At 48.8% G+C, this 105,122-nt stretch carries 59 protein-coding genes and 1 pseudogene; 38 read left to right on the forward strand and 22 right to left on the reverse strand.

What is annotated here, in order from left to right:
• The first annotated feature begins 532 nt into the window (after window positions 1-532).
• The 5 genes from HMPREF0670_RS11840 (at window position 533) to dnaA (ending at window position 8,289) form a co-directional block, all read left to right on the forward strand.
• On the forward strand, window positions 533-3,097 hold the full coding sequence (locus HMPREF0670_RS11840) for an adenosylcobalamin-dependent ribonucleoside-diphosphate reductase (protein ID WP_009231391.1): 2,565 nt from the start codon (window positions 533-535) through the stop codon (window positions 3,095-3,097).
• A gap of 356 nt (window positions 3,098-3,453) precedes the next feature.
• Complete coding sequence (folB, locus tag HMPREF0670_RS11845; protein ID WP_009231392.1) at window positions 3,454-3,825, forward strand: dihydroneopterin aldolase; 372 nt, start codon at window positions 3,454-3,456, stop codon at window positions 3,823-3,825.
• A 316-nt stretch (window positions 3,826-4,141) separates the two neighbouring features.
• Complete coding sequence (locus tag HMPREF0670_RS11850) at window positions 4,142-5,524, forward strand: N-acetylmuramoyl-L-alanine amidase (protein WP_009231393.1); 1,383 nt, start codon at window positions 4,142-4,144, stop codon at window positions 5,522-5,524.
• A gap of 6 nt (window positions 5,525-5,530) precedes the next feature.
• Complete coding sequence (locus HMPREF0670_RS11855) at window positions 5,531-6,433, forward strand: MlaD family protein (RefSeq protein WP_009231394.1); 903 nt, start codon at window positions 5,531-5,533, stop codon at window positions 6,431-6,433.
• Window positions 6,434-6,879: 446 nt separating this feature from the next.
• Window positions 6,880-8,289: a chromosomal replication initiator protein DnaA gene (gene dnaA / locus HMPREF0670_RS11860; protein ID WP_009231395.1), complete on the forward strand. Its 1,410-nt coding sequence runs from the start codon at window positions 6,880-6,882 to the stop codon at window positions 8,287-8,289.
• Window positions 8,290-8,451: 162 nt separating this feature from the next.
• On the opposite strand, the gene HMPREF0670_RS11865 is transcribed toward dnaA, so the two are convergent.
• The 3 genes from HMPREF0670_RS11865 to HMPREF0670_RS11875 all read right to left on the reverse strand — a co-directional run bounded on the left by HMPREF0670_RS11865 (window position 8,452) and on the right by HMPREF0670_RS11875 (window position 13,457).
• A complete protein-coding gene (locus HMPREF0670_RS11865) occupies window positions 8,452-9,051 on the reverse strand; it encodes a hypothetical protein (RefSeq protein ID WP_009231396.1) in 600 nt (199 codons plus the stop codon).
• Window positions 9,052-10,866: 1,815 nt separating this feature from the next.
• Window positions 10,867-12,201 (reverse strand): MFS transporter, encoded by a 1,335-nt coding sequence (locus tag HMPREF0670_RS11870; RefSeq protein WP_009231399.1) that lies wholly within the window; start codon window positions 12,199-12,201, stop codon window positions 10,867-10,869.
• Window positions 12,202-12,302: 101 nt separating this feature from the next.
• Window positions 12,303-13,457: a LacI family DNA-binding transcriptional regulator gene (locus HMPREF0670_RS11875; protein WP_232213919.1), complete on the reverse strand. Its 1,155-nt coding sequence runs from the start codon at window positions 13,455-13,457 to the stop codon at window positions 12,303-12,305.
• Window positions 13,458-14,134: 677 nt separating this feature from the next.
• On the opposite strand from HMPREF0670_RS11875, the gene HMPREF0670_RS11880 reads away from it, so the two are divergent.
• The 13 genes from HMPREF0670_RS11880 to HMPREF0670_RS11945 all read left to right on the forward strand — a co-directional run bounded on the left by HMPREF0670_RS11880 (window position 14,135) and on the right by HMPREF0670_RS11945 (window position 37,541).
• Window positions 14,135-17,155 (forward strand): SusC/RagA family TonB-linked outer membrane protein, encoded by a 3,021-nt coding sequence (locus HMPREF0670_RS11880; RefSeq protein WP_044078236.1) that lies wholly within the window; start codon window positions 14,135-14,137, stop codon window positions 17,153-17,155.
• Between the two features lie 22 nt (window positions 17,156-17,177).
• Window positions 17,178-18,767 carry a RagB/SusD family nutrient uptake outer membrane protein gene (locus tag HMPREF0670_RS11885; protein ID WP_009231402.1) on the forward strand — a complete coding sequence of 530 codons (1,590 nt, stop codon included), beginning with the start codon at window positions 17,178-17,180 and terminating at the stop codon, window positions 18,765-18,767.
• A gap of 19 nt (window positions 18,768-18,786) precedes the next feature.
• A complete protein-coding gene (locus HMPREF0670_RS11890) occupies window positions 18,787-19,938 on the forward strand; it encodes a SusF/SusE family outer membrane protein (RefSeq protein ID WP_009231403.1) in 1,152 nt (383 codons plus the stop codon).
• Window positions 19,939-20,877: 939 nt separating this feature from the next.
• Window positions 20,878-21,444 carry a LemA family protein gene (locus HMPREF0670_RS11895; RefSeq protein WP_009231404.1) on the forward strand — a complete coding sequence of 189 codons (567 nt, stop codon included), beginning with the start codon at window positions 20,878-20,880 and terminating at the stop codon, window positions 21,442-21,444.
• A 21-nt stretch (window positions 21,445-21,465) separates the two neighbouring features.
• The gene (locus HMPREF0670_RS11900; RefSeq protein ID WP_009231405.1) at window positions 21,466-22,479 is read left to right on the forward strand and encodes a M48 family metallopeptidase; all 1,014 of its coding nucleotides are present in this window, start codon (window positions 21,466-21,468) and stop codon (window positions 22,477-22,479) included.
• Between the two features lie 2,199 nt (window positions 22,480-24,678).
• Window positions 24,679-25,464: a glucosamine-6-phosphate deaminase gene (nagB, locus tag HMPREF0670_RS11910; protein WP_009231406.1), complete on the forward strand. Its 786-nt coding sequence runs from the start codon at window positions 24,679-24,681 to the stop codon at window positions 25,462-25,464.
• Between the two features lie 4 nt (window positions 25,465-25,468).
• Window positions 25,469-27,466, forward strand: coding sequence for a glucosamine-6-phosphate deaminase (locus HMPREF0670_RS11915; RefSeq protein WP_009231407.1), 1,998 nt, complete (start codon window positions 25,469-25,471; stop codon window positions 27,464-27,466).
• Window positions 27,467-27,701: 235 nt separating this feature from the next.
• Complete coding sequence (locus HMPREF0670_RS11920; protein WP_009231408.1) at window positions 27,702-28,790, forward strand: phosphotransferase enzyme family protein; 1,089 nt, start codon at window positions 27,702-27,704, stop codon at window positions 28,788-28,790.
• Window positions 28,791-28,883: 93 nt separating this feature from the next.
• Window positions 28,884-29,540 carry a carbohydrate-binding family 9-like protein gene (locus HMPREF0670_RS11925; RefSeq protein WP_044078238.1) on the forward strand — a complete coding sequence of 219 codons (657 nt, stop codon included), beginning with the start codon at window positions 28,884-28,886 and terminating at the stop codon, window positions 29,538-29,540.
• Window positions 29,541-29,569: 29 nt separating this feature from the next.
• The gene (locus tag HMPREF0670_RS11930; protein WP_009231410.1) at window positions 29,570-32,272 is read left to right on the forward strand and encodes a 3'-5' exonuclease; all 2,703 of its coding nucleotides are present in this window, start codon (window positions 29,570-29,572) and stop codon (window positions 32,270-32,272) included.
• Window positions 32,273-32,336: 64 nt separating this feature from the next.
• Window positions 32,337-34,469: a M6 family metalloprotease domain-containing protein gene (locus HMPREF0670_RS11935; RefSeq protein ID WP_044078239.1), complete on the forward strand. Its 2,133-nt coding sequence runs from the start codon at window positions 32,337-32,339 to the stop codon at window positions 34,467-34,469.
• Window positions 34,470-34,659: 190 nt separating this feature from the next.
• A complete protein-coding gene (locus HMPREF0670_RS11940) occupies window positions 34,660-35,808 on the forward strand; it encodes a hypothetical protein (protein ID WP_009231412.1) in 1,149 nt (382 codons plus the stop codon).
• A gap of 1,520 nt (window positions 35,809-37,328) precedes the next feature.
• Window positions 37,329-37,541 (forward strand): PspC domain-containing protein, encoded by a 213-nt coding sequence (locus HMPREF0670_RS11945; protein WP_009231413.1) that lies wholly within the window; start codon window positions 37,329-37,331, stop codon window positions 37,539-37,541.
• A gap of 168 nt (window positions 37,542-37,709) precedes the next feature.
• On the opposite strand, the gene HMPREF0670_RS11950 is transcribed toward HMPREF0670_RS11945, so the two are convergent.
• The gene (locus HMPREF0670_RS11950; protein ID WP_157579637.1) at window positions 37,710-40,028 is read right to left on the reverse strand and encodes an outer membrane beta-barrel family protein; all 2,319 of its coding nucleotides are present in this window, start codon (window positions 40,026-40,028) and stop codon (window positions 37,710-37,712) included.
• 374 nt (window positions 40,029-40,402) lie between these two features.
• On the opposite strand from HMPREF0670_RS11950, the gene HMPREF0670_RS11955 reads away from it, so the two are divergent.
• Window positions 40,403-40,912 (forward strand): energy transducer TonB, encoded by a 510-nt coding sequence (locus tag HMPREF0670_RS11955; RefSeq protein ID WP_009231415.1) that lies wholly within the window; start codon window positions 40,403-40,405, stop codon window positions 40,910-40,912.
• A gap of 279 nt (window positions 40,913-41,191) precedes the next feature.
• Window positions 41,192-41,533 (forward strand): energy transducer TonB, encoded by a 342-nt coding sequence (locus tag HMPREF0670_RS11960; RefSeq protein ID WP_198009305.1) that lies wholly within the window; start codon window positions 41,192-41,194, stop codon window positions 41,531-41,533.
• A 29-nt stretch (window positions 41,534-41,562) separates the two neighbouring features.
• On the opposite strand, the gene HMPREF0670_RS11965 is transcribed toward HMPREF0670_RS11960, so the two are convergent.
• The 8 genes from HMPREF0670_RS11965 to HMPREF0670_RS12000 form a co-directional block, all read right to left on the reverse strand.
• Window positions 41,563-43,017 carry a PepSY domain-containing protein gene (locus HMPREF0670_RS11965; protein ID WP_009231417.1) on the reverse strand — a complete coding sequence of 485 codons (1,455 nt, stop codon included), beginning with the start codon at window positions 43,015-43,017 and terminating at the stop codon, window positions 41,563-41,565.
• A gap of 544 nt (window positions 43,018-43,561) precedes the next feature.
• Entirely contained in the window at window positions 43,562-45,187 is a 1,626-nt protein-coding gene (locus tag HMPREF0670_RS11970) for a hypothetical protein (protein WP_009231418.1), read from the reverse strand.
• Between the two features lie 322 nt (window positions 45,188-45,509).
• On the reverse strand, window positions 45,510-47,141 hold the full coding sequence (locus tag HMPREF0670_RS11975; RefSeq protein WP_009231419.1) for a hypothetical protein: 1,632 nt from the start codon (window positions 47,139-47,141) through the stop codon (window positions 45,510-45,512).
• Between the two features lie 174 nt (window positions 47,142-47,315).
• Window positions 47,316-47,699: a VOC family protein gene (locus HMPREF0670_RS11980; RefSeq protein WP_009231420.1), complete on the reverse strand. Its 384-nt coding sequence runs from the start codon at window positions 47,697-47,699 to the stop codon at window positions 47,316-47,318.
• A gap of 236 nt (window positions 47,700-47,935) precedes the next feature.
• Complete coding sequence (locus HMPREF0670_RS11985; RefSeq protein ID WP_009231421.1) at window positions 47,936-50,080, reverse strand: hypothetical protein; 2,145 nt, start codon at window positions 50,078-50,080, stop codon at window positions 47,936-47,938.
• A complete protein-coding gene (locus HMPREF0670_RS11990; protein ID WP_009231422.1) occupies window positions 50,058-51,014 on the reverse strand; it encodes a hypothetical protein in 957 nt (318 codons plus the stop codon). Before HMPREF0670_RS11990 ends, HMPREF0670_RS11985 begins: the two co-directional genes overlap by 23 nt.
• A 23-nt stretch (window positions 51,015-51,037) precedes the next feature.
• Window positions 51,038-52,717 (reverse strand): ABC transporter ATP-binding protein, encoded by a 1,680-nt coding sequence (locus HMPREF0670_RS11995; protein ID WP_044078241.1) that lies wholly within the window; start codon window positions 52,715-52,717, stop codon window positions 51,038-51,040.
• A gap of 130 nt (window positions 52,718-52,847) precedes the next feature.
• Window positions 52,848-53,768, reverse strand: coding sequence for an NAD kinase (locus HMPREF0670_RS12000; RefSeq protein ID WP_009231424.1), 921 nt, complete (start codon window positions 53,766-53,768; stop codon window positions 52,848-52,850).
• Window positions 53,769-53,924: 156 nt separating this feature from the next.
• Between HMPREF0670_RS12000 and HMPREF0670_RS12005 the strand changes: the two genes are divergently transcribed.
• The 7 genes and pseudogenes from HMPREF0670_RS12005 (at window position 53,925) to HMPREF0670_RS12035 (ending at window position 66,480) form a co-directional block, all read left to right on the forward strand.
• On the forward strand, window positions 53,925-54,143 hold the full coding sequence (locus HMPREF0670_RS12005; RefSeq protein ID WP_044078242.1) for a hypothetical protein: 219 nt from the start codon (window positions 53,925-53,927) through the stop codon (window positions 54,141-54,143).
• A 1,343-nt stretch (window positions 54,144-55,486) separates the two neighbouring features.
• Window positions 55,487-56,104 (forward strand): fumarylacetoacetate hydrolase family protein, encoded by a 618-nt coding sequence (locus HMPREF0670_RS12010; RefSeq protein ID WP_009231425.1) that lies wholly within the window; start codon window positions 55,487-55,489, stop codon window positions 56,102-56,104.
• Window positions 56,105-56,431: 327 nt separating this feature from the next.
• On the forward strand, window positions 56,432-59,983 hold the full coding sequence (porU, locus tag HMPREF0670_RS12015; protein ID WP_044078243.1) for a type IX secretion system sortase PorU: 3,552 nt from the start codon (window positions 56,432-56,434) through the stop codon (window positions 59,981-59,983).
• Window positions 59,984-60,194: 211 nt separating this feature from the next.
• Window positions 60,195-61,382 carry a type IX secretion system outer membrane channel protein PorV gene (porV, locus tag HMPREF0670_RS12020; protein WP_009231427.1) on the forward strand — a complete coding sequence of 396 codons (1,188 nt, stop codon included), beginning with the start codon at window positions 60,195-60,197 and terminating at the stop codon, window positions 61,380-61,382.
• Between the two features lie 237 nt (window positions 61,383-61,619).
• A complete protein-coding gene (gene ispF / locus HMPREF0670_RS12025; protein WP_009231428.1) occupies window positions 61,620-62,099 on the forward strand; it encodes a 2-C-methyl-D-erythritol 2,4-cyclodiphosphate synthase in 480 nt (159 codons plus the stop codon).
• Between the two features lie 728 nt (window positions 62,100-62,827).
• Window positions 62,828-65,180 (forward strand): annotated as a pseudogene (locus HMPREF0670_RS12030) (TonB-dependent receptor domain-containing protein).
• Between the two features lie 61 nt (window positions 65,181-65,241).
• Window positions 65,242-66,480 (forward strand): hypothetical protein, encoded by a 1,239-nt coding sequence (locus tag HMPREF0670_RS12035; RefSeq protein ID WP_009231430.1) that lies wholly within the window; start codon window positions 65,242-65,244, stop codon window positions 66,478-66,480.
• Window positions 66,481-66,812: 332 nt separating this feature from the next.
• Here HMPREF0670_RS12035 and HMPREF0670_RS12040 read toward each other — a convergent pair whose 3' ends face one another.
• The 5 genes from HMPREF0670_RS12040 to HMPREF0670_RS12060 are packed head-to-tail and all read right to left on the reverse strand — an operon-like array spanning window position 66,813 to window position 76,320.
• On the reverse strand, window positions 66,813-68,258 hold the full coding sequence (locus HMPREF0670_RS12040) for a sialate O-acetylesterase (protein ID WP_009231431.1): 1,446 nt from the start codon (window positions 68,256-68,258) through the stop codon (window positions 66,813-66,815).
• On the reverse strand, window positions 68,255-69,934 hold the full coding sequence (locus HMPREF0670_RS12045) for a glycoside hydrolase family 26 protein (protein WP_044078244.1): 1,680 nt from the start codon (window positions 69,932-69,934) through the stop codon (window positions 68,255-68,257). The genes HMPREF0670_RS12040 and HMPREF0670_RS12045 overlap by 4 nt, the downstream gene beginning before the upstream one ends.
• Before the next feature lie 15 nt (window positions 69,935-69,949).
• Window positions 69,950-71,236, reverse strand: a complete 1,287-nt coding sequence (locus tag HMPREF0670_RS12050) for a glycan-binding surface protein (protein WP_009231433.1) — start codon at window positions 71,234-71,236, stop codon at window positions 69,950-69,952.
• Window positions 71,237-71,259: 23 nt separating this feature from the next.
• A complete protein-coding gene (locus HMPREF0670_RS12055; RefSeq protein ID WP_009231434.1) occupies window positions 71,260-73,017 on the reverse strand; it encodes a RagB/SusD family nutrient uptake outer membrane protein in 1,758 nt (585 codons plus the stop codon).
• 18 nt (window positions 73,018-73,035) lie between these two features.
• Window positions 73,036-76,320 (reverse strand): SusC/RagA family TonB-linked outer membrane protein, encoded by a 3,285-nt coding sequence (locus HMPREF0670_RS12060; RefSeq protein WP_198009306.1) that lies wholly within the window; start codon window positions 76,318-76,320, stop codon window positions 73,036-73,038.
• Window positions 76,321-78,184: 1,864 nt separating this feature from the next.
• Between HMPREF0670_RS12060 and HMPREF0670_RS12070 the strand changes: the two genes are divergently transcribed.
• Together HMPREF0670_RS12070 and HMPREF0670_RS12075 are read left to right on the forward strand one after the other, a co-directional pair.
• On the forward strand, window positions 78,185-79,588 hold the full coding sequence (locus tag HMPREF0670_RS12070; RefSeq protein ID WP_009231436.1) for a T9SS type A sorting domain-containing protein: 1,404 nt from the start codon (window positions 78,185-78,187) through the stop codon (window positions 79,586-79,588).
• Window positions 79,589-79,675: 87 nt separating this feature from the next.
• Window positions 79,676-82,120, forward strand: coding sequence for a phosphodiester glycosidase family protein (locus HMPREF0670_RS12075; protein ID WP_044078246.1), 2,445 nt, complete (start codon window positions 79,676-79,678; stop codon window positions 82,118-82,120).
• 537 nt (window positions 82,121-82,657) lie between these two features.
• Here HMPREF0670_RS12075 and HMPREF0670_RS12085 read toward each other — a convergent pair.
• The 3 genes from HMPREF0670_RS12085 to HMPREF0670_RS12095 form a co-directional block, all read right to left on the reverse strand.
• Window positions 82,658-83,302 (reverse strand): trimeric intracellular cation channel family protein, encoded by a 645-nt coding sequence (locus HMPREF0670_RS12085; RefSeq protein ID WP_044078248.1) that lies wholly within the window; start codon window positions 83,300-83,302, stop codon window positions 82,658-82,660.
• A gap of 183 nt (window positions 83,303-83,485) precedes the next feature.
• On the reverse strand, window positions 83,486-84,445 hold the full coding sequence (locus HMPREF0670_RS12090) for a D-2-hydroxyacid dehydrogenase (protein WP_009231440.1): 960 nt from the start codon (window positions 84,443-84,445) through the stop codon (window positions 83,486-83,488).
• A 198-nt stretch (window positions 84,446-84,643) separates the two neighbouring features.
• The gene (locus tag HMPREF0670_RS12095; RefSeq protein ID WP_009231441.1) at window positions 84,644-85,921 is read right to left on the reverse strand and encodes a replication-associated recombination protein A; all 1,278 of its coding nucleotides are present in this window, start codon (window positions 85,919-85,921) and stop codon (window positions 84,644-84,646) included.
• A gap of 347 nt (window positions 85,922-86,268) precedes the next feature.
• Between HMPREF0670_RS12095 and HMPREF0670_RS12100 the strand changes: the two genes are divergently transcribed.
• Window positions 86,269-86,505: a hypothetical protein gene (locus tag HMPREF0670_RS12100; RefSeq protein ID WP_044078249.1), complete on the forward strand. Its 237-nt coding sequence runs from the start codon at window positions 86,269-86,271 to the stop codon at window positions 86,503-86,505.
• Window positions 86,506-86,972: 467 nt separating this feature from the next.
• Here HMPREF0670_RS12100 and HMPREF0670_RS12110 read toward each other — a convergent pair whose 3' ends face one another.
• Entirely contained in the window at window positions 86,973-87,779 is an 807-nt protein-coding gene (locus HMPREF0670_RS12110) for a hypothetical protein (protein ID WP_232213920.1), read from the reverse strand.
• A gap of 479 nt (window positions 87,780-88,258) precedes the next feature.
• On the opposite strand from HMPREF0670_RS12110, the gene clpP reads away from it, so the two are divergent.
• The 8 genes from clpP (at window position 88,259) to HMPREF0670_RS12150 (ending at window position 103,023) form a co-directional block, all read left to right on the forward strand.
• Window positions 88,259-88,921 (forward strand): ATP-dependent Clp endopeptidase proteolytic subunit ClpP, encoded by a 663-nt coding sequence (clpP, locus tag HMPREF0670_RS12115; RefSeq protein WP_009231443.1) that lies wholly within the window; start codon window positions 88,259-88,261, stop codon window positions 88,919-88,921.
• 165 nt (window positions 88,922-89,086) lie between these two features.
• Entirely contained in the window at window positions 89,087-90,319 is a 1,233-nt protein-coding gene (clpX, locus tag HMPREF0670_RS12120) for an ATP-dependent Clp protease ATP-binding subunit ClpX (RefSeq protein WP_009231444.1), read from the forward strand.
• A 220-nt stretch (window positions 90,320-90,539) separates the two neighbouring features.
• Complete coding sequence (gene recQ / locus HMPREF0670_RS12125; RefSeq protein ID WP_009231446.1) at window positions 90,540-92,717, forward strand: DNA helicase RecQ; 2,178 nt, start codon at window positions 90,540-90,542, stop codon at window positions 92,715-92,717.
• A gap of 783 nt (window positions 92,718-93,500) precedes the next feature.
• On the forward strand, window positions 93,501-96,635 hold the full coding sequence (locus HMPREF0670_RS12130) for a SusC/RagA family TonB-linked outer membrane protein (protein ID WP_009231447.1): 3,135 nt from the start codon (window positions 93,501-93,503) through the stop codon (window positions 96,633-96,635).
• Between the two features lie 15 nt (window positions 96,636-96,650).
• Window positions 96,651-98,168, forward strand: coding sequence for a RagB/SusD family nutrient uptake outer membrane protein (locus HMPREF0670_RS12135; protein ID WP_044078252.1), 1,518 nt, complete (start codon window positions 96,651-96,653; stop codon window positions 98,166-98,168).
• Window positions 98,169-98,180: 12 nt separating this feature from the next.
• On the forward strand, window positions 98,181-98,855 hold the full coding sequence (locus HMPREF0670_RS12140; protein ID WP_009231449.1) for a DUF4843 domain-containing protein: 675 nt from the start codon (window positions 98,181-98,183) through the stop codon (window positions 98,853-98,855).
• A gap of 142 nt (window positions 98,856-98,997) precedes the next feature.
• The gene (locus tag HMPREF0670_RS12145; RefSeq protein ID WP_009231450.1) at window positions 98,998-100,629 is read left to right on the forward strand and encodes a PKD-like family lipoprotein; all 1,632 of its coding nucleotides are present in this window, start codon (window positions 98,998-99,000) and stop codon (window positions 100,627-100,629) included.
• 81 nt (window positions 100,630-100,710) lie between these two features.
• Window positions 100,711-103,023 (forward strand): zinc-dependent metalloprotease, encoded by a 2,313-nt coding sequence (locus tag HMPREF0670_RS12150; RefSeq protein ID WP_052296886.1) that lies wholly within the window; start codon window positions 100,711-100,713, stop codon window positions 103,021-103,023.
• Between the two features lie 417 nt (window positions 103,024-103,440).
• Here the strand turns inward: HMPREF0670_RS12150 and HMPREF0670_RS12155 are convergent, their stop codons facing one another.
• Entirely contained in the window at window positions 103,441-105,006 is a 1,566-nt protein-coding gene (locus tag HMPREF0670_RS12155) for an endonuclease (protein WP_009231452.1), read from the reverse strand.
• Window positions 105,007-105,122: the final 116 nt, after the last annotated feature.

Here is a 105,122-nt window from a genome sequence, read left to right on the forward strand (position 1 = left end):
GGCCTTGTGGAAAGGCATGCAATAGTGGATAGTATTTTCTAACTTAAAGGCAAATGGCGATTTCGTTTGTGGGTAGATGTGTATTGCTGACGTACAACAAATTGTGCAAAATGGGAAACATTGGCAGTGAAAAGCGTGTTGAAGTTTTCCGTTTTAGTAAACTGATGCGTTGTGGAGGCAGGCCGTTGTCGTGCTGTTTGGTACACATTTGTTTTACAACTTTTGTGTTTCTTCTTTACTTTGAACCTTACTTTGTGAGCAAGATTAAAGTAAGGGTGATTGTGTTAAGTGTTTGATTTGTATTCGTTTAGATGTTCTCCCTATTTTGAAAAGGCTCTCTTAAAGTTTTAATGTGAATACGTCTGTATGAAAGTTAACCTTTGTTTATGTGGCGAGTGGTTGTAGTTCGTAATATCCACAAATAGAGAATGTTTGAGAATAGTGCGTGTACAATTCTGAAAATTCGGAGTAACGGCGTTTGATAATATCAAAAATAGTTTGTAGCTTTGCAAAAGAAAATAGAGGTTTAGTAATGGAAAATAATAAAACTTATTCATACGAAGAGGCCTTTGCGGCCGCTTTAGATTATTTCGCCGGCGACGAGCTTGCGGCGAGAGTTTGGGTAAACAAGTACGCCATGAAGGATAGCTTCGGTAACATTTACGAGAAATCGCCCGAAGACATGCACTGGCGCATCGCCAATGAGATAGCGCGCATCGAGGGGAAATACCCCAACCCGCTCTCTGCACAAGAAGTCTACGAACTGCTCGACCACTTCCGTTACATCGTTCCTGCTGGTAGTCCGATGACAGGTATCGGCAATGGCTACCAGGTGGCATCGCTAAGCAACTGCTTTGTGGTGGGACTTGAAGGTGATGCCGACTCGTATGGGGCTATCCTGCGCATCGACGAAGAACAGGTGCAGCTGATGAAACGCCGCGGTGGCGTGGGGCACGACCTCTCGCACATACGTCCCAAGGGCTCGCCCGTAAACAATTCGGCACTTACATCTACGGGGCTTGTGCCGTTTATGGAACGTTATAGTAACTCTACACGCGAGGTGGCGCAAGACGGACGGCGTGGTGCGCTGATGCTGTCGGTTAGCATTAAGCATCCCGACAGCGAGGCCTTTATCGACGCGAAAATGACCGAAGGTAAGGTTACGGGAGCGAATGTGTCGGTAAAAATCGACGATAGCTTTATGCAAGCGGCCGTAGACGACAAACCATACGTGCAGCAGTTCCCCATCGAAGGCGACAATCCGGAGGTGAAGAAGGAAATTTCGGCCAAGACGTTGTGGGAGAAAATCGTGCATAACGCATGGCAAAGTGCCGAACCTGGCGTGCTTTTCTGGGACACCATACTGCGCGAAAGCATCCCCGACTGCTATGCCGACCTGGGTTTTCGCACGGTTAGCACCAACCCTTGTGGCGAAATTCCGCTCTGTCCGTACGACAGCTGCCGCCTGCTTTGCGTAAACTTGTTTAGCTATGTGGTTAATCCGTTTACCAAAGAGGCCTATTTCGACTTCGACAAGTTTGCCAAACACGTGGCTGTCGCCCAGCGAATAATGGACGACATTGTGGATTTGGAACTCGAAAAGATAGACCTCATCATGGAGAAGATAAAAGACGACCCACAAAACGATGAGGTGAAGGGTGCAGAATATCATCTTTGGGAGAAGATTAAGCGCAAAAGTAGCATGGGAAGGCGCACGGGCGTGGGCATAACAGCCGAAGGCGACATGATTGCCGCATTGGGTTTGCGTTACGGAACGCAAGAGGCCACCGATGTAAGCGTAAGTGTGCACAAACGTTTGGCATTGGCTGCCTATCGCTCTTCGGTGGTTATGGCTAAGGAACGTGGGGCTTTCGAGATATTCGATGCCAAGCGCGAGGCCGCCAATCCCTTTATCTTGCGCCTGAAAGAGGCCGACCAGTCGCTTTACGACGACATGGTGGCTTACGGTAGGCGTAACATTGCCTGCCTAACTATCGCTCCCACGGGCACAACTAGCTTGATGACGCAGACAACGAGCGGCATCGAACCTGTGTTCATGCCTGTGTACAAACGCCGTAGGAAGGTAAATCCCAATGATACAGACGTGCATGTAGACTTTGTTGACGAGGTGGGCGACAGCTTTGAAGAGTATATTGTGTACCATAAGAAGTTTATGGACTGGATGAAGGCCAACGGCTTTGATACCGATAAGCGATATACACAAGAAGAAATTGACGCCATTGTGGAACAATCTCCTTATTATAAGGCCACGGCAAACGATGTGGACTGGCTGATGAAGGTGAGGATGCAGGGCGAAATACAGAAGTGGGTGGATCACTCTATCAGCGTAACGGTGAACTTGCCCAACGATGTTGATGAGGCTTTGGTTAACCGATTGTATGTAGAGGCGTGGCGTTCGGGCTGCAAAGGCTGTACGATTTATCGCGACGGCAGTCGTTCGGGCGTGATGATTTCTGTGTCGAAGAAAGACAAGAAGAAAGAGGATAAGCAAGAAGAACAGCCCATCGTGCCTTGCAAACAGCCCGAAGTGACCGAGGTTAGGCCCAAGGAGTTGGCCTGCGATGTTGTTCGTTTCCAAAACAATAAGGAGAAATGGGTGGCCTTTGTGGGCTTGCTCAATGGTTATCCCTACGAGATTTTCACGGGCTTGCAAGACGATGACGAGGGTATTGCCCTGCCTAAGTCGGTTACGAAGGGTAAAATCATCAAGAATATAGGTCCCGACGGTCGCAGTCGTTACGACTTCCAGTTTGAGAACAAGCGCGGATACAAAACCACGGTTGAGGGCTTGAGCGAGAAGTTTAACCCCGAATATTGGAACTATGCCAAGCTTATATCTGGTGTTTTGCGCTATCGCATGCCCATCGACCACGTGATAAAGCTGGTGGGTTCCTTGCAATTGAAGAGCGAAAGCATCAACACTTGGAAGATTGGCGTTGAGCGCGCATTGAAGAAATACATTACCGATGGCACCGAGGCAACGGGTATGAAGTGTCCTTCTTGTGGACAAGAGTCGCTCGTTTACCAGGAAGGTTGCCTTATTTGCAAGAACTGTGGCGCATCGCGCTGCGGATAAATTACGCATTTCCTTGCTCCACTTCGTAGCCTTATGGCTGCGGGGTGGGGCGTATTTTTTGTTTAGTGGTAAGGAGTAGGGTAGTAAGGAGTAGAAGTTAAGGAGTTATGGAGTTGAGGAGTTAAGGAGAGATGCCAAATGTATTGGTGATGTTAGGCTAATAGGATAAGTCTGACCAGTCTGACCAGTCTGACTTGTCCGAAAGCAAGAATGAACTAGAAACCTAGAAACCGCTAGATACCTTTAAGCGGCGTTAGCCATCTTTTCACCCTTTCACCCTTTCACTTTTTCACCTTTAAGCGGCGTTAGCCATTTTTTCACCTTTTCACCTTTAATAACCCTTTCACCCTTTCATTATGTCCCATTACATTCATCTTCGGAACCTACATTTTCACGCCTTTCACGGCGTTATGCCCCAAGAACGAACGGCGGGAAACGACTATGTTGTTAACCTTCGTGCCGAATATCCCATCGAACAAGCCATGCAGAGCGACGATGTGAGCCACACGTTGAACTATGCCGAGGTGTACGCAGTTGTTGAAACAGAGATGCAAAAGCCGTCGTGCCTACTCGAAAACGTGGCCTATCGCATCGCCCAACGGCTCTTTCGCGACTTCCCCCTGATACGTTCGATACGGCTCGAAGTGGCTAAACAAAACCCACCTATGGGCACTTGCGGAGGGCAAGCAGCAGTGGAAATTCAATTAAATAATGATAAAAGCCAGTGAGAAGAGCCCGAATACGGCCTTTTTTCTGTATTTTTGCATAAACAAAGCCGTTAATCGGCAGCTCAGGATACACAAGGGCGGGTTCTGAAACAGTCCCCTTGCTGGATTTTTAGGTTTTATCTGGGTATATTTCGCTTGGTTCTTGATAGGTGTCATAACAAGCCTTGGCACTCGAAAGAACGAACGAAGGATGGCAGGAAAGCAGAGATACAGTGGAGAGTGAGGCTGGATGCAGGCTTGAAATGCACGAAAACCTTTCAGAACAAGACCCCAAATGTAGCGTGACGACGATATGCGGCACTTCAAATCAGCGAGTATGAACAAAAAGATAGCCGCCCTCTTCGCCCTGTTACTCCTTCTGCCGTTTGCCGCAAATGCAGCAGGCAAGAAGTTCGTGTTGGTTATCGACCCAGGACATGGCGGCAAAGATGCTGGCGCATTGGGCGCTTTCTCGAAAGAAAAAGACATAAACCTGAGCGTGGCCATGGCCTTTGGAAGAAAGGTGCAGCACAATTGTCCCGACGTAAAGGTGATTTATACGCGAACAACCGACGTGTTTATCGGCTTGAAAGAGCGGGCAGACATCGCCAATAAGAATAAGGCCGACTTGTTTATATCGGTACATACCAACGCTTTGCCCGGCGGGAAGCAGGCCTATGGAATGGAAACTTACACCCTGGGAATGCACCGCGCCGGCGACAATTTGGACGTAGCTAAGCGCGAAAACGCCGTAATCTTGATAGAAAAGGACTATAAACAAAGCTATCAGGGCTTTAATCCCAACTCGGCGGAGAGCTACATCATGTTCGAGTTTATGCAAGATCGCAACATGTCCAACAGCGTAGACTTGGCCAAGATGGTGCAACGCGAAACCTGTTCGGCGGCCAATCGTCCCGACAAGGGCGTGCATCAGGCGGGGTTCCTCGTGCTCAGAGAAACGTCGATGCCCAGTTGTCTCATCGAATTGGGCTTTATCACCACGCCCGATGAGGAGCGGTTGCTCAACGATAAGGCGCGAGTGGAGAACATCGCCACGGGCATCTATCGGGCGTTTGTGAACTATAAAAACAAGTATTACAGTGGTGTTGTGGTGCCTTACAAGGCTGCGCCCGTGCCAACGCCTACCGTTCCCGACGTTGTTCCCGATGTGTACAAGTCTAACGATGTGCCTGCAACGCAGCCAAAGCCCGAACCACAAGTAACGAGAAGGACGGAGCGAACACTCTCCGAACCGATAAAACGTGATAGCGAAGTTGGTAGATCTGTACCCCAAAGGGCGCAGGCCGCCAACCAAGATGTAACAGAACGCCCAACGGTGTCGGCGGCCGAAACAAGGTCGAACGAAGAAACCAGGTTGCCAAGCATTACATCGGGAGATGCTGAAGAAAAGATAATATCCTTCGGCGAAACGGCCATCGTGCCCATCTTTAAGGTGCAAATCATTGCCAGTCCCACGCGCATACGCCGCAACAGCCCACAATTTAAGGGCTTGAAAGACGTGGAATACTTCAAGGAGAACGACATGGTGAAGTACACCTATGGCGCATCGGCCGACTATAACGAAATAAACCGACTGCGAAAGAGCATCGCCAAGAAGTTCCCCGATGCGTTTGTCATCGCCTTTAAAGACGGCGAGCGCATGGATGTGAACAAGGCCATACGCGAGTTCTCGGTTAACAGACAAAAAGGAAACAAATAATTAAATATGAAAATCTTTACGAGAGAGGTAAAAATCGCCCTTGTAGCCATTGCCGGAGTGGTGATATTGTTCTTCGGTATGAACTTTCTGAAAGGGTTAACCTTATTTTCCAACGATACAGGCTATAAGGTAATGTTCAAAGATATAACCGGTTTGTCTAACTCAACGCCCATCTATGCCAATGGATTTGCTGTGGGCGTGGTAACGGGCATCCAATATAACTACGACCAAAAGGGCGACATCGTTGTTACGATAGACCTCGACAAGAGCATGCGTGTGCCGCAAGGAAGTACGGCCGAGATAGAGAGCGACTTCATGGGAAACGTGAAACTGAACCTTATTCTTGCCCCTAACAGCGGTCAGTTTCTTAGTCCGGGCGACGTGATACAGGGCAACGTGAGCAAGGGAGCATTGGCGCAGGTGGCCGATATGGTGCCATCTATCGAGCGATTGCTGCCCAAACTCGACTCTATTTTGGTTAGTGTGAACACTATTTTGGCCAATCCCGCCATCAACCAGTCGCTAGACAACGTGCAAGGGCTAACAGCTAACCTGCGCACCACTTCGCAACAGCTCAATGGTTTGGTGGCAGGTCTTAACCGAAGTGTGCCCGCTATGGTGGGAAAGGCCAACAAAGTGCTGGACAATACCAATACGCTGACCACCAACTTGGCTGCCCTAGACCTCGACGGAACGATGCAACAGGTGAACCGAACCTTGGCCAACGTGGAGGAAATGACACAAAAGCTTAACAGCAACGAGGGCTCGTTGGGCTTACTGATGCGCGACCCAACCCTATACAACAACCTCAACGCAACGCTGATGAGTGCCGACTCGCTGCTTATCAACGTTCGCCAGCACCCCAAACGCTACGTGCACTTCTCGCTCTTCGGGCGTAAAGACAAGTAGGACTTTGAGTTTTTAAGTTATAGCGTTACTGAGTTGGCAAGGCTTTGAACCCCAAATCTCACCAACTTAACAACCATAAACACATCGCCGTCACCATTCTACAAAGCTTAGAGTGGTGGCGGTTGCGTATCTTAGGGGTGGTTGATACAAGTATTTGCCACGTCGTTAGCTAAGTTATGGCAAGGCATATCATACCCCCATATCCCCTTGGAGAGGGGTTGTGGGGTGAGGCCAGAACTCATACGCGTTCACTTATTTGTCCTTAATATTCTCCTTAAACTCACCTGATGCAATGTTTCACAAGTTTTGCAAAACCTTTCACGTCCTTAATCTTCTTCAAAAACGGCCTGTAATTTGCCAAAACCAATTTTTTTTGCGATATTTGCAGTAGATTTCAGAGACCGCGGCACGCCATGTGCCGAAAAACCAACAACAGTATAGATATAATGGACGTAACTCCCGATAAACATTGGGAAGCAGCTCTTGCGCTCATTGCGCAGAACGTTTCTCCACAGCAGTTTGACACCTGGTTCAAACCTATTGTCTTCGAATCGTTTAACAACGAAACGAAGCTTTTGGTGTTACGTGTGCCAAGCTCGTTTGTGTACGAGTATATCGAGGAACATTATATCGACCTGCTAAGTCGTGTGTTGTTCTCTGCTTTTGGTCAACGCATACGCCTTACTTATAGGGTGGTGGTGGATAGCGAGCACAAAAAGACCCAAGACATTGAGGCCGACCCGGCCGAGGCGCACGCTACGCAGGCCGCCAAAACATGGGGCGCAAAGCAAAAAGCTGTGGAAGAACCGGCCAAGGAGCAGGAACTAGACCCGCAACTTAACCCACACCAAACTTTCTCGAACTACATCGAGGGCGAGAGCAACAAGCTGTCGCGTTCCGTAGGGCTGTCTGTTGCCGAGCATCCCAACACCAATCAGTTCAACCCCATGTTTATTTATGGGCCGTCGGGCTGTGGAAAAACCCACCTCGTAAATGCCATCGGCGTGCAAACCAAGCAGCTGTACCCCCAGAAAAGAGTGCTGTACATCAGCGCGCATCTCTTTCAGGTGCAGTTTGTTAACGCGGTGTTGAAGAATGCCACCAACGATTTCATCAAGTTCTACCAAACCATCGACATGCTTATTGTTGATGATGTGCAGACGTGGGCTAGTGCAGATAAAACCCAAGAAACGTTTTTCCACATCTTCAACCACCTCTTTCGCAACGGCAAACGCATCATCTTGGCTAGCGATCGCCCACCCGTTGAACTGAACGAAATGAGCGATAGGCTTATCACACGTTTCTCGTGTGGCATCATTGCCGAACTAGAAAAGCCCAATGTACAACTCTGTGTAGACATATTGAACGCCAAAATACGCCGCGACGGACTGAAAATACCTGCCGAGGTGACGCAGTTTATTGCCGAAACGGCTAACGGAAGTGTGCGCGACTTGGAAGGGGTTATCAACAGCTTGATGGCTTATTCGGTGGTGTATAACAGCGACATCGACATGCGGTTGGCCGAAAGGGTGATTAAAAGGGCTGTGAAGGTAGACGATACGCCACTTACCGTAGACGACATTTTGGAGAAGGTGAGCAATCATTTCAACGTTAGCGTGTCGGCCGTGAGCAGCAAAAGCCGCAAGCGCGACTTGGTTGTGCCGCGCCAAGTGTCGATGTATTTGGCTCAGAAATACACCAAAATGCCTGCCAGCCGCATAGGGAAACTTGTTGGCGGGCGCGACCATAGCACCGTGTTGCATAGTTGTGCGCAGGTTGAGGCGCGCCTTAAAACCGACAGCCTTTTTGCTGCCGAGGTGGAAAGCATTGCCACATCGTTTAAGCTGAAAGGATAGGGGAGAAATTGTTTTTTTTCTCCCCCATGCAGATATTACTTGTTGGTAGAGATAATTTTTGCGCGAAAGTAAAGCCAAAGATGTTTTCTAGCCACACTTGAAAGGCGCACATTTGTAATTGCTTATCAGTATTTCGCGAGGCTCTTTCCCCGCCAAATAGTGTTATTTCGTAGGCTTTATTCTCAGTGTCACTTCTGCATAGAGGTCGGCACACCCCGCAATCATCAGTAGATGGCTCTTCGATAGAGGCATGTCTTCGTTGTCTATCTCGCATTTGTACACATTATATTGCATGCTGCCTTTGCATGTTACGAACCATTTAATGGTATGCGGCTCATCGTTGCCGAATAGTTTTTTGCTTCTAAACTCAAAGATATACGTTTCTCGTCCCCAAAAATCTTCCTTCCAAATCCGCAGGTCAGTGGCAGATACATTCAATGTTGTTCCCCCGAGAAAGTTGGGTATGGTATTTTCTTTTATGTATGCCCATCTGGTTCTGTTAATTTCTAGGGGTTTGAGGTCGCTCCCTCTATAAACACGCACTTGGATGTCTTCCTTTTTAGCATTCCATGTTTCGGGCTTTGTGTTGTCGATGATGTTTAGAGAGTCTGCGATGTTTGTGCCTTTGGGACTTTCGAACCTGATGCTTACCCTAAAAGGGTCTACAACATGAGGGCCGTCTTTATCCGAACACGAGAGTAGTGTACATGTACAGATGCAGAGCATGGCTTTTGTCCATATTGTTTTTATATAGGTCTTCATGATTACTGCATTTTAATTGTATGTGAAATTGTGTTAGTGCTTTGTAAACGTGGCATACTCCAACCGATACCTATAATTAGTGCGTGTGCTTTCTGCGTTGTCGTTGTATGGAGCTGGAGTATCTGTGTTAAAAACATTGTCCAAGAAGTATCCATTGCCTTTCTTGTCTATGGCATTTGTTTCCACTTGTTGCGTATTTTTTGGGTTAGCTCACCTATGTTTTCTTCACTTGTTTCAGAACAGGCCACAATGAATATCCCTCCCAAGCAGTAAAGGATTGTTCGTTTGATTGAAAATTTGTTCATGTTCTTTGGTTTTAAAGTGTTGACACAGCAAATTTAAGTAAAACATTTTTACGCGCCAAGCGTTTAATAATGTTTCTTTCTATTTATTTTTAATTTCCTGTTTTATCTTCCGATTTACAACAAAAATGTACTCATATTAATGATATTGTTGTGTGTTGTGTGTGTCGCGATGGGGTGTAATAATGAAAAATAACTGTGTTTATCCTGCTCGGATACTGAAAAGATGGTCTAGTAAGACGTATAGATATTGTTCTAAAAATATTGATGTTTGGTAAAACCTTTCGTATTGCTCTGAGGGGGAAGGTATAAAATAACAGCCTTTTTGAAAGATAATTTGTTGCTTATCCAACCATATTCTATGAAAATGATGCTTTTTGGTGGTGGTTACTATTCGATACTAAAAGTAAACTATTATGGAGAAGCAAGGTGTGTGTTACCGATAAATATAGGTGGTGTAGCTTGCAGTCTGTTGTTATCGGCTGGCGGAATTAATTCGTACACTCGTCAACTCGTAAAGCTACAAGCTCGTTAACTCAAAAGGAAATGTCCACTTTTCAGTGGGGTTTTTAACATTGTGAGTGCCTTTTAAACTCACCAACTGCCCAGCAGGCTGCAAAAAACGATTCTCGCGGAGGTTGGTTATGATGCAAAAAGGGGCTAGTTGTACATGTTGGCAAAATGAATATTTATTTGGGACGACTGCCATTTACACCAGTTTTTAGGCTATTTGCTGCTAAACGCAGTGCATTTTGGTGCTAAATGCAATGCAATATGCCGCAAAATGCAGTGCGTTTTGGTGCTAAATGCAGTGCGTTTTGGTGCAAAACGCAGGGTAAAATGGTGCAAAACGCAGGGTAAAATGCGGCTAAATGGAAGGTGATAAGCATAAAAATACACCGCAAATAGTATAAACAAACCTTTTAGAACCATGAAACACATGGCCCAAAAGGGCAAAATAACCATCAAAAAGTGGGATTTTAGGGGCTAAAAGTACGTAATTGGGCTTGAAAAATAACGAACATTCAACCAATCTAGAAAGGCTAAATGGTGCAAAATGCAAGTGAGTTTCTTAAAAACGGACACATGGAACAATGTGTAGGCAGTAAAATAGCGGCTAATTACCTACTTTTGAGCCTTGATTTTCGCTAGAATGGCATGGAGGTTAGGGTGTGTTTTGTAAAATAAAAGCATCATGTTTAACAATGGGGACTTGTTGAGAAAGAATTGAAAAAATGCATTCCAACAACCTCCTTTGCTTTACTGTCGGCTTCATCCGCAGAAAGCATTCCACACTTTTGTGCGCGTATGAATGTGCGCACAAGGTGGGAGCAGGTCTTGATAATGCGAGAAAGAGTAGGAGAGCGATGAGGCGCAGTTGTCGTTTAGGGCTGTTTAGGGTAAAACAAATGGTGGCAGCGCGCGGGGTTAAACAACATGCGCCAACTGCTGCTTGTGGTAGTTGGCGCATGTGTGCGTTAAGTGGGGCGTGCGTGAGGTTCTACACGCTGTTTTATTTCTCTTTTTCGCTGATAATCGACACGCAGAAAGTGCCGATAATAAGCATCGCGCCTGCGGCCATCATCATGTGGCTTTGCACGCTGCCTAGCAGGTGCAGTATGGTGCCACCCAAGGCGGCGGCGATGATTTGGGGTACGCAGATGGTTCCGTTAAATAGACCTAGGTATGCGCCCATGTGTCCTTTTCCTTCCAAGGCGTTGGTTACGAAGGTGAAGGGCATGGCCAATGTTGCGGCCCAAGCGCAGCCAATGAGAATGAAAGGAACGAACATGAGGTACTTGTTGGCGATGTAGGGTACCAACAAAAAGCCGATGCCGCCCAACAGTAGCGAGAGGGCATAGGCCATTTTGCGACTGCGGATGTTGGGTAACACCACTGCCCACAGCACGCTGCCAATGGCTTGAACGGCGAAAAGTATGCCCACCCAGTTGCCTGCCTCTTGATATTGGGGCGTGCTGGTGGCCGAATGTAGCTGCATGTCGACGCCCCAAACGGTGTCGGCGATAGAGCCTGTGGTGTAGGTCCACATGTACATAAAGGCAGCCCAGCAGAAGAATTGCACCAGTCCTACGGTCCAGAACGTCTTGGGGGCGTTGCGCAGCAGGGCAAAGACGTTGGTCTTTTCCTTGTCGAGTGGCTTTTCCAGTTGGTTGTATTCGGCATATTCTTTCGGGTTCCACTCCTTAACCTTCAATGTGGTGTAGATAACGCAGAGTATAAGTATGGCTGCGCCCACGTAGAAGGACCAAATAACCGAGTCGGGGACGACACCTGCTGCGGCTATGTTGCTGATGCCGATGAAGGTGAAGAAGAAGGGGAAGATAAAACCCACCACTGAACCGGCGTTGCAGAGGAAGCTTTGCATGGAGTAGGCCAAGGCCTTTTGTTTCTCGTTCACCATGTCGCCAACCAGCATCTTGAAGGGTTGCATGGCCATGTTGATGCTTGTGTCGAGGAACATGAGTGCCGTCAGGCCGAAAATCATGGCCATGCCTGCCGTCATGCCAAGCGAACCGGCATTGGGCAGGAGGCACATCACCAGCACGGCAACCGTTGCACCCACAAAGAGATAAGGTATGCGACGGCCGAAACGAGTCCATGTTTTGTCGCTGAGTGTTCCCACGATGGGTTGCACAAGTATGCCCATTAGTGGCGGAAGAATCCAAAAGTAGCTTAGCTCGTGTGGGTCGGCGCCAAGTGTTGCGAATATTCGCGAGATGTTGGCACTTTGTAGGGCGTAGGCTATCTGCACGCCGAAAAATCCGAAACTAAGGTTCCATAGTTTCCAAAAGCCCATGTCGGGTTTCTTTTTCAGTTGATTGTTCATATATGGTTATATTCGTAATTTGGCGTTACTGGCTTTTGCACCTCACTGAATGTTGGGCGTGGCATGTGCGGTTGGGTGCATGTTGTTGTAGGTAGTGCTGCTTAGGCCGTTTGTTGTGCCTTAGCTTTCTGGGATTGCGTTTGTTGTTCCACCGGTTTTCCCTTATCGTGCCCCGTATTGGTTTCCTTTGGCAGGGTTCGCGCCAACTGTTCGGTTATGGATGTGGCAATGGGGCGTGTGGAATCTCTCACTACTAGTCGGGTGCGAACCACTCTCCGTTCTGTCTTGCCTTTCTCGATGTGTCCCTCCACGTGGCGCATGAGAATTTCGGCTGCCGCTTCGCCCACCTGAAATCCATGTTGGTCTACGGTGGTTAGGGCTGGGTCGCAGGCCACGGCGCGTTGTCCGTTGGTAAATCCGCATACGCTGATGTCTTCGGGAATGCGAAATCCCCTGCGTTTGGCCGAGTAGAGTATGCCGATGGCCGTATCGTCGTTAACGGCGAAGAAGGCATCTGGGCGGTCGTGCCTGTCTAACACTTCGGGCGCGATGCGCTCTGCATCTGAACGATTGTCGCATTGGAACACCAGTGAGGGGTCTACCTTTATGCCATGTTTGAGCAGTGCGTCGCAGTAACCGTTGTAGCGGTTCTTTGATATTTCGAGTTTCATCGATGCATTGAAACAAGCCACGCGCCTGCAACCTGTTTCCACCAAGTGAGTAACGGCGGCGTAAGCTCCTGCATAGTCGTCTACCACCACGCGGCTGGCGTTTACGCCTGTGCACACTCGGTCGTAGAAAACCAGTGGCACGCCCCTGTCGATAAGGTGTTGGAAGTGGGCGTATTGTGTGGTGTCTTTGGCCTGCGACACGATGATGCCGCACACCTTGTTCTCGAAGAACGACTTACAGATGCTCACTTCGCGTTCGTGTTGTTCGTTGCTTTGGGCCACCATGATGCGGTAGTCCTGTTTTTCTGCAGCCCCTTCGATGCCTGCAAGAACCGAAGAGAAGTAAAAGTGCGTTAGTTCGGGTACAATCACGCCAATGATTTTCATCGGGCGTACCCTACTGTTGCGCAAGCTTTCGGCGATGAGGTTGGGCGAGAAGTTGTGTTCGTTGGCGTAGGCCTGTATGCGTTCGCGTTGTTGTCGGCTGATGCGCGGGCTGTTTTTCAACGCTCGCGATACCGTCGCAACCGAGACGTTCAACTCTCTTGCGATATCCTTCATCGTGATAGATGCTATTTCTCCCATAATTCTAAATTCTCTTTTGCCGCTAAAAAGCGCATGTAGTTGTTGTCTGTTAAGCCTTTCTGTGAAGGCTTTTTGTAGAGGTAGACCTTGCAAAGATATAAATTTATTCTGTATTTCCTTATTTTTTATGCGGAATTATTCATGGTTTTCTGCATATTAGGAGAAGTTTTTATGTTGATGAGCCGGTGAACTTTCGGGTTGGTTGGTTTTTAGGTTGACGGGGTAATGGTTTTTTAAGCAGATTGGTTGGTGGGTTGTAGGGATGTTTAGGGTAAAGCTGGTTGGTTCGTTAACTGGTTGGTAGCGGGAACTCTTTTTGTTTCCTCTGGGCTTTTCATTTACATACTTTTTCGCCTAATAAAGCTTTTCAATTCATTTTATGCAAACGTTTGCGCTTTTTCTGCGAAAAAAGCACAAACTAACACAAAGAAAGCTACTTTTGCAAGACAGATGTTGTGGCTCATTAAAAACCGTGGGCTCGACAAACCTAGACGAAACAATAAACCGACAGAGTTATTTGGATTGGTGACGAACCGCGAACGGCATATCCGGAAAGAAAGGATGTGAAACCCGAAAGGGCGAAAAACGACCTTTTACGCGCGCGCGTACCTTATATATAATAACAGCAGACAACTATAATTTAAACAATGCATAACTTAAACTTTTAAAAACTGAGAATGATGAAGCAGCTAATTAATGCGATGCCTCAAAGGATAGCCATGCTGGTGTGTGGACTTATCCTCTCCGTCTGTGCCTTTGCCCAGCAGATTGTGGTGAAGGGACATGTGAAAGATGCAACCGGAGAACCCATCACGGGTGCTACGGTGCGTGTCGCCGGACAAGAAGGCGGAGTGGTTACCGATATCGACGGTAACTTCAGCATCAACGCTAATGCAGGCGCCGAGGTTACGGTGTCGTACATCGGCTATTCCGATGCAAAGGCGCCAGCCAGTGCCAACATGGTTATCGTTATGAAAGACGATGCCGCCAAATCGCTGAACGAAGTGGTGGTGATTGGTTACGGCATGGTGAAGAAAAGCGACCTGACGGGGTCGGTAACGGCTTTGAAACCCGACTCGAAGAACAAGGGCCTTGTGGTTAACCCCCAAGACATGCTTTCGGGTAAGGTGGCTGGTGTGAACATTACGTCTGACGGCGGTGCACCTGGTGCAGGGTCGAGCATCCGTATTCGTGGAGGTTCGTCGCTAAACGCCTCTAACAATCCTCTTATCGTTATCGACGGAATTGCCATGGACCAAAATGGCGTACAGGGTTTGTCTAACCCCTTGTCGATGGTTAACCCCCAAGACATCGAGTCGTTCAACGTTTTGAAAGACGCCTCGGCCACGGCCATCTATGGTTCGCGCGGTTCTAATGGTGTTATTATCATCACCACGAAGAAAGGTCGCAAGGGTATGGCTCCGCAAGTGAGCTACAATGGTAGTGTAACCATTGGTGTTAAGAGCAACTCGCTCAAACTGATGAACGGCGATGAATATCGCGATTTCATTACGAAGAAATACGGAGCAGGCAGCGATGCCGCAAAGGCATTGGGCACAGCCAACACCGATTGGCAGAAAGAGATTTACCGTACGGCCGTGAGCCACGACCATAACGTAGCTGTGCAGGGTGCGATTAAGAACTTGCCTTACCGCGTGTCTGTGGGCTATACGGGACAACAAGGTATCCTTAAAACTTCCGATTTCCAACGTGTTACGGCAGCTTTGAACCTCAATCCTTCGCTTTTCGACGACCACCTGACGATGAACCTCAACGCCAAAGGAATGTTCGCCGAAACGAATTATCCTAACTATGCTGCCATTAACGATGCTTTCCGTTTCGACCCCACGCAAAACATTTACGATAACGCTAGCCCCCAGAGCAACAACTTCGCCGGTTATTTCCAGTGGCGTTCGCCAGGTGGTTTCCTCGATGACAAGAATTACGATTACGCCAACAACAACTTAGCTCCCACCAATCCTGTTGCCGCATTGGCATTGCATTACGAAAGAGCTTACAGTCGCTCGTTCGTGGGTAGTGCAGACATCGACTATAAGGTTCATGGCTTTGAAGACCTGCGCCTGCACCTTACCCTTGGCGCCGACGTTTCTGAGGGCACACAAAACAAACGCGTACCCCCCACTGCACCCGAAGCTTTCTATTATGGTAGCTATGGTTCGGCCAACAAGCTGAAACGCAATCTCTCGCTCAGCATGTACGCACAGTACTTCAAAGACTTCAATGAGAAACACCACTTCGACATCATGGCTGGTTACGAGTGGCAGCATTTCTGGCGTAACGAGACAAGTGATTATACTGGCTACTATGGCTCGGGTCATAAGTCGAAGGCTGGTCAAGAAACCCCGCACGTGCCTTATCACTCGCGCACCGAGAACTACTTGGTGTCGTTCTTCGGCCGTGCCAACTACACGTTGCTTAATCGTTACTTCTTTACGGCAACGGTGCGCGACGACGGTTCTTCGCGCTTTAAGAAACACTGGGCTTGGTTCCCGTCGTTCGCTTTCGCATGGAAGGCCAAGGAAGAAGGTTTCTTGAAAGACGTTAACGCAGTCTCAGACCTCAAGCTTAGGCTGGGTTGGGGTAAGACCGGACAGCAAGAAGGCATTGGTGACTATAACTATTTCGCCATCTACAACATCAACACGGGCACACAATCCTTCTATCCCATACTCGAAGATGGTAGGTTGGCCATGCCGCAGGCCTACGATCCGAACCTCACTTGGGAAACAACAACCACCTTCAATGTGGGCCTGGACTGGGGCATTCTTAACCAAAGACTTAGCGGAAGCATCGATTGGTACTACCGTAAGACCACCGACTTGCTCAACTTTGCACCCGCAGCAGCCGGTACGAACTTTGACAACCGCGTGAACACCAACATCGGCGCACTGCGCAATACGGGTGTCGAGGCTACGTTAAGTTGGAAAGCCATCCAAACGAAAGACTGGTATTGGACACTCGACTACAACGTAACCTTCAACCAAAACCGCATTACCGAACTGGTTGGCGCAAACTCTAAGCCCATAGAGACCGGCGCATCGATACACAGCGGGACGGGAAGAAAGATATTGGCATACGCCGTAGACCGTGCCGCTACTGCTTTCTATGTGTATCAGCAAGCTTACGATGCCAACGGAAAGCCCATTGAAGGCGCAGTTGTAGACCGCAATCAAGATGGTATTATTAACGATGACGACCGTTATTTCTACAAGCAAGCAGCCCCACCTGTAACGATGGGTCTCGCTTCGCGCCTTGAATATAAGAATTGGGACTTGGGCATGTCGTTCCGCGCAAGCATCGGAAACTACGTGTATAACGATGTTGAAGCCAGCCGAAGCGACATGAGTCAGCTGTGGGCACCAAGCGGATTCTTGGAGCAACGGCCTAAATCAGGCCTAGACTTGAACTGGCAAAGCAGCAAATGGACACAAAGCGACTACTTCGTGCATAACGCCTCGTTCTTGCGTTGCGACAACATCACTTTGGGTTACAGCTTCAACAATCTCATGAAGGCGGGCTCTTGGCACGGACTTAGCGGCCGTGTCTACGCCACTGCATCCAATGTTTTCACCATTACCAAGTATAAAGGGCTGGATCCCGAAGTGTTCAGCGGTCTCGACTATGAGCTATATCCCCGTCCCACCTCATTCATACTTGGATTGAGCTTGAATTTCTAACAATCCCAAAAGAGAAATTACAATGAAACGATATATTAAAAACATCCTTCCAGCAGCTGCGATGCTGCTCACCGTTGGGCTTTCTTCGTGTATAGGAGACCTCGACGTAACGCCTATTGACCCCAATAAGCGAACGGAACTGGACCCCGTAGCCTTGTTCAACCAATGCTATGCCAACTTGTCTATTGAGGGATTGGAAGGTCCCGGCAAGTCTATTGTTACTGCCGAAGACCCGGGTACGACGGGTTTGGTGCGCCAATATTTCAACACCAACGAATTAACCACCGACGAAGCCATCTGTTCGTGGAACGACCCAGGTGTGGCTACGATGAACACCAACGAGCAAGGATCCAGCAATGCCTTCCTTGCCATCTACTATAACCGCCTTTACGCGGGCATCTCTGTTTGCAACCACTACTTGGATGTGGCAGCAAACGTAGATGCTACGCGTACGGCCGAGGTACGTTTCTTGCGCGCATTGCAATTCTATTTGGCCATGGATGCCTTCGGAAATATAGCTCTGCCACTCACCGTTAGTGCCGAAAAGCCCGTGCAACGCACACGGGCCGAGGTGTATGCATGGCTCGAAAAAGAACTGTTAGAGATTGAACCGCTCTTGTCCGAGCCAAAGGCCAAGAAGTCTAGCGATGCTGGTTACGGTCGTGCAGATAAGGCTGCTGCCTGGATGTTGCTAACCCGCCTTTACCTCAATGCGGAGGTTTACAGCGGTACTCCACAGTGGCAGAAGGCTGCCGAGTATGCCGAGAAGGTGATAAAGTCGGACTATAAGCTCTTTACCGCAGGCACAACCAACTATTCTGCTTACCAAATGCTCTTTATGGGCGACAACGGCGAGAGCGGTGCCTCGGTAGAAGCAGTGCTGCCACTGCTGCAACAGGGAAATAAAACTGCTGCATACGGAAACACCACGTTTCTCATTTCATCAACCTACGAAAAAGATATGCCCGGTCATGGCATAAGTGGAGTTTGGGCAGGAAACCGTGCACGTCGCGAACTGGTACAGAAGTTCTTCCCTGGAGCTGTTCCCTCCGGAAACACAGCAACCATATTGAATGCCGCTGGCGATAAACGTGCTTTGTTCTTTGCAGTAGATCGTACGTTGGAAATATCCAACGACGATGCCATTAAGGACTTTAAAAAAGGCTATTCGGTAGTGAAGTTCACGGGCATAAAGAGCGACGGCTCGCCCACAACAGACACTGGCTACGCCGATACCGACTTCTTCTTCTTCCGTGTGGCTGAGGCTTACCTCGCATACGCTGAGGCAACGGCTCGCCTTAATGGTGGAAATGCCACAACACAAGGTATTGCCTATCTTAATGAGTTGCGCAAACGCTCGGGTGCTGCTGAACTCCGTGGCTTCTCGTTGCGCGAAATTCTCAACGAGCGTAGCCGCGAATTCTATTTTGAAGGTCAACGCCGCACCGACCTTATCCGTTATGGATACTTTGGTGGAGACAACAATTATATGTGGTCATGGAAGGGTGGAGCGCCTAATGGACGCACCTTCGACGTCCGTCGCAACATCTTCCCCTTGCCTGTTTCCGATCTCTCCGTTAATCCTAACTTGAAGCAGAACCCTGGATATTAAACCATTAATTCAGACAAACATGAATAAAATCATAAAAACATCCTTGATGCTGCTGGGCGGCATCTTTGTGATGGCAGCCTGTTCGGACGATAGGGACGATAACCCCACTATCAAAGTGCCGACAGCATTTAAGATGGAAACGCCTGCATTTGTGTCCTCGCAAGTGAATTTGAATAACGCTGCCCAATTTAATTTAGCATGGGAAAAGCCCGACTTTGGCTATTTTGCGAAGGTTAACTACACCCTTGAAGTGTCTAACACAGGCAAATTCACCGCATCGCTAGCTGATGAAGAGGCCGACCTTGATGGTAAAGTCGTAGCCGACTATGCGGAGGTACCCACCATCTTCCCCCTAAACAAGGCAACGATTACCAACGATGACTTGGCTCTGGCCGTTGTGCAAGTGGGGCATTGGGAAAAGCCCGAACAATTACCAGCCACGCAGAAGGTATATGTGCGCGTAAAAGCGACATTGCCAAATGTAGCTTCGCTGCACTCTAATGTGGTAGAATTCACTGTTATTCCTAAGTATGTGAAGTTGCCACCCAAAATTACCGATTGCTATCTCACAGGTAGTGAATATGGATGGGGCGGGACTTGGAAACCACTTACGCCAGTAAAAGACACCACAGGAAAGCAAGGTAAGGGTGTGCCCACCTTCTGGATGATGGCTTACTTCAAGGATGGTGAAGAGTTTAAGTTCGCTCCAAAACCTGCATGGGAAAATGACTTTGGCGCAGCTAACGCCACTATCACCGACCATGCAGGGGCTAGTCCCAGTGATGCAGGAGGCAATATTAAGATTGGCAAGGCTGGCTGGTACCTCGTTGTTGTTACAAATAATGGCGAAAGCCGTACAGTTAGTTTCGAAAAACCAGAAGTTTACCTACAAGGTCCTACAATAGGCAACTGGGATTGCAAGAAAGAAAACATGTTCACTGCGCCCACAACGGCCACTGGCGAGTTTGTTTCGCCCGCTTTCGTTGCTACGGATGAGGTTCGCATGTGCGTAAAACTTAAGGACTTCAACTGGTGGAAGAGTGAGTTTATCGTGAACAAAGCTGGCAGCATTGTTTATCGTGGCGAAGGTAACGACCCAGAAAAAATCACTGTAACAGCAGGTCAACGCTGTTACTTGAACTTCTCAACTGGTAAGGGTTCATACAAATAACGAGCTGTTTCGGCTAATACCGAACGGTCTATAATCTTTAACAAGGCCATATCCGAGCTCTCTTTGTGGGAGCTTGGGTATGGCCTTTGTTTGTTGTAGGGATGAAAAGTTGGTTTTGGCAGATGTTGTTGTGCATGAGTTTACGTTGCCAATTGTTCTGTTTTTCCTCTTCATGAGCCATTGCAATTAATCTAGTCATTAGCTATTAAGTAATAATCATGCAATGAAAGTATCTGTATTTTATGTTGTATAGCATAAATAGGAAAACAAAATAACAATAGGGGAAGAATTTAAGTAAAGAGTTTTATTTTCTTTTAGAAATATTTGCACCTTGTTTAATTAATGTGTACCTTTGCATCAGTTTAATGAATACGACCGATTTCCAAAACATTTGAAACGAAAACCGAAATAATCTACTGCATAGAAAACTGAAATGCCTTGTAAAGGGGGCGGCTTATGCCGCCCCCTTTCTTTTTTACTGTCTTGCTTTCTGTAAGTGGTGCATTTACAACGTTCTATTCCATATTTGCAAGATGTTGCGCGTTTAGGTTTTTAGGTTTTAGTAGCTGCTTTATAACTGCTTTTTCTGTGTGTGCGTGCAAGGGTAATGCTTGGCTTGCTTTCGCTATGTTGCGGCAAAGCAGATGTCGCATTTAGCAAATCTTGTGCCTAATTCAGCTGTTCGCATATTCATGTCCATTACGCCTACAATTGCATATCCTCCCAATTTTATTTCCGTTTTCTTTGCGTTATGTTTTTTTTACGCTATCTTTGCATCGCCTAGTGTGCTGCATCCCCCTTGTGCATGCCATGTTATGTCTACGTGGAGCGATGCTGAGCGGTGGGCAACTTGATAGTTATTGAATATGATTTTTTCGGCGAGTGGCTTGCGAAAAACATCTCGTGATGCGCCGCCTTAACATTAAAACTAATAATCCAATGAGTGCAACAGCAATCGTTATCATTGTAGTGGCCGTGTTGCTCCTGGTTTGGGGCGTGGCATTGTATAACAATTTGGTGAAACTTCGCAACAACCGCGAGAACGCCTTTGCCAATGTAGACGTGCAATTGAAGATGCGTCACGACCTTGTGCCGCAGCTTGTGGGCACGGTGAAAGGTTATGCCGCACACGAACAAAGCGTGTTTCAGCGTGTAACCGAAGCGCGCGCCGCTGCTATGGGGGCTACAAGCATAAACGACAAGATAGCCGCCGAGAATATGCTTACCAGTGCCTTGTCGGGTTTGAAGGTTTCGATGGAGGCTTATCCCGAACTGAAAGCCAACGCCAATTTCATGCAGCTGCAAACCGAACTGGCCGACATCGAGAACAAGCTAGCTGCGACTCGCCGTTTCTTCAATTCGGCCACGCGCGAACTTAACAATGCCGTGCAGACCTTCCCCTCGGTAATCTTTGCCAAGATGTTTGGTTTCCAAAAAGAGCCCATGTTCGAGATACCCGACAGTCAGCGCGCAGAAGTGGAGCGCGCACCCGAAGTTAAGTTCTAATCAACCCACGCCTTACAACGCATGAAGTACGTAGGAATGCAAACGCAGATTAGCCGCAACAACACGCTCAGCCTGTTGTTGTTGCTGCTCTTTCCCATCATCATCTTGGGTATGGTGTGGGTTTTCCTTGCCGTGGTCAACTATTTTGGTAACGGCTACTATGATGTCTATGGCGAGTTTCATCGCCAGTTAGACCTTCATGCCGTGTTAACAACCTTCGTCGAAGTGCTTCCGTGGGTTGTGGGCATCGTGGGCGTGTGGTTCCTGATAGCCTATTTCTTCAATGCAAGCATGATACAGCATGTGGTTCAGGCCAAACCGCTTACCCGAAAAGACAATGCGCGTGTGTACAACATCGTTGAAAACCTCTGCATGGCCTGCAACATGGATATGCCGGCCATCTATGTTGTCGACGACAACCAGCTAAACGCCTTCGCTAGCGGCATAAACAAGCGCACCTATGCCGTTACCGTAACCACAGGACTGTTGGATATGCTCGACGACGACGAACTGGCAGGTGTCTTGGCGCACGAACTAACCCACATACGCAATCGCGATACGCGCCTGCTTATCACCAGCATCGTGTTCGTTGGCATCGTCAGCACGGTGATGATGGTGGCTGCCCGTCTGCTTTACGGCTTTATGATTAGTGGCGGCTCGCACTCGCGCAGCAGCAGCAACAAAGACAATCGCAATGGCATGGCGGCCACGTTTATTGTGCTGGTTGTGGTGGTGATATGTGCGGCCATTGCCTATTTCTTCACCTTGCTCACGCGTTTTGCCATTTCGCGAAAGCGCGAATACATGGCCGATGCTGGCGGAGCAGAATTGTGCGGCAATCCTTTGGCATTGGCATCGGCATTAAGAAAAATATCCAGAAACCCTGGTTTGGACAGCGTTAACCGCGAAGACGTGGCTCAACTCTTCATCGTTCACCCCGATGAAATGGACCTTGGCTTGTTGGGATTTGTGGAAGGTCTGTTCAGTACGCACCCCGACCCAGAGAAACGCATTGCTATTCTCGAACAATTCTAGGCTTATTTTGAGTTTTTGAGTTTTTGAGTTCATGAGCTTTTGAGTTTATGAGTTCGTGAGTTTTTGAGTTCATGAGCTTTTGAGTTTATGAGTTCGTGAGCTTTTGAGCTTATGAGTTCGTGAGCTTTTGGGCTCATGAGCTTTTGAGCTTGTAAGTTCATGAACTTTTGGGTTTATGAGTTCATGATTTTTTGAGTTTATAAGTTTTTGGGTTCATAGGCTTTTGAGTTCATGATTTTTTGAGTTTGTGAGCTTTTGAGTTCATACGCTTTTTGAGTTCATGAGTTTTTGAATTTGTGAGCTTTTGAGTTCATACGCTTTTTGAGTTGATGAGTTTTTAAGTTTTTGAGCTTTTGAGTTCATGCGCTTTTTGAGTTGATGAGTTTTTAAGTTTTTGGGCTTTTGAGCCATACGCTTTTTAAGTTCAGGAGCTTTTGGGGTTCATCAGTTTTTGAGTTCATATTTTATTTGAGTTCATAAGCTTTTGTTTTCATTGTTTTTTTTGAGCTCATGAGCTTTTGAGTTTGCTGTTTTTTGAGTTCGCAAGTCCGTAAATTCATAGGTCTGTAAAGTTTCGCAGCCCTTCTGTCTTTGGCTTTTACCTGCGAAATAAGCTTGTAATCTCGTCGGCTTGTCAACTCGTTCCCTCGTCAGTTTGTCCTCTTGTCAACTCGTTTCCTTGTACTCTTGTTTCCTTCCCCTCTTGTTAACGCTTTCTCTCTTTCTCTCATAGCCTTGCCAACTTGTTAACTCGTCCTCTTGTTAACTTCTATTCTTGTCCTCTCGTTAACTTGTCAATTCGTTCTCTCGTCAACCGGGTTTTTGTCTTCTTTTCAGCAAGATTTTTAACATTATGAGTGCCTTTTTATCCACCAAGTGTCCACTTGGCTGCAAAAAATCGATTCTCGCGAGGGTTAGTTTTGATGCAAAACGGGCTAAGTTGTAAATGCAAACAAAATGAATATGCCTTGCATAAAACTGCAATTTGCACCAGTTATTGGACTATTTGCGACTAAATTAACTGCGATTTACCGCTAAATGCAGTGCATTTTGGTGCTAAACGCAGTGCATTTTGGTGCTAAACGCAACGCATTTTGGTGCTAAACGCAGTGCGTTTTGGTGCTAAATGCAGTGCGTTTTGATGCTAAACGAAACGCAAAAAGCTGCTAAATGCAGGGCGAAACGCATAAATATCCACGTAAAGCGATAGGCAAAACCTTTTCTAACCATTAAAAACATGGCTCAAAAGGTGCAAAATACCCATTAAAAAGTGGCATTTTAGGGGCTAAAAGTGGGTAATTGGACCTGAAAAAATACGAGATGGCAACCAAACTAGAAAGGCAAAGTGGTGCAAAATGCAGGTTATTTTCTTAAAATTGGACTAAAAGCTGAGCGGCGTAAGGCTGTAAAAACGGCTAATTGCATGCTTTTAGCCTGCTTTTTTCGCTAGAATGGGTTGGCGAACGAGGTATGTTTTGTAAAATATATCGTATCGTTTTAAGGTTTTTGAGGAGGTGAATTTGTGAGTTGTTAAGCTGATGAGTTTTGTGAGTTTCTGATTTGTTGTAGTCAAACAGAATTGGGTTTGGAAAGCTGGATGTGCATTGTCAGCAAATATATGTCCTCCTTTTCCTCTGCTCAAGGGGGTATTGGTGCCATGCTGCACACCTCTCATATTCTTCTAACAATAATCTTCCAACGGCAATTCTGTTAGACTATAAGTTCATAGGTTCATAAGTTTAATGCGTTGTTAAGCTTATGTGGTTTGTGCGTTAATAAGTTGTTAAGCTCATGAGTTTATGAGTTTGTGAGTTATTAAACCAATGAGGTTTGTGAATTTACGAGTTGTTAAAGTTCGCAGGTGCATAAGTTTGTAAGTCTATTCCCCGTTTTTAAACCGAGCATCTAATCGCATACCTCTGGCAAGAGCAGCGTTCTTCATTATCTCGCACCCGCACATCAACTCGCAAACAGGCAGCCGCCAAAGCCCGCCAATAGGCCAACCCGCAAGCCTATTCATCCAGAACGAATTGCAAAGACCAACTGTCAAATTCGCCTGCATACGCCCATACGGCATCCTCATGAAAGGGGAAAAACACCATTTACTTAGATTTTCTCTATTTTACTTGCCCTTATTAGGCTTATTTTGTGTATATTTGCAGTTCATAATCTTACAAACAAATTTATATTTAAAAAGCCATGCGATTAATAATAAAGGCAGATTATGACGGACTGTCCAATTGGGCAGCTGAACACGTCATTGAAAGTATTAACAAAGCAGCACCCACTAAGGAACGCCCCTTTGTGTTGGGATTGCCCACTGGCGGCACTCCCGTAGGCATGTACCAAGCTTTGGTAAAGGCATGCAAGGAGGGAAGGGTGTCGTTTAAAAACGTAGTTACGTTCAATATGGACGAATACGTGGGGCTGCCCGTTGAGCATCCCGAGAGCTACCACTCGTTTATGTACCGCAACTTGTTCGACCATATCGACTGTCCCAAAGAAAACGTGCACATCCTTAACGGCAATGCAGAAGACTGGGAGGCCGAATGTCGCCAATACGAAGAGGCTATCAAGGCCGCAGGAGGCATCGACTTGTTTATCGGCGGTGTGGGTGTAGACGGCCATTTGGCCTTCAACGAACCCGGTTCGTCGCTCACTTCGCGCACCAGGCGCATGCCCCTAACCCACGATACGCGTGTGGTTAACTCGCGTTTCTTCGATAACGACTTCGAAAAAGTGCCCCGTTTCTCGCTCACTGTGGGCGTAGGCACCGTTATGGATGCACGCCAAGTGATGGTTCTTATCAACGGACACGGTAAGGCCGGCGCTTTGCGCGATGCCGTTGAAGGCCCCGTTACGCAGATGCGCACCGTTAGCGCGCTGCAAATGCACGAAGATGCCATCATCGTTTGTGACGAAGCAGCCACCGACGAACTGAAAGTTGGTACTTACAAATATTTTAAAGACATAGAAAGGGCTTAACGAAATGAGACTTAATCTAAGTTCGGAAATCGTTCTAAACAAAATTCCCGAAGAATATTACAATCCTAAAAACGCCGTCGAACGCTCTGAAATAACACGCTGCGAAAAGATAAACACCGACATCTTCCCCAAGATTGAAGAAGGTGCCGAACACATCGCACGAGCCATCGAGGCCGAGATAAAATTTAAAAACGATCAAGGCAAGCTTTGCGTGTTGGGCTTGGGAACGGGCAATTCGCTAACGCCCGTGTTCGAAGAGCTTATCAAACGCCACAAGGAACATGGGTTGAGCTTTGCTCGCGTGGCTGTGTTCAACGCCTACGAGTATTTCCCGCTCAACGAAGGAAACCCACATAGCAGCATCAGCCAATTGCGCGAACGCTTTCTCGACCATGTGGACATCGCTCCCGAAAACGTGTTTACGCTCGATGGAACGGTGCCACAAGAGATGGTGAATAGCAGTTGCAAGCAGTATGAGCAGCGCATTGCCGACATGGGCGGCATTGATGTGATGTTGCTTGGCGTGGGTCGTATGGGCAATATCGCCACGAACGAACCCGGCAGTGTGCTTACTTCGGGCTCGCGCCTGATACTTATCGATGCCGTTTCGCGCGAAGAAATGACGTTGAGCTTTGGCTCTAAGGAGGCCGTTCCGCCCTGTTCCATCACTATGGGCATATCTACCATCCTCGGTGCACGTAAGATTTTCCTCACCGCTTGGGGCGAAGATAAGGCCGACATCATACAGAAAGCGGTGGAAGAGAAGATTACCGACGCGCTGCCCGCATCGTTCTTGCAGACGCATAAGGATGCCAACGTAGTCATCGACCTACCCGCGGCATCGCGCCTTACGCGCATTGTGCACCCTTGGCTGGTAACTTCTTGCCAATGGACAGACAAGCTTGTGCGTTCGGCTTTGGTGTGGTTGTGCCAGCTAACGGGCAAACCCATCCTCAAACTTACCAACAAAGACTATAACGAGAACGGTCTAAGCGAACTCTTGGCTTTGTACGGTTCGGCCTATAATGCCAACATCAAGATTTTTAACGACCTGCAACACACCATCACAGGATGGCCTGGCGGTAAGCCTAACGCCGACGATACCTATCGCCCAGAGCGTGCAACGCCTTATCCTAAGCGTGTGATTATCTTCTCGCCGCACCCCGACGACGATGTTATCTCTATGGGTGGAACGCTGCGCAGACTGGTTGAGCAGGGTCATGAGGTGCATGTGGCTTACCAAACATCGGGCAACATCGCTGTTGGAGACGAAGAGGTAACGCGCTTTATGCACTTTATCAATGGCTTTAACCAGCTTTTCGGTGGCGATGCAGATACCGTTATCAAGGATAAGTACCGCGAAATAAAGGCTTTCCTCAAAGAGAAGAAAGACAGCATTGGCGATACGCGCGACATTCTTACCATCAAGGGGCTTATCCGTCGCGGCGAGGCTCGCACGGCTTCAACGTATAACGACATCCCCTTAGAGCGTGTTCACTTCCTCGACTTGCCTTTCTACGAGTCGGGTAAGATAGAGAAACTGCCTATGGGCGAGGCCGATGTAAAGGTGGTTCGCGAGTTTATCCACGGCATTCAGCCGCACCAGATATACGTTGCAGGCGACTTGGCCGACCCACATGGCACGCACAAGAAGTGTACCGACGCCGTTTTCGCCGCCATTGACGAAGAGTTGAAGGCTGGCGAGAAGTGGCTCGACGACTGTCGTGTGTGGATGTACCGTGGCGCTTGGGCCGAATGGGAAATCGAAAACATCGAAATGTGTGTGCCCATGAGCCCCGAAGAGTTGCGCGCTAAACGCAATTCCATCCTCAAACATCAGTCGCAAATGGAGAGCGCGCCTTTCTTGGGCAACGACGAACGCCTATTCTGGCAGCGTTCGGAAGACCGAAACCGCGGCACTGCTGCACTATACGATAAGCTTGGCTTGGCTTGTTACGAGGCTATGGAGGCCTTCGTTGAGTATAAGTTCAAGGAGATGTAGCGGATAAAAAGGGGAGGAGGAGTTACTAGTTAACAAGTAGACGAGTTGACAAGCTAACCAATTAGCACGTTGACGAGTTGGCGAGTTGACACGTTAACCATTCGCCCTCACCATACAGACAATACCATTTAAATCCCCGTTGGACTTATTCTTGCGGTGCGTTTGCACCTGTGCAGCGTGTTTAAGAATAAACCCAATGGGGATTTTGCCTAATCTAAACGATCATATTATCATCATGGAAGAAAAGAATTTGCTCCAACTGGTGTCGCATTTCGACGTGAACGGCACCGTTAAGAGCGTGAAACCATTGGGAAACGGACTGATTAACGACACCTATAAGGTGACGATGAACGAACCGAACGCTCCCTGTTACGTGTTGCAACGCATCAATAATGCCATCTTTAAAGATGTGGAACTGCTGCAACGAAACATCGAAACCGTTACCGCGCACTTGCGAAAGAAACTGGAAGAGCAGGGCGCAACCGACATCGACCGCCGCGTGCTGACCTTCATCAAGGCCGAAACGGGCAAGACTTATTGGCGCGAAACCGATGATACTTATTGGCGAATGATGCTGTTTATACCCGACGCCTATACATACGAGACGGTGAACGAAGAATATTCGCATGCCGCTGGTTTGGCTTTCGGACAGTTCGAGGCCGCCCTTGTAGACCTCCCCGCGCAGTTGGGAGAAACAATTCCCGATTTCCACAACATGGAATTGCGTGCCCGACAGCTGAAAGATGCCGTGCAGAAAGACCCCGTTAAGCGCCTTTCTGTGGTGCACGACATTGTTGAGGAGCTTAATAACAACATGGAAGAGATGTGCAAAGCCGAACGGCTTTACCGAGAAGGCAAATTGCCTAAGCGCATCTGCCACTGCGATACCAAAGTAAACAACATGCTGTTTGATGCCGATGGCAACATCCTTTGTGTTATCGACCTCGACACGGTGATGCCAAGCTTTGTGTTTTCTGATTATGGCGACTTCCTACGCACTGGCGCAAACTACACCGCCGAAGACGATCCCAACCTGGCCAACGTGGGTTTCAACATGCCTATCTTTAAGGCTTTCACCAAGGGTTACTTAACTTCGGCAGGCGCATTCCTCACACCCATCGAACGCGAAAACTTGCCTTTCGCAGCCAAACTCTTCCCCTTTATGCAGTGTGTGCGTTTCCTTACCGATTATATCAACGGCGACGAGTACTACAAAATAAAGTATCCCGAACACAATCTCGACCGTGCTAAGAACCAATTGGCACTGTTCAACAGCGTTTGTTCGCACGAAGAAGAGATGCAACGCTTTATTGCCGAATGCTAAATCATTGTGGCTAGGGCCTAATAAAGGTGCAACCAAAGGGCTGCATCCCTGTTGGGCCGTGGCCAATTACACCCTAACACCAATTTCCAAAGCATGAATAACTATCTTGTAAAGTCCATTTCTGCCAGCGATGTAAAGGCCGAAAACGTGCCATCGCTGCTCGATAAGGCCGAAATTCCCTTTGAAACCATCGACAATGTTAATTGGGCAGAGGCCTTTCCTTGCAAGCCCAACGTGGCGTTTCGCATGGCTTATGCCGGCGATAAGATACTGCTAAACTTCCAAGTAGAAGAAGATAGCGTGCGTGCCGTTGCCCCCGAAGACAACGGGCGCGTGTGGGAAGACTCGTGTTGCGAGTTCTTTGTCAGTCCTACTGACGATGGAACGTATTACAATGTCGAGTGTAATTGCGCAGGAACACTCCTTGTTGGTTTCGGTCCTGGCCGCGAAGGGCGGCAGCATTTGCCCGCAGACGTGTTGCAAAAGGTTGGCCGATGGTCGTCATTAGGTCGTCAACCATTCGACGAAAGGGTGGGGAAGTGCCATTGGCAGATGGCCTTGGTCATTCCCACAAGCCTTTTTATGCACCACCCCAACTTGCAATTGCAGGGCAACGAGATGCGTGCCAACTTCTATAAATGTGGCGATAAGATGCAAAAGCCCCACTTCTTATCGTGGAACCCCATCGCTTTGCCCAAGCCCGACTTCCATTGTCCGCCCTTCTTCGGCACCATTTCTTTCGCTCGTTAACCCCTCTTCGCCCCCTCCAATCAACGAATATGTCCAATACCACACAAGCTTGGCAACCCGACGAAAGCCAACAACGGGTGATAAACCTGCAACAGGGCATTCACCTTGTGTTGGCTCCGCCAGGTTGCGGAAAAACACAAATACTTACCGAACGCGTGCGCTTGGCTCGTAAAAACGGAGTGAACTACGCCGACATGCTGTGTCTTACCTTCACAAACCGTGCTGCACGCGGTATGGTAGAACGCATAAAGGCCAACATCGACGATGTTGCCGCGGCCGAAGTGTACGTAGGCAACGTGCATCGCTTTTGTTCGCGCTTTCTATACGACAACGGATTGATTGCCGCCGAAACGTCGGTTATCGACGACGATGATGCCCTGAGCATCCTTGCACGCTACACCGAGGAAGACGAAATGAAGGTGGCCGAAAGCTTTAAACGCCGGCACGACTACTTTGAAATTATCTTCTTGTCGCACCTGATGCACCAAATTGCGCAAGCACATCCCAAAAACTTGCGCCTACACGCCGACTGCTTGTCGGCCGAAGACGTGCACGCCATGCGCAAGTTGTGCGAACTGAACCGCATAGACTTCACGCCGCAGGCCATGACCGACATCTACTTGCACGCCTCCACTTACGAAACCATGTTGCAGGGCGCACAGATAGACTACGCCGCACTTTGTCTTGTGGTGGCCCTTTTGCGCAAAATGAAGTTCGCCAAGCAATACGAAGACTACAAACGAGAGAACAAACTGGTTGATTTTGAAGACCTACTGCTCCTTACTTATGATGCACTAGTGGCCGATGTAACGGGCGTTTATCGGCGATATGCTTGGTTGCAGGTAGACGAAGTGCAAGACCTTAACCCCCTGCAACTAGCCATTGTCGATGCGCTAACGGCCAAAGAAAACCCCACGGTGATGTTTCTGGGCGACGAACAACAGGCCATTTTCTCCTTTATGGGGGCGAAACTAGACACGCTTAACCAACTTAGGCGGCGTTGCGGAGCCCATGTTCACCACCTCTCTGTTAACCATCGTTCGCCAAAATACTTGCTCAACGTGTTCAACACCTACGCCAAAGCCATGCTCAACATCGACGAACGACTGCTACCCGAGGCCGACAACAGCGACATGGGCACAGGAAACGAACTGCAAGTGGTAAGCAGTAATGTGTTGGACACCGAGTATAAGGACGTGGCAAGGCTGGCAGGAAACCTGCAAACACAAAGTCCCAACGAAACAACGGCCATCATTGTAAACGCCAATCGCGATGCCGACGACCTTAGTCGCGCACTTCATGCGCAGGGGCTGAGCCATTTCAAGGTGTCGGGACAAGACCTCTTCGCCTCGCCAGAGGTAAAGCTACTCTTCGCCCACCTTAACATATTGGCCAACGCTCACAACTTTATAGCTTGGGCTAGGCTGCTAAAAGGCTTGCGTGTATTTGAAGGTAACGCTGCCGCACGCAACTTTGTGCAAGCCCTTTTGCGCTGTGCCATGCTGCCAACCGACCTGCTTTCGGCCGATAAACCTAGTTATATCGAGCGTTTCGCCCATTGTTTCGATACCGAAGAGATAGTGGTTTTCGACACCGAAACCACGGGTCTGAACGTCTTTGAAGACGACATCGTGCAGATTGCGGCCGTGAAAATGCGTGCAGGATGCGTGGTGGAGGGGGCTGCTTTCAACGTTTTCATCAAGACAGAACGCCCCATTCCTGCCATGCTTGGCGACATTCCCAACCCCATTGTGGCCGAATTGCAGCACAACACCTGTCTGCCTGCCGCACAAGCCCTGCAAAGCTTTATGCAATATGTGGGCAACAGCATGCTGTTGGCTCACAATGCCGACTTCGATTACAACATTCTCCGCTTTAATTTGCAACGCTATTGCCCCTCGATAGACCTGCACGCCACCCATCCCACATACTTCGATTCGCTCAAAATCATTCGGTTGCTCCAACCTGGACTCAAACAATACAAGCTTAAAGCCTTGCTCGAAGTGCTGCATTTGGAAGGAACAAACTCGCACTTGGCCGATGAAGACGTGCAAGCCACGGTGAGCTTGGTGGGCTATTGCAGGCAAAAGGCAGCCGAGATGATACCTGCCCAGCAGCAATTTCTGGCTCGTCAGCGCGTGCAACATTGTGCCGCAGTGTTTCGCCAACGTTATGCCGAGCTTTTCAATGCCCACTATGCACGGCTCTATTGCGTGCCTATCGAGGATTCAAAGCCAGCCTTAGTACAGGTGATAAACGATTTCTACACCTTCCTTCTCGAAGAAAACCACATCCAACCCGTGCCCAACATCGCCTATGTTGAGGCCTATTTGCAGGGCAACATGCTTGCCGGCGACGAGGCACAAGCCTTGGTTCAGCAACTGCAAGCCCACATTATGGAGCTGAACACCTTGAAAGAGGCCGACCTTTGCGGTAGCGGTTTCATTGCCGAACGCATCTACGTAACCACCATTCACAAGGCTAAGGGGTTGGAGTTCGACAATGTGCTGATATTCGATGCCGTAGATGGGCGTTATCCCAACTTCTATACGCGCACCGATGAGCGGCAAACAAGCGAAGATGCGCGCAAGTTTTACGTGGCCATGACACGGGCCAAGCGGCGCCTTTTCGTGTCGTGGGCACTGTCGCGCGAGGCATACAACGGCACGTCGCGCCCCTGCGAGTTAACCCCTTTCATGCGGCCTGTGCTGCATCTCTTTGCAGGCGGCTAGTCTTACGATGTCTTTTTCCACTTTATTTTTCATTCAAACACACACTCATACCATATCATAATATATGCGAGCAAAACTGCTTATTCTTGCCTTTTTAGCCCTTGTAATTGTTGGTTTTGCCATTCCCACCATGCCTGGGATATGGCGAACGGCCAAGCTTGCCGATGGCAGAGAGGTGCAGCTTGAACAAGTGGGCGACGAAAACCTGCACTATTGGCGCGATGTTCGTGGCGTTTGCTATAACGTAGACGATGAGGGCGTGGCCACACCCATCGCCAATATCGGGGCGGTAAGGGCGAAAGCGGCCACCCGAATTGCACAAAACAACGCTCGCCGCGCTGCTGCCGCCACTCGCACGGTAGGCATTTCGCGCCGACATGTGGGCAAACGCAAGGGGCTTATCGTGCTGGTTAACTTCACCGACGTGCGTTTTCAGCCTGCCCACACCAAGTCTTTGCTTTCGCGGATGGCCAACGAGGAGGGCTTTACCTATAAAGACGGACACCGCGGAAGTCTGCACGACTACTTTAAAGACCAAAGTAACGGTCTGTTCCATCTCACTTTCGATGTGGTAGGCCCCATTCAGCTGCGCCACAACATGGCGTATTATGGCAAAGATACGCTCGATTGGCGTGGTTCGCGCAGCGATGTGCGGGCCGGGCAGATGGTGGCCGAGGCTTGTTTGGCCATTAAAGACTCCGTGAACTTTCGCGATTACGACTGGGATGGCGACAACGTAGTCGACCAAGTGTTGGTTATCTATGCCGGTTATGGGCAGGCATCGGGTGGCGGCAGCAACACCATTTGGCCACACGAGTGGGCTTTGCAATACTCCGATTACGGTAGGGTGTTGCGGATTGACGGCCATCCGTTGATTAATACCTACGCATGCAGCAACGAGTTAAACCCTAATTCCACCAGTTTGGGCGGCTTTGGAACGGCTTGCCACGAGTTTACGCACTGCCTGGGACTGCCCGATATGTACGACACTTCGGGGAAAGAAAGTCTTGGTATGGGCTTTTACGACCTGATGAGTGCTGGCAATTACAATGGCGAAGGTTATGTTCCAGCGGGCTATACTAGCTACGAAAAGATGTTTGTGGGCTGGTTAACGCCCCAAGAACTAACGCGCGACACCACCATTACAGGCATGAAACCGCTAAGCGAGCATGGCGAGGCGTTCATTATACGCAACGATGCCAATGCCGATGAGTATTATTTGTTGGAGAATAGGCAACGAAGTGGTTGGGATTCGCACTTACCTGGCGAGGGCTTATTGGTGCTCCATGTGGACTTCGACCAAATGGACTGGCTGACCAATCGTGTAAATGCCAACCCCCAACATCAGCGTTGCACCCTTGTTCCGGCCGATAATCGCCAACGAAAGATATTGAGTGCGCAAGACAGCATACCCTATCCGCAAGCCGGAAACGATAGTCTTACGGCCACATCGCTACCTGCGGCCTCGGTTTTTACCTCTGGTCTTGACGAAAGTTACAGGCTAAACAAGTCGGTGTTGGGTATTAAAATCAACGGCGAAGGCAACGCCTCGTTCGCCTTCCGCATAGACAACTTGCGCCCAAAAGGTTTAAAGGGCGACACGCTGTTTTACGAATCGTTCGACAGTTGCGACGGCAAGGGCGGCAACGACGGACGGTGGGGTGGCTATATTGGTGCTGGTAAATTCAAACCCGACCACCAAGACTGGCGTTTCTCGGTACCCGAGGCCACGTCGGCAGGTAGTCGTTGTGCCCTGATTGGTTCGAGTACGAAGTACGGCATTGTTGAAAGCACCCCCTTGTTTTACGTTGAAGATGGCAGCACCATTAGCTTTAAGGCTGCCGCATGGAACAACGAGGAGGGTAGTTTAACTGTGCTTAGCCTCAATCCAAAGGTACAACTGTCTGAAACCAGACTCAAATTGCCCAACCGATCATGGCAAACCTTCACACTTACCGTTAAGGGCAGCGGTTTGTTACGTCTCAGTATGCGTAATGGTCAGCGCCGTTTCTTCCTCGACGAACTGCTGGTTAAGCGCCCTGCCACAACCTCTATCACCAACATTCCCACAGCCCGTCCCGCCCCTCGCGCCACCTCTGACCGCATATATAGCCTTGATGGAATGTATCTTGGCACCAATATAGATGCGCTAAGCAAGGGTGTATATATAGTGGATGGTAAGAAAGTGGTGAAATAGGAATGGCAATTAGCCTCACCCCCAGCCCCTCTCCAAGGGGAGAGGGGAGTGATATGCCTTGTTGCGATGGTGCATTTGGGGTCTGTTGCCTGTTTCTAGTGGGCGATGGTCTATACGCTTTTTTGGGGGGATGTGCCACTTACAGGTGCGTAAATAACGAAGTAATGATGTTTCTTGAACAATATAAACGATGATGAAAAAAGCAATTTTACTTGCCTTTTGGGGCATTTTCATAGCATGGGGAGAGGTGTTGGCGCAATCTAAGACGGTGATTTGCGATGCCGTAAGCAAGGCGCCAATTCCGTATGTCAATGTTTTTAAGGCCGAAGATGGTAAATTTCGTGGCACAACAAGCGACGAAAAGGGCGTGGCAATAGTAAACTTTCCCTTTCGCCAACTCTCCGTTAGTCATGTTAGTTACGCCTCGTGTACACTCACTGTCTTGCCCGATACCGTCTTTCTTACGCCCAAAGAGCGGCTTTTAGGCGAGATCGTGGTTGGCAATGCTGAGCCGCAATGGATTCGTAGCTTTCTAGAAAAGTTCGTATTAAAGAAGAAAAGCACATATCGAACTGTGCGAAAGAACTTCAATTACAGCTATCAGACGCGAAACACCAGTGACAGCAGCGGCTATTGGTTTGAGAATTCGGGTGTGATATGTGTGCCTGCCGCCACAGAAAAAAGGCTCTTTACGATTAAACCCACTATTGGTTACATTCATTTCAAAGATAAAACGGCAGGTTGCGACTTTGCCAATATGAAACGGATGGTTTATCATGACTTTGTAGACGAATTGGATGGGAAGTTCATTAAGCACCATTTGTTTCAGGTGAACGATGCTTTCAGCAGCCCTAACAAAAACATTGTTCAGCTTTACTTCAAGTCGGTGAAGTATGGTAGTGAGGATAAAGGCTACATTACTGTTGATACGGCGCAATGCCAAGTGCTTTCTGTTGTGCGCAATATGGGTCTAAGTTACAACGTAGACAATAACACCAATAGCTTTACTCGCAGTGCATTTGGCCTGCTTATGGGGTGGAAATATGCCAAATGGGTTGTTCAACAGTCGTCAACATACCATGTTTCCGATGCTGGCTGTAACCTGTCGTCGTGCAGATACAAAGCTTACATTCTCGCCGAATCGAAGAAAGGCAAGTACGCAGGTACTAAGTTCGACTCTTCTGAGGCAGAAATAACGTTCACGCCGACAGGCGATGGCATTGCTCCCCCGTTCCTTACACTCCCCGAACCTTGGTATATGAAGTTGATAATTACAAGGAAAGAGCGGCAGGCCGAGGAACAATTGCAGGGAATAGAGAAAGAATACGTTGTGTATTAGGGGTATTATGTAGAGGCCTGTGTTTCTTGTTGTTTTGTAGGTGTTGGCAAAATGCTAGGCCACATGATTGTTTGCATTAATGATGGTGCAACTTTTACTTTCCTTTCTCCTTTGAACAACGTTGTTGTTGCCTTTGGGGGATTTGCAATCCCCCTTTGAATGCTGGCCATTAAAGACCAGGTAAAAACCTCTTTTGAAGTTTGGCAAGAGAACAAACGCTTTGCAAAACCATTCCTGTTAGGCCACAACCCGCAACCTCATTAATTTATAAAGCTGCCAACTTACAAGCTTATTAAACCTAAAACTCCAAAACCTCACAAGCTTATGCACTCATAAATCCCACTGACTCACTACCTAATAAACTCATAAACTTGCAACCTCACCAACTCTCAACCTATCAACTCACCAACACATAACCTATCACCTCACCAACTCACAACCTACCACCTCACCAACTCATAAACCAATAACCTTACCAACTCACAAACTAATAACCTCACCAACTCTCCACCTTATAAAGTTAAAATAAGTAACAAACTTTTACAAAAGGTGTGTTATTTACCACTCCATTCTAGCGAAAATAGAGGGTTAAAAGCATGCTATTGGGTACATTTTTTAGTTTTACTGGTTTCTTTTTTATCCCGTTTTGGGGGGAGTTACCTGCATTTTGCACCATTTTGCCTTTCTAGTTTGGTTGCCAACTCATAATTTTTCAGGTCCAAAAACTCACTTTTAGCCCCTAAAATCATACTTTTTAACGACTATTTTGCCCTTTTGAGCCATGTGTTTCATGGTTCGAAAGGGGTTTATTTATACAATTGCGGTGTATTTTTATGCTTATCGCCTCCTGTTTAGCCGCATTTTACCCTGCGTTTTGCACCATTTTACCTTGCGTTTTGCACCAAAACGCACTGCATTTAGCACCAAAACGCACTGCGTTTTGCGGCATATTGCATTGCATTTTGCGGCAAAATGCACTGCATTTAGTAGCAAATAGCCTAAAAACTGGTGTAAATGGCAGTCGTTCCAAATAAATATTCATTTTGCCAACATCTACAACTAACCCCTTTTTGCATCAAAACCAACCCATGCGAGAATCGATTTTTTGCGGTGGGGCGGGAACTTGGTGAACAAAAAGGGCACTCACGATGTTAAAATTCTTGCTGAAAAGAAGACAAATCGTTATTTCTTCGCTACTCTATGTTGGCAACTCCATTTTGTCCTTCGTTTCCTAATGTGAAGGTGGGAGGCTGAAAAACAGCGTGACTAGACCCCATAACAGCCAACAACAAGTGGGCTGTTGTGGCCAATTATTGCTGGTTTGACTAAGAAGAAAGGTGTGGCACGCAACGCAGGATTTTTGAAAAGGGGAATGTCGCTGTACGCTAGTAGGTTTGAAAGTGGTGAGGCGTGTTGGGCTTATGGGAACTTTGTTCGCTGTATCGACATCTTTTTATCCTCCAACATGCAACTTTTATGCCCTTCCAAACGTCTAATAATAAACAAAAAACATACGTAAGATGAATACAAATAAAGGAATATATCGGTCAAGAGACCGCAAGATAGCAGGTGTTTGTGGGGGCATCGCCAAGTATTTCGACTGGGATGTCACATTGGTTCGCCTAGTTTACGCCCTCGCCACCTTTACCACAGCCTTCTCTGGCGTGTTGGTTTATCTTGTTGCGTGGGCTGTTGTACCCAGCGAAGAGTTTGACCCACGACAGCAAGAATAGGTCTTTGACGAATCGGAACACCACAAAAGCGTTTTAAATTACTCGTATCGGTGCTTAGCAAACCTGCAAAGCACACCCATTTGTGCCAGCAGCCACAACAAGGTTGTTGGCACAAAGCTTTATATATAGCCCGTTGTCGTTTTGTTTTAGATAGGAACTCCTTTCATCTTACATTCTATTCTTCTGCGATTTGCCTGCGCCCGTCCCCTGATATTTGCTCTTGCTGGTGTTGAAACGATAGCGAAGGGTGAGTTTAATTGTACTAGACGAGAACTTGGAAAGGTAACTGGTGCGTAGTTTGCCCGAATAGAGAACGAAATGTTGGTCTTCTGTTCCGAAGATGTCGCTGGCATACAGCTGCAACAAAAGCTTTCCGCCAAGGCACGATTTATATAAAGAGAGGTCGGAACCAAAACTTCCCTTGCGCAAAAACATGTTTTCTGTGTTGCCCTCAGTACGCGTTCGCATGATGAACGAAACTGTAAACCACTTCGTATCGAAGGTGTTCGTTAGGTTAAATGATACCAAGGGATGGTTTATGCTGCCGCCTTGATGTGTTTGCATCTTAAACCACTGCTTGTATAACATCGTTTCGAGCGAGGGATGCCATACACCCCACGAAGGACTAAGCGATAAAGAGGCTTGCACCTTATTGTAGGTGGGCATGTTTTCTGGGCGAAGTAGGGTCGTTGTCGGGTCGCCTTTGTAGGGCTGCATGATGTAACATGCTTGGTTGGAAACGCGTGCAAACATGGCAGAAAGCGAAATCCACTTCCATGAGAGGGCATAACTAAGGTTGCGACTGATGGCGGGGAGCAGGAAGGGATTGCCCGATTCGTAGGTAAAACGATTGTCGAACTGAACGCCACTGCGCAGCTTTTGGAACGTAGGGCGATTGATGTCTGACGAGTAAGAAAGTTGCATCTGCACCGCATGCACAGGGAACGACAGGGTTAGGGATGGAAACCAATCTGCATAACGTTTGCTTTGGGCATGGACTAGCACATCCCTTTCGTAGTAGTTAAAGCCTACCCGTTCGTACCTAAGCCCCACTTGCAGGCCAACCTTGCCAAACTGTTTGCTATAATCCATAAAAATAGAAGCGATGTTTTCTTTTATTCGGTTGTTTTCATCGTCTACCACGCCTGTGGGCAGCACCGCATAAAGGTTCTTTCGCCTTGAATGCGAATACTCGCCTCCCACAGAAAAATCGCCCTTAGCCAAGGGGAAAGACAGCACCAATTTATTGGCAAAGAGCCTGCTAGCGTTGTTTTGCCTACTGTTAACCAAGCGGTGCGTTTCCGTTTGTCCCACTTCCTTATACCTTTCATCATTGTACATCGGCCTGCTTTCTTTCTTCCAATAGTAGTCCGAGTTAAAGTCTATGCTCAGTTTCCCTATCTTTCCCACGAAATAGGCATTGGTAGACACCTCGCTTTTGTTGCCATTCAAACTATAGTTGCCATCCATTTCATCATGTTTTTCCCCATTCCGGAAATTTTCTGAGTGCGAATTTCCTGCGGCAAAAAGGCTTGCATATCGGTCATAATCTACACTCGCGCCAATGGAAGTGTTGGCGTCTATGCTGTAACTACTGGCTAAACTCAGGTACATATTGGTTGTTCCATGCTCTTGGTCGATGTCAAACTGCTGCTGCCACGTATCATTTAAAAAGGTCATGAGCCGCACGCTCGTATTGTCTTGGGTGTGCGTATGCTCACCATACACATGTGCGTTAACGTCCCAACCGCCTTTTCGCCAATTTAGTTTTAGGGTTTCGAAACCGCTTGTGCGTTTCTGTTCGTTCACGCTGCCAACGGTTTTGCTGTCAAATCCAAATCCTTCGCCGGCAATTTGTTTGGTGGTGATGCGTAAAACGCTTGTAACGCTTTTGTTATAACGTGCTCCGGGGTTGGTAATCACCTCTACGCTCTTCACGTTTTCGGGGTTTAGGCGTTCCAATTCCATTTGGTTCATCATGCGTTTGCCGTTGATGTATATCTCAGGTGTACCTCTTCCAAGCACCTCCACTTTGCCATTTTGCATTGAAACGTGTGGGATGAAGTCGAGAAGTTGGTCTATTGAGGTGGTCTTTTCAAGCACAGAGCCTGCCACAATGGTTGTCATGCCCTCGCCTTTGAGTATTGTTTGTGGCAGTTGGCCGTGAATAACGGCCTCGCCTAGCTGAAAAGCTTTCTCGGTTAACTGCACGGTTAGCCGTTCTTCGCCTGCATATTGCAAGAATTTTGTTTCGTAACCAATGAGCGAAATCTTGATGATGTTTCCCTGTTGGGGCTGGTTGAGGGTGAAATTACCATTGTCGTCGCTAGTTGTTCCGCTAAGAAATGTGGAATCAGCAGACAATACCACGATGTTGGCTAAGCCTAAACCGCCATTGTTGGCGTCTGTAACCACGCCAGAAACCTGCTGTGCGCACAACCTTACGAACAGCATGGCCAATAACATAACAAGTGTGAGTCTTCTCATAAGCGCATGTTTCTGAATTTCTTGTGGCTTATTTTACCCGATTATCAGTTGACGGGGCAGACAAGTTAACGAGTTTTCAATGGCATTTGCCATTGTGTGTGACCAAACATTTGGCTTAACTGTTTAACTTCTTACTCCTGAATTTCTAATTAAGGGGTAACACTTTACACTTCGCAAAGATAAAAAACATCTTGTAAAGTTCCAAGGCTTTATCCGCTCTTTTTACTTACTGGCTTGTTGGATTTATCATGTTTTGGCGTTGTGTGCTTTTGTGTTACGCAGTTATTTCTATATAAAAACATCATAAAAAGCGAATGGTCAATCCATATTTTTGCTATATTTGCAGTTGAAACCGCAATCCAAAGGAGGTAGTTATGTGTGCAACAATCTTTTATTCTGCATTCCGCTGCAAGCTATTGCTTGTAGTGGCGATGTGTTTGGTGTGCCTTAATGCCGATGCACAAGGCAGAAAAGACACCGCATGGTGGCCCCCTTACTCCCTTTTTGTTAAGCCAAAGTTCAGGACTTCGCCAGCACATAGGCTGCGTGTTTTCCGCGATGAAGACTATGCAAAGCCCAAGTTTCCGGGTGGCGAAGAGGCTTTGGAGGCCTTTATAGATAAAGAAAAGGTATATCCTGAAGAGGTACAAGACGTTAAGGGCAGGGTGCTATTGTCTTTCTTTGTGGAGGAAGACGGCCAAATAACAGACATTAGGCTCCTTCGTTGCGTGCATCCTGCATTAGATAAAGCGGCTGTTAACGTTGTAAAAAAAATGCCGGCTTGGATTCCCGGCAAACGTAAAGGCAAGGTGGCACGCTTGAAAGTCTGCATGGGCATTCCTTTTTATGTGATTAAAAAGGGCGGAGCAGAGACAGAACGTTGAGATAAATATGTGGCGTTTTAAAGGATAGAAAACTTGCAAAGGGCTGATAGCCAACCCTTATTAAGCGATAATCGTAGTTGAAACCATAAACCAAAGGAGGTAGTTATGCGAACAATGAGCATTCATTACGTATGTCGTTGCAGGCTATGGCTTGTAATGGCAATGTGTTTGGCCTGCCTTAGTGCCAACGCACAAGGTGGGAAGGGCAAGAATAAGAAACGAAATCAGCCCGCACAAGTTAAGTCGGCAACTACTAAGGCCGAGCAACCCCAGCGTGTTATGTGTGAATTTTTTGAAATACTTCCGCAATTCCCTGGCGGTGATAAGGCACTGATGGAGTTTTTAAAGAAAGAAGTGCGACAGCCTGATGAGGCAAAGGACGTTAAGGGCAAGGTTGTTATCAGCGTAATAGTGGAAACCAGCGGCGAACTAACGCATTTTAAAGTAGCTCGCAGCGTGCATCCTGCATTAGATAAAGAGGCATTAAGGGTTGTCAAAATGATGCCCAAATGGATTCCAGGCAGCATTTATGGCAAACTTGTAGCTGTAAAATATAATTTAGTTGTTGCATTTAAAGGCGAGGAGAAGGGCGGAATAGAGGCTGAACGGAGAGATAAATAAGTGGCGTTTTTAAGCCTCGATGCCTACGCTTATTCCTCTTTCTTCTTTATCCGCACGCGTATTTTCCAGCCTGTCCACAAACACCAAAGTATGGCCATGCCCACGATAAAGATGTACACAACGGACATCGAACCCAAGAAAGTGTACATCCTGCCTGTGTGTATCTCTAATGCAACGTTGCGGAGCGACATCGGCAACGAAGACATCCATTGGGGCATGGGGGCAAAATCGGTGCCTGCCGAATAGTTAACTACATATTCGTTTGGACCGAAATCGCTGCTGAAACCTGCCACGGCGTTGGCTCCGACAGGCGGACCTTGCACGGCTATGGCCGGTTGCTCCGTGAAATAGTCGATTATCATCCCCGTACTGCGCTGCCAAATGTACAGTCCGCTGAATGAACCAAGCAGCCAATAATCGCCATCCACCGTTTTTTGCACGTTCAATCCCATCACGCTTACAGGCGGTTGAACGTCTAGTTTGTTAGGTTGTTCCGTGAGTGTGGCCAGCGAGTAGAACCCATCCGAGGTGTAAAGCAGCCAATCGTGCATGCGTTCGTCCCAACGTAGCGAGCGCAGTTTGTCGTACCACGGGTTGTTGCTGCTGGTTTTGGTTAGCAGAATGGCAGGCACTTTGACATTGGCCACAAGCAAAAGCAGGGGCGGACGAAGAAACCAACCCGTGATGCAGACAAGTAGGGTGAGTGCGATTGTTAGTCGGCCGATGCGGTCGTGCCACGAAAACAGCCATTGCCTGGCAGCGGTGTGCGCTTTCTTTCCGATGTGGGGCAACAGCCAATAAACCATTCCCGAAAGACAGAGGAAAATAAGTACCAGCGCAACCACGTCCACAACAAGCTTGCCTACAAGTCCAAACAATTCGCCACTATGCAGCCACCAAAGGGTGCGGAAGAGCGAAAAACGGGGTGCGCCGCCATCGGGTGAGGCTAGTTCTATGCGTTGAAAACTGCGGTATGGCGCGCGGGCAATGAAAACTTGCGACCGCGTTGTTACCACGAGCGTGTCTCCGCGTGTGGCAATATCCGATATTCTGTCGCCGTGCAGCAGGTCTAAGTTCACGGCTTGCCAGGTCTTTTTCCCGTCGAGCCTGAACAATCCATACTGTCCTGCGGCGAAAACTTCGCCCGTAGGCACGATGGCCATGCCGCGAATATTGCGGTTGTCCACTCCAAGGGGCATGCCTTTGTTAAAGTCCATGAACGCCTTAGCGGTGCTGTCGGTTAGCCATACGCCTGCATTGCCGTATAGCAGAACCTTGTTGCGCCATTTAATGGTGCCGCGAAACAGTCCGTTGTTCCACTTGTCATAGCTATATTCTTTGGGTAAGAGGTTGCGCCCCACGTTTACACTCGAAAAAAGTGTGGGGTGGTTAAGTACAATTCCCGATAGGCAAAACATCAATAAGAAGAAAGCCAGCACCAATCCGAAGTAACGATGGTGCTTTGTCCATTTTTTCTTTTTCACTTTTCTGTTGTTTGTACGTTACTGCACCCGTTCTTGTTATGAGCCATGTGCAAACGGCTTGGCATAAGCCATGAAAGTGGGTGAGGAGTAAAAATGAGCCCTAGCCGTTGAACCTAAGCTGTGGTCAACACCATGTGGCAAGCCTTTTTGAGTGCACAAAAATACAAAAAACGACTGATTTTGCAAAATCAAATCGGCCTAAAATGAACGGAACGCACGCACTTTAAGACGAAACGGCGTATTTAACCCTAATCGGTTGTTAGGCTGCTTGTCAATTATTTTAGGTTGTTTGCATCGCTTCCTGCCCAACAAGCAAACAACAACTGCACAGGCTCTAACGGTCGTTAGGGGAGTAATTGCATGGGTTAATCCCTCTGTAACACATTTATAAGCGAGTGAGAGAGAGGAACAGTGTTTATCACCACATCTGCGTTTGTCTTTTTTTGTGTCGCGTTATCCTAAAAACTGGGGGATGGCTAGGTGATTAGGGGTAGCCGTAATGGCTACCCCTAACTTCTTTTGGGCTAATGTTGTTGGTTTTCTTTCAGTATTCCCTATTGGTCTTAATGTCGAGCCAACCCGGTATTCCTTTCTTGACAATGTGGTAGAAGGAGTCGGTTACTTTCATTATTTTATCATATACGGGTACTTTGTCGCGGGGGTATAGGCCGACTTTCTTGTCTTTGTAGAAGTAAATGTAACCATCGGAGCGCATGATGAGGAAATCGTTGTTTATCGGGAAGATTGTCTTCCCCACGACTTTTGCGGGTGGATAGATCATAATTGTCTTATCCCTATTACCCAAAGATTCGTAATTATACTCTGGTAGCACACTTTTTTCCCTATAATATTCATAGACCATGATGCCGTACTTCCCTTTCCTGCATACTCTTAGCATTTTAGGGTACGCTTTATCTTCTGGGTCATCGCTGTTTTCATCATAGCTAAATGATTTTCTCCCATCGAGGAATGTCACAGCATCTGACGGCAGGAGGTCGGAAAGCCAATAACGTTCGTCTATGTCAGGGTCGCCAGGGTCGCGGGTGTAAATTTGCACTAGATGCTTGCCTTTGTTTTTGAGAATGTTGTGTGTCCAGTCAATCACTGTTCCACACTTTATTCGTCCCCACCTCCTGATGGGTTTTTTAATCTTTTGGCCCATCTCATCATAGTAGAATGCTCCTTTCTCGTTCAATATTTCAATACATCCAACCATGCACGTTTCAATCTCTCTTGCTACTTTTGCTTTTCCAACGTTTAGCTTGTTGAGGTAAAGGTTGAAAACGTCGATGTGGTTACCTCGCTTTGCAATGATAAAGCGATAACTGCCACTAATCCAGTCGTATTCTTCTTTCAATACGTTCTCTCCCAGTTGATTAATCAGTCGGCACTTCCCTGTTTCGGTTTTTTCAACGTCGTAGAAACTATATCTATTGAAGTATTGAAATTCGTAAGGCTTGGCTCCGTCGTACTTTTCCCCAGCCATTGTCAGCTTCGCGGAATAAAGGGGGTTGTAAAACGAACACATTAGTCCACCCTTTGGACTGGGGAGTATCACGTATCTAATGCCTTCCTTGTAGAGTATGAATATCTTTTTGCCTCCTTTGATTTCCAAAATAAGTGGAACGAAGTAGCTTGAACGAGTGGAGCGCCAAATAACGGCAGAGTCGGGAAGGTTGATTGAAAGGGTGCGTTTGTAATCATCATGCTCTCCATCACCATAGACAAGATCCTGTATGGTGGCAAAATCTTGCCTTAAAAACTTCAATACACGGGTGGGGCTGTTGGTTTGAGTTTTTTGTTTCTCACAGTCGCCAATGCTGAAGGTCTTGTTGATGTATTCGTCCAAAGGCATTGCATGTAGTTCTTGGGCATCTACCAGTCTTTGCTGTGGCTTGTCGATGTCTTCTCTGCTCAATGTGTCTTTGTGTGGATTTATGTTCCATCTTATCAGCATGATGTTGGGAGATTTGTCATGTCTTGTCTTCTCTTCTACTTGTAGGCTTTGCCTTGTATATTGGTTTGGCCCAATCTTGGTGTACACTTTGAGGTCATTGCTACTGTCGTCAAAACTAACGGCATCAACATCGGGCAACGAGATGGTTTGTTGCGCATGCAGGCTTGTTGCATGATAACAACAGAGAATAACGAGGGCTAATATCTTTTTCATAGGCGCTTATTTATTTGTGTTGTGAGCAAGGATAATCATTTCAATGGTAAAATGCTAATTATTTAACAAAAGAATAAAGGATATAAGCGTGTGAGTAGTGTTTGTACTGGGCGGAATGTGAACATCTACAACAAAAGAACTTGCCTTGTTCTCTTGCGTATATTCATTTTGTGCGTGCAGGGAGAGTGGCGATTGGCGAAATTTATTGCAACTTGATGGTGTATGATTTACATGAACAAGGCATTTTTGTGATATGGTATAAAGCGCATTAGGCATGCCGTAATGGCCACTCTCTAATCTCTTCTGGGCTATTGTTGCTGGTTTACTCCCAATATTCCTCATCGGTCTTAATGTCGAGCCAACCCGAGATTCCGTTCTTAACAATGTGGTAGAAGGAGCCAGTTACTTTCTTTATTTCATCATATATAGGTGCTTTGTCGCGGGGAAAGAGGCCTACTTTCTTGTTCTTATAGAAATAAATCAGACCATCGGAGCGCATGATGATTGAGTCGTTGTTTATCGGGAAGACTGTCTTTCCCACGATTTTTACGGGCGGGTAGACCTTTATTTTCTGCTGATAATCATCTATACGCTTGGTAACTAACTTCGGTTTAACCCCCTTTTTCTGCTTATATTCATAGGCTATGATGCCGAATTTCCCTTTTCTGCCTACTCTTATCCATTCAGGTTGTACGTCGATATCGCCGCAAAGCGAGCTGTTTTCACTTTGGAAGAATGATTTTTCCCCGTCAAGGAAGGTCACGGCGTCTGATGGTAGTAGGTCGGAAAGCCAATAGCATTCGTCTTCTGTGGGAGAACCAGGCTCGTCGGTATAGATTTGCATTTGGTAGTTTCCCTGCTTTTTAAGAATGTTGTGTTGCCAGTTAGACACCATTTTGCATATACTAATGCTGCCCATGATGGGGTGTTTTAGCCTGTTTCCCATTTCATCATAGTAGTAAGCTCCTTCCTCGTTCAACACTTCAATGCAGCCAGCCGCACAAGCATCAACCTTTTTTACCGCTTTTGCCTTTCCAATGTTTAGCTTTTTGTTGTAAAGGTTGAAAACATCGATGTCGTTTCCTCGCTTTGCAATGGTAAAGCAGTAGTGGTTGATAATCGAGTCATATTCTTCTTTCAGCACATCCTGTCCGAATGAGTTAAACAGTCTGTATTTCCCTGTCTCGGTCTTTTGAACGCTGTAAAAGGTTTTTTTATTGAAATACCGCAGGTTGTAAGACTTGACATCGTTACATTCTTTTGCAGCTATTGTCGGCTCTCCAGGATTAAGGTTCTTATCAAATTCAAACATTTGCCACCCTCCTGAACTGGGAAGCATCATATATTCAACGCCTCTGTTGTAGAGTAAGAATACCTTTTTGCCTTCTTTGAGTTTCAAAATCACGGGTACGAAAGACTCCGAACGAGTGGAACGCGGGGTAACAACAGAGTGGGGGATGTGGCTTGATAAGGGGCAGTCGTTATTCGCGCCCCTTCCATTTCTACAAGCAAGTGGCAGTATAATGGCAAGATCTTGCCTTAAAAACGTCAACACATAAGTGGAGTTGTCTGTTTCACTTGTCCTTGCCTCGCTGTCGTTCATGGTGAAGGACATGCCTAAGTATGAGTCCCAATCTATTGCATGTAAGTCTTTTGCCTCGATAAACTTTTTCGGCAGCTTATCGATGTCTTCTCTGCTCACTGTGTCTTTGTGTGGATTTATCTTGGGTTCTATCAGCGTTATGTCGGCAGATTTGTCCTGTCTTGTCTGCTCTCCTATTTGTAGGCTTTGCCTTGTGTATTGGTTCGGCCCAATCTTGGTGTACACATCGAAGTTGTTTCCATGGCAATCAAAACTGATGGCATCTGCGTTGGGCAACGAGATAGTTTGTTGCGCATACAGGCTTGTTGCATGATAGCTGCAGAGAATAACGAGGGCGAATAGCTTTTTCATAGGCTCTTATTCTATTTGTGTTGTGAGCAAAGATAAGAATTTCAATGGTGAAATGCTAATTGTTTAACAGAAAAATAAAGAGTACGAATGTGGAAATACTATTTGTAAAGGGTGCGACATGAATCTATGTAACGGAATTTCTTGCCTTGTTCTAAATTCGGAAACCGACCTTATTTAAATGGTAATCTCAATGAGATTGTCTTCAAATCCCACAATACAACTTTCATAATAGCCGTCGCCTGTGGTTCGCGGACCATCAAGCACCTCAAACCCATTGTCTTTTAGTTGGGCTGTAAGCGCGTCTACCCGCTCTTTACTGCCAACGCTGAACGACAGATGAGCGAACCCCGTCCTGTTAGGTTCTTTCTCTCTGTCTGCCATTTCTGGCTTAGTCATTAACTCCAAGCGCGTGTTGTCGTCGAATGAAAGGAAGAAAGAGCGGAAACCCGTGCGCTGGTTGTGGTAGCCTTCGTTGCTCTTTGCCCCGAAGTAAGTTACGAAAAAGTTACGTGCGCCTTCAAGGTCGCAAACGTAAATGGCTATGTGGTCTATCTTCATTTGTTGGGATGTTTGTCAGTTAGGCGTTTATTAATTGCGAGGAGTAATGGCCGTTAGTCTGGCTTGGCACACGCTGTTGACTATCAAAGGCGTGATGTTTTGGGATGCTCTTTCGCTGTTGGCTAGAACAGCATGCAGGCATTGCCTATGTGTTGCGGCCCAAGTGATAGGGGGTGATGTGGGTTTCGCCCCGCCTTAGGCAGCTTTTGTCGCTACGAGGGCAGGGCGAATGGACATTATTTCATCTTTGTTTCCATGAACTCTCTCAGTATGTCGCAGTGTATAATGTAGGCGGCCTCCGTTTTCGAACTCTTCACATACTTGGCCAACTTGGTGTAATTGGTGTTGATGTCTGTTTCGTTTTCTAGGTCTTCAAACCAAGAACCGGGTCCTAGCAGTCGCGGTAAAGTGGCGATGGCGTATGAAACGTATGCCATAGCAAAGAGCGATGGCAGCTTTAACTCTACTTTTCGGCTGTTAGCTCCTTGTTTAAGGAGGGTAAGAGCCTGTTCGGGGAAGTTCATTTCGTAATTTTCCGGCTCGTCGTAACGGCTGTAACTGTCGCGTGTTAGATACCAGCAGTCGCCATGTATGGATGCTTGGAAGTAGTGCGAGGCCAGCCTATAAGCTATTTCGGCCTGCACCTCCTTGTCGCGGGCGAGGCGATATTGGCTTTGAAGTTGCAGCATGTCGCGGCAGAATTTCAGTCTGGGATGCACCGTAAGCTTTTTGTTCTTCTCGCTTTCCGAGGGCTCGGACCTACGTGTAAACCATCGGTCGAGGGTATAATCTGTGCCAGCGACGTACTCGGCATAGTAGCACGTGTTGACATAATCGAGGCTAACCTTCTCCAAATACGGAATGGCCTCTGCAAAATTGCCTTCTCGCAAGTAGGCTTTACCGATATAGCTGTTGAAGAAGTCGGCATTTTTGGATGCCTTTTCGAGTGCAAAACGTTGCAGCGGGTCGGCAGGCGACGAGTTTAAATATTGGTAATAAGCCAGTATTTCCTTGGAAGTGAGCGTGTCTAGTCCCACCTTGTACTCCCGCGAACTAGGGAAGTCGGCATGTCCTTCTGGCTCGCTTTGCAGGTCAATGCCCATTACGGCGTCCATCATGCCCAGTAGTGCGAGGGTTTGATTGTTGTCGTTCGCCTCTTGGTAGCGCGGTATAAGGTGGTTGTACACCACGTTTTCTAGTGCCGTGGCGTGGTAATAGTCGTATCTGGAAACGTCGTTGGATGGTTTTCGTTCGGCAGCTCGGCCAAGCAGCCATTTTATTTCGCCCACAACATAGGCCGAATAGGCCTCGTCCAAAGGTTCGGTGCGTGTCGAAGCTAGTAGGGCGATGCACCGCGCACAGTCTTTCGCACGTTTCGTACCACTAAGTTGTTGCGCCTCCTTGGCATACTTTTGTGCCGCTTTGTAGTTGGTTAATTCGAACAGCACCATAGCCTGTGCTGCCTTCCACATGGCTTTGTTGCGTACGCTTTCGTTGTGCAACACGTCTGTTTGTACGAAGTTGATGAACTTTTCTGCCTCTGCCTTCGTGTCGGGTTCTATTGGGTCGGCCTTAAACGAGTTTTCGTAATTGCAGTCCCATCCATATCCGCCGTTTACGTAATATTGAAGTAGGTAGGCTAGGGTGGGCGAGTTGGGGTCTTCTTTGTATATGCGCTTTATGCCAGCAGGGTTTCGATAGTTGCGCATGGCCCATTCCAAGCTTTCCCAGTCGCCTTGATTTATATAGATGTCGCATGCCTTTCGCCATTGTCCTAAGTTAAGTATGGCGTTGGCGTAAAGGCTGTGCATCATGTCTTTGAACACGCTTTCGGGAAATTTAGATGCCGTGAGTACCCAGAAGTCTTGGTTGGCGCGATAGTCTTTTAGCACAAGGTTGGTGCGCATATATAATAAGGAGAACTGCGCCTTTAAACGTTGGCCACCATAGGCTTTGGCCGTTCGTTGCATGGCAAGCAGCGTTTTGCGACGTTGGGCCAGCTGTTCTGCCGTGGGATAGGTCCAACTGTCTTTCAGTTCTTCGCAAATCTTGTTGTATTTTAGTGTTTGGCGGAGATAGAGCAGCATCTCTTCGTCGTGCTTTTTCTTGGCGGCAGCAAACAGACGGGCGCAGCTGTTCTCGAAGTAATAGTACCAAGCGTAGCCGTATCCTTCGCTCCAATCTTTGCTAAGGGGTGTTCGGTCGCCTGTGTATCCGGCCCAGAAACGTGCCAATTTTTCACCGCTCACAAAGTCGTAGTCGTGATAATAGACGTCGAAGAAGTTTCCTTCGTGGTACTCTAGTGCGTCGGCGCATGCCCATGTCTTGCTGGTAAACAACGATATGCAGGCAAGTAGGCTAAGGGTTATAAATCTTTTCATAATCGTTTGATGAATATTTTGTTAGATTGCGGTTGTTAATGTCGTAAAGAATAATCTCGTTGTGCACGTCGGGACGATGTTTGTTTATCAGTTGTTGCACGCTTTGCAGGTCGTCAAGGGTGGTTTCGCGCACGGCGATCGAGTCGGTCGGCAGCACGGGATATTCGTCTTTGGTATGTATTATCCCTACGAATTTGCCGCTACGAAACAGCGCCCGAACCCTAAACAGCGGGTAAGCGGCATTGAGCGGGAGCGAATACGAACGCAAACCGCCGATATATTGGCGAACAACTTCGGGGTCGAGAATGGGCTTTTGGTTGGAAAGTTGCCGAAAATCGCCTGTGTTATAGAGCATCAATGTGCCTTTATCTACGGGCGGAGCCTGCATGCCGAGCTGATGGAGCCGAATGGTGACCGAGAGTTTAAGGCCTGCCTTGGCTAGCAGTTGGTGCAGCTGACGAAGGAACTGAAAGTAAACTTCTTGTGTTTGTTTGCTCCAATCGCAGTCTATCTGTATTTCTTTCACGTTCTTAACGCCGTGGGTTTCGTTCATTTGGCGTATGCGTTGCCACAGTTGTTCGGCAAACTGGGGCGGCTGGCGCATACATTCGTTGGTGATGAACACGGTGGGTATCACCTCGATGTCTTGTGGAACGGAGTCGTTGAAGGTGATGGTGGCATTGGGTAGTGGCTCTTGGTTGGGCTTTTTCACCACATCGAAGTAGCGAATGTATAGCCTTTGCACATTGTGCGCCTTGTAAAATTGGCGTTTCAGACTGTCGTTTACAAAGGTGGTACTCCAATAATAAAGGGAACGGACGGGCGGCTTTTGCCGCGTGCCAGAGCATGCTCCAAGGAACAAGGCTAAGGCAACGAGCAACGCAAAGGCGATGTTCGGGCCGTGTTTTTGGGGCGGCGCGGTAATCTTAGTCATAGGATTAGCGGTGGTTTAAGGGCTTAATTGCTTTCTAACCGTTCTAGTCGTAGCGTTTGGTCTGAATAGTCAACCACGGCTAGTCGGTGGGTAATGAAGATGATTGTCTTATCTCTCGATGCCAATATGTTGCTTAACAGCTGGCGTTCGGTTTCTGGGTCGAGTGCGCTTGTGGCCTCATCGAAGAGCATGATGCTGCGGTCGCGCAGCAATGCTCGTGCAATGCCGATGCGTTGGGCTTGGCCTTCGCTCAACCCACCGCCCGATTCGCTGCACACCGTATCAAGTCCGTGCGGCAGTTCCATCACGAAGTCGGCGCAGCTTTTGTGTAGGGCAGCAATCATTTCTTCGTCTGTTGCGGCGATGTTTCCTAGTTTAAGGTTCTCTCGAATGGTGCCGCTCATGAGGGTATTGCCTTGTGGAACGTAAACAAAGTTGCAGCGCATCAGTGGCGTAAGCTCTCTCGAAGTGCTGCTGTTGTAGATGTTCACGCTGCCTTTGGTGGGCGACACCAATGCCAGGAGCATGCGGATGAGTGTGGTTTTGCCTGCGCCCGTTTCGCCAAGCACGGCAGTACAGCTGCCTGGCTTGAAGTCGAAACTGAGGTCTTTCACGATGTTGCGCTCTTTGTCGCTGTAAGCGAAGGTCACATTATCTAGTTTCAGACCGCAGGGCGCATCGATGTATTCGGGCTCGCCCTGCTGTTCCAATGGGTTTTCTTCAAGTTCCATCAGTCGTTCGGCGGCTGTGAACACTGCTACAAAGGCGGGAGCGAGTTTTGTTAAGTTGCGTGCGGGGTTTTGTATGCGGTTTACAAGTTGCAAAAATGCGGTCATTCCGCCAAACGTCAAGGTGCGATCGGCCAACCGAATGGCGGCCCAAAGGAAGGCCACGAGGTAGCCTAAGGCGAAACCAAAGTTAAGGACAACGCTCGAAAATACGGAGAAAAGCGTTCGGCGCACCACGTGTTGGCGCAGTTCGCTTTGGGTTTCGCCCAGCTTGTTTACCATCATGTTGTCGCTTTCAAGTGTCTTAATGAGCATGCGGTTTTGGATGGTTTCTTGCAAAACGCTTTGCACTTTACTGTCAGAGTCGCGCACCTTGCGTGTTAGTTGGCGCATCTGCCCCACGTAAGTGCGGCTGGCCAGTAAGAAAATGGGCAGTATGCCCACGATAACCAAGGCCAGGATGTGGTCCATGGCAAAGAGGTAGCAGAATGCTCCCACAAACATGGCGAAGACGGAAAGCGACGACGGGATTGTTTCTGTGAGGAAAGTAACCACTTGGTTCACGTCTTGTTCAAGCCTATTAAGCACGTCGCCCGAGTGAAAAGCCTCTTTGCCGTGCCATTGCGATTTGAGCAGTCGGTCGAGCATGCGCTGTTGCATGCGGTTTTGGGCCTTTATTCCCAAGAGGTTTCTCACCCATGTGCTGGCTATGCTGAGCGAAAAGTCGGCCAGGATAAACAGTCCCATCACGCCCACAGCCCAGTAAATGGACCCGGGAACAGAACCCGAGGCCACGTCGATGGCGCGCTTTACGGCCCACACCTGAGCCAAACTCACCACCACTTGCATCACGCCGATAGAGGCATTGAGCATTGCTTGCAGCCTGTTGCCGTTCCAAGCCAACCACAACCAGCGAAGAATGGTTTTGGTGGAATATTTGTTGTCGGGTATCCTAAGTAGTGATTTAATTTGCATGTTTCAACATTTGGGTGTGTTATGCCTTGCTGTACGGGCCGTGGGTGGCCTCCAAACTTTTGCTTCATGTGGGTTTGCAGGCAAGCTGCTGTTCCTTTTGCGGTGCTTGTTGTGTGGCAGCAGGCTGTTGTTATCCTTCTTCAGAGTGGCTGTTGGGCATGTCGGCGTTTCTACTGTCCGCGCCCCACATCATCTTGTTTCTAAGCGTGGTGAAGTAGGTTTGGTTGTTTCGTCTTACCTGTTTCACCACGTATGGGGCTTTGCTGATGTGTATGTCGACCCCTTGCACCAGCTTGGTGCTCCGCCCGTCGATGGCTACGAGATAGTTATGCGACCTACTTTCTACGCTGAGTTGCAGCTCAACGTTGTCGGGTAGCACGATGGGGCGCACGTTCAGACTGTGCGGCGCCACGGCCGTAAGGCAAAGTGCGTTGGTGTTGGGCGCCACAATGGGGCCGCCGTTTGAGAGGTTGTAGGCCGTAGAACCCGCTTGTGTGGCCACGATAAGGCCGTCGGCCTGATAGGTAATGAGCCTTTCGCCATCTACACGCACACCAATGGTAATCATCGAGGCGTCATCGCGTTTCAGTATGGCAATGTCGTTCACGGCAAAGGGGTTGCCGCCGAAAGGCTCGTTCCCTGCCTCCACCTTCATTACCACATGCTCTTCAATGCGGTATTCGCCGTTGAAGATGTCGTTCAAAGCATCTTCGGCCTTGCTTGCAGGCACGTCGGCCAGAAATCCCAAGCGGCCCATGTTGATGCCAACAATGGGTATTTGCTTTTGTCCTATTCGGCCTGCGGCTTTCAAAAAGGTGCCGTCGCCCCCCAGAGAAAGGGCCAGTTGGGCATCGAAGTGGTTGCCAGTGAAAGGTGTTAGGGGGTAAGTGGGCAGGTTGCCGCTCTGCCGAAGGTAATCAAGAAACGGCTCGTCAACGTACACTTCGGCCTTGTGCTGTGCCAAACATTGCACAACACGGGCTATGGCGCGCTCGTTATGGAGTTGACATTCGTTGCCGAAGATGGCTATTTTAAGCGGACAACTGGGCATGGCGTGTATGTTTATACTTTATCTGTGGTGTTTCTCGGCGTTGTTCGCTAAGGCATATTGCCTGCGTTTTGCCGTCGTAACCTTTACAAGTCCTTTCTTGCAAAAGTAAACAAAAAAAGCGAGAATGCGGCCTTTATCCTGTAAAATATGTGAAGGATGCGAAAAAAGGACAATAGGATAGGAGCGTTGGGAGAAACGAAAGTCTGGCTTTCGGCCCGCTTGGCAAGCGGACTTTCGTTGACATCGGATGTGCTGCAAGCCTTCACGCAGCCATATATAATCAAATATTGTTGGCAGCTAAACTATAAATCGGCTCGGTTTCTCTATCCGCAATGTCCGTCAATAGGCGTTGCGGATTGCGTTTTCGAAAAGTAAGTTCCCTTTCAGGCTATCCTTCATCCCAAAAGTTCTTTCGTGTAAGTGCTCTTTTACTGGCACAAGGATTATAGTCAAACAGAATTGGATTTAGAAAACCACAGATGCATAGTAAGCAAACAACATACCTCCTTTTCTTTTGGGTAAGGGGTTGCTGATACCATGCAACCCACGTCTTGCATTCTCCTAACAACAACGTTCCAAAAGTAATTCCGTTTGACTATAAATTCACGAAAAGCCAATAACTCCCGAAGTGTTTCAACTCATCAACTCACTAGCTCATCTATTCAAAACCACTAAAAACGCAGAAACTCACAAGCTCATCACCTTACAAACTAAAAAGGACCTCAACTCATCAACGCACAAAACTTAAGAACCCATAAAATTATAAACTCAGAACTCACAAGCTCATCACCTTACAAACTAATAAAGACATCAACCCCCTCAACGCACAAAGTTTAAAATCGTTACTTTTATTTTACAATACCTCTTCAAAATCCACGCCGTTCTAGCGAAAATATAGGCTATAAAGTTGGTAAAAATCCACTTTTTATATCCTTTCATGACTTGGAGCTTGTCAAGTTTTAAGCCCGCAACCTGCATTTTGCACCATTTAGCCTTTCTAGATTGGTTGCCAATTCATAATTTTTCAGGTCCAAAAACTCACTTTTAGCCCCCAAAATCCCACTTTTTAACGGCTATTTTGCCCTTTTTAGTCATGTATTTAATGCTTTGAAAAGGTTTGTTTATACCATTTGCACTGGATATTTATGCTTATCGACTCGCATTTAGCAGCATTTTGCACCGCATTTAGCACCAAAACGCCTTCCATTTAGCACCAAAACGCACTGCGTTTTGCACCAAAATGCACTGCGTTTTGCACCATATTGCAGTGCGTTTTGCATCAAATCGCAATACATTTAGCCGCAAACAGCCCCAAATTTGGTACAATTGGCGGCTTTTCCAAATAAATATTCATTTTGCCTGCACTTACAACCAACCCCTTTTTGCACCGAAATAAACCCTCGCGAGAATCGATTTTTTGCGGCTAGGTGAACGACTGGTGGATAAAAACGGTACTCATAATGTTAAAAACTCTACCAAAAAGGAGACAAAATCCAATTGATGAGAGAACAAGTTGACAAGTTGACGAGTTGATAAGTTGGTGGGCGCAGCCATTTTTTCACCTTTTCACTCTTTCACCTTTTCACCCTTAAAAGTCATCTTTTCACCTTTAAAAGTCATTTTTTCACCCTTTCACCCCTTCACTTTTTCACCTTTAAAAGCTTGTTTGCATTATTTTTCGTATTTTTGTAGGGCAAAAAAGATTGAGACAGAAGCAAATGAAGATATTCGCCATTGGAATGAACTACGCCCAACACAATAAAGAGCTGGACGGAACGTTATATAAACCGGAGACGCCCGTGGTGTTTACCAAGGCCGACTCGGCACTGTTAAAAGACCGCAAGCCGTTTTTCGTACCCGACTTTATGGGGCGCATCGACTACGAAACGGAATTGGTGGTGCGCATTTCGCGACTGGGCAAGGGCATCTCGCAACGCTTTGCACACCGATATTACGACGCTGTGACGGTGGGCATCGACTTCACTGCGCGCGACTTGCAACAAAAGCTACGCGCACAGGGGTTGCCTTGGGAACTTTGCAAAGGGTTCGACGGCTCTGCCGCCTTGGGCGAATGGATTCCCATTGAACGATTTAGAAGTGTGGATGCACTGCATTTTCATCTTGACCAAAACGGGAAGACGGTGCAAGAGGGCTGCACGAGCGACCTTCTCTTTAAGGTTGACGAACTTATCGCCTACATCAGTAGTTTCTTTACGCTGAAAACGGGCGACCTAATCTATACGGGTACGCCCGCCGGTGTTGGGCCTGTGGCCATAGGCGACCACCTAGAAGGTTATCTAGAAGACCAAAAGGTGCTGGAAGTGAGGTGTAAGTAGGAGGAGTTGAGGAGTTAAGGAGTTAAGGAGTTAAGGAGTTAAGCCAATAGCTTGGTTGCAGAATGGTAACGATGATCATCAAGCCGCAAATTGGTACGCTGTTAACAAACTTAGTTTAAAAGGCTACGCCTATTAGTTTATCAACTAGCGAAACTAGAATTGCTAGGAAAACTAGAACAACTAGGAAAGTTAGAATAACTAGCGAAACTAACTTACTTAACCAAATGCCTATAAACTTCTGAACCTGTCAACTCGAATAACAAGGCATATCACTCCCCTCTCCCCTTGGAGAGGGGTCGGGGGTGAGGCCGATTTCTAAGTGTTATTATGTCGATATATATACGTTCAGCCATATCATTGCTTTTCCTCATGGTATCTTTTGCCATGCAGGCGCAGCGTTTTTTCAACCTCACTTACGACCAAGTGCGGGTAGACAGCATATTGCCACACTTCGGGCATGCCATTCCACTAACGGGAAACTACCAAGACTCTACTTATACGGCAAGCATTGTTTACCCCGAATTTGCAGAGATGACGCGGGCAGACATCGCCAACTATAACACTAACTGGGGCAAACAGCTGCCAGAGATGCCACAGTTGGAACAACGCATTGTACTAGACCGCAAGCGCGCCATACTGAATGTAGGCTTTTGTCCATTGGTTTTCCGCGACAACCGCTACCAAATGTTGGTGGGATTTATGCTCAAAGTGGAGGCTAAACCCCTGAAACGCACGCAAAGAAAGGTGTTGTCCGTAACACGCGCCACGCCAAAGGCAGGGCGATATGCCAACAACTCGGTGCTGGCCACTGGCCGTTGGGCAAAGATACGCGTACCAGCAAGCGGGGTATATCAGATAACCGAGAGCCTGATTAGGCAAGCGGGATTTAACGATATGAATAAGGTAAAGGTGTATGGCTATGGCGGAAACCTGCAAAACGAACGCTTAGAAGGCACCGAACTTCAAGCCAAAGACGACCTTAAAGAGGTGGCAACCTGCCTTGTGGGCGGCAAAAGACTGTTCTACGCCAAAGGTTCTGTAAGCTGGGAGAGTGCCTCGGCCGCAATACGCACACGCAATCCATACTCGGATTACGGTTATTATTTCCTCACACAAAGCGATGGCGAGCCACTTCGAGTGGACGAAAGCGCATTCTTAAACTCCTTCTACCCTTCGGCCGACGATTATCACAGCTTGCACGAGGTAGACAACTTCTCCTGGTATCCAGGCGGAAGAAACCTCTTTGAGAACACGCCCATAAATCGCGGAACAAAGAAAAGTTATACCATTGATGCCCCCATAGCCGACACGGGGGGGAGTATTACGGTGACACTTTCGGCAGGAACAGCCACGCGAGCCAACATCAGCATTAACGGAAAACGGCTAGGCGAGATAAATGTTTCCATTCCTAGCAAATACGACAAGGGCAACAGGGCCGATTTTTTTGCCAACATTGAGCAGTTTGCAGCCAAGAACGAAGTGACAATCGAAGTAACCCAAGGCGGTCCGGCACGGCTCGACTTTATCTCTATTGCCACAAGTAAGCCCCGAAACGCACCCGATTTGCACGCGGCAACGTTCCCCACACCCCAATATGTGCACAACATCACCACCCAAAACCTACACGCACACGGGGCGGCAGACATGGTGATGGTGATACCCACATCGCAAAAGCTGCGACAAGAGGCCGAAAGGCTAAAAGCTTTTCACGAAAAACACGATGGCATGCGCGTGCGTATCGTGCCTGCCGACGAACTATATAACGAGTTTGCCAGCGGCACACCCGATGCCAATGCCTATCGTCGATACCTCAAAATGCTATACGACAGGGCTGAAAGCGAGGCCGACCAGCCCAAGTACCTGTTGCTCTTTGGCGACTGCGCGTGGGACAACCGCATGAAAACAGGCGATTGGCGCACAACGTCTGTGGACGATTACCTACTTTGCTTTGAAAGCGAGAACTCGTTTAATGAAATAACTTGCTATGTAGATGATGGTTTCTTCACCCTGCTCGACGACGGCGAAGGAACAGATCTAGAAAGGAGCGACTTGCAAGATGTGGCCGTTGGTCGTTTCCCCGTGGTACATCCCAACGATGCGCGAACGATGGTTGACAAGACCATTGCATACGCCCAAAATGCCAACGCAGGCGCATGGCAAAACACCATCATGTTTATGGGCGACGACGGAAACGACAACCTACACATGAGCGATGCCAACAAGATGGCCGACAGCTTAGCAACAGAACATCCACAATACCTTATTAAAAAGGTGATGTGGGATATGTTTAAGCGCGAATCTAGCGCAACGGGCCACACTTACCCCGAAGTAACGAGCATCATTAAACAGCAACAGGCCGCAGGCGCGTTGGTGATGAACTACGTGGGACATGGTCGTACCGACCAAATTTCGCATGAATCGGTGTTGCGCCTCAACGACTTCAAGGCCTTCTCCAATACCGACCTCCCCCTTTGGATAACTGCCTCGTGCGACATCATGCCCTTCGACGGAGCCGTCCCCACCATTGGCGAGGCGGCCGTGCTGAACAAGAATGGGGGTGCAGTGGCTTTCTTCGGCACAACACGAACGGTATATGCCTATTACAACCAACGCATCAACATGGCCTACCTGCATTTTCTGTTTAGCGAGAATGGGGGTAAGCCTATGACCATTGGCGAGGCGCAACGCTTAGCCAAGAATTATATGATAACCGACGGACAAGACCAAACCACCAACAAACTGCAATATTCGTTGTTGGGCGACCCCGCATTGGCCATCAACAGACCCACGGCACGCGTTGTGGTAGACAGCATCAACGGTACACCCGTACAAGCGGCAATTCTGCCCAAACTAGCGGCAGGAAAGGTAAACAGCATCGTGGGACACATCGAAGGGCACACCAACTTTGCAGGAGTGGTGACGGCCACCGTGCGCGACCGCAAGCAACGCCTGGTGGGTAGGCTGAACAACCAGTCGCCAACAGAGGGTGCCGACAAGCCTTTTGCATATACCGACCGCGTTAACACCATCTTTAACGGAGCCGACAGCGTGCGCAAGGGCCAGTTTAAACTTAGCTTTGCCGTGCCGCGCGACGTGGATAACGACAACGGAACGGGCCTTGTTACCCTATACGCCGTGAACAACGAACGCACCATAAGGGCCAACGGATATAGCGAACGCTTTACCATCGGCAGCGGAACGCTTAGTGCCAACGACTCTATCGGGCCTTCCATTTACTGTTACCTCAACTCCACCTCGTTTACAAACGGGGGTAACGTAACACCGCAGCCGCTCTTCGTGGCCAAAATTTCGGATAAAGACGGACTGAACGCAACAGGTAGCGGCATCGGACACGACATGCAATTGGTTATCGACGGCAGCATGCACAAAACCTATAACCTGAACGACCACTTTACGTTCGACTTCGGGTCGTACACCGCAGGCACGGTGATGTTCAACATTCCCACGCTTTCGCCAGGTAAGCATAAACTGCAATTCAGAGCTAGCGACATACAAAACAATACGTCGCAAGTGACGCTCGACTTCCATGTAGTGGGCGGACTGATGGCCGACAACATCTGGATAGACGCCACCGAAAACCCTGCACGCACCACAACCACCTTCATCGTAAACCACGATATGGGCAACACGCCAGTAGATATAATCATCGAAGTGTTCGACTTGACAGGAAAACTGTTGTGGACCAACGAAGAACGAGGCACACAAACCGTAGGCAACTACACCCGAACATGGGACTTGGTGTGCACAGACGGGCATGTGCTGTCGACGGGCGTTTACCTCTATCGTGCCAAAGTAGCTGCACAAGGCACCGCCAAAACCTCGAAAGCGCGTAAGCTTATCGTGCAAGGCAAACGATAAAGAGGGGGTAATGCCAAAACCATGATGCGTAAACGTGCCAGATTTTAAATGTGTTTGCCCCTTCACAACAATAAAACGCGCAACCCTGCGTTTATAAAGCGAACGAGTAAAGCACGCTTTTGCTAAGCGCAATGCGTAGTGCCAAGCTTGCCAAAGCAATCGTGGCCACTCGTAAACTCGTGAACTTGTCGACTAAATAAAGAATAAATAAATGACAAACAGCAAACGTATAGCCCTTGCCTTCACGCTAGCCATAGCGACGACCACTGCTTGGGCCGACGACAAAAAGGAGATATTCAACCCCGTAAGAACCTCGGTAACATCGCAAGGCATTGCCCCTGATGCACGTGCAGCAGGTTTGGGCGATGTGGGAGCGGCTACCGAAGCCGACGTTTACTCGCAGTTTTGGAACCCAGCCAAATATCCTTTCGCCATATCTAGGGCCGGCGTAGGGCTTAGTTACACGCCTTGGTTGCGCCAATTGGTTAACGATATTGGTCTGGCTCACATGTCGGGCTACTATCGCATAGGCGACTATGCCGCCATTTCGGCAGGCATCCGCTACTTCTCGTTGGGCGAAGTTACCACCAACGACAATAGCGGAGGCTCGAGTTCGGCACCCGCACTCACCATTCGCCCTTATGAAATGTCGGCCGATGTAGCTTATTCGCTGATGCTAAGCGAAAAGTTCTCCATTGCAGCAGCCGTTCGTTGGATATACTCCGACTTAACTTACAGCTACACCGACAACACAACCCCTGGTTCGGCATTCGCTGCCGACCTCGCCTTATATTACCAAAACTACTTGAACATCGGACAACGCGAATGCCAATTGGGTATCGGTATGAACGTTTCTAACATCGGTAGTAAAATAACGATGGGCGAAGACGCCAACAGCGAGTTTATCCCTACTAACCTGAGATTGGGCGCATCGTTGATGATTCCCGTTGACGAATACAACCGCTTTACCCTAGCAGCCGATGCCAATAAGCTGCTGGTGCCCACTTATCCGCACCAAAACGAGGGCGAATCGACCGAAGATTACCAACGCCGAGTGCAGAAAGACTATTACGATGTGTCGTCTATCGGTGGCATTTTCAAAAGTTTCGGCGATGCACCGGGCGGATTTAAAGAAGAGTTAGACGAGATTAGCCTAAGCTTTGGAGCCGAATATGTGTACCACGACCAGTTTAGCGTGCGTGCCGGATACCACCACGAAAGCGCTAATAAGGGCAACAGAAAGTATTTTACCGTGGGTGCAGGGTTCAAAATGAGTGCCTTTACGCTCGATGCAGGCTATGTTATCGCCACAGCCAAGAGCAATCCGCTGGACCAAACAATGCGTTTCTCGCTTACGTTCGACATGGACGGACTGAAAGATTTGTTTAAGCGTAGGTGAGTTTGATGAGTTGTTGAGTTGATGAGTTTCGGAGTTGTTGAGTCTTTTGGTTTCGGAGTTATTAAGTTGATGAGTTTCGGAGTTCGCGAGTTAATGGGCTTAAAAACTCACCCATTCAAAAACTTATGAATGAAAACTCTCAATAACTCACCAACTCAACAACTCACAAACTAAAAACTAGCTCACAAACTCATCAACTAAAAAACTCACAAACTTACCAACTCACAAACTCAAAATATGAATTACAGGATAGGTTTCGGCTATGACGTACACCGCTTGGTGGAAGGTAGAGAACTATGGTTGGGCGGCATACGCATCGACCACACCGTGGGATTGCTCGGCCATAGCGATGCCGACGTGCTGATACATGCCATCTGCGACGCCCTTTTGGGTGCGGCAAACATGCGCGACATCGGCTTTCACTTCCCCGACACGGCCAACGAAACGCTGAATATGGACAGCAAAGTGATACTCGAAAAAACCGTGGAACTTATTGCCACGAAGGGTTATCGCGTGGGAAACGTAGATGCTACGGTGTGTGCCGAGCAGCCAAAACTCAATCCCCACATACCTGCCATGCAGCAATGTATGGCCAAACTGATGGGCGTAGACCCCGATGCGGTGTCTATCAAGGCCACCACTTCCGAACGAATGGGCTTTGTTGGGCGACAAGAAGGCATGGCCGCATACGCCACGGCATTAATAGAAAAGGTGTAAAGGGAAAAGGATTAAGGGCTTGATTAAGTGCCACTCATTGCTTGTCGGCTAGTGTTTGCTGTGGTTTGGGGTGCAGTTCTGCCCAAGCCTCATCGTATTATGGTTAGAAGAGATTGATTTTATAGTCAAACAGAATTGCTTTTGGCAAAATGTTGTTAGAAAAATGCAATACGTTGCGTAGCATGGCATCAATAAACCCTTGCGCAGAGGATAAGGAGGATTCTTGCTTGTTTACGATGCACCTATGACTTTGCAAATCCAATTCTGTTTGACTATATAAGTCAGTGAGTGGTTTTGTACTGCACTTCGCATACGAGCGTGGTGTTTATCTTGTGTTGGCATTACAAAGATAACAAACTCCTCCCAATTGATAGAAATGTTAAAAGGCAAGGCTACTTCTTTTTGAGCAATTCTGTTAATCAATCCTTTTAGGTGAATTGATGGCACAAACCCCTCTTGTGAAGTATGGCGTAAACTAACGATTTGTCATTAATGCTAATGAAAACACAGCTGCCCGTGTTGTACAAATACCTATTGTTAGGTATTGTATGTAAATATGCGTTTTTATAATTTTGTAGCGATTTTTTTAATGTATAACGACGTTAAGTATAATGGGCACCTCCACGTTGAAGATGATGATACGCATTCAGGCGCGTGTGCATGATAAAAGTAAGAGGTAAAAGATGTTCCTTCTTTATAAAAAGGCAAAGGCGGCACGGTCAGTACGTATGCTGTGCTGTACTGTACGCTTGTTGTGTGTGGCATGCTTGCTCGCGTTAAGCGCCACTTTAACCGCGCAAAATGTGGTGGTTTATGGTACGATAACCGACGGCCGAAGTAACGAGCCCCTTATGGGCGCATACATAGAGGCACTGGGTACAAAGGCTAATGCCGTGAGCAGCGCGAGTGGCAGTTATCAGATCGTTGTTGAGAACAATGCCAACATCCGTTTACGAACCACGTATGTGGGGTATGGAGAACTGATGAAACAAGTGAAAACCTTTGGGAAAGACAGCATCAAGCTCGACTTGGTGTTGATGCCAGACGAACACACACTACACGATGTGACTGTTACGGCACGTAGCGAAGCTAGGAAGATACGCGAGGGCGCTATGCCTGTGTCGGTGATTTCGCAACGCCAGCTACAAGGAACGGCAACCAACATCAACGATGTGTTGGCCCGTACCGTGGGCGTAACCGTACGCAACACGGGTGGAATGGGTAGCGCATCGCGCATATCGGTAAGAGGATTGGAAGGTAAGCGCATGGGACTTTTCGTAGACGAAACGCCTTTGGCGCAGATAGGAAACTTCGTTGCCCTGAACGATATTCCCACAAGCATGATCGAACGCATTGAGGTTTATAAGGGCATCGTGCCCTATAAGTTTGGCGGTTCGGCCTTGGGTGGTGCTGTTAACGTGGTTACTAAGGAATATCCGCCTGTGTATCTTGATGTGGCATACGAGATTAGCTCATTCAATACGCACCAACTTTCTACCGTCCTGAAACGCACCAATGCCCGACTGGGGTTGCAATTTGGTGTGGGTGGCGTGCTCACACATTCGGATAACGACTATACCATGCGTTTGGAGAACCTCGGCGGACGTGTGGTAAAACGCGACCACGACAAGTTTGATAAGGCCATGGGGGGGCTTTTCGTTTAAAGCAACTAAGTGGTGGTTCGATGAAATGAAGGCCGAAATGATTTTTACACGCACCAAGCAGCAGATACAAGGCATAGACCTGCCGGTGAAAGAGGCCTATAACGAGTCGAAAAGCTTGGTGGGCGCATTGAAGTTGAAACGCGAAAACTTCTTTACCGATGGCTTAGACTTCGACCTTGACGCGGGATATGTGTGGGGATGGTATGGCATGCACGATGTGGCCAAACACCGATACGATTGGGACGGCAACCAATTGCCCCCCGTTTCGGGCTTTGGAGGGGAGCAGGGAAACCATCCCACCGATGGGAAAAACCGTTCGCAAGACCTTATTGCCAAGCTGAACATGGGCTATACGCTTAACGAGCACCATGCGCTGAACCTCAACGTGTACGAAAACTATACGCGGCTGAACCCCAAAGACACGCTGATGGACCGTGCCTTGAACTATCATGCCAACTTTCCCAGTAACATGAACAACCTCACTGTTGGCTTTTCGCACGACATGACGCTCTTCGGCGGCCGCTTCCAAAATGCACTTACCCTTAAAGCGTTCTTCTATTCATCGCATTCCAGAGCCATAGAGGTATTTGGCGTAAGCGATCCCGAACCTGTTTCGGTGGCTAGAAGTTATGCCGGATTTAGCGATGCCATGCGTTATAAGTTCAATCCTTACCTGATGCTCAAAGTCTCGTTCAACTCGGAAGTGCGCATACCCACCAGCGAAGAGCTGATTGGCAACGGCTATTCGATATTGCCTTCGCCCGCGCTTAAACCCGAACGCACAACGGGAACGAATTTGGGGCTGCTTTATAGGCGGCAAAGCGATGATGGGCAAGTGATGGAATGCGAAGTGAATGGGTTTTACAATGTGTTGCACGATATGGTGCGCTTTACGCCCGACATTATACCCACAATGGCCCGCTACCGAAACTTCGGCAATGTGCGAACGATGGGCGTGGAGATAGACTGTAAGGCCGATGTGCTGCCTTGGGTTTACCTTTATGCCAATGGAACGTGGCAAGACCTTCGCGACACGCGCCGTATGATGCCTGGCACGCAGGTGGAAAACCCCACATATAACAAACGCATACCCAATGTGCCGTATCTGATGGGCAACTTTGGAGCGGAGTTGCACAAGGAGAACCTCTTTGGCGGAAAAGGACAGAATACACGGTTGCTTTTCGATGCCTCGTATGTGCATCAGTATTTCTACGATTTTGAGATGAGCATATACCAAGATCGTAAGATACCTACGTCGTTCACAATGGATGCAGGCTTGGAACACAGCTTGGGTAACGGCAAGTGGACTTTGACTTTGAAGCTGAAGAACATTACGGACAGGTGGGTTGTATCTGAACTTAACCGCCCACTGCCTGGCCGGACGTTGGCTTTCAAAGTGAGGTATGTATTGAAATAACTTGCAAGAAACGTGATTAACGTATTGAAAATAAGGTTATAACCATTAAAAGCATTAGATTATGAAAGTGAAACATTTATGTATGGCCGTCATCGCTATGGCCGCAATGACCGCTTGCGGCGACGACAACAAAGAACAACCAACGCCGCAACCAGGCGAAGGAGGAAAGTTTGAAGGTGTGCTCTTTGCTACGTCGGTAACAAACGCCGATGGCAATTCCGGGGCAGCATACTTGCAAGGTATTCCAAAACTTACTGGCAACCCCGTTGACAACTCGAAAGGCCTCCCAACGGGCTTTGGAATAACACCCATCGTTGCACCCAGTGGAAACGTTTACTCGCTGCCCGACTATATGGGGAACAGCCGTTCGGCAATAGTTCGCTATGTGCCCAATGCAAACGGCGAACTAGTGGAGAAAGGGAAACTGGAACTCACTGCTGGCGCACAAGCTTGTAACGTGGTGGAGCTTAATGCAGAGAAAGCTTATGTTACCAGCCAAGCTACGGGAAAGATTATTGTGTTCAACCCCACGACGATGAAACAAATGAAGGAAATAGACCTTAACGCGTATGCGCAGCAGGGGATGAATGTAGCTCCCTCGGCCATGATTATACGCGATGCCGACTTGTTCGTTGGGCTATCGCAACGAAATGCTAACTGGATGCCCACGAAGGCTAGTGTGGAACTAGTTGTTGTAGACACCAAAACCGATGCGGTGAAGAAGCATATCGTGAATGAAACATTGGGGCTGAGTACGGCAACAAGGCCCATCGACCCGAAGTCTATCTTCATGGATGAGAAAAAGGACATCTATGTCAACTGCATTGGAAGTTTTGGAACGAAGGCAGAGTTCCCCGGAGGCATCATTAGAATAAAGAATGGTTCGACGGAAATAGACCCCGACTACTCGTTTAAGCTCAACGAAGTGAAGGTTGCAGGACTGACAGGCGATTATGGGACATTCTTGGGAACAGTTTGTTACATGGCTAAGGGTAAGCTTTACGGCTATATTAATGCGCCGCAGCTAGACCCTGGCGCGAAAAATATGTATCTAACAATTGCCTACTGCCCCGTAGAAGTAGACCTCTATAACAAGACGATAACAAAGATTGAGAGTGTGGGATACTCTAATCCCCACGCTTGCGCTGTGGCCAAGTATGGCGATAAGGTGGTATTTGGAGTGACGAACAAAACTCAAAGCGGGTTCTTTAGTTACGACCCTGCAACCAAGAAGGCGGAAGGGCCGATACTTAAAGTTACGGGCAACCCCATTTTCTTTTATAGTTATGGCGCTAAGTAAGCGCACATGCCGTGGAATAGGTTAGGAATTCTGCGCATATAGTAAGAACCTAACATGATTAAGCGGAACTGCTGAGCGATTGAGAAGTTGATGGCGCGGTGGTTTCGCTTATCTTTTTTAGTGTGTTTTTCTCTACTACTAAGTAACTTTCATCGCGCGCGTGTATTATATTAAGGTGTGGACAGCCTTATCTGTGGATGGAAATGATAGGAAAACATATTGGTTAACCCCAACAGGTAAAGCATCTAACGAAAGCCCAAAGACACAAAGGGGCAGGCAAAAACAAGGCATTGATGCGTTTGTTTTGCCTGCCCCTTACGTTTGTTTTTGCCTTACCAATTATCCGTTCTGAATGGGATGAGGGGTAGTGCGGCTTGGTTTTTGACGTTGCCTAGTTGGAAATTGCGGTAGCAATAGCGTACGGCCACAGGCTTGGGAACGGCCTTTGAGGTGAGCCGAAACTTGTTGTGGCGAACGTAGGTGGCGTGGGCAGGATGGAAAATGCGGTCGGCACCGGCCACTTCAAAGCCTTCGTAGGTGGATTGGGGTATAATGCCGGTGTAGGTGTCTTTGAGATGAACCACGCACGTGTCGCCCTTTATCTCCAGCTTTTCAAATGCAGGCTGCTTGTACATCACCTTGTCGTAGCCATAGTAACGTGCCAAAGCCGTTAGCGCAAGCCGTTCGCCGATGGGGCGTTTTTGCGTTGGATGTATCTGCCGCACCTCGTAAGGATATACCAAGTCGTTGGTGCTTATCATGGCGCAATGCGGAATTTCGAGACTGGCTTTGTATTGTTGTTCGCGTATGAAGGCCGCGCTGGTTCCCATTTCGCCCTCGTAACGATGGGGCGCAATCTCCACGATAAGCATCAACATGTTGTCCGAAAAGTGCTTGCGCCATTGCTGTGCAAGTAGTTTTAGGCGTTCGCCATAAGTGTTGGGGTTGTGGTCTACGTTGGCACAACCTTGATAATACAGCACACCACGCACGCCATAGTTGATAATGGGGTGGAAAGTGCCGTTGCCCCAGAGCAGCGGGCGCAACCATTCGTAGGCATATTTGCGCGCAAGCTGTACCGAGTCGGTGGGCTCGTCGGTGTATTTGCCCAGGTTTTCGGCGTTTAGCCAACTCTCAACCATCGTTCCGCCCTTGTTGGCTAGCACCAATCCTACGGGTATTTGCAGGGCTTGTGCCAATCGTTGGGCGAAAAAGAAGCCCACGGCCGAACAGTCGCTCACCGTCTTTGGGCTCATATCCACCCATTGGCAGGGTGTATCTTCGAGCGGAACGCTACTCATTCGCGGTGGAATGCTGACGTAACGCACGCCGCGCATGTTGGCCGATGCCCATACAGCATCTTGATAACCCTCAACGGGACATTCGTTAAAGCCGCGAACGGGCATCTCCATATTGCTCTGTCCAGCGCAAACCCACACCTCGCCAGCTAACATGTTGTTGATGGTTGTTGGCTGTCCGTCGCTGAATGTGATGCTTAAAGGATGGAAACTAGCTTTGGGTGTGCGTAGCACAACGCGCCATCGTCCTTGCGAATCGCTTTTCACCGTCACCCTTTTTTCTTGCCATGTGGGTACAACGGTTACGTTGGTGTTGGGCGTAGTCCATCCCCAGAAACATACATCTGCCTGTTGTTGCACCACCATCCCATCCGAAAGGATGTGCGGAAGCCTGATTTTTGCCTGCAAAGGCATGGTTGCCAGACACGCAACCATAGCCCCAAGTAGGCGTAAACGTAGTGAAAATACAATTTTTTTCATCGTGTTATCACATTAGGATTAGACATAGCCGACTTCCACCAAGCGTCGGTGGCATACACAACGCCACCGCCGGGGTACCACGGCATAAAGAAACTCCACTTGGCATCGGCACTCCATTGCGCAGATATGTCGGCAACGGTGCCGCATTCGGTAAGGGCAATCATCTTCGTGGGGTAGCGATAGGCCAGCTCGTTAAAGCGTTGGGCGGCGGTTTGGGCAGTTACGGGTGTGCCGTTTTGTCCGTACATGTCGGTGCCGATGATGTCAACGTATTCGTCGCCAGGGTACCAATCGGGGTCGTCCTTTTCGGAAGTCCACACCCAGATGAGGTTGTTTACGCCGCGTTGCTTGAAGAAATCGAACATGATGTGCCACAGTTTGCGATAGTTTTCGGCCGTACCGTTGCCCCACCAGAACCATTTTCCTGCCGCTTCGTGTAGCGGTCGCCACAGCACGGGGATGCCTGCACGCTGCAATTGTTGCAGGTAAGGCACTATCTTTTCTAGGTCGGACTTCATAAAACGATTAGCCCACGTGCCTTCGGTGACGGCATCGTTGAGGGTAAACTCGTTCTTGGCGGCGTAGAAATCGTACTTCACCATGCCTGCCGCCTCAACGGTAACGCCCGTAACGGTGTAGTCGTGTCCGCCAATTATCAGTCCGTTGGCGCGCATTTCGGTAAGCGTGGTTTGGTCGAGCGTCATTGTATAGCTGTCGCCACTGATGTTAAAGTAGTCCCAATTCTTTCCGTTCTCGTCTACAAAGCCAGCCCATTTGCTGTTCTTAATCGAGCCTTGGGCGTTGGCTTTCGCGTTGGCGATTTTCACAACAAGCTTACTTCCAACCGATGCTTTGGCCAAAATGTCTTTCGTTGCTTGCGTAGTGAGTTGTATGTAGCCGCTCCAGTCGGACGGCATGTCCTTATTTGGACCGCCATAAAGCACGATGGGCACCGTGGAGGCGTAGGGATTGGACGTGGGAACGTTCCAATGCCAGCCTATTGTGACCATTCCGCCAGCATCGTGCCAGGTCTTTACGGGCGCAATGTTAGCATAATCAATCCATCCGCCGGGGGTGGTAGACTGCAAATGGATGTAGTCGTAGCCGTTGATGGCCGGATATTTGCCCGTCTGCGCGTGCACTTGGTTGGATATTTTGGTGTTCCAAGCCACGTCGGCCATTGCTCCCGAAAAAGTTTTCTGTCCATAATTGGCCACCAACTTCTGGTACAATGCCTTTGTTTCTGCCGTCGCGTTGGCGTTGACAAGTGCAGTTGTGATTTGTTGCGACTGCGCTTTGAGGGTGGCTTTTACCTCTGGGGCGGGCATGTTGTTGGGACCGCTGACCACGCCTTCGGGGATAAGCAACTCGTAACTCTCGCCCCGAACGATGTTGGCCATCAGCAAAAGCTTGTTAGACGAGCCGATAACGTTGGCACTAACCACGGGTTGGCCGTTGAGTGTGATGCGTTGGTATTGCGACGATGCAAAGAAAACGTTCTTGTCGTAGGTAACGACGATGGAGTCGAGGCCTGCTTTGATGTTCTCTTGCGGACTAACACCAACGAACGCAGGCGCATCAACGGCTTGTATGTTGTGTTCAACTGCATCGTTGCAGGCTGCTGCCGACAGCGACAGAGCCGCGAAAATGGCTAGATATATATTGTTTCGTTTCATTGTAATCAATTTTAATTATTTGGCAGGCACAAGCCTAACGTTGTCGATGTAGAGTTCGGGCTCGCAGTCGGTTCCTTCAACGCCGCCATTCCAAAGGAAGAAAGTAAAGCCTGTGAGTCGGTCTTTGGTAAGTGCCGAGCCAGCCGTTTGTCCGTCGCCCGTTTTGTTAAAGGCCGAGAGGGGCATGCTTACTGTCACCCATTTGTCGCCCGTGTTATAACTTCCAGTTGCTTGCCACGGAATCCACAAGCCGCGCGGCAGGTCTTTCTTGCCGTAGTATTGGCTGTTGGCGTTGGTGTATGTAACGTCGGCATTGCCTGTAAATATCACTTGTAGGGCCGATGCACTCCACGCTTTGTTAGCAGGTACGCGGCATTCGAATTTCAATACGAGGTCGGAAACGCTGCAAGTGTCGAGCATTGCGGCAATGGAGGGGATGCTAGAAATCTCTGGGAAGTTGTTGTTTGGTTCGGGCCAATAGTTAATGGCGAAGTTATCTTCGGCCCAAGTTGCGCCAACTTTGCCCAACATCTTTACGCCGCCGAAGTAGAGATAGCTGCCGTCGATGCCGCCAGCGCGTATGTTTCCGGCACGCCAACCATGTCCTTTGGCCATTCCGCCGTGCGAACCGTCGAAGTCGAAGATGATGTTGCGTGTGTCTTTATATACGAAGTCGGACTCGCCTTTGCCGTAAACCGACTGAACAATCACGCGACCCGCGGCGGCACCTGTGGGCATGGTGAAGGTGATGCTGTTCTTTGTGATGCTCTTGATGTCGGTAACGGCCAATGCACCATCGTTAAAAAGTATTTGCAAAGGCTTGTAGGGATCTTGTATAAAATAGTCGCCCGTGATGGTCACTTCTTCTCCTACGGGTGCATACTCGCAGTTCATGGCCTTTACCGAGGGCGGCGGAACAATCACGTGGAAGGCATGTGTGGTGGTATCTCCATCGCCATTCACCATATATATCTTATCGGTAACGGCCGAAGGTATTTCTCCGGGGATGTCTACAAGCAGCGTGTTGTCGGTGATAAAGCTCGAATTGAGCACCGCTTCCTTATCGTTGAAGAACATTCGGCGCACACTTCGCAGGTTGCTACCCACCAAGCAGATGGTGCGTTGCATGTAACTTTGGGTGATTATCGAGTCGGCACTCTCAGGCAAACGTATGTATTGTACCTGCGGAGAGCCGCCCGTGGGCTTGTATTCGTCGGGTTGGTCGCTGCATGCGGTAAGGGCTAAGGTTGCCAAGGCAAGCCATGCGGCAAGCGAACGCAACGTTATGATGGAACGTTTCATTGTATGATGTATTTTTAAGCGGGTTAATAAGAATAGGTTGAACGCACGTCTACGTGTACGGCCTCGTTCAGAAGATTGCCGTTGAACACCACATCCTGACTTGGGAAGGGCAGCGTAAAGCTCTGTGCTGTTACGTTAGGCGCCTGTGCTTCGGGGTTATATCGCATGTCGGTGGTGTTAACGTTCCATGCGCCACTCTTGTAATAGTTCTCGTACAGGGTGTTAAGACCGAAGAACGCGCCGCGCTTTTGGGCTTTAAGTTCGGCTATGCAGCCTGCCGTGTCGTAGTAGCTGCGGCGCACAAAGTCGTACCAGCGGTCGCCCTCCATCGCCAATTCCAGTCGGCGTTCTTTCCAAACGTCTTGCCAAGAGATGCTTGTTGGGCGCGATGCCGACTTCACTGCCCTGCTGCGAACCTTGTAAAAGGCATCGATGGCCGAGGCATCGGTGGTGGATGTGCCGTTGCCTATCACGGCCTCGGCATACACCAAGTACACGTCTGAGAGCCTAAGCACGGGCGTTGGCAAACTGCTGTGCATGTTAGATGCCGATATTCCGTCAATGGCGAACGTCTTATGGTCGTACGCATTGCCGTAAAGATGTTTCACGTTGTTGGCACCTGTTGCGCTTTGCAGCTTGCCAGGGCCGCCACTGCCATAGTTGTCGGCATCGTACATAAACTGCAAATAGTTGAAACCCTTGCGGCCCTTGTTGTCTGTTTTGTCGGTCCAGAAGTAGTCGTAAAAGTCGCCTGCCATCATCATTGTGGCCTTTCTGCGGGTGTCTACCTCACTTCTGCTTTCGGGATTTTCGGTTGGCGACACGCCGAAAGCCTCTTGCAAGTCTATCGAAGGGCCGTTATATCCGCCCCAGCAGTCGCCAAATTCGTCGAAACCCACCATGGCCAGGTCGCTTTGCAAGGTGTTCTGTACGGTCCAAATACTGGTGTCGGCCGTCCACATCCATGCGAAAAGAAACTCCCTGTTCATGGCGTTTTGCAGGCGGAATACATCAGAATAGTTCGCCATCAACGTGCGCCCGCTGTTGTCTATCACGTCTTTGGCATACGCTGCGGCCTTTTTCAGGTCGTCGGCATTGCGTTGTCCGTTGCCATTAGCGTTCACACCGCTTTTGGCTAGGTACACTTTGGCGAGCAATCCCTCGGCCGAGTAATAGTCTATACGGCCTGGCGAACCATTGCGGGGCAGCAGTTGCATGGCTTTTTCAAGTGTAAGGATGATGTATTCGTACACGTCGGCCTTCTTCACGCGGCTCACTGTGCTGTACGAACCGTCGGCAAGCATGGCCGAGTTGTCGTGAATGATGGGCACATCGCCAAACGAACGCACCAAGAAGAAGTAGGCCATAGCCTTCCATGCCAAGCATTCGCCCATGCACTGGTTCTTTATGGCTTGCGATGCCGTGGCGTTTTTAAGGTTGTTGTACACGGTGTTGGCATGCCCGATAACCGACCATAGCGAGTAAGACATGTTCATCAAGTCGCCATCAGTGCTGTTAACGGTGAGGGTTAAGTAAGGACTTGAACCCCAATAGTAGTTGCCCGACATCACTTCGCCCACCTTAATGAAACCGCGTTGGAAGTCGTACCAAGGCGAGTTGTAAAGGTAATTAACGCCTTGTAGGCATTGGTTGTCGTCCTTATAGAACGTGCCGGCGTTGTAAGAGTCTTCTGCTGGCCTGTCCAGAAAGTCGTTACACGATGTTGTAAGCGCGCCCGTTGTCAGGGCAAAGGCCATATATAGGTATTTTAAACGTTTCATCTTGAAGAAGGTTTATTGTTAGAAGGTGAGGTTAAGGCCAAACGAATAGGTGGTTGGCGAGGGATAGCGGCCGTTGTCTAAGCCGTAAGTGTAACCGTTGATGTCGGCAGTGCTGGCGCCAATTTCGGGGTCGTAACCATCATAACCCGTTATGGTAAGCAGGTTTTGGATGTTTACATACACGCGAAGATTGTCTATTCCCCATTTAGAAATCCACTTCTTGGGCAGCGTATAGCCCAAGGCGATGTTCTTTAAGCGGATGTACGAACCATCTTCTATATAGCGGTCGCTAATCACATCGTTGTCGTTGGGGTCGGTAATAGTGGCGCGGGGGATGTTTGTTTCGGGGTTGGCCACGCGTATGTTGCCGGCATCGGTGTACCAATAACTGCCTGGCGTGTAGGTTTTCGACGGGTCGATGGGCTCCAATCGGGCGCGTTTGGTAACGTCTGTAAGCTGATTGCTCCACAAGCTGTTCATGTGGGTGAGCTTCATCTTCATGTAGTTGTACACCTTGTTGCCGTATGTTCCGTTAACAAATACGTTGAGGTCGAAGTTCTTGTAGCGGAAGGTGTTGGTCCATCCGAAGGTGAATTTGGGCATGGGCGACCCGATATTGGTCTTGTCGTAGTCGTCGATAACGCCGTCGGGCTTACCCTCTGGGCCGCTGATGTCTTTGAATTTTAGGTCGCCAATCCAAGGGGTGGTGTTGCGGTCGAAGCTTTTTCCGTCGGCTGGATATTTAGAAGTCTTGGGCGATGTTTCAAGGTCGGCCAGGTCTTTATACACACCATCGGTAACGAAACCATAGAAACTGTACAGCGATTCGCCCACGTTCGACACGCTAATCACGTCGTTCCACTGGCCGTAACCCACGATGGCGGCGTTTTTTGTGCCCGAAAGGGCCACCAATTTGTTTTTGTTCCACGATATTTGGAACTCCGAATCCCATTGCAATGCACCCGTCAGAGGGTGTGCGTTCACCGTAAGTTCTAATCCCGTGTTGCGTATTGTGCCGTAGTTTCCGTAGGGAGCGGCCAAAACGGATGAGATGTTGCCCGACGTTCCCATGTAAGAGGGGAGTTGAAGGGGCATCAACATGTCGCGCGACTCTTTGTGATACCAGTCTAAGGTGAAGGAAATGCGGTCGTTCAGCACGCCCAAGTCCAGTCCCACGTTCCATTGTTCTTGGCTTTCCCACTGCACATCTAGGTTGGGAATGTTGTCTGGTCGGTAGGCTTTGCCCAGCAAGGTGGGCATGGCCTTCATCAGCGTTCCCCACTTATACGAACCAATGTTGGCATTACCCGTTTGTCCCCAACCAGCGCGTAGCTTACCGTTGCTTATGTATTTGGCTGCGGCACTCTTTACGAAGAAAGGCTCGTTGGTGAAACGCCACGATGCGGCGAACGAGTGAAAACCGGCCCAACGCTTGTTAGGACCAAAGTTCGAGCTGCCGTCGTAGCGGTAGGTGTAGGTGGCGTTATAGCGGTCGTTGAAGGCGTAAGTGAGGCGAGAGAAGAACGATGCCATAGCCGAACTGCCGAAACCAACGCCGATAGCGGGCGTGCCTGCGCCCAAAGCGGGGTTGTTAACGGTGTTTGCAGGCAGGTCGGTGTTCTCTGTTCGGTTGAAGTCGTACGAGCTTTCCCACATCTCTTGGCCTAACATGGCCGAGAACGAGTGCTTGCCTATGGTGTTGGCGTAGGTTACATAGTTCTTCAATTGCCAGAAAGTGCCCGACGACTTTTGCACCGATGCAGAGTTCTTCGTTCGTTTCCAAGTACCCAAATCAACTGTGGGCATAAAGCGGCGACCGCGGTCGGAACTGAGGTCGTAGCCCACTTCGGCGTGCCAAACCAAATGTTTGATGGGTGTTATCTCGAAGAAGAGGTTGCCGTTTAGCTTGCGCCTGTTCAGCAATATTTGGTTGAGCATGGCCATAGCGATGGGGTTGGGGTTGGTAAATCCCTCTTTCGACACCGACGAGTAGCCGCCGTTGATGTTGTATATCTGTATGTCGGGCGGTGTGGTGAGCGAGTAGTTGATGATGCCCGCATCGCTATCGGCCAGTTTCAAGTCGTCGTTGGTGTTCGAAAAGTTTACGCTCATGCCCAGTTTCAGCCACGATTTAAGTTGCGCATCAAGGTTGGCGCGCATGCCCAGTCGGTCGAACTTGCTGCCGATGAGCGTTCCTTCTTGCGACATGTAGTTGCCCGACACGTAGTATTGCACCTTTTCCGAGCCGCCTTGGGCTGATATTTGGTGCGAGTGTTGCAGTGCGGTGCGGAAGATGGCGTCTTGCCAATTGGTGCCTTTACCCAGCAATGAGGGGTCGGCAAAGTGCTTGTCGGCATCCGCAAGGTTTATTTGGCCCGTTGTTACAAAGTCGTTATAGTAGTCGGCAAACTCTTGTAGGTTCATCACTTGTAGCCTTTTGCCCTGCCGGCTCCATGCGGCCATGCCGTCGTAGGTGAACTTGGCCTCGCCTGCCTTACCTCGGCGCGTGGTGATAAGCACCACGCCGTTTGCCCCTTGGGCACCATATATGGCCGTGGCCGAGGCATCTTTAAGTATCTCCATCGACACAATGTCGTTGGGGTTGATGGTAGACAGGGGCGAAACGGTTGATACCTTGCCGTTGCCCAGTGCGTCGCCCAGTCCCAAAGAGGAGCCGCTGGCTCCGCTACCTTGTATAATTACGCCGTCGATAACGTACAGCGGTTCGGCGTTGGCGTTGATGGTGGCCTGCCCGCGCACGCGGATGCTCGACGATGTGCCGGGTGCGCCCGACGTGCTGATGGCTGTTACGCCTGCTGCACGCCCTTGCAAAGTTTGGTCTAAGGATGTAACGATAGAGCCGCGAAGTTTCTTCTCGTCCATCGTAACCGATGCCCCAGACACGTCGCTCTTTTTCATTACGCCATATCCAACAACAACCACCTCGTTCAGCGTGTTGTTGTCTTCGCTCAATACGATGTTTAATGGGCCTTGCCCACTGGCCTTTACTTCCTTGGGCGCATATCCTATGTACGATATTTCCAAGGTTGCGCCCTGCGGCGCATCGAGAGAAAAGTTGCCGTCTAGGTCGGTAACGGTGGCGTTGGTGGTGCCTTTCACCCTCACCGTGGCGCCGATAATCGATTCGCGCCCGTCGGTAACGCGTCCCGTTATCTTACGTGTCTGTTGTGCAGCAGGCGCAACGTTGTTCGTTATGTCTGCCAACACCCTTGGCGAATGCCCCAACATCGTGAGTGTGAGGCATGCCGCAAGCAATGTTACTTTGCTATAATTGAAATCCATTGTTATTGGGGTTAGATTGATTGTACTGATGTGATAAATGTCGAAAGGGTAGGGAATTGCAGCTCCCTGCGGGCTGAGTGATGGTCGTTACACTTCGTTTTGGGTATCGGTGCACGGTGGTCTGGGGTTCAAATTTGTTGTTTGGTTGGCACTTATGCCTACATTTGGATATCATCTTTATTCTGTTGCAAAGATAGTTATTAATGTTGTTGCAGACTAACACTATTTTATTATTTGCTAATACTATGTTGCTCAACTTGCAAAAAGTGGGGTCTAATGCCCCGATATGTGCGATAAAAAAGAAGAGAAACATAGTTTTGGCGATGTCCTTATTGGTTTGTTTTCTGCTGTTATCTGTGAAATCTGCCTGGATTTTGCATGCAAGCAACACCATCTATACCTCTTTTATGTTGGTAAGTTAACAAGATTGGTTGACGAGTTGGTTATTCCTCTTGTTAACTCGTTAACCTTAAAATGTCATGATTTTAGTTTGAATTTTAACATTATGAGTGCCCTTTTTGCGCACAATCGCTCATCTTGCCGCAAAAAATCGATTCTCGCGAAGGTTTGTTTCGATGCAAAAAGGGGTTGGTTGTACATGCAGACAAAATGAATTTTTATTTAAACTAATCGCCACTAACACCCGTTTTTGCGCTGTTTGCTGCTAAATGTAGTGCAATATGGTACAAAACGCAGTGCATTTTGGTGCTAAACGCAGTGCATTTTGGTGCTAAATGCAGTGCGTTTTGGTGCTAAATGCAGTACGTTTTGGTGCTAAACGCAAGGCAAAATGTTGCTAAATGCAAGACGAAAAGTATAAATATACGCTGAAATGGTATAAACAAAACCCTTTCGAACCACTAAATACATGGCCAAAAAGGACAAAATAGCCGTTAAAAAGTGGAGTTTTAGGGGCAAAAAGTGCGTAATTGGGCGTGAAAAATAATGAACTGGCAAGCAAACTAGAAAGGCAAAATGGTGCAAAATGCAGGTTCTTTTCTTAAAAATGGACTAAAACAGAAGCGTGCAAGGGTGCAAAATGCGGCTAATCGCATGCTTTTTAGGGGTAATCCACGCTAGAAAGGGACGGCGAGCGGAGTGTGTTTTGTAAAAGATAACGTAATATTTTAAGGTTTGTAAGCTTGTGATTTTATGCGGTTATGTGGTTGTGAAGTTTTAAGTTTATGAGTTTATGGGGTTTTAAGTTTATGGCTTTGTGGGTTTGTTTGCTTATGGATTTGAGGATTTGTTAGCTAATTAGTTCATGAGTTTGTAAGTTTATGAGTTACGTAAATAAAGTGAAATGAGGAGAGAAAATGGCGAGATTTGGCAGAATTTAACCTGGTAAAAATGGATTGAAGGATGGTTTCTGCTGGTTGATTGGCGCTTATCTGCGCTGTCTGCCTATGCGGTGTTAGCAGCTTTTAGTCAGCGGTTTGCACCGATTTGTGGCGTTGTCGTTCGCTTGTTTCCGCTTTTTTAGGCGCTTAAAACCTAAAAATAAGCGGCAAATAATTAAAATAATGTAAAATCATGATAATGTAAAAAGAAATTTATATATTTGCAATGTGGCAACGAATGCTTTGCGTTAGCGAACGTAGAACGTTTAAAATGGCCTGATACGCTGTAAACTTGCCGACATAATCTGGTCAACTGCACCGCTCTTGTCAACTCGTCAACTTGTCAGCTGAGCAATGCTCTCGTCAACTTGTAAACTCGTCAACTCGTTAACTTGTCAACTGAGCAATGCTCTCGTCATCTTGTCAACAAGGAAACATTGCTTTGGCAAGAACGCATGCTTTACTAGGAACGAGCAAATAACTATTAACAATACCCAAATTATTACATTAAAAGCCTAGACATTATGAGCAGAATTTTACTTCATTTGGCTGTATGCGCTTTATGTAGCGTATCGGCAGTAGCACAAAACAACAAGGATGCCGCGACTTATGCGCCGACGGCGACAGGTGAACAACTCACCAACCTGTACCTCAACTCTGCACTTTTAAACGGAGGAAACGCTGTACTTCCTGGCGGTGTGGCAGGAGATGCGCGCGGTATGGCCACGGTTAACGGTAAGATGTACGTGTGTTGCAGAGAGGGAACCGTATCGAAACTGATAGAACTTGATGGGAAAACTGGTGCGTTGCTCCGCACAATCACCCTTCCAGAGGAGATGTGGAAAGAGGGCGAAGCGGCTCTTGGCTTTATCTGCAACGACGTTCAGGTGGACAACGCCGGGCATATCTTCGTTTCTAACATGGCAACGGATATGCGCGGAGATGGTGCAGCCCATCTTTTTAGGGTGAACTACGTGGATGTTACCAAAACACCAGTGGCATATAAAACGGTGTTGAACGACACGCTGCCTGGCGATTTGCCCCAAACAATGCGCATAGACACATACGACTTGTATGGCGACATACTGAATGGCGATGGTATCATCATGCTGCCCGTGAGCGGTAACGAGGCAGGAGCAGGCAATACCGTTATTAAATATACCGTAACCAAGGGCGTGGCAGATGTTGCCAACCGGCAAACGATTGTACTTACAAAGTTTAATCCCGAAAAGGCGGTGGCCGCTGGTGCAGCTCCACGCATCAATATCGTAGACAACGAGCTGTTTTATCACGATGGATTTAACACGATGCCGATGTTGTATGACATGAATGGGGCTGCGGTTGACGGATTTCAAAACAACAAACCGCTCACTCCTGTAAGCACGGGACAAAACGGTGTGACGGAATTTGAACTGAACGGCGCTTATTATCTGATTGTGGCATCAACCAATACCGATGACAAAGAAGCACCGCAAGCCTTCGACATCTTTAAGTTTAAGGACGAAGGTCGCTCGTTTGCCGACATGACTTTCCTTTATCGCTTTCCGCAAGCTGGATTAGGAAGTGTTGGAAATCCAGTAAGAACGGCGTTGCCCAGGGTGGAAATTGTTGACGGAGTAGGCGGACAGAAGAAGGCGCGCATCAATATCTATGCCTATAAAAACGGTTATGGCATCTACGAATTTGCCAACAATGTGTCGACCAACATCGCCAAGGTTGAAGGCGATAAGTTGGATTATACGGTTCGTGGAAACGTTATCACGGTGAATGCCGATGTTAAGTGCATCACGCTTTACAACGCCATTGGACAGAAGGTGGCCGAAACTGCAAATGCACAAGCAGTTAAGGCTCCTGCACGTGGTGTCTATTTGCTGCATGTTCTGGGTAAGAACGGCAATGCGAAAACGATAAAAGTAGTTATCAACTAACACCAATGGCCGATAGAATGCCTTGAAAAGGGGGTTCTGTCGGCTTACTTTTTCCTTCTTTTTATGGTATAAACACTTATTCGCCTTATGAAAAAGATTCTTCTAAGTCTTCTTGTTCTGCTGATGCTGGCAGCTTATGCGCAGGCAAGAGACGTTGTCATTGATGGAAAGAGTTATCGTGTAGACACGGTTGCCTTGTTTAAAGCCGGACCAGGAACGCAATACCTGGCCTTGGAGTTTAAGGGCGCAAGGCGTATCAATGCTTTCTTTTTGAAAGTAGACCTCACCAATCCTTATGTCGCTTACCGCGCTGCTTTGGGGCGCGACTCAATCTACGGAGGCGAACAACCAACGCAGGTGGCAGCCCGAAAGAGCAAAGAGAAAGAAGTGTACATCGCCGGAACAAACGGCGACTTCTATAATGTGTCCGACTATGTGGGCATGCCCATTGGCTGTACAGTGGTGAATAACGAGCTGGCCAACAACGCTGCGGTGCCATATCATCGGCAGGTGTTCGCCTTCGATAAGGCTAAAATGCCCTATATCGGCACAATGGCTTATTCGGGAAACCTGCAAATTGGAACAGAACGTTACGCCATTGACCATGTTAACCATCTGCGAGGGAGTGGCCAATTGGTGCTTTATAACCAGCACAACGGACAATATACCCACACGGATGCCAATGGAACGGAGGTGTTGCTTGCTTTGTCTGAGGGCGAAACATGGCAACTGAACAAGGAAATTCGTGCAAAGGTGGTTTCGGTTGTGCAGAATAAGGGCAACATGAAGATACCCGTAGGCGGTGCAGTATTGTCTGCCAACGGGGCGATAGCCGGTAAATTGGCTGCCTTAACAGCAGGGACGGAGGTGAAAATCGCGCTGAACTTGTCTGTCGGTGGTGTTTCTGCACCGTTTGCCGACGTGGTTGGCGGCGACCAACGAAGCCCCATGTTGCAGGATGGTAGCGTAAATACAACCGAAGTTTGGAACGAACTGCACCCACGAACAGGGTTTGGTTACACGCAAGACAAGAAGACGGCCATTCATTGTGTGGTAGACGGACGTAGTACCATTTCTTCGGGAGCAACGACAAAAGAGTTGGCCGAGATTATGCAGTTTGTTGGCGCGTACACTGCCATGAACCTCGACGGCGGTGGTTCTAGCTGTCTGTTCTTGAAAGACTTTGGGCCGATGAATAAGAACAGCGACGGAAACGAACGAGCCGTAGGCAATGGCATCTATGTGGTTTCTACCGCTCCCACGGATAACAAAATAACCGAAATAAAGAGCCTTCAAACAAAGGTTAGGCTGCCGCGTTATGGTATTTTTAAGCCTACGTTCTACGGATATAACCAGTATGGCGTGCTTGTTTCGAGGGATGTTGCAGGCGTAAAGCAAACGGTAGACGCCAAAGTGGGTGAAGTATTGGCCGATGGCAGTTTCTTTGCATCGGGCAATCAATCGGGTGTAATTACTGCTAGCTACAACGGAGCAACGGAGAAAATAGAAGTGGAACTGCTGCCAGAGGCTCCTGTTGCCATCCGTTTAGACTCTGTTTTACTCGATAACAAGGTGACTTACCCCATTGAAGTGCAAACCGAAGTGGGGGGCAATGTGTTTAATCTGTATCCGGGCGCAATGCAATGGGATGTGGCCGACCCATCGGTCTGTACGGTTAACGAAGGAGTTGTCAAGGGATTGCGGAATGGAACGACCATTGTAACGGGTAGGTTGGGGAACTTTACCGACCAGCTTAAAGTGCACATTGAGATTGCCGACAAGCCCTCGATTACTGCTCGCGCCTTTACCGATGCAACCTGGAAAGTAACGCATTCGGCGAACTTGAAAAGCGTTGTCAATACGCCCACGAACGATGCTGTTAAAACAACGTTCACTTATAAGGCAGGGCGTAACCCCTATGTTGCCTACAATAACGACTTCGCACTTTATGGTTTGCCCGATAGTATTAGGCTTACGTTTAATGCAGGCGAGACGAATATCAGCAAGCTTAGCTTCCGCTTTAAGGAGAACAACGGTGGCATGGCCACTATCAATAAGGAGTTTCAGGGCTTTAAAAAGAACAAGGACAACACCATTAGCCTGGCGTTGGCCGACTTAATGGGCCATCCTAACGACCGAGCAGCCTATCCGTTGCACTTCAATTTCATGCAATTCTCCATCAATGGTTCGGGCATGACGAGCGATAAAGGCTACGACATTACCATTAAAGAGTTTGTTTTGGTGTATAAAGGCACCACCACGGCCATTGTTCGTCCAACAAACAATGCCTCGCAAAGGGTGTTTGTGGGTGGCACGAAGGACAATAAACTAACGCTACACCTTGATTTAGACAAAGAAGAGCAGGTGCAAGTGCAACTTATCTCCGTGTCGGGGAAGGTGTTGCGCAAGGTTAGCTTAGGCGTTGTGGGGAAGGGCAGCTACGTTATCCCCATGCAACAGCCAATGTCTGGCGTGTATTTGCTGAAAGTGAACTATGGCAATAAGCACGAAACGATAAAGGTTGTGATGTAAATGGCTTGCTTTTAAGCTTGCCTAAGGCACAAGCTTTTACGGAAACATGAGCATATAAAAAGGTGAAAAGATGCCGCGTGTGCATCTTCTCACCTTTCGGATGAAGGATTTTTTCTGCTGCAATTGGTACGCGCCAAGGTGGTTTGGCGATGCCTTTGCAGCCTTTTTTGTTCCGTATAACATCGTCTTTGGCTATCTTATTTCTTGGCAAAGATGCTGATATAGAGCGATGTGAATAAGGCAAAGGTCAGTGTTTCAATCGACGCGAGGATGCTGTGTACGGCTAGCTGCTCGCCGAAAACCATACATGCGAGCATTTTCACGACGACTATAATCACATAGGCAACTACTAGTTGAATGACAAATTGTTTAATCTTGCTTGGTTTCATGGGTTCAATTAATGGTTAGTTGTTTTGTGTGTTATTGGTTATTAATAAGGTGTAGAGAGCGTGGGGCGGCGAATGCAGCACGCATCTGGCTGCATCCGCCGCTGCCCCGTGTATGGTTGTGTCTTGCCCGTTGGCGACTATCTGCCTGCTATTCCTTGGGCTTTTCTTCGCGCAGAATGGGTAGCGAGATGTGATAGCGCATGGCCAGGAACCGCACAAGGCAGATAAAGAGGAAACAGATGAGCACGATGAGGCTAACTTCTACGCGCAAGGCGTACAACGCCCAGTAAAGCAAACCGCCTGCAATGCTTGCCATTGCGTATATCTCCTTGCGGAAAATAAGTGGCACATTGTTGAGCAACACATCGCGAACGACACCGCCTGCCGACCCCGTTATGCAGCCCATGATGATGGCAACCCAAAAGGGATGCCCCAGGGCGAGGGCCTTTTGAAGTCCTGCAATGGTGAAGAGTCCCAACCCAAGCGTATCGAACACGAACCACGCATTGTCTAGTCGCCGCACGTATTTGGCGAAAACGATGATGGAAAGGAGGGCCAACACGGTGCAAATCATGTACACCGACGAGGTCATCCAAAAGGGTTTAACGCCCAACATCATGTCGCGTAGCGTTCCACCGCCAATGGCAACGGCGATACCGCACACCAATCCGCCGAACCAGTCTACCTGTTTGGCCGACGCATGGCGTATGCCTGATATGGCAAAGGCGAAAGTTCCTACTATTTCTATTATGGTTTGAACGGTCTGAACCAGTTCCGGGTCTCTGTATGTCATCTCTTTATAATTATCCTGAAAGGGTTAGGGCGTGCATGGCGCACGGGCTTTTGCTTTCTCTTTGCCCATCTGGCATCCATGCTGTTGGCGGTGCTTTCAAGGCATTGTGCGCTGTTTCGTTGTCGGAGGCATGGCTGTAAAGCCTCTCCTAAACGCCTATGTTGCGCCGGGCGCCACGCCTATTTACAGCCCATTCACCACGTTTTGTGGCTTGCCTGCGATAAAGGCCTTGGCGTTTTCTATGGCCGTGGCCATCAGTCGGCCTCTTGCCTCGGCCGTTGCCCATGCTATATGGGGCGTGATAAAGGCGTTGGGTTGTTTAAGCAGCGGGTTGTCGGCCTTTGGTGGCTCGCTACTCATCACGTCGCTACCATAACCAGCCAGCCTACCTTCGGCCAAAGCCTCGGCTACATCGGCCTCGTTCACCAGCGGTCCGCGACCCGTATTCACCAAAATGGCACCACGTTTCATCTTCGTCAGCGATTGACGGTTAATCATTTCGCGCGTGTTCTCGGTGAGCGGACAGTGCAACGACAGCACGTCGCTTTGCATCAGCAACTCTTCGAGATTGGCTTTCTCCACGCCTTCGGGCAGTTCTTCGGCCCTTTTGCTCGTAAAAGCGATAACCCGCATGCCGAAGTTAAGGGCGATGCGCGCCACCTTTTGTCCGATATGGCCAAGGCCAACGATGCCGAATGTCTTGCCGGCCAGTTCGCTAAGGGGTGTGTCCCAATAGCAGAAGTCGGCCGCCTCGCTCCATTGTCCCTTGCGGTTTTGGTCGGCGTAGTGTTCAATGCGGTTGGTGATGTTCAGCACATGTGCAAACGTCATCTGTGCAACGCTGTCGGTGCTGTATGCAGGAACGTTGGCCACCACGATGCCGCGAGCGCGCGTTTCGTCAACATCGATGATGTTATATCCCGTGGCCAAGATGCCGATGTATTTCAGCTGGGGTAGTTGTGCAAGCGTTTCGCCCTTCAATACCACCTTGTTTGTTAGCACCATGTCGGCGTCTTTGGCTCGTGCAATCACTTCGTCGCGCGATGTTCGGTCGTATATTTCAACCTCTCCAAAGCTATTAAGCTCCTTCCACGAGTAGTCGCCGGGGTTGGCGGTGTAGCCATCTAGTATAACGATTTTCATGTTTTAAAGTATATTTATGGGTGTATGGGTTGTTATTTAGTTGACAAGTTGACAAGAGCGGTGCAGTTGACAAGAGCATTGCACAGTTGACAAGTTTACCTGTTTACGAGTTGACAAGGTCGTTTTGCAGTCGACAAGAGCGTTTGTCTGCTTGTGCATCAGCCCTTGGCTCAACGACACCGCCTATTGGTTGCATGCTCATTTTTTCTTGTCGCCCCACAGCTGCACTATCCGTTGGTATAGTTTCTCTTCGGCAGGCGAATGCTGTGCAAACCAAAAGCGCGCGTCTTGAAGTTCGTCGGGTAAGTATTGCTGTTGGGCAAAATGCCCTTCGTAGTCGTGCGCATATTTGTAGCCGCCGCCATATCCCAACTGTTTCATCAGCCTGGTTGGCGCATTTCTTAGGTGCAACGGCACGGGGAGATTGCCCGTTGAACGTGCCGTTTCTAGTGCGGCATTGATACCTTGATAGGCCGAATTGCTCTTTGCGCTCGTGGCTAGGTACACTGCGGCCTCGGCTAAGGGAATTCTTCCCTCTGGCCAACCAATCTTCATCACGGCATCGAAGGCCGCATTGGCAATGAGTAAGGCGTTGGGATTGGCCAAACCGATGTCTTCTGCCGCACTGATAACCAGTCGGCGCGCAATAAACTGCGGGTCTTCGCCGCCTTCAATCATCCTCGCCATCCAGTAAAGAGCCGCATCCGGGTCGCTGCCGCGTATGCTTTTGATGAAAGCCGACACAATGTCGTAGTGCATTTCGCCGTCCTTGTCGTAGGCCAAGGGGTTTTGTTGTAGGCATTTCACCACCGTTTCATCGTCTATCAGCACAGGGCTTGCGTTGGCAGGCGAGGCCTCAACCACCAATTCGAGAATGTTTAGCAGCTTGCGCGCGTCGCCTCCGCTGTATCTTATCAGGGCTGTGCTCTCTTTTACCTCGATGTTTCGTTGTTGTAAAACCACGTCGGTGTGCAGTGCGCGTTGTATCAGTTCTTCAAGGTCTTCCTTGCTAAGGCTTTGCAGCACATATAGCTGGCAACGCGAAAGCAATGGGCGAATAACCTCGAACGATGGGTTTTCGGTGGTGGCTCCGATAAGTGTAACGATGCCTTTTTCTACTGCTCCCAGCAGCGAGTCTTGCTGCGATTTGCTGAAGCGGTGTATCTCGTCGATGAAGAGGATGGGCGAATGCGACCCGAAAAAGCGGCCGCCTTTGGCCTTTTCTATCACCTCGCGCACATCCTTAACGCCACTTGTCACCGCGCTTAGCGTGTAGAAGGGCGTTTCTAGTTTCTTTGCAACGATTTGTGCGAGCGTGGTTTTGCCTACCCCAGGTGGCCCCCAGAGTATGAAAGAGGGTATGCGACCGCCCTCAATCATGTTGCGCAGCACGGCGTTTGGCCCTACTAAATGTTTCTGCCCTACGTAATCGTCGAGCGAGCGTGGGCGCATTCTTTCGGCTAATGGTTCACTCATTGCTGCAAAGTTAGCGAAAACGTACTACTCCACAAAATAAATGGGAGGCAGATTAGGGCCATGTAAGGTGGCCTGTGGATGAAAATGGGAGATTTTTTGCACCCAAACCCACTTCGTTTGGATATTAAAGAGTGTGCGTTAAGCGCGTGGCTGGTTCTGATAACTTGTGCGTTGACAAAGCATTATGTGTTGTTGGCAGCCTGGTTGTTGGCGCGATGCAATGCAATAAGAAACGCCTGCATCATGCAACTGGAATTAAATATGTTAAATTTGGTTTTTAATTTTTACAAAACTACTCCTCCGCGGTGAGGCGTTTTAGAGAAAATAGGGGGCTAAAAGCATAGTAAATGCCGCGGTTTTTCATCTTTTCTGTTTTCTTTTTCTTCGTTTTAGGGTTGGCTAACCTGCGTTTTGCACCATTTTGCCTTTCTAGTTTGCTTGCCAACTCATTATTTTTTAAGCCCAATTACGCACTTTTAGCCCCTAAAACCCCACTTTTTAACGGCTATTTTGCCCTTTTCGGCCATGTTTTTATGGCTCTAAAAGGTTTTGTTTATACCATTGCAGCGTATATTTATGCTTAATCGGCTTGCATTTAGCGGCATTTTGCCTTGCGTTTAGCACCAAAACGCACTGCATTTAGCGGCAAAACGCCTTGCGTTTAGCACCAAAACGCACTGCATTTAGCACCAAAATGCACTGCGTTTTGTACCATATTGCACTACATTTAGCAGCAAACAGTCCAAAATGTGGTGCAAATCGCGGCTTGATGAAATAAATATTCATTTTGTCTGCATGTACAACTAACCCCATTTTGCATCGAAACAAACCTTCGCGAGAATCGATTATTTGCAGCAAGGTGGGCGATTGGTGAGCAAAAGAGGCACTCATAATGTTAAAGTTTGTGCTAAAAACTTTACATTATGGGCTGGATTGCGGTAGATATGGTTCGCGATATGGATAAACTATGCGAAAAAACGACTTGTATTTAAGAGCTGATACAAGGGGCAATGCTCGTATGGAGGATGCGGACAGCAAAGGAAGTGGGGTGTTACGGACGGGGAAAGGGTCTGAAATTACGTGGCGGCATGATTGTTGGCGAGTTGCTGCGGCGCCCGAAAACGGCACGTTCAAGAACGTCGCGTACTAATTCGCCCACTGGAAATTCTAAGGTGAACTTCTTTGAAAAATGATATTTTGGCGTGACAATAGGCGAAACAATCCATTCGCCGCGATAGGGGTCGTAACGCCGTTGCACACCAAGGTCTATGCCCCAACGGCCATTGTCGAGGGTGAAATAAGCGCCGTAGGCCGAACTGTTGATGTAAGGGAATGCGGCCATAGATAGGTAAGGCTGCACGCTGTAATAGCTGCCGAAGGCTGTTGCGCTGACATACGGGCTGAAACGATAGGTTAGCGAGCCGCCAATGCCGAATTGTGTGGCCGTGTTGAACGTGCGATAGCGGTCGGCCGAGGCGAAAGCCGAGAACGACAGCTTGTCCCAAGTGCGACTAACGCCCACCAGCGCGCCTTGCCTTACCAGCATGGCAGGAAAAGTTTCGCGGTAGCTCTGCCCATAAAAGTTTAGGCCTTTCCATTCGCCTAGTTGGCCACCGCGGTTGTAGTTGGTGGCGGGTGTGGTAGATAGGCTTGTTGCCTGCGTGGGCATGGGCTGCATCAGGCGCAGGTTCAGGTTGTCGTTAGCATTCCAAAAGTGGTGAGCAGCGGCAATGGAGTCGGCTATCGAGAGCGGTTTCTCTTGCACGTCGGGCGTGGCGATGGGTGCCGTTGCAGTACTTAGCGTGGGGTTTGGCTCTGCCAGTCGGGGTTTGGGCAACGGCCGTTCGGTGGTTTGCACCGTTTTTCGGTGCTTCTTTTGTTCTTGTGCCAGGGCGTTTGTGCAACATAACAAAACACAAACCAATAAGCAAGCGTGTTTCATGTTGTCGGCGTTTGATTATCCCTTGTGCGCGTGGCGTTAGGGGAGAGGGGGTTATGTGGATATACCAATTGCGAAATTACGATGTTTTTTCGAGAGCCGCAATAGATATTGGCGATTTAACATGGCGGTGGTATGATATTTGCCGCTTCTTTATTGGTGTGTAAGTGGTTGCGGCACGCCATTGCATGTGTGGCGTGATAGAACCCACCTTATATAATAGGTGTGGCCATGTACCGACTCGCGGCCGTGCGCGCACCACCAAAAATGGGCATTGAAAAATACCCTTAATATTTTTGGAGTAGACAATTTTTTATTAACTTTGTTGTTCAAACAAGCGGAATGGGTGGCCAAACGTCACTGAACCGCAATCATCAAGAAAGGACATTAGTACGAATATGAACGATTTTAGAAAGTATGCCACAGGTCATCTCGGCATGAACGGGATGGTGGTAGACGACGTGATGAAGGCCCAAGCGGCTTACCTCAATCCCTATATCTTGGAAGAACGCCAACTGAACGTTACGCAGATGGACGTGTTTTCGCGACTGATGATGGACCGCATCATCTTCCTCGGCACCGAAATTAACGACTATACGGCCAACACGCTGCAAGCGCAATTGCTGTATCTCGACTCTGCCGACGCGGGAAAAGACATTTCTATCTACATTAACAGCCCCGGCGGAAGTGTTACGGCAGGGCTAGGCATCTACGATACGATGCAATTTATATCTAGCGATGTGGCTACGATATGCACGGGTATGGCCGCATCGATGGCCGCCGTGTTGCTCGTTTCGGGCCAAGAGGGTAAGCGTTCGGCGCTGCCGCATAGCCGGGTGATGATTCATCAGCCGTTGGGCGGCGTGCAAGGACAGGCCTCAGACATCGAAATCGAGGCAAAAGAAATACTGAAATTTAAGAAAGAACTCTACACCATCATATCTAACCACTCGCATACACCCTTTGAGAAGGTATGGAACGACTCTGACCGTAACTACTGGATGAACGCCGAAGAGGCTAAGGAGTATGGAATGATCGACTCGGTGCTGGTGAAGAAGTGACATTAAAAACGGCTCTTTGCGCGTGGGTGTGCTTATGCCGCCCACGCCAACAGCCCTTTCGCCTTTACTCGGCACACGTTGTTGGGGCCGACCTGCCTTTATGCTGATGGCGAAGGCAAGGCGGCGAGGGGATGAAGAAGGTCCGTTAACTAACGAAAATAATAGATGTCAAAGAATGTATGCAGCTTCTGTGGAAGAAGCGAAAAAGACGTAAACTATCTCATTGCAGGACTAAACGGGTATATCTGCGACAGCTGCGCACAGCAGGCCTACGAAATTACGCAGTCGGCCAATGCCTCGAAAGCCCAGTCTGCTAAGGGAAAGAAAGTCGATGCACTGAAAAATGTGCCCAAGCCGATGGATATCAAGGCTTACCTAGACCAATACATCATTGGGCAAGACGAGGCCAAACGTTATCTTTCGGTGTCGGTTTACAACCATTATAAGCGTTTGGAACAGCCCATTGGCGACGATGGTGTGGAGATTGAGAAAAGCAACATCATCATGGTGGGTAGCACAGGAACGGGGAAAACCCTGATGGCGCGAACCATTGCCAAACTGCTCGACGTGCCGTTCACTATCGTAGATGCAACGGTGTTTACCGAGGCAGGATATGTGGGCGAGGATGTTGAGAGCATACTTAGCCGACTGTTGCAGGTGGCCGATTATAATGTGGCGGCCGCCGAACGCGGCATCGTCTTCGTAGACGAGATTGACAAGATTGCCCGAAAGAGCGATAACCCAAGCATTACACGCGACGTAAGCGGCGAAGGCGTGCAGCAAGGACTGCTGAAACTGCTGGAAGGAACCACGGTTAACGTTCCGCCAAAGGGTGGACGTAAGCATCCCGACCAAGATTACATTCACGTAGACACGCGAAACATCTTGTTTATATGCGGGGGAGCATTCGACGGCATCGAAAGGAAGATTGCACAGCGGCTTAATACGCACGTGGTGGGCTACAACTCGGTGCAGAACGTGCGCAAGATAGACAAGGGCGACTTGATGAAATACATTCTGCCGCAAGACTTGAAGTCGTTTGGACTGATACCCGAAATCATTGGTCGTCTGCCCGTGCTTACCTATCTCAACCCATTAGACCGCGAGGCCTTGCGCCGAATCTTGGTTGAACCGAAGAACTCCATCATCAAACAGTACGAAAAGCTGTTTAAGATGGACGGCATCAAACTGAGTTTCGCCACCGAAACGCTAGACTACATCGTGGATAAGGCTGTGGAGTACAAACTGGGCGCACGCGGATTGCGCTCTATTGTAGAGGCCGTGATGATGGATGCCATGTTCGAAGTGCCGTCGAAGAAGGTGAAACAATTCGATGTTACTTTGCAATATGCCAGAGAACAACTAGACAAGTCGGGCTTGCAAGAGCAGGCCAGCTGAACGATAGAACCGTGAACAGGCGGTGTTGAAGGGGGTGCCGGGCAAGATAAGCCAGGAAACTTGTAAGCCGACAAGCAGGGCCGAACAAGCAAAACAGCCTGGAAAAGCAAGGCAAAACCAGCCCCTGGCCAATCTTGCTTAACCCACACTGCCGCCTGTATCACACTCGTTTTCCACCGCGAAAGCCAATAATCTCACATCTGTGAAACCTAAACCATTTATGACTAAGGACGTTAATCTTACAGAACCGCTAAAACAATACTTTGGTTTCGACTCGTTTAAAGGAGACCAAGAGGCTATTATCCGCAATTTGCTTGCGGGTAACGACACCTTTGTGCTGATGCCGACAGGTGGCGGAAAAAGCCTGTGCTACCAGCTGCCGTCGCTCTTGATGGAAGGAACGGCCATCGTTATCTCGCCACTCATCGCCTTGATGAAGAACCAAGTGGACGTGATGAACGGCATGAGCGAAGACGGTTGCGTGGCCCATTACCTCAACTCGTCGCTTAACAAGGCCGCCATTCAGCAGGTTATGCACGACATTAAGCGCGGCGCAACGAAACTTTTGTACGTTGCACCCGAATCGTTGGGTAAGGATGAGAACGTGGAGTTTCTGCAATCCATCAAGGTTTCGTTCTATGCCGTAGACGAGGCGCACTGTATTTCGGAGTGGGGACACGACTTCCGCCCCGAATACCGCAACATCAGGCCCACCATCTTGCGTATCGGGCATGCACCTGTGATAGCCCTTACGGCCACGGCCACCGACAAAGTGCGTTCGGACATTAAGAAAAATCTGGGCATTTGCGATGCAAAAGAGTTTAAAAGCTCGTTTAACCGCCCCAACCTCTACTACGAAGTGCGCCCCAAAACGCAAGAGGTGGAGCGCAACATCATCATGTTCATTAGGCAGCATGCAGGCAAAAGCGGCATCATTTATTGCCTTTCGCGCAAAAAGGTGGAAGAACTTTCGGCCATATTGAAGGCCAATAACATTAAGGCCGAACCTTATCACGCTGGTTTGGACAGCGCAACACGTTCGCAAACGCAAGACGACTTCTTGATGGAACGCATTGACGTGATTGTGGCTACCATCGCTTTCGGCATGGGGATAGACAAACCCGACGTGCGTTTTGTTATCCATTACGACATCCCCAAAAGCTTGGAAGGCTATTATCAAGAGACAGGACGTGCCGGACGCGACGGCGGCGAGGGGCTTTGCATAACTTTCTATTCAAACAAAGACCTGCAAAAGCTGGAGAAATTTATGGAAAGCAAGCCCGTGGCTGAACAAGACATCGGTAGGCAGTTGCTGCTAGAAACGGCCGCCTATGCGGAATCGTCGGTGTGTCGGCGCAAAATGTTGCTCCACTATTTTGGAGAGGACTATACGGAAGACAATTGTCATAACTGCGACAATTGCTTGCACCCCAAAACCAAACGCGAGGCAAAGGAGGCGTTGCTCATCGTGTTGAAGGCTGTTCTGGCCATCAAGGAAAATTTCAGAAGTGACTATGTTGTGGACTTTGTTAAGGGTAGGGCGACCGACGACCTTGTGTCGCATAAGCACAACGAGCTAGACGACTTCGGCGCAGGAGAAGACGAAGACGACAAGGTTTGGAACCCCGTGATACACCAAGCGCTTATCGCGGGATACCTGAAAAAGGACGTGGAGAACTATGGCTTGCTGAAAGTTACTGCCGCAGGGCGCCGTTTCATCAAGCATCCGCAGTCGTTTATGATAGTGGAAGACAAGGATTTTGACGACGATTTCGTGGAAGAGTCGCGCGACGGCTGTGGCTCTACCCTCGACCCCGACCTGTATGTCATGCTCAAGCAGCTGCGTAAAGACATGGCCGAACGGCTTAACGTGCCGCCTTACGTCATTTTCCAAGACGTGTCTGTGGAGCAGATGGCGGTGACATATCCCATTACGCTCGAAGAATTGCAGAACATCCCCGGCGTGGGCGTGGGCAAGGCCAAACGCTACGGAGAGGCTTTCTGCCAACTGATAAAGAAACATTGCGAAGACAATCAAATAGAGAGACCTGAAGAATTAAGAGTAAGAACCGTAGCCAAGAAATCTATGAACAAGGTAAAAATCATACAAAGCATCGACAGACAAATTGCGCTGGACGACATAGCCATAGCCCTTAACCTGGGGTTTGACGACCTACTGAGCGAGATTGAAACCATCGTTAACAGCGGAACGAAACTGAATATCGACTATTTCCTCGACGAGGTGATGGACGAAGACCGCGTGGACGACATCTACGACTATTTTAGAACGAGCGAAACAGACGACCTGGATGTGGCTATTGAGGAACTGGGCGGCGACTATACCGAGGAGGACATAAGGCTGGTACGCATCAAGTTCCTTTCGGAAATGGCGAATTAAATTTTCGCCTTTATCGCACAGCGCATAATGGACGTGGCCTAATGGCATGGCCAAGGCCAGTGAAACTGCGTTTTTAAGCACACACATGGCTAGTTGTTTTTATGCCTAACAAAACATAAACAGGCACAAGGATATGCTAAGGAGCATGCCTTGTGCCTGTTTGGGTTAGTGGGGATGTGCATCGTTTTCGCCCTTTTCCTCCCTGTTTTTTGCCCAATAAGGGCTTTGGTTAGTGGGGGAATGCGCATCGTTTCCGCGTTTTCCTTCATCGCAACATAGGTTGTTTAGTCTGCATATCCATGTTGCGATGAAAGGCCGTTGACCTTAATCTTTAGACGTTTATATATAGGAAAGGTGTGGAAACCGATAGAGGAGAGGTGAAAGGAACACCAATAGCCAGGTTGTGGAATTGGGCATGACGACCGTTTCTTATGCCCTAACGGGTGCAAGAGCAGCTGTCTTTTTTGCTCCATTTGCCGTGTTTATATGAACAAATGATGCAAATATAACCTAAAAGCTTGTTTATATGTAAAATAAATCCTAAATTTGCGGGCGTAAATACGTGTTTTAAACTAACAAGGGTGTGTGCCAATACGCAGAAATCTACCGCACACCATATACTAGCCACATTGCTAACCCAGTGCCGACCGTTCTCCATGAAATGCCGACACGCAAACAACTAGCTATACAATAGCCATGAACAAGGCTTACCAGATGCGTTAGCGCAGCCTGTTGCCCATGTGAACATGGACTACAAGAATACCAATCTCAAAACAACTGATTATGAAAAAGAACCTAGTGCTAAGAGGCTTTGCCTTATGTTCACTTCTGCTTTTTCCCCTTTTCTGCGCATGGGCCGTTGTACCCATTGCTGATAAGGACGCGCAACGTGCGCCCCTTACACAAAAGGGCAACGACGGAAGGGTGGACGTGCGGGGCAATGTAGTGGCCGATGAAGACGGATTGCCCGTGATGGGAGCTACCGTAACGGCAACGGCCACAGGACAAAAGACCGTCACCGACGGCGATGGAAACTTCTTCTTGCCCAGCATTCCGCAGGGAAGTGAGTTGCGCGTAACCTATGTGGGCATGCACCCCCTAAGCGTTAAGGCCAAGGCTAGCCTTACGATAAGGCTCAAATCAGACGCCAAGATGCTCGACGAGTTTGTGGTAACGGGTATGTTCAACCGAAAAAAGGAGGGATTTACTGGCTCGGCCGTCACCATTAAGGGCGAAGACATCAAGCGTTACAGCACCACCAACATCGCCAAAGCCTTGTCGGCCATCGCCCCTGGCTTGCGTATCGCCGAGAATATCGTCAATGGGTCTAACCCCAACGGCTTGCCCGACATGCGTATGCGCGGCGGAGCAAACATGGATTTGGGAAGTTCTGCCGGTAGTAAGCTGTTGGCTGTGCAAGGCGAATACGAAACTTACGCCAACCAACCGCTGCTTATCATGGATGGATTTGAAATTAGCGTGCAGGCCTTGGCCGACCTCGACCCCGATCGCGTTGCATCTATCGTCATGCTTAAAGATGCCGCTGCCACGGCCATTTATGGCTCGCGAGCCGCCAATGGCGTTATCGTTATCGAGATGAAAACGCCAAAGCCTGGGCGGATATGGGTTACTTACGGCGGAGAACTGCGCATTGAAAATCCCGACCTAACGGGCTATAACCTAATGAACGCCCGCGAAAAGCTGGAAGCCGAACGCATTAGCGGCCTGTACACGATGGGCGGACCAACAGTGGATAAATGGAGATTGTACCAATCTAAGCTGCGCCAAGTGCTGTCGGGAGTGGACACTTATTGGCTAGACAAGCCATTGCAAACCTCCTTGCAGCAGCGGCACACCGTTACGTTAGAGGGTGGCGACGAGGCTTTGCGCTATCGTTTGTACGTGGGCTACAACCATTCGCCTGGTGTGATGAAGGGTAGTAAGCGCGATGTGCTAACGGGTGCGCTCGACTTTCAATACCGATTGCCGAATGTGTTGCTCAAAAATAGCATCGCAATAGATAATTCTACGGCCGACGAATCGCCTTGGGGAAGTTTCGATCAGTACACCCAACTCAACCCATACCTTAGACCTTATGGCGAAAATGGCGAGTTGCTGAAACGCCTAGACGACTTTTCGGGATTGGGCGGAGATACGGATTACCTCAATCCGATGTACAACACCACTTTCAACAGCAAAGACAGGAGTAAGAATTTTAGCGTACGCGAACTGTTTAAAGTGGAGTACACCCCCCTAAAAGACCTGCGCTTTGAGGCGGCCTTCTCGCTATCGAAGAGTGTGGGCAATCGAGATAAGTTCCGTCCTGCACAGCATACGGACTTTGATGGGCAAACCGATCCCACACTTCGGGGCGATTATCGCCGCAGCCAAAGCGAGTTGGTGAAGTGGGGCATCGACCTTACGGGTAGCTGGAACAAGCAACTGGACGACCATTATATAACGGCCAATGCCCGAATGAGCGTTCAAGAACATAGCAGAGAAACTTACGGCAACTATGTTACGGGTTTCCCCAACGACAATATGGACAACTTGCTTTTCGGAAAGAAGTATAACGAGAAGGTAGACGGCATTGAAACCACCAGCAGAAGTATTGGATGGGTAGTGGCCGGCGGCTATTCGTATAAGTATAAGTACTCGGTAGACTTCAACTTGAGACTCGATGGTTCGTCAGAGTTTGGCAAAGACAACCGTTGGGCGCCATTCTGGTCAACGGGTTTGCGCTGGGACGTGAAGAAAGAGTCGCTCTTGGCCAACTTGTCGTGGCTCTCCGACTTCGTGCTGCGTGCCACCTATGGCACAACGGGCTCGCAAGGTTTCAACCCTTACCAAGCTCACGGCTATTACACCTACGCCAACTTGCTTTTGCCCTACTACTCTTCGGATGCCACAGGCAGCGAAATACTGGCCATGCACAACGAAAAGTTGAAGTGGCAAACAACGCGCAACCTAAACTTTGGCTTAGAGCTCGGTGCGCTAGACCATCGGCTTACCGCACGTGTGGAATACTATCGTAAGGTTACCAGCAACATGATAACGATGGTTAGCCTTGCCCCATCGGTAGGCTTTGCCCAATATCCGGAGAACATCGGTAAGCTAGAAAACCGCGGTTGGGAACTAACGCTCTCGGCCATACCTTATCGCAACGTGGCACGACAGTCGTACTGGACCGTCACCCTTAACGGATCGCACAATGCAGACAAGCTGTTGGAAATATCAGAGGCCATGCGCCACATCAACGAAGTGAATGCCGGCAACCTGAAAAACGCTCCCTTGCCGCGCTACGAAGAGGGACAGTCGGTTAATCGCATTTGGGTGGTGCGCTCGTTGGGTATCGACCCCGCATCGGGCAACGAGATATTGCTGAAACGCAACGGCGAAATGACCAGTGCAGTGAACTGGGATGCCAAGGATGCAGTGCCTGTTGGCAACACCGAACCAACTTGGCAAGGCCACATCAACACCTCGTTCACCTACATGGGCTGGGGCATCGACGTGAGTATGCTGTATCGTTTCGGCGGACAAGTGTACAATCAAACCCTTATCGACAAGGTGGAGAACGCCAATCTTAAATATAATGCCGACCGCCGCGTAACGCAACTGCGATGGCTAAGGCCTGGCGACAGGGCCATGTTCCGCGAAATAAGCCCCCGCGGGTCGGAAACGAAGGCCACTTCGCGTTTTGTCATGGACGAGAACGTGCTGCAAGGCAGTTCGCTTTCGCTCCATTACCGCATGGACCGCAACAATACACCCTTCATTAAGAGGCTGGGGGTTAACTCGGCAAGGCTTGCTTTCAACATGGAAGACCTCTTCTACCTCTCTACCGTAAAGCGAGAAAGGGGTACAAGTTATCCTTTCTCACGCCAATTTATATTCTCGCTCAACGTCGGATTTTAACTTAAGTAGGACACAATGATGAAGAAAATACATATATTATTGCTGGTGGCGATGTTGGGACTTACCGCTTGTAACAACTGGTTAGACGTAGAACCCAAGACCTCCATACCCGCCGATAAGCAGTTTAGCTCGGAGTCGGGCTTTAAAGATGCCCTTACGGGCGTGTACATCAAGCTTGGTTCGGCCACGCTTTACGGCGCCGACCTGTCTTATGGCTATATAGACGAGTTGGGCGGACTGTACACGGGCTATCCCGGATACGAGACTTCGGCTGTTTTCGACCAGAGTTTCGTGTACGATTACGATAATAAGTTCAAGTCGAAAAAGAACGCCATATATGCCGAACTCTATAATGTTATCGCCAATGTGAACAACATTATCGGCTATACCGAGACGAAACGCAACGTGCTGGTAACGCCCCGCTATTACGAAACCATACGCGGCGAGGCCTTGGGTTTGCGTGCTTTCTTACATTTCGACCTGTTGCGCCTCTTCGGACCTATATATAAAGAGGAACCCAACGCAAAGGCCATACCTTATAGAACCACATACAACCGCGTGCCAACGCCCGTGTTAACTGCCCAAGCGGTGGTAGAGGCGGTGCTGAAAGACCTTCACGAGGCCGAGAACTTGCTCAAAACATCCGACCCGCTCGACTTTTTCACCGACCCAGACGCCGAGGAGTACAAGTTGAAGAACGGCTTTTTGGTAAACCGCGAGTTCCGAATGAACCTCTTTGCCGTTAAGGCCATGCTTGCTAGGGTGTACTGTTATAAGGGCGATGCCGAAAGCAAAGCCTTGGCCGTAAAGTATGCGCGCGAGGTGATTGATGCCAACCAGCATTTCAAACTCATTGATGCGCAGTCGGCCGCCAACTATAATTCCATCCGTTATAGCGAGCAAATCTTCGGCATTTCGATACACGAACTCGACAAGTTGCTTACGGCTAACCACATGGATGCCGAGGGTAAGCGCAGCGACATGCACTATACCACGAGCGAAGACAACTTCAACGAGTTCTACGAAACCGCTGGCGCAGGCGTAACCGATTGGCGCAAGCTGCCCGAAATGTTCGAACTTACGGGCAGTAGCGACGTTGTGGCCTTCTGCCGTAAGTACAATCAAAAGCCTTTGAAGGAGGCTTACGGCTATGTTGGGGCAAATGCCATACCGCTAATTCGCTTGCCCGAAATGTATTATATCGTGGCCGAGTGCGAACCCAATGCGCAGAAAAGTGCCGATGCACTTAACGCCGTGCGCTTTGCACGCGGCATATCGTTTACCGACGAGATACGAACCGAGCATTACGACGACCCTGAACCCATGCCGGGTGTTAGCAGAACGCAAACCAAGCGCATCAACGAAATCATGAAAGAGTATCGTAAGGAGTTCTTTGCCGAGGGCAAACTCTTCTTCTTCCTCAAAGCGCACAACTACGAAACATGGTTGGGATGTGCGGTGAAGAGCATGACCAAGGCGCAATACCAAATACCGCTGCCCGATGGAGAAACGATACATGGTAACAACAATTAAGCGTAAAAAGGTATGAAACACATCTTATATATACTCTCCGTGCTGTTTGTATCAGCCGCTTTTGTGGGGTGCAAGCAAAACGAAATAGAACTTTACGACCAGTCGCCACGCCTAAACTTTGAGTGGAGTCAACGTATTATAGAGTTTGTAGACACCGATTACATAAAGAAAACAGCGTTTAAAACCGATAGTTTTGAGGTACGCATACAAGGCGTACACCTCAATGCGCCACGCGATTTTTGCCTGAAAGTGCAGCCAGCAGAAGGATATGAGGCCGCACCCGAACTGGAATTGGCCGACAAGTACACCTATTCGGCCCTCGATACCGTTTGCCAAACCTATCGTTTACGCGTGAAACGCCCCGAACTGAAATGGGGAAACAAGGCCTTCGGCTGTTATGTGGCGTTCGATTTGGGCAACGCTGCCCATCAGTTCGACAAGGGACTGGTGGAGAAACACCAAATGTTGGTGAACGTGCGCTGGCGGTTGAGGCCCTATGATTGGGAAGAAGGAGATTGGGGAAAGTACAGCAATGGCAAGTACATCTTTATGATGGACGTGCTGGGCAAGGCCTATTCCAATATTTCTTACGACGATTATGAAACCGTTACCAAAGCCTACGAGGAATATGTGAAGGCCGGAAAGCCCGACATTCTGGACGATGACGGCAATGTCATATCGTTCTAGGCAAGGTACGTGTGTGGCTTTCGGGGATATAGTGGCAATACACTAGTTGTCTTTCTTCGAAATCCCCACAAGTTAGTTATTTTAAGACTGTGCCCAACGCTAATGCCCGTTTGGGGACGAATAAACGATAAGATAAACGACAATGAAACCAAAACTCACGAAAACAATTCTCGCATCTGTCTTGGCGTTCGCCTTGGCTGGATGCTACGAAGATAAGGGAAACTACGATTATCACGACGTGAATGGCGTTAACATAGAACTTGCCGAACAGCAAGTGCGCATGCCAAAGGTGGACGATGTGGAGGTTACGCTTACGCCAACCATCGTGCAAACGAAGGAAACTGGTGAAGAAAACCTCGACTTTCAATGGCTGATAACCAAAGAAGGAGCCAAGGCCATGTCGGATAAGATGACCGACTACACCCCATACGCCCAGGGAAAAGCCTGTAAAGTGACGGTGAAAAGCGGACAAACGGACAACATCGGGTTGCTGCTTGTTGTGACAGACAAGCTTAACGGCACGCAATGGTTTAAAACAACGCAGGTGAAAATAGTGAAACCATTCAACCCTTGTTGGTTTGTGTTGTACGAACAGGGTGGAAAGGCCCAGTTGGGAGCCGTTGAAGGCACGCCCGAAGGCCACTTTGTGTTTGCCGACGTCTACCAATCAGAACGCAACGAGCCTTTCCCGCTTAGCGGTAAGCCATTGGCCGTGGCTGCACGTAAGGTATATGGAAACAAAGAAGCTGCCAGTTTGTTCGGCTTTTGGGGCTTTACGGCCAATCCTGGTATGGTAATCGCCACCACAGAAGGCGTGGCTTTTGTTACGCCCAGTACGCTTGCCGTAAAGTATTCCACAGACAAAATACTCTTCGAGCCTACTGCCAAGGGTACGCCTATAAAGATAGAAAATTATAAGATGGACACCCACGGCGAGCTGTTTGTTAATAATAGCAAGGCCTATTTTGCCCACATGGATGGCGCGTGCGTGCCTTATTCGCTGAAAGAGGGCGACAAGTACCCCGCCATCTCGGCTTACGGGGCTGGCAATAACGCCTTGTACTTCTACGATTCGGGTGCCCATCGTTTCTTGAAACGTGGCTCTTTGGGTTTGCAAGACTTCTATGGTACACCCAAATCATCGGTTTCGTTACGCAAGGGTTACGGCTCGTGGACCGATAAGGGCGTAGAATTGAAACCCGTTGGGCAACGAGGCACATACGTAAATGTGTTCGATCCCGACAATGTACCTGCCGAATTGACCATTGTCGACATTGTGGCAGGCGGTGCTTTTGGCAATCAGCTATATGCTGTTGGCTATAATGATGCCGGCAAACAGTTAACCGTGTTCAAGTTCAGCTGTCGTAGCACGGAGCCATTTTGTGCAGCTAAATACACCGTAGACATGCCGGGCGAGGTGAATTTAAAGACCGCTAAGTTTACCGCAAGTTATGCTTATTCGGCCGATTTGCTCTTTATGGCTGCTGCAAATAAGGTGTATCGTATAGACTTAAAGCGCAATAAGGTGGTGGAAATATATGCTGCACCTGCCGATGCACAAGTGGTTTGCGCGAAGTTTAAGGACCGCGAAACGACAGAAACCCTAGGTACAACGTTGGGCGTGGCCTATAATCAGGGCGGTAAAGGTACGGTGGTTGAACTGAAACTCACGGCCGCCGGCGACTTGGCACGTACTTCTAACGCCAGTTTTGTTTATGGCAACGGCAGTCTGCCCTTTGGAAAAATAGTCGACATCGCATTTAATTACGAATAAAGGCCATGTATAGAAACGCCCGTCTGTTGGCTTCTCGTCATCGGCGAGCGTTTCTTGCGTATGCTTTCAACATCTGTCATCATGTATCGTAGATTGTGTTTGGTTGTCTTTTCTGCCTTATTGTCTTTTGTGGCTAAGGCGCAAACGGCCCCGCATTTCTTCGCAAACAATCCCCAAGCGTTGGTTTCTCATGGTCTGTTCACCACATATAAGGTGGGCGAGCGGCTTTATTGGGAAATTCCCGACACGCTGTTGGGGCGCGAATTTGTGGTGTCGCTCACCGTATTAACCGCCCCCAAGCCGGCAAAAATAACCAAGGAGGGACCCAAGTGGGGTTATGCTGGCGATATGATTGGTCCTGTTTTCTTCTGTATAGAGGAGCATGGCGACAAGTTATGGATTACGCATCCGCAGTACAAGCGCATGTTGGTAGACAGCACCTCGGTGTTTTCGCGCTTGGCGTTGCAAAGTGCCACCACCCGACTTTACGACCGTCTGCCCATCGTGCAACGCTCGCCCAACAGCCTTTTGGTTGAAGTGGGCGAGTGGTTTAAGGACTTTCCGCTATTCTCCCTGGGCATTGCGTACTACGATTTGCGACTGGGCGAAAAGCAAAAGCAGTTTGATAAGATTGAACGGATAGACGTAAAGCCCGACCGTTTCTTGTTTCAGATTTCGCGTAAGTACGAACGGAAGTCGCTGTTTAGTGATACGGAGTCTGACGATACAACCTCGCAAGCCGACTATTGGCGGACGGGCGTGTGCATTGCGCTGCTGCCTAAACAGCCAATAGAGCCTGTGGAGGCGCATCCTAGAGCCTTTTTTCGCATCAATCGCACATGTTACGATGCGAATCGAGCACCTCGTCGGCGCGCTTTCGTTAAGCGTTGGCGGTTGGAAGTGCCGCCTGCGTTGCGCCAACGCTACCTAAACGGCGAACTAGTTGAACCCGTACGCCCCATCGTGTTTTATGTAGACCGCCAAATGCCGCCGCAATATCGTGCTGCCGTAATGCAGGCCGTGCGCAATTGGCAGCCGGCATTTGAGCAGGCTGGCTTTAAAAACGCCATCGACGCACAGCTTGCACCAGCCGATTCGGCCAATTCCGACTTCTGCCCCTACGATATTGGCGTGCCGTTTATCTCTTGGAAAGAGTCAACTTTCCGCAATGCCTATGGCCCTACGCCGTGCGAACCGCGCGCTGGCGAGGTGGTGGGCTGCCATATAGGGGTGTTTAGCGGGGTGTTAGACCTGCTTAGACAATGGTATTTTGTGCAATGTGGAGCCAACGACCCTGTGGGACGACAGCCAAACTTGCCCGATTCGGTGATGAACGTGTTGCTTGAGTTGGTTCTTACGCACGAAGTGGGCCACACTTTGGGGCTAGAACACAACTTTTTGGGTTCGGCGCACTTCTCTATTGACAGTCTTCGCAATGACGCTTTCCTCACCCGCAACGGCATAACAACCTCGATAATGGACTATGTGCGGTGCAATTACGCCCTTCGGCCAACGGATAAGGCTAGCTTGCGCAACCGCATTGCACGGCTTGGCGTGTACGACCGCTGGGCGATTGAATGGGCTTACCGCCTTTTTCCTGGTAAGGATGCGGCCGAAAGAGCGGCTAACCGCGAACAGTGGGCGAAGAAATGTCTGGCCGATAGCTTGCTGGCTTTTCGCGACGGACTGGACGTTATGGCGCAAGCAGAAGACTTGGGAAACGACCATTTGGCCGTTAATGCACAAGGAATGGAGAACTTACGCCTGCTATGTGCCGACTCAACCATTTGGGTTTGGCGCGACAGCGTGGAGCGTTACAGCTTTCGCAACCGACAAGAAGGGCTTGTAGAACACTATTTCGACATGCTGCGGCAGGTAATGGCGCACTTTATTGGCCTGCGCCTCGCCGCTGCCGACTCGCTTATCTTCGTCGTCGAGCCGCCAGACGTGGCACATCGCACGCTGAACTTTGTGGAAAAGCATCTTTGGCACCCCCCTTATTGGCTCTTTAATGCCGAACGTGGCCGCATGTTGGGCATCAACATGAAAGACAAAAGGGATAAGTTTTGCGAGGAAGTTTTTGAGATATGGAAACAAGCGTTAATGGAAATAGATAGTTGGGACTGCTCTCAATCGCCGCGATTAACGTCTGTTGAAATGCTGCGGAGTGCCTATACAGCCTTGTTTGTGTCGCAAACAGGAACAACGAAAGGTAAAGAACTGTTGCAAGATTTTCGCGAGAAACATCTCAAACTGCTTTTGAACTTGAACGGGGAAGAGGCCACTTCCATCTCAGCCCCTTTGCTTGTAGAGGTTAATTGGCAGATGAGCAAAGTGTGTGTGCCCACGAATAAAAAACCGTTAAGGGGTAGGCGACAAGTCAGGCGGAAGTAAACGGGCGTGGTATGATGTCCACGCCTTGGTGCGTACCCTCATCAGCGGTGCTTTGATGAGCGTGCTTTCGCGCGCCTATATATAATAAGGAGTAGTGCAGGGCATCACACGATAGGATGTCTTTCTCCGTATAGGCTGGTTCTAAAAAAATATCTTTGTTGGCTTTATTGTTGCGTTGTTGTTAGCCTATTGTCGCGACACGGGGTGTCTGATAGGCCAACAACAACGCATAGTAGTGTAAATGCCCCAACCTGTTTGGTTTATGTTAGGGTTGGTTGTTTTGCATAATAGACACGGCTTGCGGCTTAGTTTGTTTCGAGAATGGCCAGCGTGCAGTCCCGAACAAAGGCAACAAGCGCATTCCCTTTGTCGGCAGCGTACAAGTTAAGCGGTGCTATTACGCCGCACCCTCTTGCCTTATCTCACCACAAATTTCTTTTTGCCGACAATGTACATGCCTTTCGGCAGACCCATTAAGGCATCCTCTTGTTGCACGTTGGCGCGTAGCAAGCGGCCGTCGATGGAATAAACGTTCACTCCATTTGTTTCAACTTGCGGCAGGTTACGGATGTCTGTCGTTGCGGTTGATACGTACAGCTGAATGGGTTCTTGTTTGTTCGACCCCATATAGCATGCAAAACGCGGTTGGCTGCTATTGTAGTTAATCATACGTACGGTGGCTTGCTTGTTGCTGATAACAGCATTTCCCTCGCTGTCTATGCTTATTTGCCATTGGGCACTGGCTGCCGTTGCATCGTTAGCATTGTTTAGTGAGTTCTTCGGACCCGTGTAAGCCAAGTACTTTTTCTCAGTGGCATCAAACCACGTATAGCTCCCAACCGTTCCGCCAAGTGTCAATGCGTGTGGCTTTCCATTTGTATTCACTTCTGTTGTGATGGCATTTCCGACAATCTCTACCCTAGCATACGCGCGGGCATTCTTGCTTGTTGCGCTCAAAGCCGCCTTAGCTGTCTCGTTAACGATAAGGTAATATTTGCCAGCTTGCAAGTCGCTAGTCGATGTAACCTTGTGGAACACCATTGCGCCTGCTGGTGGCGTGGTCTCGTTGCCTGGATTGTCGGGCTGTTTGGGTTCGTCTGGTTTGTTGGGTTCGTTAGGATTGTTGGGCTTGTTGTTTCCGTTAGGAGCCACATAGTTGGCATAGTCGAATGCCGTGCTCGTTTGCGTTCCCCACACGTATTGTTCTAGTCCGGGATAGTCCACATACGGGTTCCTGTTCATTTGCAACTTATATACGGCTTTGTTTCTATCCACTTCTTTTTGGCTAACAGGGTCTTTTCCCGACCAGCGAATGAACATATCCAAAGCCCATTTTGCCAGTCCAGGGTAACTGCTATTCCCATAAACGCCGCCGCTCCAAGTGCCAACCTTGTCTTCATAGCGCGTGGCCATATAGAAATAAGCCCTGGCTAAGTCGCCCTTAAATTCGTCGGCAGGTTCGAAAACGGTGCCGTTGTAGCCTGGTGTGGTGCTTTTCCCCAGCTTGCTAAACCCATTTTCCGACTTGTATTCCTCGCCGTTAGTTTCGCCTAGGGGAAAGCTGCCACGCCTGTTGTTGACATATCCATCTGAGGGGAACACGTGGTAGAGGTCGGCTTTCATTGGACTAGCTTTCTTGAACCAACTTTGCGGCGTGGTGTGTTCTCTGTTATACACGTCGCCCTCTTTCTTATAACTCCCCTGATGGCCTGTTTCGGGGTCGTATTTGGTTATGTTCGAGTAGATGTCCCAAATCGTACCGTCTGGTCGGACGTCGGTTGTTTGGTACGCTTTCCAAAGTGCATTGTAACCTATGTCTACCGCACCTGTAGAGATAATTTTGCTCAAGGCGGTTTTTAATGCCTCTCCCTTTTGTCCGTTGGCGTTTTGGTAATATGTTCCCGACCCGTTCGGACCTTGTGCCCATGCGCATGTGGCCATTGCAAGAGCCAAGAGAATGTGAGTAAATCTTTTTATTCCCATATCGTTTTTATTTGTTTATAGTTGGTGTTTTGCAAATGTAACGATTTTCTTTCAGATATGTAGCCATTGTCTTGCCTTTTCTTTCGGCTTTCTAAGTAGGTTTGTTTCCGTGAATT

Source organism: Prevotella sp. oral taxon 317 str. F0108 (assembly GCF_000162415.1).
Classification (GTDB): domain Bacteria; phylum Bacteroidota; class Bacteroidia; order Bacteroidales; family Bacteroidaceae; genus Prevotella; species Prevotella conceptionensis.

What these genes read in the sequence shown, in the direction of transcription:
- HMPREF0670_RS11870 (WP_009231399.1), bottom strand. Translation starts at nt 12,201, where the DNA reads ATGAACAATCAACTGAAAAAGAAACCCGACATGGGCTTTTGGAAACTA.
- HMPREF0670_RS11960 (WP_198009305.1), top strand. Translation starts at nt 41,192, where the DNA reads ATGTGTGAATTTTTTGAAATACTTCCGCAATTCCCTGGCGGTGATAAG.
- HMPREF0670_RS11990 (WP_009231422.1), bottom strand. Translation starts at nt 51,014, where the DNA reads ATGACTAAGATTACCGCGCCGCCCCAAAAACACGGCCCGAACATCGCC.
- HMPREF0670_RS12010 (WP_009231425.1), top strand. Translation starts at nt 55,487, where the DNA reads ATGAAGATATTCGCCATTGGAATGAACTACGCCCAACACAATAAAGAG.
- HMPREF0670_RS11865 (WP_009231396.1), bottom strand. Translation starts at nt 9,051, where the DNA reads ATGAAGACCTATATAAAAACAATATGGACAAAAGCCATGCTCTGCATC.
- HMPREF0670_RS12155 (WP_009231452.1), bottom strand. Translation starts at nt 105,006, where the DNA reads ATGGGAATAAAAAGATTTACTCACATTCTCTTGGCTCTTGCAATGGCC.
- HMPREF0670_RS12090 (WP_009231440.1), bottom strand. Translation starts at nt 84,445, where the DNA reads ATGAAAATCGTTATACTAGATGGCTACACCGCCAACCCCGGCGACTAC.
- HMPREF0670_RS12055 (WP_009231434.1), bottom strand. Translation starts at nt 73,017, where the DNA reads ATGAAACGTTTAAAATACCTATATATGGCCTTTGCCCTGACAACGGGC.
- ispF (WP_009231428.1), top strand. Translation starts at nt 61,620, where the DNA reads ATGAATTACAGGATAGGTTTCGGCTATGACGTACACCGCTTGGTGGAA.
- HMPREF0670_RS12100 (WP_044078249.1), top strand. Translation starts at nt 86,269, where the DNA reads ATGCCGCGGTTTTTCATCTTTTCTGTTTTCTTTTTCTTCGTTTTAGGG.
- HMPREF0670_RS11985 (WP_009231421.1), bottom strand. Translation starts at nt 50,080, where the DNA reads ATGAAAAGATTTATAACCCTTAGCCTACTTGCCTGCATATCGTTGTTT.
- HMPREF0670_RS12075 (WP_044078246.1), top strand. Translation starts at nt 79,676, where the DNA reads ATGAAAAAGATTCTTCTAAGTCTTCTTGTTCTGCTGATGCTGGCAGCT.
- clpX (WP_009231444.1), top strand. Translation starts at nt 89,087, where the DNA reads ATGTCAAAGAATGTATGCAGCTTCTGTGGAAGAAGCGAAAAAGACGTA.
- recQ (WP_009231446.1), top strand. Translation starts at nt 90,540, where the DNA reads ATGACTAAGGACGTTAATCTTACAGAACCGCTAAAACAATACTTTGGT.
- HMPREF0670_RS11995 (WP_044078241.1), bottom strand. Translation starts at nt 52,717, where the DNA reads ATGCAAATTAAATCACTACTTAGGATACCCGACAACAAATATTCCACC.
- HMPREF0670_RS11955 (WP_009231415.1), top strand. Translation starts at nt 40,403, where the DNA reads ATGTGTGCAACAATCTTTTATTCTGCATTCCGCTGCAAGCTATTGCTT.
- HMPREF0670_RS12140 (WP_009231449.1), top strand. Translation starts at nt 98,181, where the DNA reads ATGAAACACATCTTATATATACTCTCCGTGCTGTTTGTATCAGCCGCT.
- HMPREF0670_RS12045 (WP_044078244.1), bottom strand. Translation starts at nt 69,934, where the DNA reads ATGAAACGAAACAATATATATCTAGCCATTTTCGCGGCTCTGTCGCTG.
- HMPREF0670_RS11900 (WP_009231405.1), top strand. Translation starts at nt 21,466, where the DNA reads ATGAAGTACGTAGGAATGCAAACGCAGATTAGCCGCAACAACACGCTC.
- HMPREF0670_RS12085 (WP_044078248.1), bottom strand. Translation starts at nt 83,302, where the DNA reads ATGACATACAGAGACCCGGAACTGGTTCAGACCGTTCAAACCATAATA.
- folB (WP_009231392.1), top strand. Translation starts at nt 3,454, where the DNA reads ATGTCCCATTACATTCATCTTCGGAACCTACATTTTCACGCCTTTCAC.
- HMPREF0670_RS11855 (WP_009231394.1), top strand. Translation starts at nt 5,531, where the DNA reads ATGAAAATCTTTACGAGAGAGGTAAAAATCGCCCTTGTAGCCATTGCC.
- HMPREF0670_RS12070 (WP_009231436.1), top strand. Translation starts at nt 78,185, where the DNA reads ATGAGCAGAATTTTACTTCATTTGGCTGTATGCGCTTTATGTAGCGTA.
- HMPREF0670_RS12050 (WP_009231433.1), bottom strand. Translation starts at nt 71,236, where the DNA reads ATGAAACGTTCCATCATAACGTTGCGTTCGCTTGCCGCATGGCTTGCC.
- HMPREF0670_RS12095 (WP_009231441.1), bottom strand. Translation starts at nt 85,921, where the DNA reads ATGAGTGAACCATTAGCCGAAAGAATGCGCCCACGCTCGCTCGACGAT.
- HMPREF0670_RS12035 (WP_009231430.1), top strand. Translation starts at nt 65,242, where the DNA reads ATGAAAGTGAAACATTTATGTATGGCCGTCATCGCTATGGCCGCAATG.
- HMPREF0670_RS11850 (WP_009231393.1), top strand. Translation starts at nt 4,142, where the DNA reads ATGAACAAAAAGATAGCCGCCCTCTTCGCCCTGTTACTCCTTCTGCCG.
- dnaA (WP_009231395.1), top strand. Translation starts at nt 6,880, where the DNA reads ATGGACGTAACTCCCGATAAACATTGGGAAGCAGCTCTTGCGCTCATT.
- HMPREF0670_RS12130 (WP_009231447.1), top strand. Translation starts at nt 93,501, where the DNA reads ATGAAAAAGAACCTAGTGCTAAGAGGCTTTGCCTTATGTTCACTTCTG.
- HMPREF0670_RS12000 (WP_009231424.1), bottom strand. Translation starts at nt 53,768, where the DNA reads ATGCCCAGTTGTCCGCTTAAAATAGCCATCTTCGGCAACGAATGTCAA.
- HMPREF0670_RS11880 (WP_044078236.1), top strand. Translation starts at nt 14,135, where the DNA reads ATGATGAAGCAGCTAATTAATGCGATGCCTCAAAGGATAGCCATGCTG.
- HMPREF0670_RS12145 (WP_009231450.1), top strand. Translation starts at nt 98,998, where the DNA reads ATGAAACCAAAACTCACGAAAACAATTCTCGCATCTGTCTTGGCGTTC.
- porV (WP_009231427.1), top strand. Translation starts at nt 60,195, where the DNA reads ATGACAAACAGCAAACGTATAGCCCTTGCCTTCACGCTAGCCATAGCG.
- HMPREF0670_RS11970 (WP_009231418.1), bottom strand. Translation starts at nt 45,187, where the DNA reads ATGAAAAAGATATTAGCCCTCGTTATTCTCTGTTGTTATCATGCAACA.
- HMPREF0670_RS11950 (WP_157579637.1), bottom strand. Translation starts at nt 40,028, where the DNA reads ATGAGAAGACTCACACTTGTTATGTTATTGGCCATGCTGTTCGTAAGG.
- HMPREF0670_RS11935 (WP_044078239.1), top strand. Translation starts at nt 32,337, where the DNA reads ATGCGAGCAAAACTGCTTATTCTTGCCTTTTTAGCCCTTGTAATTGTT.
- HMPREF0670_RS12060 (WP_198009306.1), bottom strand. Translation starts at nt 76,320, where the DNA reads ATGGATTTCAATTATAGCAAAGTAACATTGCTTGCGGCATGCCTCACA.
- HMPREF0670_RS11930 (WP_009231410.1), top strand. Translation starts at nt 29,570, where the DNA reads ATGTCCAATACCACACAAGCTTGGCAACCCGACGAAAGCCAACAACGG.
- HMPREF0670_RS12040 (WP_009231431.1), bottom strand. Translation starts at nt 68,258, where the DNA reads ATGAAAAAAATTGTATTTTCACTACGTTTACGCCTACTTGGGGCTATG.
- HMPREF0670_RS12135 (WP_044078252.1), top strand. Translation starts at nt 96,651, where the DNA reads ATGATGAAGAAAATACATATATTATTGCTGGTGGCGATGTTGGGACTT.
- HMPREF0670_RS11975 (WP_009231419.1), bottom strand. Translation starts at nt 47,141, where the DNA reads ATGAAAAAGCTATTCGCCCTCGTTATTCTCTGCAGCTATCATGCAACA.
- HMPREF0670_RS11925 (WP_044078238.1), top strand. Translation starts at nt 28,884, where the DNA reads ATGAATAACTATCTTGTAAAGTCCATTTCTGCCAGCGATGTAAAGGCC.
- HMPREF0670_RS12150 (WP_052296886.1), top strand. Translation starts at nt 100,711, where the DNA reads ATGTATCGTAGATTGTGTTTGGTTGTCTTTTCTGCCTTATTGTCTTTT.
- HMPREF0670_RS11915 (WP_009231407.1), top strand. Translation starts at nt 25,469, where the DNA reads ATGAGACTTAATCTAAGTTCGGAAATCGTTCTAAACAAAATTCCCGAA.
- porU (WP_044078243.1), top strand. Translation starts at nt 56,432, where the DNA reads ATGTCGATATATATACGTTCAGCCATATCATTGCTTTTCCTCATGGTA.
- HMPREF0670_RS11885 (WP_009231402.1), top strand. Translation starts at nt 17,178, where the DNA reads ATGAAACGATATATTAAAAACATCCTTCCAGCAGCTGCGATGCTGCTC.
- HMPREF0670_RS11940 (WP_009231412.1), top strand. Translation starts at nt 34,660, where the DNA reads ATGATGAAAAAAGCAATTTTACTTGCCTTTTGGGGCATTTTCATAGCA.
- HMPREF0670_RS11875 (WP_232213919.1), bottom strand. Translation starts at nt 13,457, where the DNA reads ATGGGAGAAATAGCATCTATCACGATGAAGGATATCGCAAGAGAGTTG.
- HMPREF0670_RS12005 (WP_044078242.1), top strand. Translation starts at nt 53,925, where the DNA reads ATGCGAAAAAAGGACAATAGGATAGGAGCGTTGGGAGAAACGAAAGTC.
- HMPREF0670_RS11890 (WP_009231403.1), top strand. Translation starts at nt 18,787, where the DNA reads ATGAATAAAATCATAAAAACATCCTTGATGCTGCTGGGCGGCATCTTT.
- HMPREF0670_RS11945 (WP_009231413.1), top strand. Translation starts at nt 37,329, where the DNA reads ATGAATACAAATAAAGGAATATATCGGTCAAGAGACCGCAAGATAGCA.
- clpP (WP_009231443.1), top strand. Translation starts at nt 88,259, where the DNA reads ATGAACGATTTTAGAAAGTATGCCACAGGTCATCTCGGCATGAACGGG.
- HMPREF0670_RS11920 (WP_009231408.1), top strand. Translation starts at nt 27,702, where the DNA reads ATGGAAGAAAAGAATTTGCTCCAACTGGTGTCGCATTTCGACGTGAAC.
- HMPREF0670_RS11980 (WP_009231420.1), bottom strand. Translation starts at nt 47,699, where the DNA reads ATGAAGATAGACCACATAGCCATTTACGTTTGCGACCTTGAAGGCGCA.
- HMPREF0670_RS11895 (WP_009231404.1), top strand. Translation starts at nt 20,878, where the DNA reads ATGAGTGCAACAGCAATCGTTATCATTGTAGTGGCCGTGTTGCTCCTG.
- nagB (WP_009231406.1), top strand. Translation starts at nt 24,679, where the DNA reads ATGCGATTAATAATAAAGGCAGATTATGACGGACTGTCCAATTGGGCA.
- HMPREF0670_RS11840 (WP_009231391.1), top strand. Translation starts at nt 533, where the DNA reads ATGGAAAATAATAAAACTTATTCATACGAAGAGGCCTTTGCGGCCGCT.